The sequence below is a fragment of the Corynebacterium sp. HFH0082 genome, from assembly GCF_000411235.1.
Classification (GTDB): domain Bacteria; phylum Actinomycetota; class Actinomycetes; order Mycobacteriales; family Mycobacteriaceae; genus Corynebacterium; species Corynebacterium jeikeium_D.
In genome coordinates this window covers 1,396,020-1,511,362 of the sequence record NZ_KE150404.1, presented here as the reverse complement: position 1 = coordinate 1,511,362, position 115,343 = coordinate 1,396,020, and the positions used below count along the sequence as shown (strand labels likewise).

General features: G+C 58.9%; 100 protein-coding genes, 3 tRNA genes and 2 pseudogenes (1 of these 105 only partly in view). 26 read left to right on the top strand and 79 right to left on the bottom strand.

The genetic code is table 11. The features are described 5' to 3' along the window. Positions 1–68: 68 nt before the first annotated feature. From HMPREF1206_RS06505 to HMPREF1206_RS06440, 14 genes are all read right to left on the bottom strand, one after another. Entirely contained in the window at positions 69–1,385 is a 1,317-nt protein-coding gene (locus HMPREF1206_RS06505) for an ammonium transporter (protein WP_005509413.1), read from the bottom strand. 254 nt (positions 1,386–1,639) lie between these two features. Next, the gene (locus tag HMPREF1206_RS06500) at positions 1,640–1,921 is read right to left on the bottom strand and encodes an acylphosphatase (RefSeq protein WP_005509493.1); all 282 of its coding nucleotides are present in this window, start codon (positions 1,919–1,921) and stop codon (positions 1,640–1,642) included. Next, positions 1,911–3,371, bottom strand: coding sequence for a sodium:alanine symporter family protein (locus HMPREF1206_RS06495; RefSeq protein ID WP_016422544.1), 1,461 nt, complete (start codon positions 3,369–3,371; stop codon positions 1,911–1,913). Before HMPREF1206_RS06495 ends, HMPREF1206_RS06500 begins: the two co-directional genes overlap by 11 nt. 18 nt (positions 3,372–3,389) lie before the next feature. Next, positions 3,390–4,253, bottom strand: a complete 864-nt coding sequence (mutM, locus tag HMPREF1206_RS06490; protein ID WP_016422543.1) for a bifunctional DNA-formamidopyrimidine glycosylase/DNA-(apurinic or apyrimidinic site) lyase — start codon at positions 4,251–4,253, stop codon at positions 3,390–3,392. Beyond that, positions 4,253–4,981 (bottom strand): ribonuclease III, encoded by a 729-nt coding sequence (rnc, locus tag HMPREF1206_RS06485; protein ID WP_005509488.1) that lies wholly within the window; start codon positions 4,979–4,981, stop codon positions 4,253–4,255. The genes mutM and rnc overlap by 1 nt, the downstream gene beginning before the upstream one ends. Before the next feature lie 42 nt (positions 4,982–5,023). Further along, complete coding sequence (locus tag HMPREF1206_RS06480; protein ID WP_016422542.1) at positions 5,024–5,584, bottom strand: DUF177 domain-containing protein; 561 nt, start codon at positions 5,582–5,584, stop codon at positions 5,024–5,026. Positions 5,585–5,613: 29 nt separating this feature from the next. Further along, positions 5,614–6,375: a DivIVA domain-containing protein gene (locus tag HMPREF1206_RS06475; RefSeq protein ID WP_016422541.1), complete on the bottom strand. Its 762-nt coding sequence runs from the start codon at positions 6,373–6,375 to the stop codon at positions 5,614–5,616. Positions 6,376–6,385: 10 nt separating this feature from the next. Further along, positions 6,386–6,859, bottom strand: coding sequence for a pantetheine-phosphate adenylyltransferase (coaD, locus tag HMPREF1206_RS06470; RefSeq protein ID WP_016422540.1), 474 nt, complete (start codon positions 6,857–6,859; stop codon positions 6,386–6,388). A gap of 45 nt (positions 6,860–6,904) precedes the next feature. Then, positions 6,905–7,471 carry a 16S rRNA (guanine(966)-N(2))-methyltransferase RsmD gene (rsmD, locus tag HMPREF1206_RS06465; protein WP_016422539.1) on the bottom strand — a complete coding sequence of 189 codons (567 nt, stop codon included), beginning with the start codon at positions 7,469–7,471 and terminating at the stop codon, positions 6,905–6,907. Next, positions 7,472–7,744 (bottom strand): acetyl-CoA carboxylase biotin carboxyl carrier protein subunit, encoded by a 273-nt coding sequence (locus HMPREF1206_RS06460; RefSeq protein ID WP_016422538.1) that lies wholly within the window; start codon positions 7,742–7,744, stop codon positions 7,472–7,474. A gap of 24 nt (positions 7,745–7,768) precedes the next feature. Further along, positions 7,769–9,919 carry an ATP-dependent DNA helicase RecG gene (locus tag HMPREF1206_RS06455; RefSeq protein WP_016422537.1) on the bottom strand — a complete coding sequence of 717 codons (2,151 nt, stop codon included), beginning with the start codon at positions 9,917–9,919 and terminating at the stop codon, positions 7,769–7,771. Positions 9,920–9,923: 4 nt separating this feature from the next. Then, positions 9,924–11,450: a DAK2 domain-containing protein gene (locus HMPREF1206_RS06450; RefSeq protein WP_016422536.1), complete on the bottom strand. Its 1,527-nt coding sequence runs from the start codon at positions 11,448–11,450 to the stop codon at positions 9,924–9,926. A gap of 6 nt (positions 11,451–11,456) precedes the next feature. Beyond that, positions 11,457–12,122 (bottom strand): uracil-DNA glycosylase, encoded by a 666-nt coding sequence (locus HMPREF1206_RS06445; protein ID WP_016422535.1) that lies wholly within the window; start codon positions 12,120–12,122, stop codon positions 11,457–11,459. A gap of 50 nt (positions 12,123–12,172) precedes the next feature. Continuing rightward, positions 12,173–13,129, bottom strand: a complete 957-nt coding sequence (locus HMPREF1206_RS06440; RefSeq protein WP_005509401.1) for a thiamine-phosphate kinase — start codon at positions 13,127–13,129, stop codon at positions 12,173–12,175. Between the two features lie 111 nt (positions 13,130–13,240). On the opposite strand from HMPREF1206_RS06440, the gene HMPREF1206_RS06435 reads away from it, so the two are divergent. Beyond that, positions 13,241–14,221 (top strand): DUF3515 domain-containing protein, encoded by a 981-nt coding sequence (locus HMPREF1206_RS06435; protein WP_016422534.1) that lies wholly within the window; start codon positions 13,241–13,243, stop codon positions 14,219–14,221. A gap of 10 nt (positions 14,222–14,231) precedes the next feature. On the opposite strand, the gene HMPREF1206_RS06430 is transcribed toward HMPREF1206_RS06435, so the two are convergent. Both HMPREF1206_RS06430 and HMPREF1206_RS06425 read right to left on the bottom strand, forming a co-directional pair. Next, complete coding sequence (locus HMPREF1206_RS06430; protein ID WP_016422533.1) at positions 14,232–15,335, bottom strand: D-alanine--D-alanine ligase family protein; 1,104 nt, start codon at positions 15,333–15,335, stop codon at positions 14,232–14,234. A gap of 35 nt (positions 15,336–15,370) precedes the next feature. After that, entirely contained in the window at positions 15,371–16,369 is a 999-nt protein-coding gene (locus HMPREF1206_RS06425; RefSeq protein WP_016422532.1) for an NAD(P)H-dependent glycerol-3-phosphate dehydrogenase, read from the bottom strand. 112 nt (positions 16,370–16,481) lie between these two features. Between HMPREF1206_RS06425 and HMPREF1206_RS06420 the strand changes: the two genes are divergently transcribed. Then, on the top strand, positions 16,482–17,462 hold the full coding sequence (locus tag HMPREF1206_RS06420) for an NUDIX hydrolase (protein WP_147580965.1): 981 nt from the start codon (positions 16,482–16,484) through the stop codon (positions 17,460–17,462). Positions 17,463–17,465: 3 nt separating this feature from the next. Here HMPREF1206_RS06420 and HMPREF1206_RS06415 read toward each other — a convergent pair whose 3' ends face one another. The 4 genes from HMPREF1206_RS06415 to leuC all read right to left on the bottom strand — a co-directional run bounded on the left by HMPREF1206_RS06415 (position 17,466) and on the right by leuC (position 23,456). After that, positions 17,466–19,934: a polynucleotide kinase-phosphatase gene (locus HMPREF1206_RS06415; protein ID WP_016422530.1), complete on the bottom strand. Its 2,469-nt coding sequence runs from the start codon at positions 19,932–19,934 to the stop codon at positions 17,466–17,468. A gap of 2 nt (positions 19,935–19,936) precedes the next feature. Further along, positions 19,937–21,328 (bottom strand): 3' terminal RNA ribose 2'-O-methyltransferase Hen1, encoded by a 1,392-nt coding sequence (locus tag HMPREF1206_RS06410; RefSeq protein ID WP_016422529.1) that lies wholly within the window; start codon positions 21,326–21,328, stop codon positions 19,937–19,939. A 47-nt stretch (positions 21,329–21,375) separates the two neighbouring features. Then, a complete protein-coding gene (leuD, locus tag HMPREF1206_RS06405; RefSeq protein ID WP_016422528.1) occupies positions 21,376–21,966 on the bottom strand; it encodes a 3-isopropylmalate dehydratase small subunit in 591 nt (196 codons plus the stop codon). Between the two features lie 62 nt (positions 21,967–22,028). After that, positions 22,029–23,456, bottom strand: coding sequence for a 3-isopropylmalate dehydratase large subunit (leuC, locus tag HMPREF1206_RS06400; RefSeq protein ID WP_016422527.1), 1,428 nt, complete (start codon positions 23,454–23,456; stop codon positions 22,029–22,031). Positions 23,457–23,521: 65 nt separating this feature from the next. Here leuC and HMPREF1206_RS06395 point away from each other — a divergent pair, with 65 nt between their 5' ends. Together HMPREF1206_RS06395 and HMPREF1206_RS06390 are read left to right on the top strand one after the other, a co-directional pair. Continuing rightward, positions 23,522–24,247, top strand: a complete 726-nt coding sequence (locus HMPREF1206_RS06395; protein WP_016422526.1) for an IclR family transcriptional regulator — start codon at positions 23,522–23,524, stop codon at positions 24,245–24,247. Continuing rightward, positions 24,247–25,431 carry an MFS transporter gene (locus tag HMPREF1206_RS06390; RefSeq protein WP_016422525.1) on the top strand — a complete coding sequence of 395 codons (1,185 nt, stop codon included), beginning with the start codon at positions 24,247–24,249 and terminating at the stop codon, positions 25,429–25,431. The genes HMPREF1206_RS06395 and HMPREF1206_RS06390 overlap by 1 nt, the downstream gene beginning before the upstream one ends. Here HMPREF1206_RS06390 and HMPREF1206_RS06385 read toward each other — a convergent pair. From HMPREF1206_RS06385 to HMPREF1206_RS06360, 6 genes and pseudogenes are all read right to left on the bottom strand, one after another. Then, positions 25,428–27,119 (bottom strand): annotated as a pseudogene (locus HMPREF1206_RS06385) (ABC transporter permease subunit). The gene HMPREF1206_RS06390 and the pseudogene HMPREF1206_RS06385 sit on opposite strands and share 4 nt — an antisense overlap. Beyond that, positions 27,116–28,582 carry an ABC transporter substrate-binding protein gene (locus HMPREF1206_RS06380; RefSeq protein ID WP_016422523.1) on the bottom strand — a complete coding sequence of 489 codons (1,467 nt, stop codon included), beginning with the start codon at positions 28,580–28,582 and terminating at the stop codon, positions 27,116–27,118. The pseudogene HMPREF1206_RS06385 and the gene HMPREF1206_RS06380 overlap by 4 nt, the downstream one beginning before the upstream one ends. 81 nt (positions 28,583–28,663) lie before the next feature. Continuing rightward, positions 28,664–29,873 (bottom strand): annotated as a pseudogene (locus HMPREF1206_RS11465) (MFS transporter). After that, complete coding sequence (locus tag HMPREF1206_RS06370) at positions 29,870–30,514, bottom strand: ABC transporter ATP-binding protein (protein ID WP_016422520.1); 645 nt, start codon at positions 30,512–30,514, stop codon at positions 29,870–29,872. The pseudogene HMPREF1206_RS11465 and the gene HMPREF1206_RS06370 overlap by 4 nt, the downstream one beginning before the upstream one ends. Further along, a complete protein-coding gene (locus tag HMPREF1206_RS06365) occupies positions 30,511–31,098 on the bottom strand; it encodes an ATP-binding cassette domain-containing protein (protein WP_016422519.1) in 588 nt (195 codons plus the stop codon). The genes HMPREF1206_RS06370 and HMPREF1206_RS06365 overlap by 4 nt, the downstream gene beginning before the upstream one ends. 52 nt (positions 31,099–31,150) lie before the next feature. Beyond that, positions 31,151–32,089: a TDT family transporter gene (locus HMPREF1206_RS06360; RefSeq protein ID WP_231367189.1), complete on the bottom strand. Its 939-nt coding sequence runs from the start codon at positions 32,087–32,089 to the stop codon at positions 31,151–31,153. 69 nt (positions 32,090–32,158) lie between these two features. Here HMPREF1206_RS06360 and HMPREF1206_RS06355 point away from each other — a divergent pair, with 69 nt between their 5' ends. Beyond that, a complete protein-coding gene (locus HMPREF1206_RS06355) occupies positions 32,159–33,061 on the top strand; it encodes a LysR family transcriptional regulator (protein WP_016422517.1) in 903 nt (300 codons plus the stop codon). After that, complete coding sequence (locus HMPREF1206_RS06350) at positions 33,045–33,470, top strand: carboxymuconolactone decarboxylase family protein (RefSeq protein ID WP_016422516.1); 426 nt, start codon at positions 33,045–33,047, stop codon at positions 33,468–33,470. Before HMPREF1206_RS06355 ends, HMPREF1206_RS06350 begins: the two co-directional genes overlap by 17 nt. Here the strand turns inward: HMPREF1206_RS06350 and HMPREF1206_RS06345 are convergent. The 7 genes from HMPREF1206_RS06345 to HMPREF1206_RS06315 form a co-directional block, all read right to left on the bottom strand. After that, positions 33,464–34,573 carry an acyltransferase gene (locus HMPREF1206_RS06345; protein WP_016422515.1) on the bottom strand — a complete coding sequence of 370 codons (1,110 nt, stop codon included), beginning with the start codon at positions 34,571–34,573 and terminating at the stop codon, positions 33,464–33,466. The genes HMPREF1206_RS06350 and HMPREF1206_RS06345 overlap by 7 nt on opposite strands. Positions 34,574–34,643: 70 nt before the next feature. Continuing rightward, a complete protein-coding gene (locus HMPREF1206_RS06340) occupies positions 34,644–35,600 on the bottom strand; it encodes a hypothetical protein (protein ID WP_016422514.1) in 957 nt (318 codons plus the stop codon). Positions 35,601–35,710: 110 nt separating this feature from the next. Next, a tRNA-Glu gene (locus tag HMPREF1206_RS06335) sits at positions 35,711–35,783 on the bottom strand. Positions 35,784–35,866: 83 nt separating this feature from the next. Continuing rightward, positions 35,867–36,652, bottom strand: a complete 786-nt coding sequence (locus tag HMPREF1206_RS06330; protein ID WP_231367188.1) for a TatD family hydrolase — start codon at positions 36,650–36,652, stop codon at positions 35,867–35,869. After that, on the bottom strand, positions 36,649–37,428 hold the full coding sequence (locus tag HMPREF1206_RS06325; RefSeq protein ID WP_016422512.1) for a ThiF family adenylyltransferase: 780 nt from the start codon (positions 37,426–37,428) through the stop codon (positions 36,649–36,651). The genes HMPREF1206_RS06330 and HMPREF1206_RS06325 overlap by 4 nt, the downstream gene beginning before the upstream one ends. 76 nt (positions 37,429–37,504) lie before the next feature. After that, positions 37,505–37,577: transfer RNA gene (locus HMPREF1206_RS06320), tRNA-Glu, on the bottom strand. A gap of 49 nt (positions 37,578–37,626) precedes the next feature. Continuing rightward, positions 37,627–37,698, bottom strand: a tRNA-Gln gene (locus HMPREF1206_RS06315). 297 nt (positions 37,699–37,995) lie between these two features. On the opposite strand from HMPREF1206_RS06315, the gene HMPREF1206_RS11210 reads away from it, so the two are divergent. Together HMPREF1206_RS11210 and HMPREF1206_RS06310 are read left to right on the top strand one after the other, a co-directional pair. Then, positions 37,996–38,280, top strand: coding sequence for a hypothetical protein (locus HMPREF1206_RS11210; RefSeq protein WP_172620232.1), 285 nt, complete (start codon positions 37,996–37,998; stop codon positions 38,278–38,280). Next, on the top strand, positions 38,198–39,406 hold the full coding sequence (locus tag HMPREF1206_RS06310) for a hypothetical protein (protein ID WP_016422511.1): 1,209 nt from the start codon (positions 38,198–38,200) through the stop codon (positions 39,404–39,406). The genes HMPREF1206_RS11210 and HMPREF1206_RS06310 overlap by 83 nt, the downstream gene beginning before the upstream one ends. Here the strand turns inward: HMPREF1206_RS06310 and gltX are convergent. After that, a complete protein-coding gene (gene gltX, locus HMPREF1206_RS06305; protein WP_016422510.1) occupies positions 39,390–40,877 on the bottom strand; it encodes a glutamate--tRNA ligase in 1,488 nt (495 codons plus the stop codon). The genes HMPREF1206_RS06310 and gltX overlap by 17 nt on opposite strands. Before the next feature lie 56 nt (positions 40,878–40,933). After that, positions 40,934–41,647 (bottom strand): TIM barrel protein, encoded by a 714-nt coding sequence (locus HMPREF1206_RS06300; protein ID WP_042388617.1) that lies wholly within the window; start codon positions 41,645–41,647, stop codon positions 40,934–40,936. Between HMPREF1206_RS06300 and HMPREF1206_RS06295 the strand changes: the two genes are divergently transcribed. Next, positions 41,646–42,368, top strand: a complete 723-nt coding sequence (locus HMPREF1206_RS06295) for an SDR family oxidoreductase (RefSeq protein ID WP_016422508.1) — start codon at positions 41,646–41,648, stop codon at positions 42,366–42,368. The two genes, HMPREF1206_RS06300 and HMPREF1206_RS06295, sit on opposite strands and share 2 nt — an antisense overlap. A 56-nt stretch (positions 42,369–42,424) precedes the next feature. Continuing rightward, a complete protein-coding gene (locus HMPREF1206_RS06290) occupies positions 42,425–43,657 on the top strand; it encodes an isochorismate synthase MenF (RefSeq protein ID WP_016422507.1) in 1,233 nt (410 codons plus the stop codon). On the opposite strand, the gene HMPREF1206_RS06285 is transcribed toward HMPREF1206_RS06290, so the two are convergent. The 3 genes from HMPREF1206_RS06285 to HMPREF1206_RS06275 all read right to left on the bottom strand — a co-directional run bounded on the left by HMPREF1206_RS06285 (position 43,654) and on the right by HMPREF1206_RS06275 (position 46,977). Beyond that, positions 43,654–44,442, bottom strand: coding sequence for a fumarylacetoacetate hydrolase family protein (locus HMPREF1206_RS06285; protein ID WP_005509430.1), 789 nt, complete (start codon positions 44,440–44,442; stop codon positions 43,654–43,656). The two genes, HMPREF1206_RS06290 and HMPREF1206_RS06285, sit on opposite strands and share 4 nt — an antisense overlap. A gap of 65 nt (positions 44,443–44,507) precedes the next feature. Further along, complete coding sequence (locus HMPREF1206_RS06280; protein WP_016422506.1) at positions 44,508–45,095, bottom strand: 3'-5' exonuclease; 588 nt, start codon at positions 45,093–45,095, stop codon at positions 44,508–44,510. Between the two features lie 7 nt (positions 45,096–45,102). Further along, complete coding sequence (locus HMPREF1206_RS06275) at positions 45,103–46,977, bottom strand: DUF294 nucleotidyltransferase-like domain-containing protein (RefSeq protein ID WP_016422505.1); 1,875 nt, start codon at positions 46,975–46,977, stop codon at positions 45,103–45,105. 61 nt (positions 46,978–47,038) lie between these two features. Between HMPREF1206_RS06275 and HMPREF1206_RS06270 the strand changes: the two genes are divergently transcribed. Then, positions 47,039–47,692, top strand: coding sequence for a DUF664 domain-containing protein (locus tag HMPREF1206_RS06270; RefSeq protein WP_016422504.1), 654 nt, complete (start codon positions 47,039–47,041; stop codon positions 47,690–47,692). A gap of 29 nt (positions 47,693–47,721) precedes the next feature. On the opposite strand, the gene HMPREF1206_RS06265 is transcribed toward HMPREF1206_RS06270, so the two are convergent. From HMPREF1206_RS06265 to HMPREF1206_RS06255, 3 genes are all read right to left on the bottom strand, one after another. Further along, on the bottom strand, positions 47,722–48,738 hold the full coding sequence (locus HMPREF1206_RS06265) for a 3-isopropylmalate dehydrogenase (protein ID WP_088611968.1): 1,017 nt from the start codon (positions 48,736–48,738) through the stop codon (positions 47,722–47,724). 75 nt (positions 48,739–48,813) lie between these two features. Further along, positions 48,814–50,337: an HNH endonuclease signature motif containing protein gene (locus HMPREF1206_RS10805; protein WP_016422502.1), complete on the bottom strand. Its 1,524-nt coding sequence runs from the start codon at positions 50,335–50,337 to the stop codon at positions 48,814–48,816. Between the two features lie 201 nt (positions 50,338–50,538). Next, complete coding sequence (locus HMPREF1206_RS06255) at positions 50,539–52,053, bottom strand: acetyl-CoA hydrolase/transferase family protein (protein WP_016422501.1); 1,515 nt, start codon at positions 52,051–52,053, stop codon at positions 50,539–50,541. A gap of 289 nt (positions 52,054–52,342) precedes the next feature. Between HMPREF1206_RS06255 and HMPREF1206_RS06250 the strand changes: the two genes are divergently transcribed. Together HMPREF1206_RS06250 and HMPREF1206_RS06245 are read left to right on the top strand one after the other, a co-directional pair. Then, positions 52,343–53,419, top strand: coding sequence for a GTP-binding protein (locus HMPREF1206_RS06250; protein WP_016422500.1), 1,077 nt, complete (start codon positions 52,343–52,345; stop codon positions 53,417–53,419). Positions 53,420–53,570: 151 nt separating this feature from the next. Further along, positions 53,571–55,073, top strand: coding sequence for an acetyl-CoA hydrolase/transferase family protein (locus HMPREF1206_RS06245; protein ID WP_016422499.1), 1,503 nt, complete (start codon positions 53,571–53,573; stop codon positions 55,071–55,073). A gap of 121 nt (positions 55,074–55,194) precedes the next feature. Here HMPREF1206_RS06245 and serA read toward each other — a convergent pair whose 3' ends face one another. The 5 genes from serA to HMPREF1206_RS06220 all read right to left on the bottom strand — a co-directional run bounded on the left by serA (position 55,195) and on the right by HMPREF1206_RS06220 (position 62,554). Then, positions 55,195–56,790: a phosphoglycerate dehydrogenase gene (gene serA / locus HMPREF1206_RS06240; protein WP_016422498.1), complete on the bottom strand. Its 1,596-nt coding sequence runs from the start codon at positions 56,788–56,790 to the stop codon at positions 55,195–55,197. A gap of 238 nt (positions 56,791–57,028) precedes the next feature. Beyond that, positions 57,029–58,753 carry a hypothetical protein gene (locus HMPREF1206_RS06235; RefSeq protein WP_016422497.1) on the bottom strand — a complete coding sequence of 575 codons (1,725 nt, stop codon included), beginning with the start codon at positions 58,751–58,753 and terminating at the stop codon, positions 57,029–57,031. A gap of 281 nt (positions 58,754–59,034) precedes the next feature. Further along, positions 59,035–60,051 (bottom strand): ketol-acid reductoisomerase, encoded by a 1,017-nt coding sequence (gene ilvC / locus HMPREF1206_RS06230; protein WP_016422496.1) that lies wholly within the window; start codon positions 60,049–60,051, stop codon positions 59,035–59,037. Positions 60,052–60,105: 54 nt separating this feature from the next. Beyond that, on the bottom strand, positions 60,106–60,609 hold the full coding sequence (ilvN, locus tag HMPREF1206_RS06225) for an acetolactate synthase small subunit (protein WP_016422495.1): 504 nt from the start codon (positions 60,607–60,609) through the stop codon (positions 60,106–60,108). Between the two features lie 34 nt (positions 60,610–60,643). Then, entirely contained in the window at positions 60,644–62,554 is a 1,911-nt protein-coding gene (locus HMPREF1206_RS06220) for an acetolactate synthase large subunit (RefSeq protein ID WP_016422494.1), read from the bottom strand. Between the two features lie 374 nt (positions 62,555–62,928). Here HMPREF1206_RS06220 and HMPREF1206_RS06215 point away from each other — a divergent pair, with 374 nt between their 5' ends. The 3 genes from HMPREF1206_RS06215 (at position 62,929) to ilvD (ending at position 67,169) form a co-directional block, all read left to right on the top strand. Beyond that, positions 62,929–64,584, top strand: coding sequence for a mechanosensitive ion channel family protein (locus HMPREF1206_RS06215; RefSeq protein ID WP_016422493.1), 1,656 nt, complete (start codon positions 62,929–62,931; stop codon positions 64,582–64,584). Between the two features lie 57 nt (positions 64,585–64,641). Beyond that, positions 64,642–65,190 (top strand): PH domain-containing protein, encoded by a 549-nt coding sequence (locus HMPREF1206_RS06210; RefSeq protein WP_016422492.1) that lies wholly within the window; start codon positions 64,642–64,644, stop codon positions 65,188–65,190. Between the two features lie 134 nt (positions 65,191–65,324). Then, entirely contained in the window at positions 65,325–67,169 is a 1,845-nt protein-coding gene (gene ilvD / locus HMPREF1206_RS06205) for a dihydroxy-acid dehydratase (protein ID WP_016422491.1), read from the top strand. Between the two features lie 15 nt (positions 67,170–67,184). On the opposite strand, the gene HMPREF1206_RS06200 is transcribed toward ilvD, so the two are convergent. Both HMPREF1206_RS06200 and HMPREF1206_RS06195 read right to left on the bottom strand, forming a co-directional pair. Then, positions 67,185–68,069, bottom strand: a complete 885-nt coding sequence (locus HMPREF1206_RS06200; RefSeq protein ID WP_147580939.1) for a hypothetical protein — start codon at positions 68,067–68,069, stop codon at positions 67,185–67,187. Between the two features lie 75 nt (positions 68,070–68,144). Continuing rightward, positions 68,145–69,518 carry a DoxX family membrane protein gene (locus tag HMPREF1206_RS06195; protein ID WP_231367187.1) on the bottom strand — a complete coding sequence of 458 codons (1,374 nt, stop codon included), beginning with the start codon at positions 69,516–69,518 and terminating at the stop codon, positions 68,145–68,147. Between the two features lie 76 nt (positions 69,519–69,594). Between HMPREF1206_RS06195 and HMPREF1206_RS06190 the strand changes: the two genes are divergently transcribed. Continuing rightward, complete coding sequence (locus HMPREF1206_RS06190; protein ID WP_231367186.1) at positions 69,595–70,671, top strand: glucose dehydrogenase; 1,077 nt, start codon at positions 69,595–69,597, stop codon at positions 70,669–70,671. 26 nt (positions 70,672–70,697) lie between these two features. On the opposite strand, the gene gatB is transcribed toward HMPREF1206_RS06190, so the two are convergent. Next, positions 70,698–72,206 (bottom strand): Asp-tRNA(Asn)/Glu-tRNA(Gln) amidotransferase subunit GatB, encoded by a 1,509-nt coding sequence (gatB, locus tag HMPREF1206_RS06185; RefSeq protein ID WP_016422487.1) that lies wholly within the window; start codon positions 72,204–72,206, stop codon positions 70,698–70,700. Positions 72,207–72,259: 53 nt separating this feature from the next. On the opposite strand from gatB, the gene HMPREF1206_RS06180 reads away from it, so the two are divergent. Beyond that, positions 72,260–73,093, top strand: coding sequence for a class I SAM-dependent methyltransferase (locus HMPREF1206_RS06180; protein WP_016422486.1), 834 nt, complete (start codon positions 72,260–72,262; stop codon positions 73,091–73,093). 26 nt (positions 73,094–73,119) lie between these two features. Here the strand turns inward: HMPREF1206_RS06180 and HMPREF1206_RS06175 are convergent, their stop codons facing one another. From HMPREF1206_RS06175 to gatC, 7 genes are all read right to left on the bottom strand, one after another. Further along, positions 73,120–74,583, bottom strand: a complete 1,464-nt coding sequence (locus HMPREF1206_RS06175) for a hypothetical protein (protein WP_016422485.1) — start codon at positions 74,581–74,583, stop codon at positions 73,120–73,122. A gap of 158 nt (positions 74,584–74,741) precedes the next feature. Further along, positions 74,742–75,773, bottom strand: a complete 1,032-nt coding sequence (locus HMPREF1206_RS06170; RefSeq protein WP_042389253.1) for an ATP-dependent 6-phosphofructokinase — start codon at positions 75,771–75,773, stop codon at positions 74,742–74,744. Between the two features lie 53 nt (positions 75,774–75,826). Then, entirely contained in the window at positions 75,827–76,951 is a 1,125-nt protein-coding gene (locus tag HMPREF1206_RS06165; RefSeq protein WP_016422483.1) for an ABC transporter substrate-binding protein, read from the bottom strand. A gap of 10 nt (positions 76,952–76,961) precedes the next feature. Continuing rightward, on the bottom strand, positions 76,962–77,762 hold the full coding sequence (locus HMPREF1206_RS06160) for an ABC transporter ATP-binding protein (RefSeq protein ID WP_016422482.1): 801 nt from the start codon (positions 77,760–77,762) through the stop codon (positions 76,962–76,964). Further along, positions 77,763–78,830, bottom strand: coding sequence for an iron ABC transporter permease (locus HMPREF1206_RS06155; RefSeq protein WP_016422481.1), 1,068 nt, complete (start codon positions 78,828–78,830; stop codon positions 77,763–77,765). A 115-nt stretch (positions 78,831–78,945) separates the two neighbouring features. Next, positions 78,946–80,460 carry an Asp-tRNA(Asn)/Glu-tRNA(Gln) amidotransferase subunit GatA gene (gatA, locus tag HMPREF1206_RS06150; RefSeq protein ID WP_016422480.1) on the bottom strand — a complete coding sequence of 505 codons (1,515 nt, stop codon included), beginning with the start codon at positions 80,458–80,460 and terminating at the stop codon, positions 78,946–78,948. Positions 80,461–80,475: 15 nt separating this feature from the next. Beyond that, the gene (gatC, locus tag HMPREF1206_RS06145) at positions 80,476–80,769 is read right to left on the bottom strand and encodes an Asp-tRNA(Asn)/Glu-tRNA(Gln) amidotransferase subunit GatC (protein WP_005509328.1); all 294 of its coding nucleotides are present in this window, start codon (positions 80,767–80,769) and stop codon (positions 80,476–80,478) included. Positions 80,770–80,996: 227 nt separating this feature from the next. Here gatC and HMPREF1206_RS06140 point away from each other — a divergent pair, with 227 nt between their 5' ends. Both HMPREF1206_RS06140 and HMPREF1206_RS06135 read left to right on the top strand, forming a co-directional pair. Beyond that, the gene (locus HMPREF1206_RS06140) at positions 80,997–81,662 is read left to right on the top strand and encodes a hypothetical protein (protein WP_016422479.1); all 666 of its coding nucleotides are present in this window, start codon (positions 80,997–80,999) and stop codon (positions 81,660–81,662) included. A 144-nt stretch (positions 81,663–81,806) separates the two neighbouring features. Beyond that, positions 81,807–84,173 carry a glycogen/starch/alpha-glucan phosphorylase gene (locus tag HMPREF1206_RS06135; protein ID WP_016422478.1) on the top strand — a complete coding sequence of 789 codons (2,367 nt, stop codon included), beginning with the start codon at positions 81,807–81,809 and terminating at the stop codon, positions 84,171–84,173. A gap of 39 nt (positions 84,174–84,212) precedes the next feature. Here HMPREF1206_RS06135 and ligA read toward each other — a convergent pair whose 3' ends face one another. Continuing rightward, positions 84,213–86,333 carry an NAD-dependent DNA ligase LigA gene (gene ligA, locus HMPREF1206_RS06130; protein WP_016422477.1) on the bottom strand — a complete coding sequence of 707 codons (2,121 nt, stop codon included), beginning with the start codon at positions 86,331–86,333 and terminating at the stop codon, positions 84,213–84,215. A gap of 96 nt (positions 86,334–86,429) precedes the next feature. On the opposite strand from ligA, the gene HMPREF1206_RS06125 reads away from it, so the two are divergent. Beyond that, positions 86,430–87,098 carry a 3'-5' exonuclease gene (locus HMPREF1206_RS06125; protein ID WP_042388608.1) on the top strand — a complete coding sequence of 223 codons (669 nt, stop codon included), beginning with the start codon at positions 86,430–86,432 and terminating at the stop codon, positions 87,096–87,098. Positions 87,099–87,241: 143 nt separating this feature from the next. Then, positions 87,242–88,402 (top strand): ATP-binding protein, encoded by a 1,161-nt coding sequence (locus HMPREF1206_RS06120; protein WP_016422475.1) that lies wholly within the window; start codon positions 87,242–87,244, stop codon positions 88,400–88,402. 5 nt (positions 88,403–88,407) lie between these two features. On the opposite strand, the gene HMPREF1206_RS06115 is transcribed toward HMPREF1206_RS06120, so the two are convergent. From HMPREF1206_RS06115 to HMPREF1206_RS06080, 8 genes are all read right to left on the bottom strand, one after another. Continuing rightward, entirely contained in the window at positions 88,408–89,460 is a 1,053-nt protein-coding gene (locus tag HMPREF1206_RS06115) for a hypothetical protein (RefSeq protein WP_016422474.1), read from the bottom strand. Further along, a complete protein-coding gene (gene mnmA, locus HMPREF1206_RS06110) occupies positions 89,457–90,596 on the bottom strand; it encodes a tRNA 2-thiouridine(34) synthase MnmA (protein ID WP_016422473.1) in 1,140 nt (379 codons plus the stop codon). The genes HMPREF1206_RS06115 and mnmA overlap by 4 nt, the downstream gene beginning before the upstream one ends. A gap of 63 nt (positions 90,597–90,659) precedes the next feature. Beyond that, complete coding sequence (locus HMPREF1206_RS06105; protein WP_042389246.1) at positions 90,660–91,811, bottom strand: cysteine desulfurase family protein; 1,152 nt, start codon at positions 91,809–91,811, stop codon at positions 90,660–90,662. A 253-nt stretch (positions 91,812–92,064) separates the two neighbouring features. Next, on the bottom strand, positions 92,065–93,009 hold the full coding sequence (locus HMPREF1206_RS06100; protein ID WP_016422471.1) for an electron transfer flavoprotein subunit alpha/FixB family protein: 945 nt from the start codon (positions 93,007–93,009) through the stop codon (positions 92,065–92,067). A gap of 54 nt (positions 93,010–93,063) precedes the next feature. Then, positions 93,064–93,849 carry an electron transfer flavoprotein subunit beta/FixA family protein gene (locus HMPREF1206_RS06095; protein WP_016422470.1) on the bottom strand — a complete coding sequence of 262 codons (786 nt, stop codon included), beginning with the start codon at positions 93,847–93,849 and terminating at the stop codon, positions 93,064–93,066. Between the two features lie 337 nt (positions 93,850–94,186). Continuing rightward, positions 94,187–95,371: a hypothetical protein gene (locus HMPREF1206_RS06090; protein ID WP_016422469.1), complete on the bottom strand. Its 1,185-nt coding sequence runs from the start codon at positions 95,369–95,371 to the stop codon at positions 94,187–94,189. Between the two features lie 54 nt (positions 95,372–95,425). Further along, positions 95,426–96,265, bottom strand: coding sequence for a hypothetical protein (locus HMPREF1206_RS06085; RefSeq protein ID WP_016422468.1), 840 nt, complete (start codon positions 96,263–96,265; stop codon positions 95,426–95,428). A 6-nt stretch (positions 96,266–96,271) separates the two neighbouring features. Next, entirely contained in the window at positions 96,272–97,108 is an 837-nt protein-coding gene (locus HMPREF1206_RS06080) for an ABC transporter ATP-binding protein (RefSeq protein ID WP_016422467.1), read from the bottom strand. 140 nt (positions 97,109–97,248) lie between these two features. Here HMPREF1206_RS06080 and HMPREF1206_RS06075 point away from each other — a divergent pair, with 140 nt between their 5' ends. Together HMPREF1206_RS06075 and glgB are read left to right on the top strand one after the other, a co-directional pair. After that, positions 97,249–99,279, top strand: a complete 2,031-nt coding sequence (locus tag HMPREF1206_RS06075; protein ID WP_016422466.1) for an alpha-1,4-glucan--maltose-1-phosphate maltosyltransferase — start codon at positions 97,249–97,251, stop codon at positions 99,277–99,279. Positions 99,280–99,459: 180 nt separating this feature from the next. Continuing rightward, entirely contained in the window at positions 99,460–101,655 is a 2,196-nt protein-coding gene (gene glgB / locus HMPREF1206_RS06070; RefSeq protein ID WP_016422465.1) for a 1,4-alpha-glucan branching protein GlgB, read from the top strand. A 128-nt stretch (positions 101,656–101,783) separates the two neighbouring features. Here the strand turns inward: glgB and HMPREF1206_RS06065 are convergent, their stop codons facing one another. Then, positions 101,784–102,956, bottom strand: coding sequence for a serine hydrolase (locus HMPREF1206_RS06065; RefSeq protein WP_016422464.1), 1,173 nt, complete (start codon positions 102,954–102,956; stop codon positions 101,784–101,786). 333 nt (positions 102,957–103,289) lie between these two features. Between HMPREF1206_RS06065 and HMPREF1206_RS06060 the strand changes: the two genes are divergently transcribed. After that, the gene (locus HMPREF1206_RS06060) at positions 103,290–103,685 is read left to right on the top strand and encodes a TIGR02611 family protein (protein WP_016422463.1); all 396 of its coding nucleotides are present in this window, start codon (positions 103,290–103,292) and stop codon (positions 103,683–103,685) included. Positions 103,686–103,736: 51 nt separating this feature from the next. On the opposite strand, the gene HMPREF1206_RS06055 is transcribed toward HMPREF1206_RS06060, so the two are convergent. Further along, positions 103,737–104,786, bottom strand: coding sequence for a co-chaperone YbbN (locus HMPREF1206_RS06055; protein WP_016422462.1), 1,050 nt, complete (start codon positions 104,784–104,786; stop codon positions 103,737–103,739). An 83-nt stretch (positions 104,787–104,869) separates the two neighbouring features. Further along, positions 104,870–105,175: a thiamine-binding protein gene (locus HMPREF1206_RS06050; protein WP_016422461.1), complete on the bottom strand. Its 306-nt coding sequence runs from the start codon at positions 105,173–105,175 to the stop codon at positions 104,870–104,872. A gap of 31 nt (positions 105,176–105,206) precedes the next feature. Here HMPREF1206_RS06050 and mce point away from each other — a divergent pair, with 31 nt between their 5' ends. Next, positions 105,207–105,659 (top strand): methylmalonyl-CoA epimerase, encoded by a 453-nt coding sequence (mce, locus tag HMPREF1206_RS06045; RefSeq protein ID WP_005509354.1) that lies wholly within the window; start codon positions 105,207–105,209, stop codon positions 105,657–105,659. A gap of 364 nt (positions 105,660–106,023) precedes the next feature. On the opposite strand, the gene nucS is transcribed toward mce, so the two are convergent. The 11 genes from nucS to HMPREF1206_RS05990 all read right to left on the bottom strand — a co-directional run. Then, on the bottom strand, positions 106,024–106,716 hold the full coding sequence (gene nucS, locus HMPREF1206_RS06040) for an endonuclease NucS (RefSeq protein ID WP_005509457.1): 693 nt from the start codon (positions 106,714–106,716) through the stop codon (positions 106,024–106,026). Positions 106,717–106,793: 77 nt separating this feature from the next. Beyond that, on the bottom strand, positions 106,794–107,297 hold the full coding sequence (locus tag HMPREF1206_RS06035) for a DUF2550 domain-containing protein (protein ID WP_016422460.1): 504 nt from the start codon (positions 107,295–107,297) through the stop codon (positions 106,794–106,796). A 217-nt stretch (positions 107,298–107,514) separates the two neighbouring features. Continuing rightward, complete coding sequence (locus HMPREF1206_RS06030; RefSeq protein WP_016422459.1) at positions 107,515–107,886, bottom strand: F0F1 ATP synthase subunit epsilon; 372 nt, start codon at positions 107,884–107,886, stop codon at positions 107,515–107,517. Between the two features lie 11 nt (positions 107,887–107,897). Further along, positions 107,898–109,337, bottom strand: a complete 1,440-nt coding sequence (atpD, locus tag HMPREF1206_RS06025; RefSeq protein WP_016422458.1) for a F0F1 ATP synthase subunit beta — start codon at positions 109,335–109,337, stop codon at positions 107,898–107,900. 2 nt (positions 109,338–109,339) lie between these two features. Then, positions 109,340–110,320 (bottom strand): F0F1 ATP synthase subunit gamma, encoded by a 981-nt coding sequence (locus tag HMPREF1206_RS06020; RefSeq protein ID WP_005509705.1) that lies wholly within the window; start codon positions 110,318–110,320, stop codon positions 109,340–109,342. 53 nt (positions 110,321–110,373) lie between these two features. Continuing rightward, positions 110,374–112,017: a F0F1 ATP synthase subunit alpha gene (gene atpA, locus HMPREF1206_RS06015; protein ID WP_005509387.1), complete on the bottom strand. Its 1,644-nt coding sequence runs from the start codon at positions 112,015–112,017 to the stop codon at positions 110,374–110,376. 54 nt (positions 112,018–112,071) lie between these two features. Continuing rightward, on the bottom strand, positions 112,072–112,890 hold the full coding sequence (locus HMPREF1206_RS06010; RefSeq protein WP_016422457.1) for a F0F1 ATP synthase subunit delta: 819 nt from the start codon (positions 112,888–112,890) through the stop codon (positions 112,072–112,074). A gap of 5 nt (positions 112,891–112,895) precedes the next feature. Then, positions 112,896–113,459: a F0F1 ATP synthase subunit B gene (locus HMPREF1206_RS06005; protein ID WP_005509352.1), complete on the bottom strand. Its 564-nt coding sequence runs from the start codon at positions 113,457–113,459 to the stop codon at positions 112,896–112,898. Positions 113,460–113,491: 32 nt separating this feature from the next. Continuing rightward, positions 113,492–113,743 carry an ATP synthase F0 subunit C gene (locus HMPREF1206_RS06000; protein WP_016422456.1) on the bottom strand — a complete coding sequence of 84 codons (252 nt, stop codon included), beginning with the start codon at positions 113,741–113,743 and terminating at the stop codon, positions 113,492–113,494. Between the two features lie 141 nt (positions 113,744–113,884). Next, positions 113,885–114,679, bottom strand: a complete 795-nt coding sequence (atpB, locus tag HMPREF1206_RS05995; protein WP_016422455.1) for a F0F1 ATP synthase subunit A — start codon at positions 114,677–114,679, stop codon at positions 113,885–113,887. A gap of 390 nt (positions 114,680–115,069) precedes the next feature. Further along, positions 115,070–115,343 carry the 3' portion of a hypothetical protein gene (locus tag HMPREF1206_RS05990; protein WP_016422454.1) on the bottom strand. The gene runs 176 nt beyond the window's last position, so the window shows 274 of its 450 coding nt (coding positions 177–450); its start codon lies beyond the right edge, outside the window — the gene reads right to left on this strand; the stop codon is at positions 115,070–115,072.

Sequence of the window (115,343 nt, the reverse complement as noted above, 5' to 3'; positions counted from 1 at the left end):
GTTACGGTTTGGAGCTGAATTACCCCAAGCACTCACTTAGTTACACAGCCTTGTTTACACAGCGCCGTTTACACAGCCGCCTGCTTGGCCGAAGTGTAGGCCGACTCACCGTGCTGAGCGACGTCAATACCAGAATGTTCCTGCTCGCCGTGGATACGCCAACCGACGGTTGCCTTCAGGACTCGGGCAATGATGTACGTCAGCACGCCCGAGAACACAGCTGCGATGACAGCAATAATGACCTGGATGGCAAACAACTTCAGGCCGTCGATGCCACCGCCGGTAAGCAGTCCGCGATCATTAGCCAGCAGGCCAACACCAATCGTTCCCCACATAGCTGCAACCAGATGCAGACCAACCACATCCAGGGTGTCATCGAAGTTGAATTTGTACTTTAAGCCAACTCCCCAGCAACCCAGCGCACCGCCGATATAGCCCAGAATGATTGAGGTCACTGGGTTCATATCTCCTGCGGCCGGAGTAATAGTCACAAGCCCTGCGATGACACCCGAAGCGGCGCCCAGCGAGGTGGGATGTCCATCACGAATACGCTCGAGTGAAATCCAGCCGAGCATCCCCACGCACGCTGCCACCGTCGTATTCAGCCATGCCAGACCAGCGACACCGTCGGCAGCAAATGCCGAACCGCCGTTGAAGCCAAACCAGCCGAACCACAGCAGTGCAGCACCCAGCATGACGAGTGGCAGGTTGTGCGGGCGATGCTGGCTGCCATCGATAGACTTGCGCTTGCCGACGATAATCGCCAGCACCAAAGCGGCGGTACCAGCAGCAATGTGCACAACCGTACCGCCAGCGAAGTCAATTGGAGCGATCAATGCTTCACCGTCAGCGGTCCCAAACAGCTTTGCCGAAAGGCTCTCTGCAGAGTGGCTCAGCAGACCACCGCCCCAGACCATGAAGGCCATTGGGAAGTACACCAGCGTTGTCCAGAAACCGACGAAGATCAACCAGGTGGAGAACTTCACACGTTCAGCCAGTGCACCGGAAATCAGCGCCACCGAGATAGAGCAGAACGTGAGCTGGAACCCGATGTCGATGATGTTCGGGTAACCATTTGCACCCGCAATGTAGTTGCCGTCGCCATCCGTAATCGAGTTACGCAGTCCGAAGAACTCGAACGGGTTGGCAAACACACCGCCAATCGACTGCGATCCGTAGGACATCGACCAGCCCCACAGCACGTAAATGGCACCGACAACGCCGACAGCACCAAAGCTCATCATCATCATGTTGAGCACCGACTTCTGTCGCGACATGCCGCCGTAGAACAGCGCGAGGGCCGGTGTCATGAGTAAAACCAACGAAGCTGACATCAGCATCCACGCTGAGTTTCCCGACTGTGCAATTACTTCTTCAGGCGTCATATGTGCCTCCCCTGTCTGTCAGTAGGTAGTTATTAACTTAAATCACTTTTCCTCCGTATTTGCGTATTCTTTTTCTCACTTGCGTAGCTTTTAAGCACTCTGGGAGCTCTTTAGCGTCCCAATCGACTACCTCAAGACAGGAAAAAATCCCCCGCTAACTGCGTAAAAACAATGACGCAGAGCGAGGGATAGAACGTTTCGAGTTTTTCGGTTTTCCTACACCGACATGGGGGGGGAAGACAGCTAGCACACGCTTAACGACGGTCAAACGTACTCAATGCACCCTTCGGTTCCTGCCATAACGGCACCACTGTCGTCACATCGCCCGGAGTATTCGGCCCCTCAAGCCAAGCGAGCAAACTCTCACAGTCTGCCCGTGGCCCTTCAGCAACAACTAACACCCGACCATCCGGGTAGTTCTGGGCATAACCAACCAACCCCAGCTCCAGTGCCGTCGCGCGGGTGTACCAGCGAAAACCGACACCTTGGACATGACCGTGTACCCACGCGGTGAGGCGGACGTCGTTAAGCGACATCGGACTCACGCACTGTCATCGGGTCGGAACCGTCCCAGCACTCAATTTTGTCGTGACCGCGGAGGTTAGGCAGATCATCGCGGTGGAATACCGGATTGAGCCCCTTGGCCTTCTGCTCAGAGTAGTTCCGCAGAAGCGCGACGGCTACGCCACCCAGCGGCAAAATCGCGATGATATTGATGGTGGCCATGAGTGCGGAGAAAGTATCTGCAAGCGACCAGACGAGCGGCACGGAACCGACAGCTCCACCAATCACACACAGGATGACCAGGATGCGCACGGTGTTCAGGACAGCCTTGCTCTTAGACAGAAATGGGATATTCGCTTCGGCGTAGTAGTAGTTGCCCACCAGCGAGGAGAACGCCAGGAAGAAGATGATGACCGTAACCGCGTGGATTGCCCACGTGCCCACCTGCGCCGACAGCGCGGCCTGAGTCAGCGCGGTGCCCTCCGCATCACCGCCAAATGTCGGATCGGACAGCAGGATGATCACTGCGGTGATGGTACAGACGACCCAGGTGTCGAAGTAGACACCCATCGTCTGGATGAGACCCTGCTTGACCGGGTGCGAAACCGACGCCGTCGCCGCCGCATTCGGAGTGGAACCCATACCGGCCTCGTTGGAGAACAGGCCGCGGCGAATACCCTGCATCATGGCAGTACCGACAGCGGCACCGGTAATCTCGCGGATACCGAAGGCGTGCTCAAAAATCAGCTTGATCATGCCCGGCACCTCGGTGATGTTGAGAGCCAAGACAATCAGACCGAGGATAATGTAAGCCACGGCCATAATCGGCACGACGATCTGCGTCACCGCCGAAATACGCTGCACACCACCGAAGATGATGACGCCGGCCAAGATTGCCAGCACAATGCCGACACCGAACTTAAAAATCGGCGTTTCCTGACCAGTCGACTCCGCCACAGCCGCCGTGATCGAGTTGGACTGCACCGCGTTGAACACGAAACCGTAGGTCACCGTGATAGCGATGACGAACAGCGATGCCATCCAGCGCCAGTTCTCCCCTAGCCCCTTGGTGATGTAGTAGGCCGGGCCTCCTCGGTAAGAGTCCTTATCCCGCACCTTGTACAGCTGTGCCAGCGTAGACTCCACGAAGCTGGTTGCGCCACCAATCGCGGCGAGTAGCCACATCCAAAACACGGCGCCCGGGCCACCGGTGGTGATCGCTACCGCCACACCTGCGACGTTGCCGGTACCAACGCGCGAGGCCGCCGAGATAGTAAAGGCTTTAAAAGCCGAAATACCCTTGACACCCTCCGAGATGTCCGAAGGCTTTTCAGTGATAGCCTTGAACATCTCCGGGATGTACCGAAGCTGCACGACAATGGTCCGCCAACAGAAGTACAAACCTGTACCAATCAGCAGAACAATCATGAACAGCCAGTACTTGTCATTCCAAGCATTTACCCAGTCGGTTGCTTGCTCCATGAAACTCATAAGGAAATTCTAGCGTTGACAGGTGGGACACAGATAACTCGATCTATTCCCAAATGGCAGACGGACAATGTCGCGCCCACACCTCGGGCACGGCTCCCCCTCCTGTCCATAGGCGTTCAAGCTCCGCTCAAAATAGCCACTTTCGCCGTTGACATGCACATATAACGCATCGAAGCTCGTGCCACCCGCCGCCAGCGCCCGCTCGAGTACCGATTGTCCCTCGCGCAAAAGTTTCGCTAAACGACGGACCGAAAGGTCACACGCCGGCACGCGACCATCGACCTTCGCCGCCCAAAGCATTTCGTCGGCATAGATGTTGCCGATGCCCGACACAATGTTCTGGTTGAGCAATACTGCCTTAATCGGCGATCGCGACTTCATCATGCGGTGTGCAAGTGCAACCACATCGACGGTGGGCTCCAACAAATCGGGCGCGATCTTGGCTGCGGGTTCCGGAACAAAGCGACCGTGAGATTCGACCAGTTCACAAGCCCAAACCCAACCAAAGGTGCGCTGATCGTTGAAGTTGATTAGGTGCCGAGCGCCGTCCGGCAGGGCGATGTCGAAAGCGGCTCGGGTGTGACGGCCAGATAGCGTATTAGGAGTATACGGGGCTTCCACACGCAATTGGCCGCTCATGCCCAGGTGGATGGCGATTGCGGAGTCGTCGTCAAGCGTGAGCCACATGAACTTGCCGCGGCGATCCGAAGCGACAACCGTGCGCCCGCGCGTACGACCGATAAATTCTGCGGCGCCACCGGGTTGGCGCCGCACGGCACGAGCGTTGTAGACGAAGGAATCGTCGATGCGGCCACCGACGACGTAAGTGTCGAGACCGCGGCGTACGGACTCGACTTCAGGAAGCTCGGGCATTAGGCCAGTGCAGTATGCGCCTGATGCGCGGCGTGCATCTCGGCTTCCTTCTTCGTGGCACCGGTACCGCTGCCCTTGACCACGCCGTCAACCAGCACGTCGACGTAGAAGGTTAGGTCATGGTCGGGGCCGGTGGTGCGCACGGTGTACTCGGCAGCCGGTAATTGCTTGGCCGCCAGGCGCTCCTGCAGCAGCGTCTTCCAGTCACGGCCGCGGGACTCCGTCGGGGCATCGTCAATCATCTGGTTGAACAGGCGAAGCACAGTCTCGCGGGCAACCTCGAAGCCATGTTGCAAGTAAATGGCACCCAGCAGCGCCTCGGTGGTGTCAGCGAGAATCGAGTGCTTGTCCGCGCCACCGGTGGCCTTCTCACCGCGGCCGAGGAGAATGTGCTCCCCCAATCCGATGCTGCGGGCCAGGTCAGCCAGCGCGTACATGTTCACGACACCTGCGCGCATCTTGGAAATATCCTGCTCAGCGCGGTCCGGGAAGCGACGGTAGAGTTCTTCAGCAACGCACACGCCCAGCACGGCGTCGCCCAGGAACTCTAGACGCTCGTTATTGGTCAGCATGCCATTTTCATTTGCGAAACTGCGGTGGGTCAGAGCGAGCTTCAGGGACTCCTCTGGTAGCTCAACACCGAGTTTATCCAGCAGCGGGGCGTGATCGACGGCCTCGAAGGCCGCCTTCCTAGCCGCCTCACCGGTTAGCCGACGCTTGCGGCTCATCCGTTATATCTCCTTTAAATTCTTCGTCTAAGTCGTCGTCGATTACTTATCGTCGCCGAGCGAGCCAAACTTTTCCGCCAGGCCAGCCCAACGCGGATCAATACGTTCCTCTTCACCCGAGATGCCGTCTGGTTCGGGCACTTCCGAGTCCGACTCAGCACAGCTGGAATCGAAATCCAGACAGGTCGGATTGAAGGGCAGGTTCAAGCCCGCCTCATCGATGACGGCTTGAGTGATATCCACCGTATTGTCGACGATCTGGCCAACCTCGTCCTCGAGGTCTTCTTCCTCGGCATCGTCGCCTGTGATGAAGTCCTCGTTGTTGGAAAACACAGCCGAAATGTGGAAGCTGAGGTCCGGATTCAGCGGGGCTAGGCAGCGCACGCACTCGCCGGTGGCCTTGGCAGTCACAGTCGCGTCAACCATGACACCACTGCCGAGGTTCGTGACAATGCCGTCAACGACAACCTCCTCGCCAGCGGCGATGCCAATCATCTCGACACCAACGCGGACAGGGCTATCGCCTACCTTGCGGAACTGCTCGGGCATGCCACCCTGCAGACATGTCGAAACGTCCAGAACAAATGGGGATGAGTCAGTCATGATAGGCCTCAGTCTACCCCGAAGATGCGCTAACGCTCGTACCGGCGGCGTTCCTGGCCCTCGGAGAAGGAAGACGGCGCGTTCTGTGCCCCTGCACCACCGCCGACGGCACCGGCCCCCGAACGCAATACAGAGCGATTACGACCGACATTGCGCAGGGTCTCCTGGAGAGTCTGTTCAAACTCGGCGAGCTTAGAGTCAACGTAGCGGTCACACTCTTCGCGGAGGCGAGAGGAATCCGCGTGCGCGTCGGAGAGCAGACGATTCGCCTCGTCGTTGGCTTCGCGGACGACCGTCGACTCAGCGACCAGGCGAGCCTGCTCCTCACGGCCTTCCGCAACGGAACGCTCGTAGGATTCGTTACCAGCGTGAATCAGGCGATCGGACTCGGCAGAAGCACGATCCACAATGCTGTCGTACTCGTGCTGAGCATCCTCGCGGAGACGACGGGCGTCGTCCTCAGCGGCCGCGACGGTGCCAGCCGCGTGGGCATTGGCATCCTCGACGGTGTGGTTAGCGCGGGCCTCGGCCTCGTCGACAATGCGATGGGCTTCTTCATCCGCAGTCGAAATGGTGTTGTTCGCCCGGGCTTCAGCATCGTTGATAATCTCATCCCGCTGGTCCAAGACGTCCTGCGCGTCATCGAGCTCAGCCGGGAAAGCATCCCTCAGCTCATCGAGCAACTCGAGAACACGCTGACGCGGAACCATACAATTGGCCGACAGTGGCACGCCGTGTGCCTCTTCTAGGATCTGGACCAGTTCATCAAGAGATTCGAAGACGCGAAACATGACTTACATGCTACTTCAGTCGGCGCTGCAGGGCGTGCAAGACAGGCTCAGGAACTAGCCCTTCCACCGAACCGCCGTAGCGAACAACTTCCTTCATCAGTGTCGACGACACATGACCGTACTTCGGATCAGCCTCCACAAAGAGAGTCTCAATGCCAGTCATGCGCCGATTCATCTGCGCCATGGGAGCCTCGTACTCGTAGTCCGCTGCCGAGCGCAGCCCCTTGACCAGACAGGTGATGCCCTGCGCGGAGGTGTAGTCAACCAACAGCTTCGACCAGGAGTCCACCTGCACATTGTCCAAGTGCTGCGTGCACTGCCGAATGAGGTCCATGCGCTCTTCGACGTTGAACATGCCCTGCTTATTCGGGTTGTGGGTAACCAGCACGGTCACCTGATCGAATTGGCGCGCGGCACGCTCAATCACATCGAGGTGACCAGAGGTCATGGGATCGTAGGAACCGGGGCAACATGCATGAGTCATAGAGGTCAAACCACCTTTGGCCGTCGTAAAGCGTAAAGAAGAACGTCAAGCGCTGTAGATAGCGGTGTCGAAGCGCGCCAAACCGTGAATACGACGCTTCAGCTTCTGCTGGAGCTGCTCGTAGCCCTGGGGCCACTGCGTCTCCTCGTCATCGCGGTGACGCTCCACAGTCACGACCGCGCCCGGCGCGAGGAAGCTGCGCAGCGCCTCGAGCATCTCTGTAACGGCCTCCCCCGCCAGCTCATAGGGCGGATCCGCGATGACGCGGTCAAAAGGCTCGCCCGGCGCGCCGGCAAGGTACGACGACACTTTCATCGGTGACACGGAAACATCGGGATGCCCCACGGTGCGAATGTTCTTTTCAATAGCGGCAATGGCGTTCGAATCGTTTTCCACCAACACGACGGAACGCGCGCCGCGCGAAGCCGCTTCCAAACCGAGCGCACCCGAGCCAGCGAACAGGTCGAGAACGCGAGTTCCCTCTAGCCCAAAGCGTGTGGACCAGGAAGAAAAGATGGCTTCCTTCGCGCGGTCACTGGTTGGCCGAGTGGTCTCTCCCTTGGGCGCGACTAGCCTACGACCGCGCGCCTCACCTGCAATAATGCGGGTCATCTACTTCCCTTCGTGCGATGTGTTCTCGTTGCCGTTGTTTGGTGCCGTGGCGCTGTGAGTTGCTGGCGTGATTCGTGCCAGCAACTGACCACCTTCGACATCCACAAATTGATCTGCCGCCACCTCCGCGACCGTACCCGGGCAGGGCGCTACAACCGGCGCTTCTAGCTTGACGGCCTCCACGACCGCAATTACCTGACCGGTCGTCACCGAGTCTTTCTCGGCGACCTCCCAGCGGACTACTCCTGCAAAAGGTGCACAGACATTTACCATGCCCAACAGTCTACTTAGGTCTTACTAGGAGCGGTCCAAGTAGTTCGACTGCTCTTCATCGATATCGGAGATGAGCTCCCCCACAAGCCTCTCGTCAACGTCGAGGAGAGCTGTGGCATCGTGACGGGTGCGCTCGATGATTTCGCCGTCGGTGGTGAGGTCCACCAGGCCGAGGCCTGTGGCCAGTCCCGATTGGTCATCGCCGAGCAGATCGCCGAAACTACGCGTGGCCAGGTCCAACTCCGCCAGCTGAATGCCGTCGGTGGTGGCGGCAATGCGTTCCAGCCGGGTGCGCTCCGGTGTCTGCGAATGCGTGTGTGTACACAGGAAGCACAGTCCACCCCGGTCACCACGGCCGACTCGACCGCGCAGCTGGTGAATCTGCGAGATGCCGTAGCTCTCGGCACGGCGAATCATCATAATCGTGGCCTCTGGCACATCCACGCCGACTTCGATAACTGTGGTGGACACCAGCACATCCAGCTGTCCTGTGGCAAAGGCCTGCATCACGCGGTCTTTGTCCTCCGGTGCCATGTTGCCGTGCAACTGACTGATACGTACACCGGGCAGTTTCTTCCTCGCTCGGTCGAATACCGCTTCCACGGACTCGTCGAGGAACTGTTCCTCATCGCGGGTAATGCGGGGACAGACAATGAAGGCGCGGTTGCCCTTGGCCACTTCTTCCGCAATGCGCTCCCAGGTTCGTGCCTCCCAGCGGGGTTTCTCCAGCGTCGGTACGACAAAGGATTGGATCTCCTGACGTCCCCGTGGCAATTCCGTCAACTGCGAAACTGCGAGGTCGCCAAAAATGGTCATCGCTACCGTGCGCGGAATCGGGGTTGCCGACATCACCAACAGATGCGGTGTCATTCCACCCCGTCCCCTGCTGCGCAACTGATCGCGCTGGCGCACACCAAAGCGGTGCTGCTCATCGACGACCACCAACCCGAGATCGAAGAACTCCACGCCCTCACTGAGCAGGGCATGCGTGCCGACGACAATGTCAGCCTCCCCGTTGACTGCCTCCAACAGGGTTGCCCGGCGCTCCTTCGTCGACATCGATCCCGTCAGCAGTCGCACAGTCACGGCTACTCCAGCTTGCTCCAGCATCGCTGTCAGTGAGCGGTAGTGCTGTTGGGCCAGGACTTCCGTAGGCGCCAGCATCGCGCACTGTCGGCTGGCATCGACTGCTTGCAGCATTCCCAATAGGGCCACCACGGTCTTACCCGAGCCGACTTCACCTGCTAGCAGGCGGTTCATTGGGTTAGGCCTCGCCATATCGTCCGCAATATCGGCTGCGACCGCGACCTGACCGTCGGTAAGCGAAAACGGCAACCCCCGGCGCAGCTCGTCGCGTAGCCCCCCGGCGACTTCCATGCAGGCCGGAGCGGTGAGGCTCGCTTGAGTACGCTTGCGTGCACCAACGGCGAGCTGGAGCTCAAGCGCTTCGTCGTACTTCAGTCGGGCAAGCGCGATGTCGGGGCCCGCGATGGAGGGAAAGTGTGCGCCACGCAGTGCGGAGTCGAAATCGGTAAGTCCCTCCGGCGTGGCGGGCAATGGGTCTGGCTGCAGCGGTAACCATTCGAGGATGCGCTGCATGTACAGAGCCAGGTGAATACCCGCTACTCCTTTGCGGCCACGGTAAATGGGCAGATAGGGGCGCGTGAGCAGCCGCTGCATCTCCGCAATCCCCTTGGCTGTCTTCGTCAGTGTGGCCAGCTTTCCAGTGGCTGCGCCTACCGAACCATCGGCTTTGAGCACCATGCAGTCAACATTTTTCAGCTGCAGCTCATTGCGGAACTCGCTGAGCGTACCAACAATGAGCAGACGCACACCCGGGTGCAACATATTTCGCAGCCACTCGGCACCGAAAATCGCGGCAGGAAGAATGCGCACGCCGTCGCTGACATAGATTTTCAGTGGCTTGCGTCGGTCGGCGAAGGCGGGCGCTGGCGCAATGCTGTGCACCTCCACGACGGTGGTGATGGTGTCGCCAATGTCGGAAAATGACACATCTAAGCTCTTACCCTGCGCCACATACCGCTTTGGGAAACTCGTCAGCGCATCCGAGACGGTCTCCATACCAAAAGCTGCGTGAAGCTTCTTCGCAATCTTTGGCCCCACCACGATGTTCAGGGGCGTGCGCGCATAATCCGAGCCGAGCCATCCGAGCATCGTGCTACTCGATTCCTATCTGCACCGGCTCCTCGATGCCGGTTGCATCATAGGCTACGACCTCCACAGGCTTGTCCAGCCGCGCCCGCACTTCCGCTATGTCCACGCCTTCAGCTCCGCGCCCGAGCAGCAGAGTCACTAGTTCCCCGCCGCCAGCCAACAGGTCTGAGATGGTCTCTGTGAGCGCGTCAGTCAAGGGCTTATCGACGTCCGCAGCGACTACAGCCGTTCGCGTGCCATTGGCAGCCTCGCCCATCGCATACGCGGCGACCGCCAGCGGCAGCTCAGCCGAATGCACGGCCAAGGCAGCAAGGCCAGCCGGAATGGAGTCTGTGGACACTACCGCGAGTGTCGGATTAGCCGCGGCAGCAGCGAATTCGATATCCGCCAATTCCTGGTCGCTTACTAGACCATTTGGCAGCAGGATAACCTCGTCCGCGCCCCTCATGGCAGTCAGTGCCTTGGTGACCACATTGTCAGCGAACTCCTGGTCGGCGATGGCTGCGCGATCTGTGGGAGTGGATGTGGGAGTCGGAGCGGGGGTCGGGCTGATAGCAATTGCTCCCGAGGAGGTGATGAGGTCTTTCAGCGGACCGTCTGGCACTACCGCAATGAGGATGCGAGTGGACTCAGGTGTTGGCGCCGGCTCATCGAGTACCTCGATGCGGATGCCCACCGGACGACCGAAATCAAGTGCCGCCTCAATAACCGCGCCCGGCTCCGCTGTGTGGATATGCACCATGTACTGCGCGGCCTCCGCATTACCAGTATCACCTGCGATGATGAGCGAATTTCCCAACGGGTTTAACCGCTCTCGCAGCGCTTCCACCGCCTGGGTATCCGCCAAGGAAATCAGGTACATGACCTCCATCTCAACGGTGGCTACCTGTGGCGCGTCGACATGCAAATCGACCGGTGCGGCTGCGCGGCCGCTGACTTCGTCGGCAAGCGCGTCGAGCAGAATGACCAACCCCGCGCCGCCGGCGTCGACCACGCCCGCCTGCTGCAGTGCCGGGAGCTGGTTGGGGGTTTTCGCCAGCGCATCGCGAGCGGCATCCGCGATTGTGTCGGCGAGCTCCTCAATCGAGTCGCCCTCGAATTCCTCCGCGGCTATCGCGGCGTGCCGCAGGACTGTCAGGATCGTGCCCTCCACCGGATTGGCAATCGCCTGGGAGACATGTTGCACAGCTAGCTTTAGCGAGTGCTGCACCGACTCAACGCCAATGCCACTGCCGGAGGCAGCCTCAGCCACCGCGCGAAAAACCTGCGAGAGCACAGTGCCCGAATTACCGCGGGCACCACGCACCGCACCGGCAGCCAGGGCCGCGGTGACTACGCGAACATCGGAAGCGTCAGCCTTTTGCGCTTCCTCATAGGCCGAACTCAACGTCGCGAGCATATTCGACCCGGTATCGGAATCCGGTACTGGGAAGACATTGAGACTGTTGATCTCATCGCGGCGGGATTGAAGCGCATCAATACCCCGAGCAACCCAGCCGACAATGGCGGCAGAACCAATCTGCAAAGACATGAATTCCTATTCTAGCGTCCAGTCGATAGGGGTAGCTCCCTGACGAATCAGCGACTCGTTGGCCCGGCTGAACGGGCGCGACCCGAAGAACCCACGGGATGCCGACAGCGGTGACGGGTGCGGCGAACAGATGCAGTCCACGCCCGGGAGCCAACGCTGCAAGCTCTGCGCGTCGCGTCCCCACAGAATTGCCACGAGAGGCTGATCACGGGCGACCAGTGCTTTAATGGCATGCTCCGTGATTGCCTCCCAGCCCTTACCGCGGTGCGAGGCAGCAGCACCCGGGCGTACGGTCAGCACACGGTTGAACAGGGCCACGCCCTGCCTACTCCACGGAGTGAGGTCACCGTTGGAAGGAGTCGGGAGCCCCAGGTCGGAGGAGTACTCCTTAAAAATGTTCGCCAACGACCGCGGTACCGGCCTCACATCCGGCTGGACTGAGAAGCTAAGCCCCATCGCATGCCCCGGGGTCGGGTACGGGTCCTGGCCGATAATGAGCACCTTGACCTCATCGAATGGGTAAGTAAAGGCGCGCAGCACATCGGTGCCCGCGGGCAGGTAGCCGTAGCCGGCCGCGTTTTCCTCGCGCAGGAACTGCCCCATCCGGTGGATGTCATCGGCCACTGGCTCCAGCGCCTTCTGCCACCCTTCTTCGACCGGCAACGGATCCATGTCATGCAGCCTTTCTTCTCAAGACTTCTTCAAACTCTTAATTCAAACTCTTAAAAGGAAACCCAACCGGCATCGCGGGCAGGAGGCTTGCCGTCGATAAGCACCGAATCGAACTTTTCCTTCGACACCGTGCCGATAGCGCGGAACCCCGTCGGAGGCTCCCCCGGCGTCGAACCGATCAGTGTGTGGTCCTCCCCGCCGGTGAGCACCCACTCCCACGGGTCGATGCCCAGGTATTCGCCAGCGGCAATCTGCAACTCATCGGGCGCAATGGCATTGCTGTCAACTTCCAAAGTAACCCTGGAGGCCTGCGCAATAGCGCGGAGATCCACCACCAGTCCATCGGAATTGTCCGTCAGTGAACGCACACCTGTGGCCCGCGCCGTGGCACCCCTGCGGTATTCAAATTCGGGCGTACAGTGTGCTGCCACCAACTGTGCAAACTCACGTGGAACCTTCGCCGGGCTTCCGCAGTGCTGCAGCAGCGCAAGGCCCGCCGCGGAGTAGCCAATGCGTCCCGACGCAATCACCGTATCCCCCGCGCGTGCCGCTGAGCGCAGCAGCGGCCGTCCCAGCCCACCGAGTTCGCCCATCGCGCTGATGGAAATCACCAGAGAATCTCCGCTGACCATGTCACCGCCGACGAGTTCCGCCGGACATTGCTTGCCTTCCTGCCACAATCCCTCGGCGATCCCGGTGACAACACTCACCGGAGTATGCAACGGTGCTGAAATGGCGAAAAGCATGGCCGTTGGACGCGCACCCATCGATTCGATGTCGGCGAAATTCTGTACTGCGGCCTTAGCTCCAACTTGCTGGGGTGTCGACCAGTCCAGACGGAAGTGGCGCCCCTCCACCAGCATGTCGGTGGAGGTGACAAAGCGGGCGTTGGGAGTTGTCTGCGTCAAGACGGCGGCATCGTCGCCATTGCGTGCCGACGGGGCGATAGCCCGGATGGCCTCAATGACCCCAAACTCGCCAATATCGCCAATGGTCAATTCAGTCACAGTGTCGTGTCACATTCCTAATAGTCGATGGTTGACCGTTAATAGCGGAACCCGTCTCGGTATTGCCCCCAACCAATTGGAGTTGGTACCGGACAACGTAGAATCAGGCCCATGGTAGACGCACCCCCATCGGGAGAAACAGTTCAGTCCAAGGGTAGCCGGACACGCGCGGGCATCGCACTCGTTATCGCCATTATCTCTATCCTCGGCATCATTTTTGCCGCAAAGATTTACCAGGATAATCAGGCGGCGAAGCCAGTCGCGATTTCCAACCCGGAGCTTCCCGCCAATGACTCGCCTGAATGTGCGGAACTGCTCGACCGACTGCCAGATCGCGCCGCAGGTCTGGTTCGCGCCGACATTGCAGAGCCAGCTCCAGAAGGTGCCGCTGTGTACCGAAACTTGGAACAAGACCGCATCACGCTGCGCTGTGGCGCGAACGTACCTAGCCAGTACAACGAACTGGCTAAGACCGAAGAGGTCAAGGGCATTTCGTGGCTGCGTGTTGTCGACAGTACCGACGAGTCTTTGGCGACTTGGTTCACCGTCGGGCGCGAACCGGTTGTTGCAATTACCGCCGAAGGTAATGCAGAGGCGGAGGATGCCCTGAGTGACCTCGCCGAGGCGCTGCGCCCGGACTCCGAGTACAAGAACAAGCCGGAGCGCGGCGGCGTCCCACTGGTAGAACTGGCAGCTCCGGAAGCTGATAAGCGCTGCAGCGGCTTGGAGGCTGCCCTCCCCCGCGAGCTTGGCAACCGTCACCGTCTGAACGCAGAGGAAATGCCGGCTGACATGCCGAAGGACATGGTCATTTGGGGCGGCACCCCAGCCGATCCGGTGGTGCTGCGCTGTGGTGTCGACGAGCCGGCTGGCTATAGCACCACCACGCAGCAGCTGACGCAGGTTGGCGACATTGTCTGGTTCAACGAACCAACGCTTTCCTCCGGTACCTCCGCCACCTGGTACGCCATGGGCCGGGAGCGCTTCGTCGCCGTTGAAATGCCGATGTCGGAGGCCAGCTCACTGATGCCGGTGCTCTCCTCGGTCATCGCGGACAACCTGGAGAACATCTCGCCGAGCGAAGAAAAGTAAGAACCAACTTCTATCGACGAGCTACCAGCGCCCGCTCAATCAGGGCGCTGAGCAGCTCCTCGTAGGCAACACCGGAAGCCGCAAACATCTGCGGGTACATCGAAATCGGGGTAAAGCCCGGCATGGTGTTGACCTCATTGATAATCGGGCCATTATCCGTGACAAAGAAGTCCACGCGAGTCAGCCCATCAGAGCCCAGTGCCCTGAACGCCCGACGAGCATCCGTGTCCAGTGCCTTCAAAACATCCTCCGGCAGCTCAGCCGGGATCTGCGCCGAGACGACATCATCCAAGTACTTGGTCTCAAAACCGTAGAAGCCCTCGTCAGAGTCCTCCGTGCCACGCAGCAACGACGGAACTGATACCTGCAGGCTGCCGTCAGCGCGCTGCAGCACACCAATCTCCACTTCGGCGCCGTCTACACCGGCCTCTACAATGACCTTCCAGTCGTGCTCTCGGGCCAGCTCTACCGCCGCATCCAGATTCGCCCAATCATCCACGCGGGAAATGCCAATCGACGATCCACCACGGGCAGGTTTAACGAACACCGGCAGGCCAAGGGTCTCCTTGTCCTCGTCGGAAAGCGACTCGCCGATATGCAAAACAACCTGCTTGCCGATAGGAAGCCCCGCTGCCTGCAAGAGATTCTTCGTGCGTTCCTTATCCATACCCGCCGCGGAAGCGAGCACGCCCGGGCCAACATAAGCAATCCCGGAAAGCTCAAAGAGCCCCTGAATCGTGCCGTCCTCGCCGTGCGGACCGTGGAGTACCGGGAAGATAACGTCGACGGTGTCGAAAACCTCGCCGGCGCGATCACCGGTGACGAAGCGGAATTCACCGCGGCGTGACGGCGAGGTGCTCAGCGCAACTTCCTCGCCCGGGATGACCTCCGGCATCGTACGCCCCTGCGTGCGCAGCGTATCCGTCTCACGCGTCCCGACGGTCCAGACACCATCCTTGGTAATACCAATGGGAACCACTCGGAAGCGGTCCTCATCCAGGTGATCCATAATTGCGCCGGCCGAGACACAGGAGACGCTGTGCTCAGGGCTTGCGCCACCGTAGATGACGGCGACGGAAATGCGATCTGCAGACGAGCTATTCGACGAAGTCATGGTGACTTAGTTTAGCCCCGACCTCGTTGAAGTGGTTACTCCGACTTGCGGCTTCGCCCCATCAGCTTGCGAATTGTCTCATCGACCTTCGCGCCTTCGTGGCAGACGGCGTAAACGGCCTCAGTAATTGGCATTTCCACGCCATTGCGACGAGCGAGGTCACGGACCGAGATTGAAGAAATCACACCCTCAGCCACCTGACCGCGCGTAGCGTGCTGCGCCTGCTCCATCGTGTCACCGCGACCGAGACGGTCACCGAAGGTGCGGTTACGCGACAGGGGCGAGGAACAAGTGGCCACCAAGTCACCGAGGCCCGCCAATCCCGCGAAAGTCTTATCTTCTGCACCAACCGCGTCGCCCAGACGCGTGATTTCCGCCAAGCCACGGGTGATAATGGTTGCCAGCGTGTTCTCACCCAATCCTTGACCAGCGGCCATACCGCAGGCCAACGCAATGACGTTCTTGCAGGCACCGCCGATTTCGCAGCCGATCACATCGGTGTTGGTGTACGGGCGGAAGTAATTAGTGGCAACTGCCGCCTGAATCATCTTGGCGTTGTTCTCATCGGCGCAAGCAATGACCGTTGCCGCTGGCTGCTCCATCGCAACTTCACGGGCGAGGTTCGGGCCGGATAGCACCGCAATGCGCTCTGCTGGCAGGTCTGTGACTTCAGCAATGACCTCACTCATGCGCAGATGTGTCTCGCGCTCCACACCCTTAGCAAGGCTGAGCAGAATCGTCTCCGGCCCGATGAAGTCCTTCCAGACCTTCAAATTGTCACGCAATGTCTGCGAGGGCACGCCCAGCACCACGACATCGGCACCCTTAAGCGCGGCCTCTGCATCCGAGGTTGCTTCGATGTTGCGCGGCAGCCCTAAACCGGGCAGGTAGTCGTGGTTTTCGCGGCTTATCTGAATACGCTGTGCCTGCTCCGCACGTCGCGACCACAGCCGTACAGGATTGCCCGCATCAGCAAAAACCTTGGCGAGCGTCGTGCCCCACGAGCCCGCGCCCATCACTGAAACCTGCACCATCGCCGCGACCTTCCTCCGTTAGCCTCTAATCTCCAACAAGTCTAGCGAGACGTTCTCACACTGCGATACTAAACTAGGTCGGCGACAAAGGATTGAAAGGGAATTCACGATGATGCACGAAGAGGACAAGGACCTCAAGGGCGATACCTCCGTGACCGGTCGCCTGCGCCAGATTCCGACGAAGCCAGGCCAGGATGTCACCAAGCCGACCTTCGCGGCCGGCGCGGTTCTATGGCGGGGCGATGTCCATAACCCTGAAATCTGCGTGATTCACCGTCCTTCCTACGACGACTGGTCACTGCCGAAAGGCAAGCTCGACGCCGGTGAGAACCTCATTGCCACCGCCGTCCGCGAAATCTGGGAAGAGACCGGCTACCGCGTCCGCCTGGGTAAGCTCGTCGGAAACGTTTCTTACCCCGTCACTGGCCGCACCAAACTGGTCTGGTACTGGACCGCCGAGGTTCTAGACGGCGAATTCGAGCAGAACTCCGAGGTCAACGAGCTCCGCTGGGTCTCCTGGGACGAGGCTGAAAAACTTCTGTCCTACGACCTTGACCGCGACGTGCTGGTCAAGGCTCGCAAGCGTATGAACAATGAGCCGGACACTCGTCTCATTTTGGTTCGCCACGGGCGCGCACACCGTCGCGCCAACTGGAACGGCAATGATGCACTGAGGCCACTGGATAAGAAGGGACGTCGTCAAGCGGAACTGCTCGTCTCTGCCCTGGAGGGCTTCCGCCCCGAGCGCGTCTACTCCGCCGAGCCCGTGCGCTGCCAGGACACCGTCGCACCGCTCGCCGCAGAGCTGGGCATGCAGGTCACAGTCGACGAACGGCTTGGCGACGAGCACTGGATTGCCAACCAGGTTGAGTCAAAGAAGGCCTTCGAGGACATTGTCGCGCTCGGCGGAGTCAGCGTGATTTGCTCTCAGGGCATCACCATCCCGGACCTGTTGGCCGCTTGGTCCGCGGAGGGCACCCTGCCCTTCGACGAGGAAATCCTGTGCAAGAAGGGCTCCGCTTGGGTGCTGGGATTCAACGACGGTGTGATGACCACCGCTGATTACTACGCCTCGGCGCTGCCGGTGAAGTAAACCCTACAACCTCGGATCCATCGGCTCTGACTCCAGCGCCAACACGCCGAAGACGGGGACATGGATCCGATGCAGAGGCTCGCCAGCCGCTAGTCGCTCCAGCGACTCAATGCCCAGGGCATATTCGCGCAGCGCCGATGACTGCTTGTGCTGCAGATTTCGCCGCTTCAGTCGCTCTTGACGCTGCGGGTGCAGGTAGTCGTGCCCATAAATCATGCGCAGATACTCCCGCCCGCGCACCTTCATGCCGGGCTGCACCTGACGCGACGTCTCTGCGTTTTCCATTGGCTTGACGACGGCCCCCTCCCCGCCCGACTCTGTCAGCTGCAACCACCACCGCGATGCGGCCTCCACCTGTTCCGGGTCACTGGGGTCGAGGACGAAGCAGCGCGTCTTCCGGTAGATCTCACTGTCTGCTGCTACCAGCCGATTCGCAATATCCAGGTGCCATGAGTGGGGCTTGTGGTGCCAGGTAGCATCTTCACTTGCCAGCACTTGGAAAGGTGCGAACTGAATCTTTTTGTCACTGTCGACATAACGGTTGTAAGCAGCACGGAACTTCTCGAGCTCGTCCAGAGTCTGTTCTGGAGCGGGACCGCCGACCTCTACTCCCCTGTCGGTGGCCGCCTGCAGAGCGGCCGCGAGCTGCCTGGCAGCACCGATACCGGCGGCAGCGGTGGGTGCATAGATGTCGTCGATAAGCCCTTGTGCCTTGAGATTCCAAGGCAACATTTCGCCGTCGAGCAGGACCCAGTCCCCGAATTGGTCGAAAAGCCCGGCGCGCGCTGCGGCCTCAGTCATTTTTGCGAGAGACGGATTCTTACTGTCGAAGAAGGCGCGTCCCGTCCGGGTGTAGGCGTACGAACTAGTACCGAAACGGGTCGTCGAACCTGGCCGGATCAAGCACAGCACAGCTCGGGAACCCATGTGCTTTTCCTGGCACATGACCTGGTCAGTGTGCGCTGTGTAGTAGCGGAATGCCTCCTCCGGGTGTTCCAGGAATCCCTCTCGCTGCGAGGTCGGCGCAGGTGACATGGTCGGTGGCAGGTACGGAATTTTCTCCGGCGCGAGCGTGAAACGGCTGATGGTTTCCAGCGCTGCAGCTGCGCGGTCACTATCAATGCGGATGCGGCCATGCCGGCCAGTCTGGATACCATCGACGTCTAACACGTCAGTGATGCGCAGCTCGGACTCCCGGCGGTTGGTGGTCTTGCGGGATGGAGCCTCCCACCACGTCTGCTTTGCATCGACCTGCACGTTCTCTAGTTCGGGATAGCGCAGTGCAGAGAGCTTACCGCCGAATACGCAACCGGTGTCGATGCACATGGTGTTATTGACCCAGCGCAAACGGTCCGCTTCCATGTGGCCATAGACAACACGGGCGGCACCGCGGTAGTCCGCTGCCCAATCCAGACGTTCTGGCAGGCCATTTTCATCGAGCTTGCCAGTAGTCGCACCGTAGAGCGCGAACTCGCGGACTTTTCCAGAGGCCCTGCCATGGAGGTGCTCAGGCAGTCCCGCGTGGGCTACGACCAGGGCTCCGTCATCAAGCACGTAGTGCACAGGCAGGTGGTCGATGAAGTCGCGGACGTCTTTCCGGAACTCCTCACTTTCGCCTGCGAGCTGAGTGAGCGTTTCGGCCAGCCCGTGGCCCGTGGTGACGTTGTGGCCGTCGAGGGCGCGCACCAACTTAGAGTCGTGGTTTCCGGGCACGCAGAGAGCATTGCCGTCCGAGACCATCCCCATGACCAGCTTCAAGACGGCTGGGCTATTGGGGCCGCGGTCAACGAGGTCACCAACGAAAATGGTCTTGCGGCCATCTGGGTGATGAGCATTGCTGCCATCCGCCGAGAGCTCGTAGCCGAGCTTCTCCAGCAGTGCGGTCAGCTCGTCGAAGCAACCGTGGACATCGCCGATGATGTCGAAAGGGCCGTGGAGATCGCTGCGATCGACCTTCAGCGGCACACGTTCAATGGTGACGTTGTCGATTTCCTCCGCGGAATTCAAGATGAAAACGTTGTGAATCTTCTCGCGCTTCAGGTGCTTGAGCCCTCGGCGCAGGTCACGGTGCTGGCGCTCCAACACCTCTACTCTGAAGTTGCGGTCAGTGCGCTGCCTGTGCCGCTCCTTCACCTCCGCCAACGGAAGATTCAAAACGATAGCAGCACTGAGCGCATGGTGTCTGCGCGCCAGCTTCACGAGCCGGGCGCGGTCCTGCGGTTTCACATTCGTCGCATCGACCACGGTGAGTAAGCCTGCTTCCAGCCGCTTGCCGACGATCGTCTCCAGCAGCTCAAAAGCAGGCGCCGTCGCCGCCTGGTTATTCGGATCGTTGGAAACAATGCCGCGACAAGTATCCGAGGATACGACTTCAAACGGGCCGAAGTGTCGTGCCGCAAAGGTCGACTTTCCAGCACCGGAGACACCGACCAGCATGACCAAGCTGAGGTTAGGAAGTGAGATGGTACTCATAGTTAGCTCTCCTCTGCTGCGGTGAAGTCGTAGGAAAAGACCGCCATTTGTGTCGGTTGGCCGTAATTTTCGTGCACGTCCCCAATACCGTCGAAGTCCACCAGATAACCGAACTTCTCGGCCACGCCCCTGGCCCACTGACGAAATTCCGCGCGGCTGAACTCGAAACGGTGATCGAGGTGCCGGAACTGTCCAGGCTCTAGGTTTGGGTAGCAAGCGTTGTAGTCACTATTTGGGGTGGTGACGATGACATACTGCGGGCGTGCGAGCCCAAAGACGTTGTTCTCCAACGCGGGCAGCCGGTCGGCATCAATGTGCTCGATGACCTCCATCAGGATTGCCACGTCCATGTTCGCAATGCGCTCATCGGCATAGGTGACCGAGGATTGGAAAAGCTCAACCCGCGCGGCTTGGCGCTCCGGCATGCGATCTAGGTTCAGCGCCTTGTGCGCCTTACGAAGCTCCCCCACAGAAACATCGGTACCAACGATCTGCGCGATTCGCGGATTCTCCAGCATCGGCCCCAGTAGCACGCCGGAACCGCAGCCGATGTCGACTACACTGCGCGGGCGCAGGCTAAGTACTTCACGCAGTACTCGCTCTTGGCGCTGTCGATTAAGTGGCTTGGCTGGCTGGTCACCGCGGGGCAGTTCGATTGCAGCGGCTTCCCCAGCAAGCTTCACGACGGCTTCGTTGACCAGGCCTTTTTGATCCGCAAGGTAGCGCCCCAGGATTTTCTCCCGCTCCGGGTGCTCCGGTAGCCAGTCCTGCGCACGGGCGGCGAGCTTGTCGATTTCCCGGTCATCGACCCAATAGTGTTTCCCACCGTCGAGGACGGGCAGCAGAATATACAGGTGATTGAGCAAATCGCGGACGGTTGCTCTACCTGAAAGCGTTACCGCCGGTGAGAACCTCTGCCCGGCAGTGTTGTTCGAAAAATCGCAAGCAACGTTCCACCCCAGCGGCTCGAACAGAGCGCGAATTTCTTCCTCGGTGCCGGGAACCGCGGCGACTGTCGCGGTGAGGTCGCTTGGAACTTCGTCGTAAGGCGAGGGCTTTTCCATGACCATCGCCGTCGAGAAGACGGACTTCAGCGCCACTGCCATAAGCGATGACGCGACCCATTGCCGGTCATTGATGTAGCCGCTCAGATTGAACGTATCGGCGCGGTACTGCTTGAGCTTCAGCAGCTCATCACGGTCAATATCAACCCAGAGAACTGCTGTGCATTCGGCATCGGTAGCCGTGGGGAAAAAGACTCGGGCAACACCGAACTTTAACTCGGCCTCATGCACGCGATCGGGATGCTTTCGCAGTATAAATCCCAAATCGCGTGCTGATTCAGCTCGTGGAGGCTGACCGGGCCGTGTGTGTTTGGTGATTGCCAGATACATACGGCAAGTCTAACGCCTACCGCGGATTGGACTAGAGCATTTTTGACCTACAGCGTCTTCGGCTTGTGGGCCGGACGACTGGTCTCGTAGGCCACAATGTCCGCTTCGTTGCGCAGGGTCAGGGAGACGTCGTCAAGCCCTTCCATCAGACGCCAGCGGGTGTAGTCGTCGACCTCGAACGGGAAGACCTGCTCGCCGGCCTCGACGGTGCGGGTCTCCAGGTTGACGGTGAGCTCCATGCCAGGGTTAGCCTCCAGCAGCTTCCACAGCAGCTCGACATCGGACTGCTGCATCTGTGCGGCGAGCAGCCCCGCCTTGCCGGCATTGCCACGGAAGATATCGGCGAAGCGGGAGGAGATGACGACGCGGAAACCGTAGTCCATCAGGGCCCACACGGCGTGCTCGCGGGAAGAACCGGTACCGAAGTCCGGCCCTGCTACGAGGACGGAGCCCTTTGCGTATTCCGGACGGTTGAGCACGAAGTCGGACTCGTTGTTGCGCCAGTTGCTGAACAGGCCATCCTCGAATCCGGTGCGGGTGACGCGCTTTAGGTAGACAGCCGGGATGATCTGGTCAGTGTCGACGTTGGATCGCTGCAGGGGAACGCCGACGCCGGTGTGAGTATCAAACTTTTCCATAGTGAAAGGTCCTTAGAAGTTCTGCTTGGGTCTGTTGTACAAAGATCGGCAGTGAGAGTCAGTTAGAGATCAGCCGGTGCTGCGAAGTGACCGGCGACGGCAGTGGCTGCGGCGACAGCCGGGCTGACCAGGTGGGTACGACCACCCTTGCCCTGGCGGCCTTCGAAGTTGCGGTTGGAGGTCGAAGCGCAACGCTGGCCCGGGGTCAGCTGATCCGGGTTCATGCCCAGGCACATGGAGCAGCCCGGCATACGCCATTCGGCGCCTGCCTCTTCAAAGATCTTGCCCAGTCCCTCTTCTTCAGCCTGCGCACGAACCTTTGCGGAGCCCGGCACGATGAGCATCTGGACGCCGTCGGCAACCTTGCGGTCCTTCAGCACGTCGGCGACGGCGCGCATGTCCTCGATGCGGCCGTTGGTGCAGGAACCGACGAAAACAACGTCGACCTTAACGTCGCGCATCGGGGTGCCCGGCTTCAGATCCATGTACTCCAGTGCACGTTCGGCGGCGATGCGGTCGGAGTCCTCTGCGATGAACTCCGGGTCCGGCACGGTCTCACCCAGCGGCACGCCCTGGCCCGGGTTGGTACCCCAGGTAACGAATGGGGTCAGCGCGGAACCGTCGATTTCGACGACCTTGTCGAACTTCGCGTCCTCGTCAGTAACCAGGGACTTCCAGTATGCGACAGCCTCGTCCCACTGCTCGCCCTGCGGCGCGTGCGGGCGCCCCTTCAGGTGTTCGAAAGTGGTCTCGTCGGGAGCAATCATGCCAGCGCGGGCACCGGCTTCGATGGACATGTTGCAGATGGTCATGCGAGCTTCCATCGACAGCTTCTCGATGGCCTCGCCACGGTACTCAATAACGTGGCCCTGACCGCCGCCGGTGCCAATCTTGGCGATAATCGCCAGAATCAGGTCCTTGGCGGTAACACCATCCTGCAGTTCGCCGGTGACATTGACCGCCATGGTCTTGAAAGGCTTCAGCGGCAGGGTCTGGGTAGCCAGAACGTGCTCAACCTCAGAGGTACCGATACCGAAGGCCATGGCGCCGAAAGCACCGTGAGTTGCGGTATGCGAGTCACCACAGACAACGGTAGTGCCCGGCTGAGTCAGGCCCAGCTGTGGGCCGACGACGTGCACGATACCCTGCTCGCGGTCGCCCATCGGATGCAGGCGGATACCGAACTCCTCGGCGTTCTTGCGCAGTGTGGCAATCTGGGTACGAGAGGTCGGCTCCTCAATCAGATTGATTTTGCCGCCGGCGACAGTGGTCGGAACGTTGTGATCCTCAGTTGCGATGGTCAGATCCGGGCGGCGCACCTTGCGCCCTGCCAGACGGAGGCCATCAAAAGCCTGCGGCGAGGTAACCTCGTGGACGAGGTGCAGATCGATATAAATCAGATCTGGTTCGCCGTTGTCGCCTTGCTTGACTACGTGGTCACGCCAGACTTTCTCGGCCAGAGTCTTCGGGCTGGTGTCCGTGGTGCGCATAGTGGGTGAGCCGCCTTCCGGATATATCTCTTTTATCTCAAGGAATGAGATGTTAATATCATGGCATGGGACAGATTAGCACATCCGAGACGCCAGCTCTAAGTGGCATTAAGGTTCTCGACCGTTCGGTACTCATTCTCAAGTCTGTTGCAGAAACTCCACGCACCCTCGCCGAGCTCTGTGACGACACCGGCCTGCCCCGCGCCACCGCCCATCGGCTGGCCACGGCGTTGGAAGTACACCGCCTTGTCACCCGCACTCCGGACGGCCGCTGGACGACGGGCCCCGGCCTCACCGAGATCACGCCCGTCACAACTGACCTGCTTGCCGACGCCGCAGCGCACATCCTGCCGAAGCTGGTAGAGGTCACCGGAGAGTCCGTGCAGCTCTACCGTCTCACCGGCGACACCCGCACCTGCATTGCCTCCATGGAGCCCGCCACCGGGTTGCGTAACACGGTGCCAGTTGGCTCTCGCATGCCACTAACCGCCGGTTCCGCTGCACGCGTTCTCCTGGCCTTCGGCCCGGCCAATCTCGCTGAGCGCATGCTGCCCGACGCCGACTTCAACGAACAGGATCTCGATGACTGCCGACGTCTCGGCTGGTCCGAATCCATGGGCGAGCGCGACCCCGCACTCGCTTCTGTCTCCGCCCCGGTTTTCGACGGCAACCACCGCATGATTGCAGTCCTGTCCGTCTCCGGCCCCGTGGAGCGCATGACTCCGTCGCCCTATGAATGCTGGGGCGCAAAGGTTCTCGCCGCCGCTGAGGAGATGAGCTCCCGACTGTAATGCCCGCTTACCGTCACCTTGTCCTACTTCTGTCCATGTTCGCGGCGGTCGGTTCGTCCGTCGTTCACATGGGTGTGCCTTTTCTCATCCCATCCCTGCAGGAAAACGGTTTAAGCCTCTCCGCCGCCGGTCTCGTCGCAGCAATGCCGGCGGCCGGTATTGTTTTCACACTCATCGCCTGGGGCTGGTTTGTCGACCGCTACGGCGAACGCGCAGCTCTGTTCGCAGGCTTGACTTCTACCGCCTTGACGACGGGGCTTGCGGCGCTGGCTTCGTCGTCAAGCCCGGCCCTGCTCGGGGCTGCGCTCTTCCTCGCTGGATGTGCGGCGGCGAGCGTGAATTCTGCATCCGGCCGCGTGGTGTCGGGCTGGTATCCGCCGCATCAACGCGGTACTGCGATGGGCATTCGCCAAATGGCTCAGCCCCTTGGCGCTGCACTATCAGCGGTAACCCTGCACCCTCTCGCGCAGAACTACAGCATCGGTGTCGCACTCGCGATGCCCGCAATTCTGTGCGCTGTGCTGGCGTTGCTTGTGCTGGTTGGAGTAAAGAATCCCCCGCGCCCTGATGCCTCGAACCCCACCGTCACGGCCAGCCCTTACCGCGACGGCAAATACCTTGTGCGCATCCATATCGCCTCGGCGCTGCTGTCTTGGCCGCAGTCGATGATGGGCGCCTACATTCTGGTGTGGCTGTTGTCCGTGGGTTATGCCGATAGCACGGCGGGCACGGTTGTGATGGTCTCACAGCTGCTCGGTGCCGGATCGCGAGCACTGATGGGTGTGGTCTCCGACCGCGTTCGGTCCCGCATCCGCCCCTACCGCTGGGTCTCGGGTGCGACTTTTATCCTGGCTGTCGCAATGATGATTGCCAGCTGGGCTGATTGGCGCACACTTGGCACTGTGCTGGTCTGCGCACTGGCCGTTGCCGTGGTCAGCCCGAATGGTCTTGCCTTCACCGCAGTTGCTGAATACGCAGGCCCCTTCTGGTCCGGACGCGCTATGGGTACGCAGAACACGTTCCAGAACATTATCTACGCTGCAACGCCTCCGGTTTCGGGTGCGATTGTGGCCGCTGCGGGTTTCCCCGCACTGTTTGCCGTCACGGCTCTGTTCCCCGCCACCGCGCTGGGTATTGCGCCACGAGAAGACCAGAACCGCCACGGGCGGGTAGAGCTGGGCTAATCAGCCTGCCGCTTGCCGACGAATCGGTCGGTAGCAATGGTTGCGGCAACACCGAGGCTGGCTAGTCCAATCATCGGCCCCCACGCTAACCACGGCGCCCGCTCGAGCTATTGCGTGGATTCGTTGAGGATTACGCCCCAATCTGGACTGCCAACACCTGCGCCTACGCCGAGGAAGCCGAGAGCTGCAAGGGCGATAGCATTATGGGCAATCCTGGTCACGGCATGGCGGGCTACTGCTGGAATGGTCATGGGAAGAACATGCAGCTTCAAAAGGTGCCAACGGCTGGCCCCCATGGTTTGCGCAAATCGGTAGTGCCCGGATGCAGCGGCTTCGTTAGCGACTTCGACGCAATGTGCAGCCAGTGGAATCCACCCGACCAAAAACACCGCTATCGCAGCTGTCAGCATCGAGCGGCCCAAGACTCCAGCCAGAATAAGTCCCAGCAATATTGCGGGTACCGCATTCATGGCATCTCCGAAGAACTGCACTGATGCCCCTAGATGCCCAATCACAAGGGCGATGAGTGCGCACACTACGGTCACCAGGATTGCAGTTCCGATAGTGGCACCGATACCGTCGGCAAGCCGCGCCCAAATGTCACGACCAAGCTGATCGGTACCCAGTGGGTGTTGCCAGGACGGTGAAATGAAGCGTTTCGCAGAGTCGATGTCTGCGCTGCGGGGAATTCCCAGCGCAATTAGCACGATAGGAACAATCGACAGGATGAGATTCCAGAAACGTCCACCCCCTGTAGGCCGGCCAACAGTGGCGATGCTTCCTCGCAGCTTCCGCGTATACTGCCCCCGTATTGCCTGAGCCACGAGTCCACAAATTATGCCGATCCCCAACACCACAGTCACCGCAGCTTGCAGAACGGGAATATCGCCCGCAGTAGCAGCCGCAACCACGTTCCGCCCAAAGCCCGGTAAATGAAAGGTGACCTCAATTGCTGCGGTGGCCGATAACGTGCCCGCAAAGAACAGCGTCAACTGTGACAGTGTCGGCAGCAGGCTACGCCAAGTGACAAATCGAATAATTGTTGATTTTGGAACGCCATTGGTGCGCCATGACTCTACCCAGGGTTCTGACAACGCAGTATCAGCTGAAATCAGCAACACACGCCCATAGAGCCCCGCGGCGGGCAGGCCAATTGCCAGCACTGGCAGCACCATATGCGCAGGTGATGCCCAACCGCCTACCGGAAACATGCGCTGTTCAACAGCCAACCACCACAGCAGTAAAACCGCCACCACAAAGTTTGGCAGTGCGGCGAGAACCGCTAGCACGCTCGGTGTCCATTTTCCGGCTCGCAATCCTGCAATCCGTGGAAGTACGAGCGCCAGCGCAACGACGACACACAACGCCATGGAAGCCGCAGTCAATGCGAACGTAATACCGAAGCCGTTCACGGCCTGAGCGAAAGCATCTTGTCCGGTTACCCACGAGGTGCCAAAGTCACCGTGAAGAATATTTGTCGTCCACTGCTGGAGCGACTCCCACGGCGTTGTCGGCAGGCCATATTCTCTGCGAACAGCTTCAATAAGCTCCGGTGTTATCTCCCGTTCCCGCTCACGGGCACGCAGAACGGCGTATGCGGGTTCCCGTCCTGTCAACCACGGCAACAGGGCCGTGAGGACGAGAAGTCCCACAACTGAGGCAACTACCGCGAAAGCTTTCCGAATCACTTAGCCGTCTTCTCTGTAATCAGGTGGCGCTCCATCGGATCGAGTGCGATACCACGAACATTCTTCGCACCGATTAGCGATTTTTCATGAGACAGCGGAACTACTGCACCATCTGCAACAATTTCCGCGCCGATTCGAGCTGCTGCCGACAGGCGCTCCTCATCGTCGCCAAGCTCAGCGGCCTTCTCAATATCGACATCTATGGTGTGGTTACACAGCTGCGAGAGGTTATAAGAGCTCTCACAGGTGAAGTCGGATTGTAGGAAGCTGATCGGGTCAGCCGCACCGAGCATGTAATTGCGGGAACCGACGATGACATCAAAGTTCCCCTCGAGCATGTCTGCTTCCAAGGAGTTGTAGTCGGCTACCGTGATGTCGACTGTGAATCCCATCTTGCGCAGCTGATCCGCAACAAGATTGGCAACTTCGGGCAGCTCCGCACGGGAATCCCACGTAGCCAAGCGGATTTCCTTCCCCTTGCCATTCGGCCCCGGCTTCACAGTGGTCTCAGGAGTTGCTGCCGCCCACGCGGATGAACGATTAAAAATCGCCCCCTTCGGATTCACCGCTTGAGCTTCAAAAATGTCCCTAACCACCGGTTCAGGATCGATTGCAGCGGCTACTTCCTTACGCAGTTCGGCATCGGCAAACACGCCTTTTGCGGTATTAAAATGCAGGAGATTGACACGAGGTAAATCCACCTTAGACACGTCCACGTCATCGAGGCCTCCCAGCGATGAGATTGGCAACCCCTTGACCAGGTCTTGCTCATCTGCGCGCAGTGCATTCGTACGAGCTGTGGAATCCCCAATGAAAGACAATGTCAGAGTCTCAGTTTCCGGCTTACCGTTTCGGTAGTCGGCGAATGCACGTGCGGATACGGTACCGTCTGGGTTCTTCGTCTCGAGTTCAAACGGACCTGTACCATGCCCAAAGGGGTCAGGTGCGTCCCCTTCAAATGCTGCGGGTGAGAGAATCATAGTTCCCGGATCGGCAAAGCGCTTCACCAAAATTGGAGCATCTTTATCCGAAGTGACAGTAACCTCTCGGTCTCCTGTGGCCGTAGCCTGAAGTTGGTTCTTGCCGAGTCCCTTTGGCCTCGTCGGCGCATCAATAGCATGCGTGAGTGAGTTGGCAACAGCCTGTGCATCGACTGGCGTTCCATCGTGGAAAGTCAGTCCATCCGGCAGAGTAAATACGACGGTGCGGGCATCCTTCACTTCCCACTTTTCTGCCAGTTCGGGCTTAACGGTGCCCTCGTCATCAATCGCCACAAGCATTTCCGTGGCACCTGCGCGGGTCGACAGTACTGCGTCATCGGAGTATGGCGAGAACTCTGCGACCGGTTCGAATTGCAGGGCTACCCGCAGCGCATCCGCATCACCGCTCCCCTGCGCAAAGCAGGAGGCCAATCCGAACGGCAGTGCCGCAGTGGCCAGAATTAGTCCAATTTTTCGATTCATAGAGTTACTTCTCTTTCGTAAGTGTCGAGTTCTTGGGGAGAGATTTAGCTGGCTGACGCTCTCTAGTGCATTTGATGTTGGCTAGTGCTGCTGTCTCAGTTTGGTTAGCCCCACAGCCGATATCAGCAATAAAACGGTCATGATTGCCCACGGCGCTGCTGCCAACAACTGTGGGGTCTCGGCCCAATCCAAGGTGGCGCCAACCACAATCGACCCCACTAAAACCGCGAGTCCGCCGAAGCTGTTGAGAAAACCGTATGCAGAACCGAGGTCCTTGTTTCCGGTGAGTTTTCCGACGAGGTCTTTGGCTATCGGAACTGCAATCATCATCCCGAGATGCATCACTAGCAGCATTGTCACTGCCGGGGCTAAGGCCCACCATCCCTCCATGGGGATAGGCGCGCAGACCGCAATGATGGCGAAAGCAAAGGCCATCAGGCCAAAACCGCCACCAATGGCAACCCCTAAAGACAGTTTTTCTACCCATTTAGTCACGGTGGTTTGCAGCCCGATAACGAATACCGCTGAGATGACAAAAAACCAGCTCAGATACTCATCGCTACCTGTGGCACGACGCAGTTCTACAGGAAGAGCCAAATACTGCTGGTTATAGGCGAGCAAATAGGTCGAGTAGAACACCGCAAACACAATGAACGCTCGATTGCGAAGGATTCGCCCCCCACGCGGCAGTCATACTGCCACCAGCTGAATGCACGCCTTCCCATCTCCGCGCTAACAGCAGATGCATCACAAAGATGCCGGTAAAGATGGCTGCACCGGCAAAGGAAACAGCTGAAAAACCGATTGGGATCAACAGCGCACCAATCACAGGGCCAGTGAGCGAGCCCAAACGGGAATAGCTTTCGTCAAGAGCAAAGAGTCGTGCCCGTGTACACACTCCTTGTTTCTCGAGTTCGGCACCCCCACCGGCCAGCAAGGATTCAACTGCAGGCGAGAACAGTGCGGCCGCAAAGCCAATAAGGACAACGCCAACAAACATCATTGGCACGGAGGTTGCCAGTCCAGTTACCAGGAAACCTACAACGCGAAGCGCAACTCCAACGAGCAACACTTTGATCGCCCCGAAACTATCGGCAAGTCCGCCGCCGAGGAAGAACATTCCCTGTTGGCTAAAGGTTCGTACACCAAGTACCAGCCCCACCACGGCACCGCTGGCCCCTAAGTTGTTCGAGAGCTCCACGGCAATAAACGGGACAACGAGGTAAAAACCGATGTTGAAAAGAAGCTGCGTAATCAACAGTGCTTGAATCTTTTTGGGCAATTGCTTCACGACGCTAGCTCCTCTGCAGCCGACAGGAGCTCAACAACTTCAGGAATATCGGTTTTATCTAGCTCTCCAACCGGGCCGCTATAGACCGCTTCCCCTGCTGACATGACGATTATGTGATTACACAGTCGCAACAAGCTGTTTATGTCATGAGACACCAGCAGTACCGTCGCTTCAGTACCGAGGAGGACCTCCTCCAACATGGAAGCGGTATCCCGGTCCAGAGCGGAAAACGCCTCATCGGCAATGATCAGTTCCGGTTTGCCAATGAGCGCACGTGCAATTGCCATTCGCTGGCGCTGACCGCCAGAGAGCTCGTGGGGTCGTCGATATGCAAATTCCGGGTCGAGCCCCAGAGATTCCAGCATCGCTCGAACATCCCCAGTTGCGAACTCACAAATGCTGTCGATTACCGGCCGATGTGGCAATAGCGTGGCGTCTGGGTTCTGCGGAATATAGCCAATTGTCCCCTGTGCCATCGTGACTGTGCCGCTGTCAGGGCACAACTGGCCTGTCAGGAGACTGATTAGGCTACTCTTGCCCGCTCCCGATCTCCCCATGATGCCAACCACTCTTCCCTGCGGAATCGTGAGAGTGACATCGAGGAGCCTGCCTTTGCAAGTAACTCCATCGATACTGATCATGCGCAGACTCGCTCTTCCACAGTGCCACTTTCCAAATAGAGGATTCGTGTAGCAATCTTTCGTGCTACTCCCTCGTCGTGGGTGGCAATAACAATGGCTGTTTGCGTGCGCTCATGTAGCTTCCGCAGAGCGTCTACTACCTCAAGAGTCGCAATCGGGTCCAGCGAGGAAGTAGGTTCGTCGGCAAGCAGCAGCGAAGGCGACGGTTTTGTCGCCAGCGCCGCCGCAATTGCGACACGCTGACGCTGACCTCCGGAGAGCTCCATGGGATAGCGATGAGCCTGTTCTCGGGAGATACCGCAGGCCTCGAGCGCATCGAAACCACTGTCGTGCGCAAGAATTCGCACTTGCCGATCGCAGCGCACAAGAGGATTAAGGCACGCCAAAGTGTCTTGCATAATAAAGCTGGTCCGCAGACCTTGTTGACTTAATGTGCGAAGAAACGACGTCTTTCCCGATCCTGACTGCCCCATCACCGCGACAATGTCCTTCGGGAAAATATCAAGTTTGTCGATGTGGAGTACGTTCTGTTCGCCAGCTGATACATCGACATCACGCAAGCGCACTATCGCGGAATCGCCCATTCTCCCCTTCTTGCCAATCAGTTTCATTAAGGGGAGTTTAACACGTTGAACTCTAAACCTGTGCAGCCTGCTCTCGCATCCACCAACCAAATCTAGCCACGCACGCTACCCAGTGCACAGCCAATAAACACAGCAGTCCGGCACTAACGGCGTACAGCCACTGCGCGCCGATAGTGCCACCCAGGTTGTGCGTACCAAGACTCAGAGTGCCCACGGGGAAGGTTGCACCCCACCAACCAGGGCTGTATCCCGCCCAACGGATTACGGCGCGGGTGAATCGTCGTAAAGCAATGGCGACGAGGAAGACACCGACAATGAGCACGGTGGTACCGTAAGCGACAGCGAAGGTTCGGTTGAAAAGCAGCTGGGCAGCGGCCGTGGACTGACCGACCAATCCGAGCGGAATCCAGGCAGTACCGGCGATGGAATCGGGGATACGCATGGTGCCGGAGAACAGCGCGACGTAGCAGCGTACGAAAATCGGCAGAACGGTAATCAACGCCATCCAAAAGAATATTTGTGCGCAGACGTGATAGAACGTGCCGTAGTCAACGCTCAGCTGCGCGCCGCTTGTCGCCGCCACCATCGGGGCGACCAGTGCAAGGCCCCACTGAAAAGTCGGCTCGCCTTCGAATCCTCGCAGTTGACGAAGACTGACGTAGATTGCCAGCGGCGCGCCAATCCACCAGGACGCCAGCTGCCACACAGAATCGTTAAACAACGAGCTTGCGGCACTACCGAGAGACATAATGCCCATCGCGAACATGCCCCACGGCGCCTGCAACTTCGAGTGAAAAGCCGGGTTTCGAAATCGCAACCAACCGACCACTATGAAACCGAGAATGCCACCTGCCACGACGAGAAGCAGTTCCGGAACCACCGGCACATCATGAATGTGCGTAAGCGTGGCGAAGATGGAGGTGCCCATCAGCGATCCTGCCCACGCAGGCCCGGCGGGCGCAAGCACATCACTGCGAGGAGAGTTGGTCATGCCCATACCGTATTTGCGCTTGCTGCAGTCACCGCTATCACGAAACTCTGTGAGGGGTACCATTGACGCATGTACCCCTCCGCTGTGGCCGAACTCGAAGCACTTTTCACCGTCGCCCGTGCGGGGTCGATCTCGAAGGCCGCGCGTGAGCTCGGCACCAACCAGCAGACCATGTCCGCACGCATCGCACGGGCGGAAAGAGCGCTGGGAATCACCGTCTTCGAACGCTCCCCTTACGGCGTCTCCCCTACAGAAAAAGGGCAAGTGCTTATCGACGCCCTCCCAGATCTCCTCGCCGCCTGCCACAGATTTTCGGGCATTGCCGCCAGCTTGCGTTCCGACAATGTTCCCCGCCACCTCACCCTTGCGGTGTCCAACACTGTCGCTGAGCTCTACTACCCCGGCTGGGCCGCCGAGTTCCACCGGCAACATCCCGCAGTCAAACTGTCGATGGTGCAGGCAAACTCTCGCGAGGTGCGGCAACTAGTAGCCGACAGTGCGGTGGACTTCGGGCTGGTAGAGGGCGAGGCTGGTCGGCACGACCTCGAAGAACGAATCATCGGCACCGACGAATTGGTCCTCGCCGTGCCGACTGGCCATCCGTGGGCTGAGCGGGCCGAGATATCCGTCGAAGAACTGCGCGCGACGCCACTCGTTATTCGCGAACCGGGTTCCGGTAGCCGACAGGTGGTGGAAGATGCACTGGGCACTCTCACCGAACCCGCCGGAGAATTTGGCTCCCTTTCGGCACAGCGCGCTGGCATGATTGCGCTGGCAGCGCCGACAATCATCGCCCGCGGCGCAATTCGCGATCAGGTAACGCTCGGGCGCATCGTCATCGTCCCCACCGACACCGTTTTTACTCGCAACCTCAGCGTGGTTATGCGTCGTGGCAGTAAAGCTAGTGGGGACATTTCGGAATTTATCCGCATTTCTAGTCCTATACTTAGCAAGCATGAGCAATCCCAATGATGACCTCTTTTCCTCCGACCGCTACGATGCCGGTATCCAAATCCGCCGCGAGGTAATGGGCGACGAATTCGTCGATGCCGCCCTCTCTCGCAACGCCGGCTCCGACGGAGAGACCCTGCAGAAGCACATCACCGCCACAGTCTGGGGTTCTGTCTGGAGCCGCGAAGGACTGGCCAAGCGTGATCGATCCCTGCTCAACATTGGAATGCTCGTCGCTCTGCGAGCCACCGAGGAACTGCGCGGCCACATCAAGGGCGCTCTCGCCAACGGTCTGACCCGCACCGAAATCACCGAAGCCATTGTCCACGCTTCCGGTTACTGCGGTGCACCAGCTGCACTGTCCGCAATGAAGGTCGCGCAGGAAGTGCTCGTCGCTGAGCTCGGCCCGCTTGACGACGACGATCAGTAGGTAGCCCACGGGCTCTCAGGCCCTGGCCTCCGCGTTAGTACATCAGTGATGCGGCGCAGCAGCCACGACAGTGGCAGGGCGATGGCAGTGGTGACAATTGCCACTGCCAACATCGAGCCCTGGAAGGTCTGATAACCCATCAAGCTCATTACCCAGTCCATGACCAACACGTGGACGAGGAAGAACTCGTAGGAGACCTCCCCCAACCAAATCATTGCTGGATGACGAAGCCACCTTACCTCCGTACCAAGCGCAATCGGAGCCACGAATGCGCCGGCAGACAGACCATACAGCGTGGTCTTCCACAAAGCCTGGTCAACATCATCTGGCACCAAGGTTGCTGGCCCCACGTGAGTGGTTGTGGATAGGAAAAACAGGACTAGCGCTATCAGCCAGCTGGCCGCCAAATTGACGCGCCAGCCAACTTTTCGCCCGTAGGCCAGCAGCATTCCGATGGCGAACCAGTCGAAATACGCCATCGGCCACAGCCGTGCCACTACCGGCAGCAGGTTTTCCTGGTGCGATAGCACAGTCCAGACCGGCCCAATGAGGCCAAAACCAATAATGATAGCCAACGTTGGACCAGGCCGTAGCCGCCCCTTTGTGATCGTCCAGATGCCAAGCCCCACCAGCGGCAATACCAAGTAGAAGCCGACTTCCACCACCATCGACCACATCTGCGGCAAGCCCGGGTGAATCCAGCCGAATTGGAGCGTCTGGGTAAACGATATCGTGCGCAACCAGCCCTGTAGCCCTCCACCAGATGGTGGTGGGTCGTCTGCGGTGTGAATGAGAAAGGCCGCAGTGACCACAATCCAGTAGGCCGGCAGGACTCTCTTCGCACGGCTGGTGAAGTACTTCCGCAAGTCCGGTCGGTTCGCGGGGACGTCGTCAGGCGAACCGAGCCAGCGCCCTGTGAGCAGAACCGCACTGAGCACGAAGAAGATGGTGACGCCAATTTCGAATCGACCGTTGAGGCGCCCCCACCAATCGCCGGTGTAATTGCCTGTCCAAAACGCGGCATGCGTGAGCAGGACGCCGAACGCGCCGATGGCTCGGATGCTGGTCAGCTCCGGAACGTAGGTGGACTTGGCCGAATTCATGCCAATATTTTAGGAGCGCAAAGTACTTCCCCGTGTTATTTCGGCAAAAGTGGAATCTACATAATTTCTTCTACATGTTCTCGACGGTGCTCAAGATGTACTGAGCAGATTCACGCAGTCGCTCCAGCTCCCAGCTGTTTAGCTGTGGCGGCATACGACGAATGATTCCACCTCGGCCGATCACCGCTGGCATCGACAGCGAGACATCCGTCAACCCGTATTCACCATCCAAGCGTGTACACACCGGGTGGACGCTGTTTTGATCCAGCATCACCGCGCGGGCAATTTCCAAAGCGGAGCGTGCAACACCGGCATTAGTCCAGCCCTTGGCATTGAGAACATCGTAAGCTGCCCCGACTACGGCATCTTGAATTTCTTGCGGTGAAGGCAACTGCGTGCCATGCCATTTTTCCAGTTCTGTCCACCTCACACCTTGCACGTTCAGCGTGGACAAAATTGGGACGGCCGTAAGCCCGTGCTCACCCATCATGTAGCCAGTAACTGACTTCGGGTCGATACCGAGCTGTTTGGCAACTACCCAGCGCAGTCGGGCCGAATCTAGCATCGTGCCGGTGCCAAAGAGCTTTTCCGCGGGGTAATCGAACTCGGTATGAGCCAAGTGCACCACTGCATCGAGCGGATTAGTAATAAAGAGGACAATCGCATCGCGCGTATGTTTCACGATTCCCGGCATGACATCGCGAACCACTTCCCCGCTGAGCTTGGCTAACCCGGCACGGTCCGGACGGGAATCCGGGTCGTCCGGATCAGGGAGAATGGACGCACCAGCAGCGACGATAATCATATCCGCGTCGGTGCAATCGCTGTAGTCGCCAGCATGCACATTGACATAGTCCGTGCCGGGAACACCAGTGGACTGGGATTGGTCCAGAGCCTCGCCATGCGCGACGCCTGGTGCCGTGTCAATCGTGGCAATCTCAGCGAACAGCCCGGATTCCATGGCATATGTCAGGACATACGAACCGACGTGACCGAGACCAATACAAACGAGTTTTGAATGTTTCATAGTTTCGATACTAGGACTGTGGAAATCCCGTGCCGCGGTGGAGGGGTGAGCAGCAAGACAAAAGCCTCCACTCGATTACGAGTGAAGGCTCTTGTCTCTATATATCTTTGTACCCCGTACGGGATTTGAACCCGTGTTACCGCCGTGAGAGGGCGGCGTCCTAGGCCGCTAGACGAACGGGGCTTAGAACTTTCATCCGCGCGCTGCGGACTTGTTAAACAATACACTAGACGTGGATAGTAACTGCAAATCGCCCGGTCAAGGCGCTAAATTCCAAGTGCTTCCACATTTTTTGCCAGTGCGTTTTTAAGCTCCGCTTCATCCATTTTTCGCAGAGCCGCAACCTCGGCGACAGTGTCCCGCAAGGCCGCGACGACCTCGGCAGAGACCGCCTCCGCCGCGTAGCCGCTTCCAGGCTCGTGCGGAAGGTCAGTTTCCAGCAAAAGCCTATCGACGGGCACCTGCGACACATAGGCCCGTCCGCGTTTGGTCCGCAACATGAGCGGATTGACGGAGATATAGCCACCGGCTCGGATAAGCCTGGTCAGCTCATCGCTGGTGCCACCGAAACGGTGAAAGATGGGCACGAGATTCTGACCGAGCCCTACCCCTTTGTCGGAGTCCAAGCGTGGTTCCAGCAGATCAAGCACTCTATCGGCGCTGCGGACTGTGTGAATGGACAGAATATGCGGCTGGCTCGAGGCTCGGACAGCATCGAGAATGCTTGTGAAGACGTGGATTTGGGTCTCGGCGGGAACGTCGTCAAGCCTGCGGGGCGCGAAGTCCAAGCCAATCTCACCGACGAAACGGGTGCGTGGAAGGGCCTCGCGAAATATCTCAAGCTCGCGCTCGTAGTTGCCGTCGATATACCACGGGTGATAGCCGACTGCGGCCATGGGGAGATTTTCGCGCTCTATCTCGACAAATCCGGAGGGGCGGACTGTCTGCGCGATGATCTCCACGCCTTCCTGCGCAATATCGGCTTTGAAGCACTCGCGCGAAGCCGGTGGCAGGAAATCGTAGTGAAAGTGGGTATCGATGAGCCGCATCATTTTTCCGTTGGTGGCTGGTTTTCGTCGGCCGGACCGCCGATGCGCGGGGCCAGCGGGGTTTCCTCGAACCCGAGCAGACGGCGAATGACCTTTCCGGCCAGCATCTGCCCCATGATTGGCGGTATGTAGCTCATGGTACCGAGGGTTTCCGCCTTGGTACCGCTGCCCTTGTCCGCAATTCTCACTGGCTCTTCGGATGAGTACAGCACCTCAAGACCGCGAATGCGTCGGCGGATACACACCTGACGGACGACCTTCGCCAGCGGACAGACCTTAGTCTTATTGATCTTCGAGAAGGTTAGCCGAGCTGGGTCGAGCTTATTTCCGCCACCCATAGCGGAAATGAGGTGGGTGCGATTTTCCGCGCACCACTGCGCGATCTCAATCTTGCCGGTGACATCGTCGATAGCGTCGATGATGTAATCCGGACGCGGGAACTGCTCGAAGGCCTCCGCCAGGTTTTCGCGTGTAAGAAAAATCTGCCGGGCATAGGTCGTACAATCCGGGTTGATATCGGCAACCATCGCCTCCATGACCTCGGCTTTGACCCGGCCAATCGTGGAGACAAAAGCCAGCGCCTGACGGTTGAGATTGCTCGGCTCTACGACATCGCCGTCGATCAAGATGAGGTTGCCCACGCCGCCTCGGGCGAGAGCTTCGGCACAACTCGACCCCACGCCTCCGAGTCCGACAACCATGACGGTAGATTCAGCCAACGTTTCTAGCCCCTCCTCCCCTAGGAGAAGCTTCAGTCGTGCGAAACGTTCACTGGTCATAGTCGCCCCTGGTCATAGTCGCCTCGATGCTTAAAAAACAAAAACTCCCCAGCCGACTGACTGGGGAGTAACTTTGTACCCCGTACGGGATTTGAACCCGTGTTACCGCCGTGAGAGGGCGGCGTCCTAGGCCGCTAGACGAACGGGGCTTAGAACTTTGCAGTTAGTGAATACATTCAACAATGAACTTCTTCACTGCTGGCCTACCAGGACTCGAACCTAGAATGACGGTACCAGAAACCGTTGTGTTGCCAATTACACCATAGGCCATCGCTGCTGAACGCAACGAGGAATAATATAGCCAATTGGCGTGAACAAGAGCAAATCACCTGGTCAAAGGTTCGTTGTCAAAGGTTCGTTTAAATTCGCGAGTTCCCCACAGCCCACCTCAGCAGTGCGCATAGCTAATGCATAACTAATGCAATGCATATAACTAACGCAGTCCCAGATCGAAAGCCCATTCGATCGCAGCTCAAAGCTGATCCGCCCTTCAGGAGACACTTCGTGGTGAAGCGGCTGGCAAACAGCCGACACACACCAAAAAACCAGACCTGAAAGGCAGGCACCATGACTTCCCCAACAACGACGGCAACATCCGCCCCCATCACGCTCGAGCTGGAGTTCTCCGACATCACGGAGCAAATGAACGGCACCATCGGTCGCGTCATCGGCACTGTCACTATCCGTCAGTTCGCGAAAACCATCTCGGCCCTCAACCTCGACGCCAACCCACGCGTGTCCCCGCACCGGCCGCATCACCGATGCCATCATGGAAACCATCGACACCACGCCGGAGCTCTTCGCCTACAAGTCCAAGGGTGTGCTCCTGGCCTCCACTCAGTTCACCAGTGAAGACAATCTCTACCGCTTCACCTTCAGCAACCGTCGCATCGAAGGCATCCTCGACGGCGGTCACAACTCGCTGGCTATCGCACTGTTCGTTCTGGGCAAGCTCACTCCACCACCTAGCCGCAAAATCAAGACGTGGTCCGAAATGAAGGAGGTCTGGTCGGAGCGTACGGAAGAAATTGAGGAATTGCTTGCCGACGAAAGCCTCACCGAGCTCGATGCCCGTGTTCCGGTAGAGGTACTCGTGCCAGGTGCTCGGGACGAGGACACTGTGCAGGAATTCTCCGATGCACTGCTCGATATCTGTGCCGCCCGCAACAACAATGCGGAGCTCAAGGCGGAAGCAAAGCTCAATCGCGCCGGCTACTTTGACGATCTGAAGCATGCCCTGCCTCAGGGAATTAGCGACAACGTGCAGTGGCGCACCAACGATACTGGTCGACTAAAGGTGGGCGATGTCATCGCTATGGCGTGGATTCCACTGTCTTGTATTGACCTGCCGAAGGATGCCGACGGCAAGCAGATTGAAGCACCGACCCCCACCAGCCTCTACTCCGGCAAGGCCAAGCTGCTTGACCGCTTCGAGGATGTCATGAGCTCACCGGAGGTCACTAAGCCCAGCACTGAAAGCATCAATGAGCGCACCGAAGAGGTCGTTCTCTACAACGAGAAGGTCCGCAGCGCATTGAACCTCACGCGTGACTTCATCGATATTTTCGAGCGCATCAACGCAGAGCTACCCGATCTCTACAACAAAAGCGGCGGTAAATTCGGCGGCATCGATGCTGTTGACAAGGCCAATAAGAAGAATCCGCGGACTGGCAAGACTCCACAGAAGTACTCGAAGTTCTACCGCCAGCCCATCGGCTACGCGATTCCAGACGGGTTCATCTACCCGCTCGTGTACGCCTTTGCCGCACCGCTCAAGCAAAACGAGGACGGCACGGTCCACTGGGGAACCGACTGGCACGAGTTCTTCAACAACCACATGGGGTCGCTGGTCAAGGACTACCGCGAAACCTCCATGAATATGCTGAACCGCGACCCGCAGAAGGTGGGCAAGGAAGCGGGCTCTTACACGAACCTGCTTCGCTCAGCCCAGCTCGCGCTCTTTACTGAGCAGCAGTAAAAGGAGTGACCTCGAGCGCCTTGCGCAGTCGGCCCAGGCTGCGGCTGCGACCAAGCAGCTCCATGGACTCGAACAGCGGCGGCGAAACCTGAGCGCCAGTCACGGCCACGCGCACCGGGCCAAAAGCCTTGCGTGGCTTCAGCTCCAGGTCCTCGATGAGGGCCTTCTGAAGTGCAGTTTCAAGCTTCTCGGTGACGAAGTCCTCTTCGCTGAGCGGCTCCACAGCTGCAATGGTGGCCTCCAGGACAGCGACGGCGTCTTCCTTGAAGTTACGGCGTGCCGAGCGCTCATCGAAGGTGAACCCGTCCTCTTCCACAACCAGGAACTTCGAGAGGTCCCAGGCGTCGGAAAGCGTCTTCACACGGGTCTGCAGCAGCGTTGCCAGGAAAGCGAACTTATCCGCCGGGTAGTCGGCCGGGAAGTCAAAGTGGCTTTCCAGGTACGTGCGCAGACGCTGCTCGAAGTCCTTCGGATCGAGCATGCGGATGTGGTCCGCGTTGATAGCGTCGGCCTTCTTCTGATCGAAGCGAGCCGGGTTGGACAGCACATCGTGGATATCGAAGGCCTTGACCATCTCGTCCATCGTGAAGATGTCCTGGTCGCCGTCCATAGACCACCCCAGCAGTGCCAGGTAGTTCAGCAGACCCTCGCGGATGAAACCGTTATCGCGGTGGATGAAGAGATTGGACTGCGGGTCACGCTTGGACAGCTTCTTATTACCCTCGCCCATAACGAACGGCAGGTGACCGAACTCCGGGGTGAACTTGGCGACACCGATGCGCTTCAGCGACTCGTAGAGAGCGATCTGGCGCGGGGTCGATGGCAGCAGGTCCTCACCACGCAGGACGTGAGTGATCTCCATCAGAGCGTCATCGACCGGGTTAACCAGGGTGTAGAGCGGTTCACCGTTGGAGCGGGCAATAACGAAGTCCGGAACCAGGCCGGCCTTGAACTCGATACGACCGCGAACGAGGTCATCGAAGACAATGTCCTCGTCCGGCATACGCAGGCGAATCACCGGCTTGCGCCCCTCTGCACGGAAGGCTTCCTTCTGCTCCTCGGTGAGGTTGCGGTCATAGTTGTCGTAGCCCAGCTTCGGGTCACGGCCGGCGGCCTTGTGGCGCTCCTCAACCTCTTCAGCGGTGGAAAAGGCCTCGTACGCTTCACCGGCGTCAATGAGACGCTGCAATACATCGGCGTAGATGTCCTTGCGCTGCGACTGGCGGTACGGGCCGTGCGGACCGCCGACATCGATGCCCTCGTCCCAGTCAATACCGAGCCAATTCAGGGCCTCGATGATTGCCTGATAAGACTCTTCGGAGTCGCGAGCGGCATCGGTATCTTCGATGCGGAAGACCAGCTTGCCACCAGTGTGACGGGCATATGCCCAGTTGAACAGGGCGGTGCGGATGAGGCCAACGTGCGGGGTACCGGTTGGCGACGGGCAAAAGCGTACGCGAACATCTGACATGCTTTCCCACGATACCCGCCCTCCCACCTGCAGGCATGCATAGGGTTTGCATAGGGTTACAGAGCCCACTCCCCAGCCACTTCGCCGGCGTATCCGGCGGCTCGCAGCCGCTCAACCCAGCTGCGCAGTGGTGCCTCACCGGTGCCCGGCGCGCCGCGGCCTGGGAAATCGGCAATCTGGACGTGCGCCGGCAGGCTCACTCTTCCAGTCTCCACATCAGTGAGCCAAGCATCCACGTCGACGCCATTAGCTGCAAAATGGTAAAAGTCCGCGAGCACACCAGCACCAGTCTGTTGCGCTAACTCCTCGGCTTGCCAGGGATCTGTAATGGGGTAATCGCTCATCCCGGACAGTGGCTCAATCAATGCGCGAACTCCACTGAGCTCCAGCTGGGCAGTAATCTCAGTCAGTCTTTGCACCTGCAAGTCCGTTAGCTCCCCCGAGCGCCCCAGCAGCACGTTCGAGTATTTCAGCCCCGTGGCCCGCGCAATCTGGCTCACTGCCTCCAGGTGCCCCGCGGGCAGCCCATCCGTATCGAGCACTCCTCGCTGCCCCGCTGCCATGTCCCCTCCCCACAGATTCATGGCATAAAGACCAAGGCTGTCGTCAAAGAGGTCACAAAAAGCGGAAACCTCATCGGGTGCGGGCACTGCGAGGCCAAATGGCCACCAGAATTCCACGGCCGCGTAGCCGTCGTCACGCGCGGCGTTGACGGCGTCGTGCGGGGACATGTGTGCGTAGACCGTAGAACAGTTGATAATAGTGCTCATGACCAAAACGGTAGTAGTAACTGGTGGCGGCGCGGGCATTGGTCGCGAAATTGCTATGGCTTTCGCCTCCGATGGCTGGCACGTGCATATCTGCGGCAGGCGTATCGACGCGCTCGAGGCCGTTGCCGCCGAAGCGGACAACATCACCTTCTCCAGGTGTGACATCACCGACCCCGAGCAGGTCCGTGCGATGTTTGAGGACGCGCAGGTAGCTACGGGAACCATTGATGTTGCGGTGCTCAATGCGGGGCTGCCCGGCACGCCCGCAGAGTTCGGAGAGACCGACATTGAGGACTTCCGCGCGGTCATCGATACGAATGTGGTCGGCTCGTACCTATGCGCACGCGAGGCGTTCGCGCGAATGAAGGCGGGGCGCAAGGGGAAGACGGACCAAGCAGGCGGCCGAATCCTGGTCAACTGCTCTATCGCGGCGCAGGTGCCGAGAGCCCATACGGCGGCGTACGCGACGTCGAAAAGCGCGCTTGCCGGAATGACCCATGTGCTTGCCCTGGACGGACGCGAGTATGGCATTACGGCAACGCGCATTGACATTGGCAATGCGCAGACTGACCTATTGGGGACGTTCACAGGCAGCGAGCCAATGTTCGATGCCAAGCAGGCTGCGGAGACCTTCCTCTACGCCGCGAATCTGCCGGCAAGTGCAGTCATCGATCAGCTCACGATTACCGCTGCGGGTATGCCCTTTTTGGGTAGGGGTTAGCCTGCCCCTTAAACTGGAGCACAACTGGGTTTAGATTGAGGAGGCGGGTTAGGGCTATGTCCATGGAAAACCACCCCTCTCTGGGCGGCGGAAACGAAGAAGAGAAGCAGGAGAATTCTCACCCGTCGAACGACCCTGCAGCGACTCCGAAGCGTTCGACGCGCTGGGATACGTCCCGCCCGACCACCGCTCCGGACTTTTTGCTCTCCCGGGCACACGGCTCCATCCGCACGCAAGGTATTGAAGAGCAGCTTTCCGACCCCTGGCTCGCGGCCGAGGGACTGCACTCGGGCATTCACAAGATGGTGGTCGGCGCATTGCCCTTCGACTTGGACAAGCCCGCCGCCCTGACCGTTCCCCGGGAAGTCATCCGCTCCTCGCAGCCGCTGGAGCCACCCGCGCACTACCGTTGGAACGCACCGAAGCCCCACGCCAACATCGTCGCTTACGATCCCCCGCTCGACGAGCACGCTGAGCGCATCGCCGCAGCCATCCGCACAATCGAGTACTCGGCGCTGGAAAAGGTCGTGCTCGCGCGCGCCGTGGAACTCGAAATCGATCCCCCGATTGACCCGCTCCTACTCGCATCGCGGCTGATCGACGGATCCCCCAACCGCGATGGCTTTGTCGTGGATCTCTCCCCCGCCGGTTCCGATTATGAGGGCAAGTTGCTCATCGGTTCCTCCCCGGAGATGCTGGTCCGCCGTACGGGCGACATCGTTGAGGCGTTTCCCTTGGCCGGGTCGCTGCCGAGGTCCCGGAATGAAGAGGTGGACCGGGCGTCGGCCCGTCGTTTAGCGGACTCGCGCAAGAACCTAGACGAGCATGCCTTCGTCGTCGACGACATCGCCGACAACTTGGCGCCACTGTGCAGTTCGCTGGATGTTCCGGACAGCCCCGAGCTGATGAGCACCGCCGAGATGTGGCACTTGGCCACGCATATCCGCGGTCGGTTGAAGGATCCGTCGCTGTCCGCGCTGGATTTGGCGCTGGTGGTGCACCCGACACCAGCCATTTGTGGCACGCCGACGGAATCCGCCTTCGGCGTTATTCAGGCCGTAGAGACCAACCGCGGCTTCTACTCGGGCGCTGTCGGCTGGTGCGATGAGAATGGCGACGGTGAGTTCGTGGTCTCCATTCGCTGTGCCGAAATCGACACTGAGGGGTCCGTGGCACGACTATGGGCCGGAGGCGGCATTGTGTCGCACTCCGACCCAGAAGAAGAAGTCACGGAGACCAGCGCCAAGATGGGCACTGTACTCCGCGCTTTTGGAGTTAAGGGCGCTTAAGCCCGCTCCACCGGGTTGGCCAGCTTGCCGATACCCGGGATCTCAATCTCGATGCGGTCACCCGGGAACATCGCAGCGGTACCGGCCGGGGAGCCGGTGCAGATGACATCACCCGGCAGCAGCGTAATCGAGGCAGTGATGAACTCGATGATTTCCGGGATGGACATAATCATCTGGTTGGAGTTGGAATCCTGCTTGGTCTCGGTAACACCCTCGTGAGTCAGGTGTGCCTTGATTGGCAGCTCGTTGTAGTCCAGCTCCGTCTGGATCCACGGACCAAGCGGGCAGAAGGTATCGATGCCCTTTGCGCGCGCCCACTGACCATCGGCAAACTGCAGGTCACGGGAAGAAACATCATTGACGATGGTGTATCCGAAGATCACATCGTGAGCGTTTTCCTTCTTGACGTTCTTGCACGGCTTACCAATAACCAGTGCCAGCTCGCCCTCAAACTCGACGTTGGTGGCGAAATCCGGAATGCGAATCGGCGCTTCCGGGCCAATGACGGCCGTCGGCGGCTTAATGAACATCGTCGGCGGCAGCGATTCTGCCGACTTCTTGAACACCTCGGCGACGTGGTCAGCGTAGTTACGACCAATAGCGATGACCTTCGACGGCAGCATTGGGGCGAGCAGACGTACGTCGGCAAGCGGCCAGGAACGGCCTGTCTTATTCAGCTGACCGAAAGGGTGCCCTTCGATTTCGTGCAAAGTAACTTCATTGCCTTCGCCCTCAACGAGCGCGAAGCACATGCCCTCTGGGTGGGCGATTCGAGCAATACGCATAAAAATAGGGTACACGTCACATTGCGATAATTATGCAACGACCCCCACTCTCTATACTCTGCGCTCTAAACTCCGCGGGATTCCTGCGCAAGCCACACCAGCGCACAGGCCAGCGCATCGTTGAACGCATGATGGGCCTTAAAACGGGGAATGCCGTACTTGTCGCACAATGACCACAACCGCAGCTCATCACGGACCGGCTCGCGGTTGGCTCGCAGAATCGCGTCGTACTCGCGTGTCATAGTGTCCGCCACCGGCACATCAAAGCGCGCATCGAAGTACTTCCGGCACAACGGATCCAGGAAACCAACTTCCATCCGCGCGTAGTGCGCCAGCAACTTCCGTCCCCGTAGAGCGTCTAACAGCTTGCCGACGGCCACCTCTGCCTCTACCCCGGTTGCGACCATGTCGTCGGTAAGCCCATGCACCGTCGCCGACTCGCCGACGCTCACCTCCTCGCGCTCTGGGCGAATGAGAAGGTGTCCCGATTCTTCCAGTACGATGTCGCGGCCTTCGACGGCAACCCAACCGATGGAAAGCAGCTGATCCTTGGAAGGATCCAGACCGGTGGTTTCCACATCGACCGCGAGCCAAGCATTGTCGCGGATAGGGGTGTCCAGGAGTTTCTTGCGGGGTTTAAAAAACTTCAACATTGCGCGCTCACGACATCGCCCGGATGGGATACTTCGCCCCGAGGCTCTGCTGCAACTTGCGGATAACACCAAACGCATCGCGCAGGTGCTCGCGTTCCAGGCTGGAGAGACGCTTCGGGTAGATGTGGTTATTCGGCTGCTCGCCAGCGTTGAACTGGGCCTGCTGGTGATGAAGCTGCACCGTGCACAGGAACTCGAACGCATCCGCCAGATCCTGCGCACCCTGATGGCTCACGCTTCCGGCACCCGCACTCGCCGCCAAGCGTTCACGCGTCGACAGCTGTGGCAGGCCAGCTGCCACAGTAAATAACCGCGCCATCTGCACCACAGCAGCAGTTCCCCCCTTCTTGATGTCCAGGGTCTCTGCGTGCTCGCCGCCCTTTTCCAGCACCAGGCCACGGAAGAAGCCGAGCGGCGGCTCCCGCCAGGCCGAGAGCTTGGCCAAGTGCGCGTGCAGGCGCTGCGACCCCTGGGCCAGCGGCAGGTAGGCCGCACGAAGGCCCTCCACCAGTTGCACATCGCCCGCTACCGCTCGCATGTCGAAGAAGGTCTGTGCATGTAACAGGGCCTCCGCCTCCGGTGCCGTAATCCACCCGTGGAAAGTGCGCAGCCACTGCGACTTGGTCATCCGCCACGCAGGATTGCTGGCCATCATGTCCCCTGGACAAAGCGGATAACCGACTCGGTCGAGGTTGGTGCAAATCTCGTCGCTAAGCGCGGCGAAATAGTCAGCATGAGCGTCGGCGTCGTAATCGTCGGCGAGAACTAACGCATTGTCCTGATCGGACGCGAGCCCCATCTCTCCGCGCCCATGCGACCCCAGTACCGCAAAGGCATAGCTAACCGGTGGCGACCCAAGCTTTTCCTCCGCAAGCGCCACCAGGCGTCGGGTGACAGCATCGGCCACGGCGGTCAGCAGCTTGGCGACCTCCTCCCCCGAATCACCTCGGTCAATGAAGCGGCCGACGATTCGCCGTGCGTTCTGAGTAATCTCCGCAATCTCGGAGATATCGCTCTTTCGCGCTAACGTCGCCGTCGCGTACACGGGATCGGTGTGCAGACTGCGCAGGAGGTCGCCAATGACAATCATGCCGACCACCCGCGTCCCGTCGTGCACCGGCAGATGATGGTAACCGCGCTCAGCCATCAACAGCATTGCTTCAAAAACAAGCAGGTCAGGACTGATAGTCTCCGGGTTCTCCGTCATCACTTCGCTTACGAGACTCTCCGCCGGCTTGGCTTCTGCCAGCACTCGACGACGGAGGTCACGGTCAGTGATGATGCCGACGAGCGGGCTCTGGTTGGCGCCTGCAGACTCCATTACGAGCAAACTGGAGACATTCCGCTCCGTCATAATCTGCGCCGCCTCTTGTACTGTCGCATCAGCGCTGCAAGTAACCAGCGATGTTTCCATCAGGTCCGCAACCCGTGTGCGCAACGACTCCGATGCCGCAGTACTCCGCAGCTTCGATGCCACTGCGCGAATGCGCGCGTTTTCACCGCCGTAATAGCGCCGGACCTCTACGAACTGGTCATTGAGCTGGTCAAAGACCTCCTTGGAGATCACCAGGAATACGCAGTCCTCCACTGCCGTCATCGTGTACAGCGAGGGGTCACTGCTCAGCAGCGTCGAATAGCCGAAATGATCTCCCACATCTCGCCTGTCCAACAGCGTGCCAGCTGGGTCAAAGAGATCCACCATGCCGGAGCGAATAATGAAACAGCTGTTGTTATCCGCACCCGCCCGGATAATCTCCGTTCCACGACGGGCATAGCGCATGGTCAAAAGCGGTGGGATAGTCGCGCGCTCTTCATCGTTGAGGTCCGAAAAGGGGCTAGTATGGCTGAGGAAGTCTGCGATTTCCGCAAGCTCGACGGTCATGGGGTCAATTATCCCCTATTTTTGCTCCCAATAGGACTGATTTGCGGGAATACTCGACCTTATGACCAATTCCACACACAGCGCTTCAACAAATTCCGAATGGCCGCTCGACGCCCACATCCTCGGCAGGATGGACAAGCTCGCGGCACTCGTCGCCACGCTTGACGACGACACCTTCAATGCAACCCTCCCCATCCCAGCCATTAACTCCCTGGCCGTGCTGCTACGACATGTGACTGGATCCGCGAGGTACTGGCTCGAGCGCGTCTGCCTTGGGCGTGATTATGTCCGTGATCGCGATGGGGAGTTCTCTGCTCATTGCAGTGTTTCGGAAGGGCTGGAGATTTACCACCGTGACCGCGCGGCCATTGAATCCGCGCTGGTGGAGTTGCAAGGCGTGGACCGCGCTGGTGCTCCTGCTGTTATTCCTACCGATAAGGACCGTTGGTGGTGCGGCAGCATCGAAGGCGTGATCGTGCATGTCTTCCACGAGGCGGCTCAGCACCTGGGACATGCGGAGATTACGAGGGATGCGCTAGTGGCAGGACTGGGAGGGGATGATTCCGATAACGGCGCAGGAAGCTCATCCCCATACCCCCTTGACACCATCATCGATGTACTTCGCCAGGTCGGACATGCGTCGGACTTCATCGAGCACACCGCCGACGGTAAGACTCACATCACTACCGTCGATGGCAAAACTGTGATTGTCTAGCCTTCCCCCCCCCCTATTTTTTTACTGCGCTACTTCAAAGCAGCAGCAATGCGGTCGCCAACTTCAGTGGTCTTAATCGGGCCACTACCGCGAGTAGCCATGTCAGCTTCCACAGCAGCCTCGATGCGCTGGGCGTCTTCCTCACGACCCAGGTGGCGCAGCATCATGGCACCCGACAGAATGGCTGCCGTCGGGTCCGCGATCCCCTTGCCAGCAATGTCTGGCGCGGAGCCGTGAACGGGCTCGAACATGGACGGGTTGGTATTGGAGGCGTCAATGTTGCCGGATGCCGCCAGGCCGATACCGCCCGACACTGCACCAGCCTCATCAGTAATGATGTCGCCAAAGAGGTTGTCGGTGACGATGACGTCGAAACGCGAAGGATTAGTGACGAGGTAGATCGTCGCAGCGTCGATGTGCGAGTAATCGACATCTACCTCTGGGTATTCCTTAGCGACCTCATCGACCGTGCGCTGCCACATACCGCCGCCGTGCACCAGCACATTGGTCTTGTGGACAAGGGTCAACTTCTTACGACGGGTCATAGCCAGCTCGAAGGCATAGCGGACGACGCGCTCAGCACCGAAGCGGGTATTGACGGAGGTCTCGTTGGCAACCTCGTGTGGCGTGCCGACGCGAATCGCACCGCCGTTACCGGTGTAGGCACCTTCGGTTCCCTCGCGGACGACCACGAAATCAATTTCGCCCGGGTTCTTCAGCGGTGACTCGACACCCGGGAAGAGCTTGGACGGACGCAGGTTGACATGGTGATCCAGCGCGAAGCGCATCTTCAACAGCAGGCCGCGCTCGAGAACACCCGGAGGAACGTTCGCCGGGTCACCGATAGCACCGAGCAGAATAGCGTCGTGCTCACGCAGGGAGTCAAGGTCAGCGTCGGTAAGCAGTTCACCATTGCGCAAGTAGCGACGCGAGCCGAGGTCGTACTCGGTAGTGTCGAACTCGCCGATAGCAGCCTTGAGCACCTTCAGCGCCTCTGCCGTAACTTCCGTGCCGATGCCATCACCCGGGATGACGGCGATCTTCAGTTTTCCTGCCTCAGTCATTTTTTGAGATACCCTTCTCACTATATGGACGCAAATGAGTGTAGCAGAACCTAGCGCTCACTCCCCGTCACTGTCTGCGCGATTTTTACCATCTCCATCGTTTTCACAATCCACCCCGCCTACTGCTCTCTCCTTTTCCATATCCCGCCGCACCTTATCCACTAGGCCGCGGAGACTGTCATGCAATTTGCGACGCTTTTCATTGTGTTCAGATAGCGCAGCAGTCTTCTTTTCTGTCTGCGAGGCAAAGGTGTAACGACCATGCCCGGTGTGCTCTTTTTCCGACTGCGCAAACGGCCCTTCATCACAAGAGAGGAACGTCCAGGCTTCGGTCCCATCATCACCTCGAACAACTCGCCACATACCGGCAGTTTTGAGGTTGTGGTGCCGTCGACAGAGACAATGGAGATTATCTGTGTGCGTGACCCCTTCCTTTTGCCGCTCACCACCGGAAAGGCTGTGATCAAATTCCACAATATGGTCGATATCGCACTTTTCCGCGGGGACATCGCATCCAGGAAAACTACACACACCGTCACGGGCACGCACGAATGCACGCTGAGACTCGGAGGGCCGATACCCCTCAACCGCACTATCCCCCAGCACCCGCAATGTCGATACCCGCTTCAGCCAAGACTCGGCCACCAGCGAAGAAAGCCAACCTGCGCCAGCGAGCCACACTGGAGTGTTTTCCGGTTCGCCATCCTCCCCGGGAGAGAGCACTCGGAAGAGTTCCAGATTCACCTCCACCTCACAAGTACCGCGTAACGCATGCATGAAAGCTGCCGCGCGACTCACTTTCATCTTCTTAGCCACTGCGTCGATAATTGCAAGGGCTTCCACTGCATGATGCCGCTCGAGGACAGTAGTCAGTGTCGTAACTCCAGCGTCACCATGTTCATCAACTGCGATAAACTCCTTAGCCGTCATACGATCGCCGAAGTAGTCGAGAGCCGCAGCTTGAACCTCCCGTACCTCCTCCGACTCCACGGGATTATCCGCCGACTCTCCATCCGCCTCGACCTGGTATGCCGCCGCATCAATTGCAGCATCTACGGTCGCCTCCACATTCCGGGCCAGGACCCTATCAGCCTGCAACCCAGCGACATCCACATCACGTGGCCGCACTTCCGGAGCACACTCACCAATCACTCGCTGCACCCGCGTTGCCATCGCACGCACGCCACGGAGTGCCTCCCCGTCGCGCCTAGGCTTAACGACGTCCACGAGACCCGACTCCACTGCGTCAACCTTGTCATCGGCTACAGGTCGGGTATGTTTACCAAGCATTGCTAAATGCCTCATCGACAAATGCCCGCGCTCCTGACACATTTCCGCTAGTTGCGGCATACGTCCAAGCATGTAGCCAATTTCCATATATTTGTTCACTTCGGCGCGTGAGATTCCAAGCACCACCGACCAATAAGCCAAATGAGCTTCGACATCGCCATCATCTGGTGGTGCGACCCGCTGAGCGATAACCATCTGCAGACGATTAATCTCGCGCATCACTTCAGCGAGCGAATGAGCCCTCACCTCATGGCTGAACCGAAATTCCCCACACGATTCCAACTCTGACATTGCACTGTCCCCTCCCTAACGAGGTCCCCTAACGAACAGTTCTTTATCAATTCGCCCACACCATATCCCCCACCCCGGATTCAAACCGCTGCGCACCCCAAAAATCTCCACATTATTCGAACACTATTTCGAACTAAAGCCGAAAGAAAATCCCGCCCTACGACGCAAACTTCGTCGTAAAGCGGGAACCGCACTAGAAACCTAGTCGACCGGCTTCATGGAACCGTTTTCGAGGAAACGACGGTGGAAGTCATAAGAAGTACCCAGGTCATGCGGAGTATGCAGGTACGGGGTGGCCCTCTCAGCACGCTCAACGTATTCGAGCAGCGCCTCCTTGTACATCGGGTGCGCACACTTCTCAATGACAACACGGGAACGCTGACGCGGCGCCAGCCCACGGAGGTCAGCCAGACCCTGCTCAGTGATGATGACCATCACGTCATGCTCAGTGTGGTCAACGTGAGAGACCATCGGCACGATTGCGGAAATGTCGCCATTCTTAGCCAGCGACGGGGACACGAACGTAGAGATGTAGGCGTTTCGGGTGAAGTCACCGGAACCGCCAATGCCGTTCATCATGCGGGAGCCAGCCACGTGAGTGGAGTTGACGTTGCCGTAGATGTCAGCCTCAATCATGCCGTTGGTGGTAATCAGCCCCATGCGGCGGACCAGACCCGGGTTATTGGAGATGTCCTGCGGCCGCAGAACGATCTTCTCGCGGTAGTCAGCAGCATTCTCGTTCATACGAGCTGCATATTCAGGAGACAGCGAGAATGCAGTACCGGAAGCCACGGTCAGCTTGCCAGCATCCATCAGGTCGACCATGCCGTCCTGGATAACCTCAGTGAAGGAGGTCAGGTTCTCATACTTGGAGTCGAGCAGACCTGCGAGAACGGCGTTCGGAATGTTACCGACACCCGACTGCATCGGCAGCAGGTTCTCCGGCAGACGACCGGCCTTGACCTCCCCATCGAGGAAGTCGAGCAGGTAGCCAGCAATAGCCTTGGAGTCATCGTCCAGCGGCTTGAACGGCGAGTTACGGTCCTCGGCGTTCGTCTCGACGACAGCGACAACCTTATCGACATCGATCTGAACATCCGGAGTGCCGATGCGGTCCCCCGGGTTCACAATCGGAATCTCCTTACGGTTCGGAGGCAGGCCGACACTGTAGATGTCGTGCATACCCTCGAGGCCCTCGGACTGCCAGGAGTTGACCTCAATAATGATCTTCTCTGCAGCATTGAGGTAAGAAATGCTGTTACCAACCGAAGAGGAAAGAACCAGGGAGCCATCGGCCTTAATGCGAACAGCTTCGACCACGGCAACATTGACCGGACCAAAGAAGCCCTGCTCAGTCATCGGGCCAGAGTGCGACAGGTGAATATCACTATAGAAGGCATCGCCTGCATTGATACGGTTACGCATTCCCGGGTCGGACTGGTACGGCATACGCCACTCAACACCATTGGCCTTCGCCAGCGCACCATCAAGTTCCGGAGCGGTAGACGCGCCGGTCAAGACCTTAATCTTGAACTCGTCGCCACGCTCGTGAGCGGCCTCCATGCGCTCAGCGAGAGCCGGCGGGACAACCTTCGGGTAGCCAGCACCGGTAAATCCGGCAAAGCCCACCATGTCTCCGTGGTTGATGAACTGCGCCGCCTCCTGCGCGGTCATCACCTTGGATTTGAGACCAGCATGGGCAATACGATCTGACATGAATTCACCTTTCTATATCCCCCAACGCGACTATCGGGGGTAGCACTTCGAACACCAAAGCACACCCCCAACCCTATCAACGAAGCGGTTAGCGCCTTTCATTCAGATGCCCGAAAGCGCCCCCATTTTAGGCACATTCCATACGCCACTAAAGCCGACTACAACACCGTTTTATGCCCTACGTCACAACCAGTCGACAATCAGCCATGCGACACATTTACAACCCCTCACATAGCCCAATTCATGCACTAGTTATTGATAATCATTTTCAGTACGCTAATCTTGTCGGGTGACTTCTACCGAATTTTCTGATGGCACCACACAGACCACTCCCGTCACCGTACTGTCCGGATTCCTGGGCGCCGGCAAGACCACCCTCCTGAACAACCTCCTGGCAAACTCACAGGGGCGAAGAATCGCGGTCATCGTCAATGACTTCTCGGAAGTCAACGTCGACGCCGCCCTCATCGAGCAGGGCACATATCTCGAGCGCGGCGAGGACCGTTTCATCGAAATGTCTAACGGCTGCATCTGCTGCACGCTGCGAGATGACCTCGTGGAAAACGTCGGCAAGCTCGCGCGCAGCGGCAAATTCGAACACATCGTCATCGAATCCACCGGTATCTCCGAACCCATGCCAGTCGCCGCTACCTTCGAGTGGGAATTCGACGACGGCCGCCGCCTCGCCGACATCGCCCCCATCGACACGATGGTCACGCTCGTCGACGCCTCTACATTCCTCGACAGTCTCCGCCAGGGTCGCGCGCTGCCTGACGACGAACGCACGGTCGCCGACCTCCTCGTCGACCAGGTGGAATTCGCCGATCTCATCCTCATCACCAAATCCGACCTCGCCGGCGAAAAGCTCACCGGCGGTACCGAGGAAACGATCCGCGCAATGAACCCCCGCGCACGCATCGTCCGCGTGACTAACGGCGAAATCGCCACCTCTGCCATTCTCGACGCATCGCTTTACGACGAAGGTACCGCGGCCACTTTCCACGGATATGCAGAAGAACTTGCGAATCCCCACACGCCGGAGACTGAAGAATACGGCATTTCTTCGGTTGTTTTCCGAGGCAACCGACCCTTCGACCGCGAACGACTAATCAAGGCTCTCCGCGGCACAAAGGGGCTCGTACGATCCAAGGGGCACTGCTGGATTTCCGACCGCCTCGAAGTCGCCCACGTGTGGAGTCAGGCGGGGCCGAACCTGAAAATCACCCCTGCCGTCATGTGGGCGCAGACCGATGTCCCACCATCCAATGAGGTCGTACTCATCGGTGTGAAATTTAACCCAGAGGCCACACTGCAGGCATTCGAGGATGCCATGCTGACTGACGAAGAAGTGCGGGAATTGCTGTAACAAAGCCCCTGGAAGAGCGCCGATAAACGACCAGCTGAAGCGATCAGGGTGTCATAAATCACTTCTCAACCTGCGGGTGTGGCAACACACTGTTAGCGCATGCTAGGTTAGGCGACAAAACTAAAGTCGAACAGTCTATCTAGGAGATGACATGTCTGATCGCATCGCACATGCCGGTTTGCGCGGCAAGGTAATGACCGCCGACGAGGCTGCACAGTTTATCAATCATGGTGATGCCCTCGGCATCTCTGGCTTCACCGGTGCTGGCTACCCGAAGGCCCTGCCGACTGCGCTGGCAAACCGTGGCAAGGAACTTCACGCCAAGGGTGAAGAGTTCGCTGTCGACATCTACACAGGCGCTTCCACTGCCCCAGACTGTGACGGCGTGATGGCAGAAGCTGACATCATCCGCTACCGCATGCCGTACCAGGGCGATCCGGCACTGCGTAAGTCCATCAACTCCGGCAAGGCGAAGTACCAGGACATCCACCTCTCCCACTCCGCGCTGTACATCGAGCAGGGCTTCCTGCCGATTGACGCCGCAATTGTTGAGGTCACTCGTATTACGGAAGATGGACACCTCGTTCCGTCGTCAAGCGTTGGCAACAACGTCGAGTGGATGGACAACGCTGACAAGATCATCATTGAGGTCAACTCGTGGCAGTCCGAGGAACTCGAGGGCATGCACGACATCTACCGCATTCAGCACCTGCCTAACCGCACGCCGGTGCCGATCAACGCCCCGGGTGACCGCATTGGTACCCCTTACATCGACATCAACCTGGACAAGGTTGTCGCAGTTGTCGAGACCAACGCGCCGGACCGCAACTCCCCGTTCAAGCCGTTGGATGAGACCTCGAAGGCTATTGCCGGCCATTTCCTCGACTTCCTCGAGGGCGAAGTTCGCGCGGGTCGCCTCGCTTACGACCAGTACATCATGCAGTCGGGCGTCGGTAACGTTCCGAACGCCGTGATGGCGGGTCTGTTGGACTCCAAGTTTGAGAACATCAAGGCCTACACCGAGGTTATTCAGGACGGCATGATCGACCTGATTGACGCAGGTAAGATGACCGTCGCTTCGGCTACCTCCTTCTCCCTGTCTCCGGAAGCGGCCGAGCGTATGAACAACGAGGCTGCTCGCTACCGCGAGAACATCATTCTGCGCCCGCAGCAGATTTCTAACCACCCGGAGGTTGTCCGTCGCGTCGGCCTAATCGCCACCAACGGCATGATTGAGGCCGACATCTACGGCAACGTCAACTCCACCCACATCAACGGCAGCCGCATGATGAACGGCATCGGCGGTTCCGGTGACTTCACCCGTAACGCCTTCGTTTCCTCGTTCATCTCGCCGTCGCTGGCGAAGGACGGTGCGATTTCGACTATCGTTCCGTTCGCTTCGCACATTGACCACACCGAGCACGACGCCATGGTCATCATCACCGAGCGTGGATTCGCTGACCTGCGTGGCCTGGCACCGCGTGACCGCGTGGCGAAGATGATTTCCGTTGCACACCCGGAGTACCAGCCACTGCTGGAGGAGTACTACGAGCGCGCGCTGAAGACCGCTCCGGGCATGTCTACCCCGCACGACCTGCGTACTGCCTTCGACTTCCACGTCAACATTATTGAGAAGGGCTCGATGAAGGGCTAGGCAGTAGGGCTACGGCTGCATAGATTAGCTGGGAAACAAAAATCCCCTCCATGCGGAGGGGTTTTTTCATGCAGTAGAAGCTGCGCTAGAGACTAGCTCTAAAACGCCTAGGCGCTCAGAACTAGTCCAGCTCGAGCTGCAGAGCGTGGGTAGCGGAGATCTCCTCGGTAATCTTTCCGACGAGCTCCTCCGGAACCTCCTTGGAAACGCGCAGCACCAGGATGGCAGTCTGATCTGCTTCCTGCGGAGACAGAGCAGCAGCCTCGATGTTGATGCCGGACTCACCCAGGGTGGTAGCAACGCGACCCAGAGCGCCCGGAACGTCCTTGTACAGCAGGAAGAGGTTACGGCCCTGAGCGCGCATGTCGATGCCGCGGCCATTGATACGGACAATCTTCTCGACGCGGTTCAGGCCAGTGAGAGCACCAACGACGGTAGCGGTGGAGCCATCAGCACCGATGACCTTGACTTCGAGAACGGAGCGGTGGGAGACGGACTCCGGCTCGGTCTCGACAGTGAAGGTCACACCACGCTCTTCTGCGATACGCGGAGCGTTGACGAAAGTGACCGGCTCTTCCACCATGAGGGAGAACAGTCCACGGATTGCTGCCATACCCAGAACGTTAACGTCCTCAGTGTGCAGCTCACCGCGAGCGGTGACCTCAACAGCGGCCGGAGCGCCCTCGAGCAGACCGCCAGCAACCAGCCCCAGCTCACGAGCCAGCTCGAGCCACAGGGCCACCTCTTCACCGACAGCGCCACCGGAAACGTTGACAGCATCCGGGACGAACTCGCCAGCCAGTGCCAGCAGCACGGACTTAGCGACATCGGTACCCGCACGGTCCTGAGCCTCAACGGTGGAGGCACCCAGGTGCGGAGCACAAACAGTTTCCGGCAGACCAAACAGCGGGGAATCCGTGCACGGCTCGGTCGCGTATACGTCGAAGCCAGCACCGCGGATGTTGCCTGCCTTGATCGCGTCGGCAAGCGCCTGCTCGTCGACGAGACCGCCGCGGGCAGCGTTGATGATGATCTGGCCCTTCTTGGCCTTGCCCAGGAGCTCAGCATCGAACATGCCAGCGGTTTCCTTGGTCTTCGGCAGGTGGATGGTCACGAAATCAGCGCGAGCCATCAGGTCTTCCAGCTCAACCAGCTCAACACCGAGCTGAGCAGCACGGGCCGGGTTCGCGTACGGATCGTACGCAATGATGTTGGTCTCGAAAGCAGCGAGACGCTGCGCAAACAGCTGGCCGATGTGACCGAAACCGACGATACCGACGGTCTTGCCGAAGATTTCGACACCCTTGAAGGAAGAGCGCTTCCACTCCCCCTCACGCAGGGACGCGTCCGCAGCCGGCAGCTGGCGAGCGGTGGCCAGCAGCAGTGCGATTGCGTGCTCACATGCAGAGTGAATATTAGAGGTCGGAGCGTTGACAACCATGACGCCGCGCTTGGTAGCGGTATCGATGTCGACGTTATCCAGGCCAACGCCGGCGCGACCGACGATCTTCAGATTCGGAGCAGCCTCGAGGACTTCCTGATCCACGGTGGTAGCGGAGCGGACGAGAAGTGCGTCAGCATCACCAACCGCAGCCAGGAGCTCAGCGCGGTTCGGGCCATCTACCCAACGGACCTCAACGGAATCCCCCAATGCGTCCACAGTGGACTGTGCCAGCTTGTCGGCGATGAGGACAACGGGGCGAGCGTTCTGGCTCACAAGCATCTCCTGGTTTGTCTCGAAAAGTTTATGCAGTATGTGCGGTGTCACTTAAGAAAACTACTAAAGCGTGCACGCGCATTACGTCTCATCATAAACTCTGGGGGTGAGACACGGGGGGACTTACCTAAGCAAAACGGCGCTTACTACCCTTTGTTTAGGGAGTAAGCGCCGTTGCCCCCGACATTCAAGTCGGCAAATATTTCGCGTTATATTTTTATTTCTGCTGGCCTATAACCTACTGGTACGTAACCAACCACGGACGCGGCTCGATGTTCATGGTCTCCTCAGGAGTAAACATCGGCTGATCCTCGTCGATGAAGTTCTTCCACGCCTCGAAAATCTCCGGCTGCAAATCCTGCAGCATGACGTTCCAGGTCTCAAACTTCTCCTGCGCGGTGCCATGGCCGTCGGCATGCAGAACGAATGCGAGCTCCGGGTGCGACAGATCCAGCGTCTCACGGTCGCGAATCATCTGTAGCTGGAACTGGTGCAGCATCAGCATCTTCTGCGGAAGGTTGTTCTTACGAGTCAGCTCAGCCAGCCAATCAGCAACGCGGTTAACCTCTTCAGCCTTAACGTGACCAACCTGGGTCGCCGGAACCTGCCCCGGTTCCATCTTCCACTCCGGGTCCAGCGCCAGACCGACGTTTGGCATCTTCAGCAGTTCTTCGTAGAACTTGGCCTGGTCCAGGAAGTCTGCACTACCCGGCTGCAGGTCGATGATGACGTAGCCGCCGGCCTTGGTCATGGCCTCGACGTACGGCTTCAGAGTCTCAACCGGAGCTGGCTCGGAGTAGTCACCGCGTGGACCCGGGTCAGCCTGCGCGACCGAAGCGATAATCTCGAAGGCCGGCAGTACCGGGTCATCAGCGAACTTCTCGTACTGCTTGACGTAGTCCTTCGCACGTGCGACGGCATCTTCCGGATCATCCTCGCCCATCACGCCCAATGGAGCGACACCTGGGTGACCATACGTTGCAATCAGATGACGACCGGGGAACAGCAGTGTGCCTCCACCTGGCAGCTCCTTAACCTTGTCATCTTTGGCAAGCTCGATGGACTGATCAAACTTGTCCTTATCGCCGAAAACCTTACCCAGAGCAATCAGGGACTCGCCGTCGCGAGCAGCAGAAATCGACTCAGAGGTAGCACGCGCGTCGCCCACCGGCAACCAACTGACCTTCAGGCCAGCGGCGCGGGCCGTAGCAATGGAGGCCAAACCGGTACCCGGTGCGGCCAGTGCCAATTTGTCCTTGACCTCCTTCGGAGATCCCTTCGGCAGGGTGACGCTCTCCTGTCCCTTGTCGTCCTGCCCATCGCTGGCGCGATCCTGAGCCTCCTGGTTGGCTACCCCATCCTTCGTTGCATCGCCCTCGACGACAGTTGGCTTCTCCGGATCCATCTCAACGACAGCGCGAGTCGGCTTCGACTCCGTCTTCTTGAGAACCTTAAACTCGGTACCGACGAGCTCCTTAAGGCCATCGGCCGTACCCGGATCCGCAATGATCTGACGGCCCTCTTCGCCAGTCAGGTCAACTGCCCCCACAGTAAGGACTGTCTTTGCGCCCAGGCGGTCGATCTCTTTTTCCACATCGGCGATATCGGCGCCAGTATCACGGCCACGAGCATCCTTCTTCGGGCTCTTGGCAGTAGTGTCATCTTCCGCATCTTCGGCAGAACCAGCCACTAGCATCGGCAGACCAGCAGCAACCGCGATGCCTGCCGCTCTACGCTGCTCAGCAGAGCCAGCCGAGGAAACAACAACCGCTTCCGAACTGTCGATCAGGCTTTCCGACGCTGCGATGTCGTCGCTAAGCACCGTCGATTCAGCGTCCACCTTCTTCGTGGAAACAGCGCTGTCGGAATTACCACACGCGACCAAGGCGCTTGACCCCAACGCCAGGCTGACCGTCAGGGCAACGGTCGCCGTCACGCGCCGCGTCATTGCGGATACTCGCACATTTACCTCCGTGAAATGATTTGATTTCAACGATTAGACTATCGAACGTCTTTGTTGAGGGAGACCTTTCAACCCAGATTAGAACCCCGGATAGGACTGGGGCTACACCCATTTGGCAGTAGGTGCTTTTATCTCGGACGTTTATCTCAGTCGTTTACCCCACACGTTTTCAGCGAAAGAAAACTAGTAAAAGAGATACGAAAAGGGCCTCATCACGGCGGTGAAGCCCAGTGATGAAGCCCTACTTCGCGAATAAGCGAGACATTCGCTCAGCAACAAACTTAGGCAGTCTCAGCGCGAGCGTCGACCTTAACCCAGCTCATCAGGTCGCGCAGCTTGGAGCCGACCTCTTCAATCTGGTGGTTGTTGTAGGAAGCGCGCAGGTCCTCGAGCTCCTTGTTGCCGCCCTCGACGTTGGCAATCAGGCGCTTGGTGAAGGTGCCGTCCTGAATGTCGGACAGGATCTCGCGCATGTGCTGCTTAGTCTCAGGGGTAATGACACGCGGGCCAGACAGGTAGCCACCGAACTCAGCGGTGTCGGAGACCGAGTAGTTCATGTTGGCGATACCACCCTCGAACATCAGGTCAACAATCAGCTTCAGCTCGTGCAGGCACTCGAAGTATGCCATCTCCGGCTCGTAGCCAGCTTCAACCAGAACTTCGAAACCGACCTTGACCAGTTCCTCCGTGCCGCCACAAAGAACAGCCTGCTCACCGAAGAGGTCGGTCACAGTCTCTGCCTCGAAGGTGGTCGGGATAACGCCAGCGCGGGCGCCACCGATAGCTGCAGCGTAGGACAGAGTCAGGTCGCGGCCCTCGCCCTTCGGATCCTGGTCAACAGCAATCAGGCACGGAACGCCCTTGCCATCGACGAACTGACGACGAACCAGGTGCCCCGGGCCCTTCGGAGCAACCATACCGACGGTGATGTTGTCAGCCGGCTTGATGAGGTCGAAGTGGATGTTCAGACCGTGGCCGAAGAACAGCGCGTCGCCGTCCTTCAGGTTCGGCTCGATGTCCTCGCTGTAAACCTTTGCCTGGGTGGTGTCCGGAACCAGCACCATAATGACGTCTGCCCATGCAACGGCATCTGCGTTGGACTTAACCTCGAAGCCAGCTTCCTGGGCCTTCACAGCGGACTTGGAACCTTCACGCAGACCGATAACAACCTCGACACCGGACTCGCGCAGGTTCTGAGCGTGAGCGTGGCCCTGGGAACCGTAGCCCAGGATTGCGACCTTACGTCCCTGGATGATGGACAGATCAGCATCGTCGTCGTACAGCAGTTCAATAGCCATTAAAATAAGCCTCTTTTCGAATCGGATTCGTTAAAAAATCTTAGCGTTTAGTTGTTAGCGGGTCTGGAGCATCGGCTTCGGCCCACGTGCCATTGCGACGGTACCGGACTGAATGAGCTCACGGATACCAAACGGCTCGAGGACCTCCAGCAGGGCTACAAGCTTCGAGCGCTCACCCGTCGCCTCAATGATGACAGACTCTTGAGAAACGTCCACCACACGGGCACGGAAGAGATTGGCGGCATCGACTACCTGCGGACGATTGGTGTTGTCGCAGGAAACCTTCACCATCAGCAGTCCGCGCGACACCATGGCCTCTGGGGGCTGGCGGACTACCTTCAGCACGGGCACCAGCTTGTTGAGCTGCTTAGTAATCTGTTCGATCGGCAGCGTCTCCGTCTCAACCACGACGGTGATGCGGTTGACTCCCTCGGTCTCAGTTTCACCCGAGGTAATCGACTGGATGCTGAAACCTCGACGGGTGAACATGCCCGCAATGCGGACCAGAATACCCGGCTCATCGAGGGTCAACACGGATAGAGTGTGCAATTCAGCCATTTTGGGACTCACTTCCTGTTGCTTCGGATCCCGATTAGCGGGTCTTCATGGACGGGTGGTTAGCGTCGGGCTGCTTCGCGGCGTCCTCGGCGTTGTCCACAACAGTGCCGTGGATGTCAGCCGGGGTCTCGGCCGCTGAGTTCTCATCGTTGAACAGCGGGCGCAGACCGCGGGCGTATTCGACCTCATCATTGGACTTGCCAGCTGCCACCATCGGCCACACCTGAGCATCCTCACCGACAATGAAGTCAATAACCACCGGTCGGTCATTAATCTCGCGTGCCTTCTTAATTGCGGCCGCGACATCTTCCTTCTTAGTCACGCGAATCGCCACGCAGCCAAGTCCCTCGGAGAGCTGGACAAAGTCCGGCAGGTAGGAGTTGTCCTCCGGGCGCAGCTTGGTGTTGGAGTAGCGCTGATCGTAGAACAGCGTCTGCCACTGACGAACCATGCCCAAGTTACCGTTGTTGATCAAGGCAACCTTGATGGGGAAACCTTCCATTGCACAGGTGGTCAGCTCCTGATTGGTCATCTGGAAGCAACCGTCACCGTCAATGGCCCAGACTTCCTTTTCTGGAGCAGCCGCCTTGGCGCCCATCGCAGCCGGAATCGAGTACCCCATCGTGCCGGCACCACCTGAGTTAAGCCAGGTGCGCGGGTTCTCGTACTGGACGAACTGCGCTGCCCACATCTGGTGCTGGCCGACGCCAGCGGCATAGATGGCATCTGGGCCAACGATGTCGGACAGAGTCTGAATTACAAACTGCGGAGCGATTGCACCATCAGCGGGCTCTTCCCACCCGAGGGGGAACTCGTCGCGGAGACCGTCGAGAAGCTTCAGCCAGTCGGCAATCTGCGGGCGACTAAGACCGAGCTTGATGTAGGACTCGCTAAGTGCGGCAAGGACCTCGCGGGCATCGCCGACGATGGGAACATCAACTTCGCGGAGCTTGCCAATCTCTGCCGGGTCAATGTCGGCGTGGATTACCTTCGCGTTCGGCGCGAAGGAATTCAGATCACCGGTAACACGGTCGTCGAAACGCGCGCCGATAGTGATGAGCAGGTCGGACTTCTGCAGAGCAGCGACGGCGGACACCTTGCCGTGCATACCCGGCATACCCATGTGCAGCGGGTGCGAGTCCGGGAATGCGCCGCGAGCCATCAGCGTGGTCACGACTGGAACCCCAGTCTGCTCGGCGAACTCGACCAGCTCCTTGGAAGCATCAGCCTTAATGACACCACCACCGATGTAGAGCACCGGACGCTTGGCTGCAGCAATCATCTCCGCGGCTTCGTCAATCTGGCGCTGGTGCGGAGTCGTCACAGGACGGTAGCCCGGCAGATCAATCTCCGGCGGCCAGGTGAAGTCGATCATCGTATTCTGGAGGTCCTTCGGGACATCGACCAGAACCGGACCTGGACGGCCAGAAGAAGCCAGGTGGAATGCCTCAGCGAGCGCGCGCGGGATGTCCTCAGCTTCGGTGACCATGAAGTTGTGCTTAGTGATCGGCATGGTCACACCGCGGATGTCAGCCTCCTGGAAAGCGTCAGTCCCCAGCAGCGGGCGACCGACCTGACCGGTGATAGCGACAACCGGAACGGAGTCCATCTGAGCATCCGCGAGTGGGGTCACCAGGTTAGTAGCACCCGGGCCGGAAGTCGCGATACAGACACCAACCTTGCCGGAAACCTGCGCGTAACCAGTGGCAGCGTGGCCAGCTCCCTGCTCGTGACGCACGAGGACGTGGCGGAGCTTTTCCGAGTCATAAATCGGATCGTAGAGCGGAAGCACTGCACCACCGGGAATACCGAAGGCTACCTCGACACCAAGCTCTTCAAGGGATCGGACAATGGCTTGTGCACCAGAAATTCGCTCGGGGGCGCTGGTGCGCGCCTTAGCCGCGAATTGGGCGGGCGATGGGGTGTGCTGCTCGTGCGCGTTCACGATTTCGCTCCTGGATCATGGTGGGCAACTACTCAACACACATTCACGCAAAGAAGCTACGAATGTGGCGTTGGCTACAACCCTAACGTCCACATAGTGAGAAGTCAATCCCGCCAATTGGACACTCCACCCGCATCACACCCCGGACACCCACCCGATTCCAACGAGAACCCCACCCCAACTTTGGGAATCACTCTACCCAGAAACTCCCCGACCACGACCCCGGGGACACCCAAGCCTGCACACCCAAGCCTGCACACCCGAGCCCTACACGCCCGAGCCCCGCAAGCCCCAAGTCCAAAGCTCGTCTTTATGCATAATTCTTTACCTTTAAACTCAGCGCATATTAAGGCGAACGACCTACGGTGGATGGCATGGAATTCTTGCAATACATGTTGTTACGGACATGGCAATGGGTGGCCAATAACGGCCTTGCCATCGCAGGTCTGGCCATTCTGCTAATTCTTGTTCCCCGTATCCGACGTTTCGTTCTGGCAATTGCGGACGGAAACATCTCCTCTTCAGAGGAGCAGTCCAAGGGACGGCGCGCACTGATTGGCGCTGTGGTTTACATCGTCGAAGTCGTTGCATACTTCGTCTTAATCATCGCGATTCTGTCGAAATTCGGAATCTCACTGACCGCCGCCGCTATCCCCGCGACGGTTGTTTCCGCCGCTGTTGGTTTTGGCGCACAGGGAGTCATCGCCGACTTCCTTGGCGGACTGTTCATCATCGCCGAGAAGCAGTACGGCATTGGCGACTGGGTTGAGTTCCATGCCCCTTCGGGCACCGTGCAGGGTGACGTGGTCAATATGACATTGCGCGCCACCACCATCCGAACCCTAAACGGCGAGGAAATCATCGTGCCGAACTCCGAGGCACGCATGTGTATCAACTACTCCTCACAGTGGTCCCGTGCTGTCGTTGAAGTTCCCGTACCGATGACCGCCGGTGGCTCCATTAAAGACCTGGAAGAGCGCACTGTCGCCGCCGCCAAGCGCGCCATCACACTGGACGCCGTCAAGGATGCAGTTCTCTCCGAGATCAAGCTGCAGTCCTCCACGGAGCTCAATCCGCCGACGGTTATGGGCCTGCCGTGGACCGTCACTATGCGCTTGATTGTCGACTGCAAACCGGGCGACCAATGGCTCATCGAGCGCGCCATCCGCGCCGCAGTCATCGACACTTGGTGGGATGACTACGGCGAGCGCGCCCAACAGACCCCGTTTGCTCCCGCCGAAGAAATCACCGGTCATGTCCGCGATGACACGATGATCGAACAGCTCAGGCAGGCCGATGCTAAGCAAGAGAAAAAACAACAGCTTGACGACGGTGACAGCGCTCCAACCGAAGTTGTCGAAGCGGTAGCGGACACTACTGCCCAGCCGGATACCGCAGAAACCAAACTGATGGAAACTCAGACCGTCGATAAGCAAGACGGGAACGAGCGATCCGACCTACCGCATGCGGGTGCCAACCTCGATGATGCTCGACGTGAGCAGGAGGACAGCGGAAGCAACAATGCCATCCGCAAGCTGGTTAGCCACCCTGACTGGAAGACGCTCACGACGCGCCAGAAGATCCGGCGATTCCTCTCTGCCGGTGGACGTGCTCGCGTTTCGACAATCATGCTCTTGGCAACCCTAATTGTCCTCGGCGTTTTGAATCTGCTGACGGTCGAGACTGAGGATGGTCCGTCCGGATGGCTGGCACCGAGCAGGTGGAGCGATCGGGTAACGACACAGGAAGAGGACTCGGAAGAGTCGTCAGCTCCGCAATCATCGAACCAGCCGACTAGTACCACACAGAGTGTGCAGCCCACCGAGACTTCACAGCAGACTCAGACATCACAGAATCAGCCGTCCGAGACTTCACAGCAGCCTCAGAGCACGCAGAACCGCGCACCTTCGACCGCCACCTCCACCGAGCCTGACTCTACTCAGAGCAACACCGACAACGAGAACACTGGCGGATCACAGTCGACAGACTCCACTAACAACGCAGAACCAAACTCGGCCGGGGCGCAATAACGCGCAACTGCCTACCGCGCATTAACCAATCCGAACTACCCGCTACAATCAAAGGCCATGACTGACTCGACTCCACAGCTAAAAATTGCGACGCAGCGATTTCGCCCACAGAAGACGCATCTGTTCATCGTTGCGTTCATGCTCGTGCTGTGTGTAATTGCCACCGGTTTTGCCCCGTGGCTGGCCATTACCTTCCTGGCACCGTTGATTTATACGCTTTGGATTTTCCGAGTACGCACCACCGTAGGGCCACGCGGCATCACTGCGGTGTACCTATTGTCCAAGCGCCGTTCGGTGCCCTGGAGCGATTTTGCGGGCATTTTCTTCAACAAGGGCGGCCGCGCCTTTGCGGTAACCAAGTCAGATGAGCGCATCGCCCTGCCGGCCATCTCTTTTAATTCGCTGCCGGAGTTGAAGGAAGCCACTGGCGGTCTGATTCCAGATCCGATCGCTTCGGCTCGTATGGCGGAAAATGACAAGGTCGAGGTTTTCGACCGCGATGGCTACTCCGTAATGAAGAAAGTCAGTGAGGTTGAGGCTGATGCCAAGGCTAAAGGTGCTAAAGCCAAAGGTGCCAAGGCTAAAGGTGACGCCTCTGCCGAGTAACATATAAGCAGTCCACAAAGCCCCTAAATCTCATTATGCGGACACTAGTGACCACGAAATGAGACATTAGGGGCTTTTTGTGATTAATATGGATAATTCATTACCTTGCACCCTATCTAGGAAGGGCAGCCCCCATGATTCCCCTTCGCTCTAAAGTCACCACTGCCGGCCGTAATGCTGCAGGTGCGCGTTCGCTATGGCGCGCAACTGGCATGACCGATAACGACTTCGGCAAGCCGATTATCGCAATTGCCAACTCTTACACTCAGTTCGTTCCGGGTCACGTGCACCTGAAGGACGTTGGCGACATCGTCGCAGAAGCTGTAACCGCAGCCGGTGGCGTCCCCCGTGAGTTCAACACCATTGCTGTCGATGACGGAATTGCGATGGGTCACGACGGCATGCTCTACTCGCTGCCGTCCCGTGAGATTATTGCTGACTCTGTGGAGTACATGGTCAACGCTCACACCGCTGACGCATTGGTCTGTATTTCCAACTGTGACAAGATCACGCCTGGCATGCTCAATGCGGCTCTGCGTCTGAACATCCCGGTGGTCTTCGTTTCCGGTGGGCCGATGGAATCGGGATCTTCGGTTGTTATCGATGGCGTCGTCAAGCCCGGCTCTGACCTCGTCTCGGCTATTTCTGCATCCGCGAACGACAAGGTCGATGACAAGAACCTGCTCGACATCGAGCGCTCGGCATGCCCGACCTGCGGATCGTGCTCGGGCATGTTCACTGCAAACTCGATGAACTGCCTGACCGAGGCCCTCGGCCTATCCCTGCCGGGTAACGGTTCTACCCTGGCAACTCAGCAGGCGCGTCGCGATTTGTTCACCCGCGCCGGTGAACTGATTGTGGATCTGGCGAAGAGCTACTACCACGATGGTGACGAGTCCGTGCTGCCGCGCAACATCGCCAACCGCGACGCCTTTGTCAACGCAATGACGCTCGACGTTGCCATGGGCGGTTCCACCAACACGGTGCTGCATATTCTCGCTGCCGCCCAGGAGGGCGAGATCGACTTCGACCTCTCTGACATCGACGCGATTTCGCGCCGCGTGCCTTGTCTGTCCAAGGTGGCACCGAACTCGGACTACTACATGGAGGACGTCCACCGCGCCGGTGGTATTCCAGCCATCCTCGGCGAACTGCGCCGCGCGGGCCTACTGCAAATGAATGTCCGCTCCGTTCACTCCCCATCTCTGGAGGAGCACCTGGACAACTGGGATATCCGCGGCGGCAAGGCCACTGACGAAGCGATTGAACTGTTCCACGCAGCCCCTGGCGGCGTGCGCACCACCGAGCCGTTCTCCACATCCAACCGTTGGGAGAGCCTGGATACGGACTCCGAAAATGGCTGCATCCGCGACTTCGACCACGCCTACACAAAGGAAGGCGGTCTGTGTGTCCTGCGCGGCAACATCGCCGAGGACGGCGCTATCCTGAAGACCGCCGGTATCGGCGAGGATCAGTTCCACTTCGAGGGCACCGCTCGCGTCGTAGAGAGCCAGGAAGAGGCTGTCTCGGTCATCTTGAACCGAACCTTGCAGCCGGGCGAAGTTCTCTTTGTCATCTACGAGGGTCCTTCCGGCGGCCCGGGCATGCAGGAGATGCTGCACCCGACTGCATTCATCAAGGGCGCTGGCCTGGGTAAGGTCTGTGCGCTGGTCACCGATGGTCGCTTCTCCGGCGGTTCCTCCGGACTGTCTATCGGCCACGTTTCCCCGGAAGCCGCTGCCGGCGGCGCAATCGGTCTCGTCCGCAACGGCGACCCGGTGTACATCGATGTCGCTGAACGACGCCTTGAGATTCAGGTGTCCGACGAGGAGCTGGCCGCTCGCCGCGATGAGGAGCTCAAGCGCGATAAGCCATTTACTCCGCACAAGCCGCGTCCGCGCAAGGTCTCCAAGGCGCTGCGCGCATACGCCAAGATGGCCTCCAGTGCGGATAAGGGCGCGGTCCGCATTGTCGACTAGCTAGATCAAACCCGCTTAAAGGCCTGTGCTTACCGCACGGGCCTTTGGCGTTTCTAGAGTGGCTTTGCGCCCAGTCTTCTGCGTGGGCTTCACCAAATCCCGGTACTCGACGTCGGCAATCCCCTCAGCGACGTCCTCGGTGTGTGCATATTTGCCGCCCTCGGTAATGGCCGCCATTACATATCCGGGGCCAAAAACAACGGAAGAGTGCCACGAACGCCGGTTGGACCAGCCCATTTTCGCGCCTTCAGAGCCGGGCAGCCCGGCAAGACCAAAATTCTGTCGATAGCCATCGGCAGCAATCGGCGACCAGTGTCGCATCGCCTCGAGCACCTCAGAATTAGGATGCTTCAGACGAAGCTGGGAAATAAAAGACACCACATCTTCCGCGGTGGTCCTCGATACTCCCCACTTTTCTCCGCCGGAAGTGTTGAACAGACCGTACTCGGTCGCAATGGAATCGACCGATTCCGGGTACTTCCGGTAAAAGTCGGCGGCCAAATCGTCGTCGGAACGCGAAATCATCTTTTCGACGCGCTCGGCATCGTCGGCAGTGCCGTGTTCGAGCACATACTGACCGATATACAACTTAATCAGGGATAGCGCCGGCAGCGGGCGTTGCGATGCCTGGCTGCTGTACCCCACGCCCACCGGCTCGTAGCTCACCGCCATTTGCGTGCGCGGGTCAGTCTCGATCAACCCTTCGGCGTTGAGGTTCATGCGCGGCAGACTCACCTCATGAGTCGGCCAGACGCTTGCCGACGAGACGGAGGCTGCAACCTCATTGTGCTCGCCGGCAGCGGCTGTCGAAGGTGAGTGAATCGACGTTGTAGCGCCTATCGAAGACATGAAAAAGACCACCGCGAGGGTGGTCTTTAGTGCGTGTCTCGACTTTGGCATAGGGGGCATTGTACCCCGACCCTAACCGAGAACCTAGTTTAGGTCGCTCGACTGTTTGTGCAGCTGCGAGCCGCCTTAGCCAACAAACGGCAGCGTGCCGGTCGTCAGCCACCACAGGCCAATTGCTGCGGCGATGGACAGAATTCCGAAGATCCACGACGATGCCAGTGGTCGACGAGCCCAGCCGCGTCCGAAATCGATGCCGATACGGCCCGGGCCGGTGAACTGCAAGCCAAGCGCCATGGCGGTCATCAACAGCTGTAGTTGGAGGTTACTGGAGTCCTGGCCAACGATATTCACACCATTGGCAGAGGTAGCCACATCAAACATGCTGAGGTAGGCGGACAATGCCAGCGCCAACGCCGCGGCCAGCGGTGTCGCGAGACCCAAGATAAGCAGGGCACCCGCGATAAGCTGAACCGTTGGGATGGCAGTGGCCATTACAGGGCCGAGGGCAAAGTTGTTCTGGCTAAACTGTGTCTCCAGCGCAGTGGTGCCACCGGAGTTGCCCCAGCCGAGCAGCGTTGCCAGACCATGGACCAGCAGTAGCGCACCCAATCCAAGACGCAGCAGCAGGAGGCCGAAGTCAGTGGTACCGCGACGGAACTCCGGTTCGTTGTCGTCGTAGAAGTCCGTGTCTTCATCGTCGCCAGCAGCGGCGGTAGTCGTAGCAGCAGTTGCCCCGGCGGCTCCTACGCCTGCTCCTGCAACACCAGCTGCGCCAGCTGCACCAGCGGTATCGCGGGACGCAGCCGGTTCAGCGAAATCCGATTCATCGAAATACTGAGTCTCAGCTGCGGAATTGCGTGAAGAGTCATAGGTCGGCTCCCCCTCATCGTCGAATGCTGGCTGTGCTTCCGACTTATTTGCAGTAGCTCCCGCTGCGGACGCTCCTGCCGCTTCAGAAGCCGAGAAGGCTTGCGTCGGCTGGCTGAAATCCTCGTCTGAATCAACGCGCTCACTACGAGCCGGCTGCTCAAAGATTTCGGTTGCCTCCGACTCCGGGGCCACCTCCGACTCTCTATCAGCCGCGGGCGCTGACTCAGTTTCAGCCTGCTCATCCCGCGGCGAAGGCTTACCGGCAGGGCTAATCACCTGAGGTGCCGTGCGGCCTGCAGCGGCGTAGGCGTCGTAGCGCTTCTTCGGGGCTTCCTGAACTTCAGGCTCCGGTTCCGAGCTCGGCTCGACCTCTGTCTCTGCCACTGTCTCTGATGCAGCGGTAGGTTCCGGAGTCAGGTTTTCTTGGTCTGCCTCCGACTCCTCCGCTACGCGCTTTTCCGGCACACCCGGAAAAACCTGCGTTGCGGTGTTGTCGCTGTCATCACGGTTGGTTTCTTCGTTCATTGGCTCAGCGAGCTTGCGGTAGGTCGGGACGTCGAGATCGTCATCGAATCCGTCCTCCACATTCTCGAGGGCGCGGTCGTTCGGGTACTTCTCTGAGTCGCTCACATCGTCCACATTAAATCTACTGCCTCACTTTTGGTCGCAGGCGTGGCCGTGAAACGAGGCTGTATTGTGTATGCCTATGGGATTCCACCTCGTCCACACCAGCAGTGCACAGGCTCGCGCTCGCGGGCGGCGTCGTCGTGCTGCGCTCGCCGCTGGTGTCATCGGGATGGTCTCTCTTTCCGGCTGCATGAGTGCCTCGAACGCGCTTGAGTTGCCGTTTACGGAAGACAAGTCAGAGCCGACGGGCATTGCCATGCCAAAGTTTTCCTCCCCTGATTTGCCCTCTACCCCGGTACCGACCACGGAAAGCAAAGCCAAAGACAAAGGCCCCTGTGACCTCGACGATGTCACTCTCGCCGCCTGCCTACCGCTTACCACCGCGCTAGCCTCAACGGCCCCTGGGGAGGCTCTCGTCGCCACCGATGACGGTGCGCTCACCGTTGTCGCACCGGGTAAGACACCGCGTGAGGTCGCACGGCTCGGCGCCCCTGCAAAACAGTTGCTGCCCAGTCCCTCGGTTGAAGAGGACCGCCAGGTCTTTGTTTTGCGTGACGACGACACCATCGCGCGCGTCACCCTCGTGGAGGGCGGCACCGCTGATGTGCGCGAACTTCCGGATCTCAGCGAGCCGGGCATTCTCGGTATCTATTTTGACCGAAATTCGGGCGCCCTGTCCCCGCGCAAATTGCTCGTGGGGGATCCCGGCATTGAGTTTCAGCAGTTCTGCCATGGTCCTGACGGAATGCCGCCGTTGGCAACCGCCATTCTCGACGGCACCCCACAGCTGGTTCAGCTCACCGGCCCTGTGATTAACCCCCTCGGCGGTGTGGACCTGAACGATTCCATCGGTGGATGCGCAGTGATGGGTGACCGCGTGGTCATTGCTATCCCAGACGCGCAGAAGGTCATCTCCATGCCGGTGGGGCCACAGTACAGTGGGCCCGACGCGGCGTGGGAAGTCAAGGGTTCCCCTGAGGTGCTTGTCGACGGCGACTTCGGCCACATCTCGCATGTAGCAGCTGTCGCAGCGAATCAGGGTATTGAAGTTTGGGGTGCCACGACAAACAAAACCGCTGGGGCACAACCGTCGGAGTCTGACGAGCGCGTCGTCAGACTGCCGAGCGATGGTGCCGCCGGCGGTTCCCCGGATTAGCTTTCAGGGAGGCTAGCTCGGTGTTGCTAGCTCAGCTTCTTCGCAATCAGCTGGTTAACCTGAGCCGGGTCCGCCTTGCCACGGGTGGCCTTCATGACCTGCCCCACGATGGCACCGACAACCTTCTTGTTGCCAGCTCGGTACTTCTCCACGATGTCCGGATTAGCAGCCAGTGCATCGTCGACGGCCTTCTCAATAGCACCGTCGTCGCGAACGACCTCCAGGCCACGGGCAGCAACGACCTCATCAACATCGCCCTCGCCTGCGAGCACGCCGTCGACGGCCTTACGGGCCAGCTTGTTGGTAAGCTTGCCCTCTTCAATCAGAGCAATCACGCGGGCGACCTGTGCCGGAGTAATTGCGAGCTCAGCCAGCTCCACTCCTGCCTCGTTGGCCTTCTGAGCGAGGTAAGCGACCCACCAGGAACGAGCCTCAGCTGGGCCGGCACCAGCCTCAACGGTGTCGACAATCAGGTCGAGTGCGCCGGCGTTAACCAGGTCGCGCATTTCCTCGTCCTTCAGACCCCACTCTTCCTGGATGCGAGCGCGGCGAACCCACGGCAGCTCCGGCAGAGTTGCGCGGATTTCCTCCACCCACTCACGCGGAGCGATAACCGGTGGCAAATCCGGGTCGTTGAAGTAGCGGTAGTCCGACTGCGACTCCTTCGGGCGACCCTTAGAAGTCGTACCGTCGGTCTCCTGGTAGTGGCGGGTTTCCTGAACGATCTCCTCGCCATTGGTAATCGCAGCAGCCTGGCGCTGCATCTCGTAGCGAACAGCCTGTTCAACCGACTTCAGGGAGTTGATGTTCTTAGTCTCGGTACGAGTACCGAACTCCTCCTGGCCAATTGGGCGCAGGGAAACGTTGGAGTCCACACGCATCGAGCCCTGGTCCATGCGGGCATCGGAGACACCGAGGGACTTCACCAGGTCACGCAGTGCAGAAACGTACGCACGAGCAACCTCTGGGGCTCGCTCCCCTGCACCGAGAATCGGCTTAGTCACAATCTCGATCAGCGGAATACCTGCGCGGTTGCAGTCCACCAGCGAACGCGTGGCGCCGTGAATACGACCATCGGCACCGCCCAAGTGCGTCAGCTTGCCGGTGTCTTCTTCCATGTGAGCGCGCTCGATTTCGACACGGAACTCCGTGCCGTCGTCAAGCTGAACGTCAAGATATCCGTCGTAGGCGATTGGCTCGTCGTACTGCGAAATCTGGTAGTTCTTCGGCTGGTCCGGGTAGAAGTAATTCTTGCGCGCGAAGCGGGAGGACTCAGCAATCTCGCAGTTCAGCGCGAGGCCAATCTTGATAGCCCACTCAACGCCCTGACGGTTAACCACGGGCAGCGCGCCCGGCAGGCCGAGGCTGCAGGGATCGACGTTGCTATTCGGCTCGGCACCAAAGTGCGCCGAGGAGGAGGAGAACATCTTGGTATTCGTCGAGAGCTCGACGTGAACCTCCATGCCCATTACCGGGTCAAAACGTTCGAGGACCTCATCAAAGTCCATCAAGTCATCAGCGTATGCAGCGGTCATGTTTGTAGAGTCTACTAGCGATGGCCCCGCGTGCGTGCCCTAGGGTATAAGTCGTGCCCGGAGTTAACGAACACCCACCGATTCCACCGACGTCAGCACGCGATACGCCAACGTTCCGCGATGCCGCTGACCGCCACCGCGCAAGCGCTACTTTCGACGACGAACTGCAGGAAAGCGCCGACGGCGCCTCGGGCTACCACCGCGTGCGCCCCGGATATCCTCCAATCGTCATCGAAGCGCTTACCCGCCTTGCACCGCGCCCACAGGTAGTCGCCGATATCGGCGCCGGCACTGGAAAGCTCACCGCCTCGCTTGCCGACGTCTACCGCGATGCCACCCTGCTCGCACTCGATCCCTCCACCGCGATGCGGCAAGCCCTGATGCACAATGTGCCAGCGGCGGAATGCCTGGAAGGTACTGCGGAGCGCACGAGACTGGTCTCCGACAGCGTCGATGTAGCAACATGTGCACAGACCTGGCACTGGGTGGACACGGCAGCTGCAAGTAGAGAATTTGCGCGGGTTTTACGCACCGATGGTGTGGCTATGTTGGTGTGGAACACCTTGGATGTCTCCGTACCGTGGGTGCATCGGCTCAGCCGCATCATGCACGCCGGTGACGTGTTGCGCCCCGGCTTCTACCCCGAGGTTGGTCCAGAGTTGGAGTTAGTCGATGAGGTACGCCTGGCCTGGGAGCAGACACTGACTATCGAAGACATCGTGTTGCTGGCACGGACACGTTCCTACTGGCTTCGTTCCAAGCCCGCCACACGCGCCAAGGTGGAGGCGAACTTGCACTGGTATCTCCACGAACACTTGGGGCACACATATGAAGAAGGCATCGCCCTTCCCTACCGGTGCGATGCCTTCTATTTTCGAGCTGCCTAGATTTTCGAGCTGCCCAGTCGCGCTAGTTAGTTTTCTTTCTTCGGCTTAGGGTGAGCCACGCGCTTGAATGCGTTCTTAGTCTGTCCGGCCAGCTTCTTCGGCGCAGTGGCTGTGGTCTCGCCTGGGAAGGAGTCCTTCGCGGTCTCGCGAGGATTATCTTCCTCGGAAGCTTCTTCAATTTCGGACAGCTTCTCCAGGCGCTCATTATCCTTTTCTACGATGCGCTCGGCGTCATCCTCAGTGAAGTTCACGTTATCGTCGCTGACCAGTTCCTCGACGATGTCATCGCGAACGCTTTCCTGAAGGTCGACGTTGGAAATGTTGGAGTTAGCCAAAGCGCGATCGAGCTTCTTCTGATCGGCGGTGGTGAACTTCTTGTTCGGGTGCATCTTTCGGCGTGCGAGCTTACGGATACGACCGCGACGCTTCGACTCCTCCATCAGCTTGTTACGGCCAGTCAGGTACGCACCACACAGAACAACGATGAGAGCGATACCGACGTACCCAAGGGCCGGATAGATGGAGCCAACCAGAGCCTTGAAACCGAAGAAGCTCAATCCAAAACCGACCAGTACAGTCACGATAAACACCAAACGGAAGCGGTGCGGGGTATTGCGCGTGAGACGGCGACCCAGCGCGTAAAACATGCCGATGGCGGTGTTGAAAATCATGGCGTAGATGATGATTGCCATCACGGTACCCAGAACTGGGTGGATTTCATTGACGATTGCCAGGGTCGGCATATCTTCGTGGCCAACGTCCTTGACCTTGAAGAAGAGGGCAAAGGTCACCAGCGTCAGCAGACCTGCGTAGATAGTGCCGCCCATGAGACCACCGATACCAGCTTCACGCGGGTTCAGGTAGCTACCGCCAATGACGATTGACATCGAAACGGCCACCATCACACAGAAACCGACATAGTTCAGGGCAGAAATAGACCAGTGTGGCAGCGATGTCGACAGTTCAGTGGTGTACTGCGCGGCCTCCGACATCGAGGTATCGGTGGTGAACAAAGTGTAGATACCGGCCCCAAGCAGGAACACGATAATGAATGGAGTGATCATGCCAATCACGCGGCTGACCTTGTCGGCATCCAGCATGCCTACACCCAAAGTCAGTGCCACCATGATGACGGCGCCGATCCACACCTCAAGTCCGAATTGCTGATTCAGGTTCGCACCGGCACCGGCGAACATGACAAAGCCGGTACAGAACAGCGTGATCATCACGGCGATATCCAGAATCTTCGAAACCCAATTGCGGGTGATTACGTCGAAGACCTCGGAGTGCTCGTCAGCCTGCAAATAGCTGGCAATTGACAGTACTGCCAGACCACTGGCAATCATCACGACGGAGGCAAGTACCACGCCCCACAGTCCGTTAGTGCCAAATGCCACGAAGTACTGCATCATTTCCTGGCCGGAGGCAAATCCGGCACCGACAGTTAGGCCGACAAAGGCCATTGCAATTGTTGTGGCTCTTTTCCACATAGCGAGAAAATCCTAAATATGTTTCTATTTTTCAAAAAACTGGAACCTTATAAAACATACTGCCCGGACTGGTGATTGACACACCAACCCGGGCAGTACGCCTATTTTGTTATGAAGATGTTCCTAAATGTTTAGCAACACGTGCTTAACCGACGCGTTTAACCAAACAGCGCAGCAGCTGCGCGGTAACGCCCCTCAGGTACAACCTTCAGTTCAGAGACCGCATCATCGATGTCGATACGCTGAATGTCCTCGCCGTGGAGAGCGACAATCTTGCCGAAATCTCCCTCGTGGACCGCACGGGTCGCATGGATACCGTAACGGGTAGCCAGCACGCGGTCGTACGCAGTCGGCGTACCGCCACGCTGAATGTGGCCCAGCACCGTGGTGCGAACGTCGTAGCCGGTGCGCTTCTTAATCTCCGCACCAATAACCTGACCAATACCGTTGAAGGTTTGGTGGCCGAACTGGTCGACACCGCCCTCTTCGTAGTCCATGGTGCCCGGCTTCGGGGTGGCGCCCTCAGCGACAACGATAATGCCGTACTTCTCACCCATCTGGAAACGGCGCTCCATCGACTTCACAATCTCGTTGATGTCGAACGGCTTTTCCGGAATGACAATGTGGTGAGCACCGCCGGCCATACCCGCATGCAAAGCGATCCAGCCCACGTGTCGCCCCATGACCTCAACGATCATGACGCGCTGGTGGGACTCTGCGGTGGTGTGCAGACGGTCAACCGCGTCGGTGGCAACGGCCACAGCTGTGTCGAAACCGAAGGTGTAGTCCGTACCGTTGACATCATTATCAATGGTCTTCGGAACACCGACGACCGGCACCCCATTGTCCGAAAGCCACTTGCCGGCCTTCAGCGTGCCTTCGCCACCGATTGGAATCAGGGCATCGATGCCCGCATCAGAGAGATTCTCCTTGATGCGGTCGAGGTTGGACATGAGAATGTCCGGGTGCACACGGCCGGTGCCCAGCATCGTGCCGCCACGCAGCAGCATGCGGTCAATCCGCTCGTCGTCGTAAAGCTGAACCCTACGGTCTTCCATAAGACCAATCCAACCGTCCTCAAAGCCGACAACGGTTGAGCCGTACTCACTCGAGCTGGTACGGACAATTGCACGGATAACGGCATTCAGACCGGGACAATCTCCACCGGAGGTAAGGGTCGCAATTCGCATGATGCCCACCTTAGTCGCGTTAGTCAGATCGTGCTTGACAGCCTTGGTCAAAACTACTTCTGCAGGTACTCTTGCCCCGGCAGCTCGGATGGCAGCTCCATCTTCGTCGTCACCTCCGACGCCGGCAGAAGACCATATTCTTCGAGTGCCTTGCGCACGTACTCGGCGGCATCGATATTCAGCGGAGACTCCGTCCACAATGCAATCGGCAGGTTAATAAAGCGATTTTCCTTGACCGCCTCTAGATCCTTCGTTGCCGGATTCGTGCGCAAAACCTTGATCTTCTCTTCGAAGGTCTGACCTGGGTAGTCCACCAGCGCAATGAAGTCGGGTTCCGTTTCCGCGACATGTTCCCAGGACATCGTGGTCCAGGTGTCCTTAATAGACTCGGCTGCATTCGTCGCGCCGGCCTTTTCCAGGATGCCCTGCGGTGCGCCAAAGGAACCCGAGGTAAACAGTGCGTCGCCGGCAGAGTCAAAGAGGAAGCCCACCGGCTTCTTGTCGCCCTTCGGCGCGGCATCCAGGGCTTGCAGACGGTTATCAATATCTGCAATAACCTTGTCGCCCTCACCGTCGTGGCCGGTCAAAGTAGCGATGTTCTTCAAATCGATTTTGACAGCTTCCCACGGGTCCACCAGACCACGAGTGTGCCCCGGGTCGCCACTGCCTTCCTTGCCCGCCGAGCCTGCGTCACCAGTGCGGCAAGATTCCGTCAGGGTGTAGGCACCGATACCGTGCTCGGAAAGCGATTCCGGGGTAATACCCTTATCCTCGCTAAATCCATAGCCCCAGCCCGCCAGCATCAGATCCGGCTCGGCCGCAATAACCTGCTCCAGATTCGGGTATTCCTTCGCAACTTCTGGCTTCTGCGCAATTTCATCGCCGTAAGCTGCGGTCAACACCGGCAGGTGCGAGGCCATAGAGCTCACTGCAGTGATCTCATCCGCGGCCCCCACAGCTAGCGCCAGCGAGGCGATATTACCGTCGTTGATGAGCAGCTTTCTAGCTACACCCGGGTAGCTGACTTCTTCACCGCAGTTGGTGAGGGTAAGGCCTGACGACGAAGCCTGCGTTCCCTCATCAGAGCCACAGGCGGCGGCTCCGAATAGCAGTGCAGCCACTGCGATACCAGCTGCTGAGGCACGCAGGGGACGTCGGAAAGCATGTGCGTTATTCAAGGGAGTACTCCTAGTTGATGGTGGCAGCATTCAGCTCGCTATCGATTGCGAGATGACGGCGGCCAGAGGGGGAATTGAGCTGACAGGATTCAACCTGAAAGATTTTGGCGACGAAGTCGCGGGTCAGCACGTCTACGGGGATGCCGTCGGCCGCGATACCGCCGTTCGCGACCACGATGACGCGGTCGAAGTGGTTCATCACCAGGTCCAAGTCGTGGATGGCGGCAATGACACACGCTCCGCTGGAGCGGGCCAGCCGGAGGACGGATTGTTGATGGCGCACGTCGAGGTGGTTGGTGGGCTCGTCGAGAAGCATAATCGGCGAGTCCTGGGCGATGGCGCGCGCCAAACATACGCGACGACGTTGCCCGCCTGAGAGCTGCCCACACAGGCGTTGCGCGACTGTTTCCAGACCTACGAGCGCCAGCGCACGGTCGACGTGGGAGTTGTCCTCGGCAGTGTTGCCACCCAAAAGGCGCTGGTAGGGCAACCGACCGAGGGAGACAAAGTCGCGCACGCGCATTTCGGCGGGTGGGATCTCGTTTTGTGCGACGAAAGCGAGATTGCGGGCGCGGTGCTTCGAGCTGATTGAACTCATCGATGTGCCGTTAATCTCGACTTCGCCCTCGGCTGGTTTCGTAATTCCGCCGAGCGCACGCAGCAACGTGGATTTGCCCGCGCCGTTAACACCGATGATGGCGGTCATGGGCTCCGCGCCGAAGCTGAGGTTGACTCCGCTGACGATGGTGCGTCCGGCGATGTCACAGCGCACATCTTTCGCGGAGAGGACAGATTTTTGTGGGGCGCTCATTTATTCGGCACCTCCGTAGCTGTAGTGCGAGCGGCTCATGAGGTAGAGGAAGAGCGGTGCGCCAACCAGTCCCGTGACCACGCCCAGCGGCATTTCCTGGCTTCCGCCCACTACGCGCGCGATGATGTCCACCCAGATGAGAAACAGCCCACCCATGAGTGCAGCAACCGGTAGGACAACGCGGTGCGTGGCACCTACCAAGATGCGGGTCAAGTGCGGAATCACCAGGCCGACAAACCCGATACCGCCCGATACCGCCACGAGCGTGCCGACGAGGACAGCCTGGAGCACAAATACCTGCGTGCGTAGCTGAGAAACGTCAATACCTACGGCCGCTGCGGTGCTCTCACCAGTTGCCAGCGCATCGAGATGACGCGCTTTGAACAGGAAAAACAACAGTACTGCGATGAGGACGATGAGCGGGAAGAGTGTCTTCATCCATGTCGCACCGGCAACCGAGCCCAGCATCCAAAACATCACGGACTGCGCGGCCCTCGGGTCTGGCCCAGCGAAGACCATGAAGCTACTCAGCGCGGAAAACGCAGCGGAGAGCACAACGCCAGAGAGCACCAAACGCAGCGGGGCTAGTCCTCCCCCGGCCGTGGCGAAGGCGCCGACTGCGAGGGTGGCCATGACTGCACCGAGGAGTGCGCCGAATGTCAGCGGCGCGATGGGGCTACCGGAGAAAGCACCAAAGATGATCACCGCGGTCGCACCGGCGCCGGCACCCGCGGAAATACCTAGCAGATACGGGTCTGCCAACGGGTTACGGACCAATGTTTGCATAGCCACACCGGAGACAGCTAGCCCCGCCCCTACAATCGCTGCGAGAATTCCCCGGGGAGCGCGGAGTTTCCAGATGATGGTGTCCGAACTGGCGGGCACAGACTCATCGAGCTCAGTGCCGAAAAGGTGATGCGAAATGACCTGTGTCGTGGTGGACCAGGTGATATCCGCCGAGCCGAAAACCACCGCAGCGACCAGACTGATGGCAATGGCTATGACAATGACCAGCCCATAAATCCACGGCATAAACCGTGGCGGGTTTTTAATTCTGACTCTCTTCATGTTTGCGTTCCTGCGCATGTATGAAATTTCCCCCGGCACGACAACAACCGCCGCTCTCCCACTTCGGTGAGAAAACGACGGTTGAAGAAAACCGACTAACGCTTATTGAGCGCTTTTATGCAATCGGGCCACGAACCTTTTCGTAGGCCGCGCCGACCTTGTACAGACGATCATCACCGTGGCGCGGAGCCATAATCTGCAGGCCCACCGGCAGGCCGGTGTCTTCAGCCAGGCCCGACGGCACGGACATGCCACACATGCCAGCCAGGTTGAGCGGCAGAGTACACAGGTCGAACATGTACATGCTCAGCGGGTCGTCAACCTTCTCGCCCAGCTTGAACGCAGTGGTCGGAGTGGTCGGCGAGATCAGGACATCCACCTGTTCGAAGGCCCGCTCGAAGTCCTGCTGAATCAAGGTACGGACACGCTGTGCCTGGATGTAGTAGGCGTCGTAGTAGCCGACCGATAGCGCGTAGGTACCGATGATGATGCGTCGCTTAACCTCATCGCCGAAACCAGCGGCACGGGTCATAGCCATGACCTCATCGGCGGAGTGCGTACCGTCATCACCAACACGCTGGCCGTAACGCATGCCGTCGAAACGAGCCAGGTTGGAGCTGACCTCACACGGCAGAATCAGGTAGTACGCGCTCAGTGCATGGTCGAAGTTCGGGCAATCGACCTCGACAACCTCCGCGCCAGCTTCCTTAAGCTTGTCGACGGCCTCGTGGAAGCTGTCCAGTACACCGGCCTGGTACCCCTCGGTGCGGTCAAACTGCTTGACGATGCCGACCTTAACCCCCGTGAGGTCACCGGTAGCACCTTCCTTGGCAGCAGCAACCACATCGGCAATCGGCTGCTCCGTGGAAGTCGAGTCGTTCTCGTCGTGGCCAGCAATGATTTCGTGCAACAGCGCGGTGTCCAGAACGGTACGCGCGGTCGGGCCACCCTGGTCCAACGAGGAGGCACAAGCGACCAGGCCGTAGCGGGATACCGTGCCATAGGTCGGCTTCACACCGACCGTTGCGGTCAGAGCTGCTGGCTGACGAATCGAGCCACCGGTGTCAGTACCGATAGCCAGCGGAGCCATACCGGAGGCCAGCGCCGCGGAAGAGCCACCACCGGAACCGCCTGCGGTGCGCTCAACATCCCACGGGTTGTGAGTCGGGCCGTAAGCGGAGTTCTCAGTCGACGAGCCCATCGCGAACTCATCCATGTTGGTCTTACCCAGGATTGGGATGCCAGCTGCACGCAACTTGGCAGTAACCGTTGCGTCGTAAGGGCTCATGTAGCCCTCGAGCATCTTGGAAGCGCAGGTGGTCGGCGCATCGGTGGTAGTGAAGACATCCTTCAGTGCCAGCGGAACACCGGCCAGCGCGGAGGCTGGCTCCTCGCCAGCATCCAGCGACTCATCGACCTTGCGAGCTGCAGCCAGGGCCTCTTCGGCACCGACGTGCAGGAATGCGTGAATGTCCTCATCAATTGCCGCGATACGGTCGAGGAACGCCTGGGTGACCTCTACCGAGGTCAGCTCACGAGCGTGAATCTTCTGTGCGAGCTCAAAAGCACTCAGCCCCAGAATCGGGTCCTCAGCAACAGCGGCATGCAGGTTCGGGTTAGCTGCAGTCATTTCTTCCACGTACTCCTACTCGCCGAGAATCTGGGGAACTTCGAAACGCTGGCGGTCCTGCGACGGCGCCTGGTCCAGCGCCTGCTCCGCAGTCAGCGTCGGCTTGACGACGTCCTCGCGCATCACACCGGACAGCGAAGAGGGGTGACTCATCGGTTCAACATCATCCGCAGCCACCTTTTGAACGGCCTGGACGTGGTTAATAATGCCGTCGATCTGACCGGCGAACTCGTCGAGTTCCGCGTCAGTCAGAGCCAGACGGGACAATCGCGCTAGGTGGGCGACCTCATCGCGTGAGATAGCTGGCACGCTAGTACCCCTTTCATTTCTTCGTACGAAGCTAGTGCACAGAAGTTTAGTTGAAACTGATTTTGAACCGCGCGAGCGGGCTGTACTTGCCAACAGTAGTCGTTGTCGCCAAGCAGTTGTCCGCAGGGTCTTACATTTCAAAGGTTTACCCTGTAGCCTAAATCACTACTTCTATAGTTACACCGCAAGCATCACTATCAATTATTCGAAAGGTTGTGCACACAGCCATGAGTTACCTCCTTCGCATCCAGCTTCCCGACGAACCAGGCGCACTTGGCTACGTCGCGGCTGCCCTGGGCGAAGTAGAAGGTGATATTCGCAGTGTCGATGTCGTAGATTACGGCGCTAATGGCGTTGTTGTTGACGACATCGTGGTTGACCTGCCCATGGGCCTGCTACCAGACACACTGATTACAGCGGCTCAGTCCATTAGCGGAGTGGAAGTCGATTCAATTAGGCCTTTCTCCGGCTCGGTTGACCGCCGCGGACAGATTGCACTGCTGGCCAAGTTCTCACAGCACACGAAGAACTTGGATCGTGCCCTCGGAGATATCGTCGACGGCCTGCCTCAGACTATGACTGCCGGCTGGGCTATCGTCCTCGGCGAACAGAGCGATGGCCGCTGGGTACGTCGCGCTTCCTCTACCGCTGCTCCAGAGGATAACGGCCGGACTCTGCCGGAAGCCCCAATTGACTCGCCGCGAAACCTGGATCCGGACGAGGAAACGTGGCTGCCGGAGGACTGGACAGTTATGGACTCCTCCATTGCCGCCACTCCGATGGGCAAGGGCCTCGTTCTCGTTATTGGCCGGCCCGGCGGGCCGGACTTCCTACCAAGTGAGGTTGAGCACTTGGGCCGGATTGGCACGATTGTCGGCGCAATCATCGACTAGCAGCGGCTAATGGGCTGCCCTCTTCTGAGGGCTGCCCCCTTCCGCTCGAAGCTCTTACCCTAAGGCTCCTCCCCTATGGAGCGCAGTGATTCACGCTTAGCGGTAAAGTCTGGAACTGATACCAGTCAATAAGGAGCTTCTTTGATGTCGAACTTGAGTGACCTCGTCGGATCCCACATTCGTGCCGAGTCCGGCCGTGTCCCCCAGTCGTCCACTGAGATGGAATTCTGGTCCGGTCTGTCACGGGTTGTTGTCGATGACCTAGCGGACAACTGGCAGCGCACCACGGAGGCATACGCTGCTACCCGCCAGCAGCACTACTTCTCCGCCGAGTTCCTCATGGGTCGCGCCCTGCTGAATAACCTGCTCAATGCGGGTCTGGTGGATGAGGCCTCTGCTGCCGTGGAAAAGTACGGCAAGAATCTGACAGACGTGCTCGAGGCCGAACACGACGCCGCTCTCGGTAACGGTGGCCTGGGTCGTCTGGCCGCCTGCTTCCTGGATTCCTGTGCCACGCAGAATCTGCCGGTGACCGGTTATGGCATCCTCTACCGCTACGGTCTGTTCAAGCAGACCTTCGAAGATGGCTTCCAGGATGAGCACCCGGACCCGTGGATGGAAGAGGGCTACCCCTTCGTCATTCGTCGCGAGGAACTGTCCAAGATTGTCACCTTTGATGACTTGGTCGTGCGCGCTGTTCCATATGACATGCCAATTACCGGCTACGGCACCGATAACGTCGGCACGCTGCGCCTGTGGCACTCGGAGCCGATGCGTGAGTTCGACTATGACGCCTTCAACTCGCAGCGCTTCACCGACGCCATTGTCGAGCGTGAACGCGTCCATGACCTGTGCCGCGTGCTCTACCCGAATGACTCGACCTATGACGGCAAGGTCCTGCGTGTCCGCCAGCAGTACTTCTTCGTCTCCGCTTCGCTGCAGACGATGATCGATTCTTACATCGAGAATCACGGCGAGGACCTGCGCGATTTCCACAAGTACAACTCCATTCAGCTGAATGACACCCACCCGGTGCTCGCTATCCCAGAGCTGATGCGTCTGCTCCTGGATGAGCACGATATGAGCTGGGACGACGCCTGGAACGTCGTGTCCAACACCTTCGCCTACACCAACCACACCGTTCTGGCAGAAGCGTTGGAGACCTGGGAATACTCCATTTTTGACCGTCTCTTCGGCCGCGTTCTGGAGATCACCCGCGAGATCGACCGCCGCTTCCGCGAAGACCTCGCGGAGCGCGGCTTCGACCAGGGCAAGATTGACTACATGGCGCCGATTTCTCACGGTCGCATCCACATGGCGTGGATCGCCTGCTACGCCGCGTACTCCATCAACGGTGTTGCTGCCCTGCACACGGAGATCATTAAGCGCGAAACGTTGAAGGACTGGCACGATATCTGGCCGGAGCGTTTCAACAACAAGACCAATGGCGTCACCCCGCGCCGCTGGCTCAACCAGTGCAACCCGCGCCTGTCGGCACTGCTGACTCGCCTGTCGGGTTCGGACGCCTGGGTCACTGACTTGGACAAGCTCGCTGAGCTCGAAAAGTTTGCTGACGACGAGGCCGTGTTGCGTGAGATTCTCGACATCAAGCACGAGAACAAGAAGGACTTCGCCACCTGGCTGGAGCACCGCCAGGGTATTTCGGTGAACCCAGACGCCATCTTCGATACCCAGATTAAGCGTCTGCACGAGTACAAGCGCCAGCTTCTCAACGCGCTCTACATCCTCGATCTCTACTACCGCATCAAGGAAGACCCAGCGCTGGACGTGCCACCGCGCGTGTTCATCTTCGGTGCCAAGGCCGCCCCAGGCTACGTTCGCGCGAAGGCCATCATTAAGTTCATCAACGCTATCGCGGACAAGGTCAATAACGATCCGGACATGGACGGTCGCCTGCAGGTCGCTTTCGTTGAGAATTACAACGTCACCCCGGCAGAGCACATCATCCCGGCCACCGACGTCTCCGAGCAGATTTCCACTGCCGGTAAGGAGGCTTCGGGTACCTCGAACATGAAGTTCATGATGAACGGCGCACTGACGCTGGGCACCATGGACGGCGCAAACGTCGAAATCGTCGACGCCGCCGGCGAAGAGAACGCCTACATCTTCGGTGCGCTGGAAGAGGAACTGCCGGAGCTGCGCCGCACCTACAGCCCGCGTGGCACTTACGAAACGGTGCCGGGGCTCAAGCGCGCTGTCGATTCGCTTGTCGACGGAACATTTGCTGACGGTGGCAGCGGAATGTTCCACGACCTGCACTTCTCGCTGCTGGAGTCCAACGGGTACGAGCCGGCCGATGCTTACTACGTCCTCGGCGACTTCGCTGACTACCGCGAGACCCGCGACCGCATGGCGGAAGACTACCGCGACGAGCTGGCATGGGCCAAGAAGTGCTTCCTGAACATCATCCGTTCGGGCCGCTTCTCCTCCGACCGCACCATCCGCGATTACGCCAATGAGGTCTGGAAGCTGGAAGAGACCAAGATTTAGGCCCCGGCTGGGCCAAATCCTGGCTGGGCCAAGCCCCAGCTAGGCCTGCCCAGTTTCCAGCAACCGCTTGAACCCATCCTCGTCGAGGATGGGCAAGCCCAGCTCCTCGGCCTTTGTGGCCTTGGAACCGGCGTTTTCGCCCACCACCACGTAGTCGGTCTTCTTCGACACCGACCCTGCGGCCTTACCGCCACGGGAGATAATGGCTTCCTTCGCGCTGTCGCGAGTGAAGTCCTCCAAAGAGCCGGTGACTACCACGGTCAATCCCTCTAGCACCTGATCTGGACGATCGGCGACCTCATCGGCCATACGCACACCGGCAGCTTCCCATCGCTCGACAACCTCGCGGTGCCAGTCCACCTCGAACCAGTCAGCCACGGAATCGCCGATGATCTCGCCGATACCGTCGATGGCCGAAATCTCTTCGCGGCTCGCAGCGCGCAGCGCCTCCATCGAGCCGAACTTCTGTGCCAAGGTCCGCGCCACTGTTGGGCCCACATGACGAATGGACAGGCTGACCAATACGCGCCACAGCTCTTTATCCTTAGCTGCCTCGATATTGGCCAACAGCTTCTTACCATTGGCATTCAGCGTTTTCCGCGAAGCCGTAGTGTAGACCTCAGTGCCGAGCAAATCTTCCTCGGTGAGGTCGAAGAGGCGGGACTCGTCGTCAAGCACGCCGCGATGAATCAAATCGGCAGCGCCCCTCTCCCCCAGGTTTTCGATATCAAACCCGGAGCGGGAGGCGAGGAATTCAATTCGACGACGCAGCTGGCCTGGGCAGTAGCGGGTATTGGGGCAACGCCAATCGGCATCGCTGTCCTTTGCCGGAGCCAAACGAGTACCGCACTCGGGGCAGAGAGTCGGGTAAATGTACTTTCGCTCGCTACCATCTCGGAGATCGGCCACGGGACCGAGCACCTCTGGAATCACGTCACCGGCCTTGCGGATAGTCACACGGTCCCCGATGAGCACACCCTTTCGGTGCACTTCAGAAGGGTTGTGTAGCGTCGCCATCTCGACAGTTGACCCGGCCACGAAAACCGGCTTCATCACGGCATATGGCGTCGCACGACCAGTTCGGCCGATGGAAACTCGAATATCCAGCAGGTCCGTGGTGACCTCTTCTGGCGGATACTTGTAGGCAATCGCCCAGCGCGGTGCCCGCGAGGTCGCGCCCAACGCGCGCTGCTCGGAAAGGGAGTCAACCTTGACCACAAGCCCGTCCATCTCGTGGATGGCGTCGTGGCGGTGCTCGCCCCAGTACTGCATCTGCTTGACGACGTCATCCGCGGAATGAACCTGCTTTGTATACGGCGACACGTGGAAACCCCACTCGTCCAAGGCACGATATGCCTCGTGCTGGGACTGTGGACGCCAGCCCTCGATATGACCAATTCCATGGCAAATCATGGACAACCGGCGCTTGGCCACTTCTGCAACATCCTTCTGTCGCAGGGAACCGGCGGCGGCGTTACGGGGGTTGGCAAACGGCTTCTGACCCGCTTCGACGCGATCGGCGTTGATGCGTTCGAACTCTTCCAACGAGATAAAGACTTCACCACGCACCTCGAGCACGTCGGGAATGTTCTCGCCACTGATTTCATGCGGAATATCTTCGATAGTGCGCGCATTGGCGGTGACGTTCTCCCCCACGCGGCCGTCTCCACGGGTGGCGGCTCGAACTAGGCGACCCTTCTCATAGACCAGGTCGATAGACAAGCCATCGATTTTCAGCTCGGTCAGATACGTGCTGGCCGGAGTGCGGGCCAGCCAGCCGCGCAACTCCTGCTCATCGAAAACATTGTCCAAGCTGTAGAGGCGTTCGAGGTGCTCAACGGGCTCGAACACTTCCCCGTCGGCAGGCGTGTCGACCTGCGCACCGACCTGCTGCGTGGGGCTGTCCGGCACCACCAGATCGGGCCACTGCTCCTCTAACCGCTGCAGTTGACGGAACATCTCGTCATACTCAGCATCGGAGATAACCGGCTGCGCGGTGTAGTACAGCGCAGCGTTTTCACGAATGCGAGTTGCTAGCTCTTGCCACTTCTCCCGGACGTCCGCCGGCGCTGGCTCGGAGGCGGGGGCGCTGGAAAACGAAGACAAATCGGAGGTTGACAGGTCGGAGTTCTCATCGGTCGAGGAAGTCACGTCGCTCATTCTATGTCATTGCCCGGATGCGCCGGGGGACACGGAAATTCTCTTGACCTTGTTCCTGCCCCTCAGCGAATCCGCACTCTCCGCTACAGTTGAGACATGCATAATTTCGATCCGCGACGCATGCTCGCGTTTGATCTGGAGACTACCGGCACGGATCCTCGCACCTGCAAGATTGTCACTTCCGCGCTGGTCCGACTGACTGAGCAGGGCAAAGATTCCACCATCATGCTCGCTGATCCCGGTGTTGAAATTCCGCAAGCTGCGTCTGATGTGCATGGCATCACTACTGAAAAAGCTCGCGCGGAGGGGCGCCCGCACGATGAAGTGCTAGCGGATACCATTGCCGGCCTTCGAGCTGCCTGGCGCGATGGTCTGACCGTAGTGGCCTATAACGCGGCCTATGATCTGACGGTACTGCGCTCGCAGGATCCCAGTTTTACCGTTGACGGCCTCGTCGTCGACCCCTTTGTGCTGGATAATTACTTCGACCCGGAACGTCGTGAAAAACGCACATTGACTGATGTCTCCCGCCATTATCAGGTGCGCCTGGACGGGGCACATGATGCCACCGAAGATGCTCTGGCGGCTGCGCGCATCGCATGGGTGATGGCGCGCCACTACCGGGAGCTAACCGAAAAATCGGGAGAAGAGCTGATGGAGCTGCAGGCCGTCGCGTACTACCGGTACAAGAAAAACTTGCAGCAGTACCTGGCCGAAAAGGGTAAGGATACGTCGGACTTCACCTTCGGGTGGCCGATGGACTAAGCAGCGGGTTCCCCCCCCACCCTCTCCGGCCCTCCCAATATCCAGAGTTTTGTGATTATCCAATGGAAACCAAATATCCAAAATTCGGCGGTGTATCCAAGTTATCCAAGCCGATGTGGATTATCCATTGCTATGATTGATGCGTGACCACTCGCAGCGACAAGGCCATCTCCATCCCACGCAATCCTTTCCACCCCACATTCGGCCGATCCCCGGCCATCATCGGTGGGCGCGATGTCGAGCTGGACTCGTTTGAGCTGGCTCTGGCGGAAGGCCCCGGTAATCCCTGGCGAACCGCGCTAATTTCCGGTACCCGCGGAATCGGCAAGACGGTACTTCTCAACGAGTTTGAAGCCGCAGCAAAGCAACTGGGATGGATTGTGCTGCGTGCTCACATCGGCTCTGAAATGATTTCTGAACTCACCGATGTCACCATTCCGCGCGCTTTCAGTGCCATTGACAGTGCACCGACGGGCAGGGGCCGTCACCTCACCGGCCTGTCCATCGCCGGCATTGGCGGGTTTAAGACGGAAGTCAGCACTTCTCAGCCCGAGCCCGGCAGGAATCTGCTCAGCCAACTTCAGGATCTCTCGGCTCTCCTCATGCCACAGGGATCCGGCATCTTGCTCACTCTCGACGAAGTGCAAAGTGCAGAACCCGCACAGCTCAACGAAATTGCCCATGCAATCCAGGACCTAAATCGCGACGATGCGGAGATTGCCTTTGTCGCAGCCGGGCTGCCCAGCGGTATCGAAGACTTGCTCCAGCTAGAGGGCGCAACATTCTTACGCCGTGCCGAACGCGTGTCTCTGGGCCGATTGGACGTGGAGACCACCAAGGACATCATTCGCAGAACTGCAGAACTCGGCGAACGCGCGATGACCGAGGATGCCGTCGAGCTGGCCGCTGAACTCAGCCACGGCTACCCGTATCTCATACAGACCATTGGCTCAGTCGCTTGGGCGAAGGCCAGGTTGGCCCACTCGGACACCATTACCGCTCAGCATGTCTCGGATGCCGCAGCGGAATCCATCCGCCGCATCGGGCTGCAAGTTCATGCGCCCAGCCTGCGGAAAGTGCCACCTCGCCAGATTGATTTTCTCAAAGCGATGGCGCGCCTCTCTCCCAATGGAAAGCCCGTGGCCACGAGCGTCATCGCAGAGACCATGGGACGCAAACTCTCTGGCATCTCACAGCTTCGCCATGACCTGATTTACCGCGAGTTGATTGTGTCAGCGTCAACGGGATACGTGGAATTCACGCTTCCCTACTTCGCCGACTACCTCAATACGCTGGTGGAATAAGGTCGCTATTCGTCGCGAGCCAAGTCACCGGCTGCCCGACGAAGAAGCTCCGTGGCATTGCGGCCTGCGCCGAGTTGCGCCTGTGCTTCTTCATTGGAGCTGGCAGCAAAGCCGCCCATCGGCGCCAGATTCAGGCTCTCAGCAATCTGTAGGCGCGAATAGCCCAGCTCATCCCAGAACAGCGCTGCTTGCTCAGCGAGTGCTCGAGCCGGTGTCGCCACCGGGACGCCCGTGTGCTCTTCTCGCTCCGTGACCGTCACTGGCACAATACCTAGCTCCAGGGACATATCGGCACCGACCACGGCAGCCGCAAAATCCAGTTGCTGCGTGGTGGTCAGTTCTTTGCGAGGTAGCCACACTCCGGCCGCACCGGAATCCGCCAAGGCCTGAACAGCCAGGCCATCGGGGCTCGACAGCGCGATGGTCACTTCGATGTCGTCGTCACGCAGCGGCCCCGTGACCTCGAGGAAGATCTCCGCGATCTCGCGGTGCCCCTGGGCGGGGAGATAGCCCGCGTTGCCCATCAGCATGGACGGGGCCTTGATTTTGCCCTGTGCGACTGCACCGAGTGCGGGTTCTGCCAGAAGTACCTCGATGTCGCTGTCGAAACGCCGACGGACATCGGCGATGTGGGAAGCCAATCCCGCGGCCAGCGACTGCGCGAAGTATTTCACGGCGCCGCGGTCAACGGCGATGAGATGGCCTGCGGCATTTTCCACCGAAGTCGCCATCGTCCATGGGCCGAGAGCGGTCAGGCGAATTTTCTGCGGGGTGCGTCCCCACGCTTCCTCGCACGCGTCGATGTCGCGGTGGAGATAATCAGTGGCCAAGGCACTCGCGCGACCACGACGGTCGGCGACTTTCCAGGAGCGCGCTCCCCTGTCGACGACGAGGTCAGCCATGAGGGCGGCCGTGCGACCGACGGCATCGGCGCCGAACCCACGGGCGGGCAACGTCGGTAGCGTGAGGTGACCTTCCAGGCATTCGCCAATGACAATCTCTGCCGTCTCGTGTGGATTGCGGCCCGGCATCGGGCCAAGGCCGACAAAGGAGGTCACGACAAGTCCTCTTCACGGGCGGTCGAGACAATCGTGCCGGAGCCCAGCACGTAGTCGCCCGCAGTGTCAGTGTGGTACAAAACAGCGGCCTGACCAGGAGCGACACCACGAAGCGGATCGCTCAGGTGCAGCCGGAAGGCGCCACCGCGTCCGGTGACGTCATCGTCAGGTCCTGCCAGCACTTCAATGCGGCAGTCGATGGGGCGACCGTGCGCACGCACCTGCACCTGCAGCTTGCCGGCCTCCGAGGCAGCGAGTACCTCATCCGGGTTGGCCAGCCAGATGGCACGGTCGGCCTCGAGCACGTTGACATTCAGGTCCACAGCCGTGCCGATTGTCACCGTGCCGGTCTCTGCATCAATGCCGGTGACATAGCGCGGCTTGCCATCCGGCATCGGCCCCGCCAGGCCAATCCCCTTGCGCTGACCAATGGTGAAACCGTAGACACCGTCGTGCTCAGCGACGGTGTCGCCAGTTTCCTTATCCACAATGGTGCCCGGGCGACGGCCAATCTTCGCGCCCAGGAACGCCTTGGTATTGCCATCCGGGATGAAGCAGATGTCGTAAGAGTCCGGCTTGTTGGCAGTGCCTAGTCCCATCCCGCGGGCTTCTTCACGAATCTCTGGCTTCTCGGTGTTTCCTACCGGGAACATCGAGCGCTGCAGCTGCTCGCGATCCAGCACGCCCAGGACATAGGACTGGTCCTTCTTCGCATCGCGGCCGCGGCGCAACAGGCCGTCGTCGCCAAGCAAAGCGTAGTGCCCCGTGACCACAGCGTCGAAGCCGAGCGCGATGCCGCGCTCTAGTAGAGCGGCGAACTTGATGCGTTCATTGCAGCGCAGGCATGGGTTCGGCGTCTCGCCGCGCTCGTAGGAGTCGTAGAAGTCATCCATGACCTCTTCCTTGAAGCGCTCGGAGAAATCCCAGACGTAGAAGGGAATGCCCAGCTCATCGCAGACGCGGCGGGCATCGCCGGAGTCCTCTAGCGAACAGCAGCCGCGGGATCCGGCGCGAACGGACTGCGGATCTTTCGACAGCGCCAAGTGCACGCCGACGACCTCGTGACCTGCGGCCAATGCACGCGCCGCAGCCACGGAAGAATCCACACCACCGCTCATTGCTGCAAGAACTCGCATTGCGTTGCAACCTTTCCCCTCTAGATTTTGTGCACGTGTCACCGTACCACCACGGGGCAAAAACTAAGCCATGCCAGCACGCCGCGCCCGCTCGACCGTTTCCGGCAGCGCCGAAATGACGGCGTCGACATCCGCCTGCGTCGAGGTGTACCCCAGCGTAAAACGAATCGACGACCGCGCTTCCGGCTCCGAAACGCCCATCGCCATCAGCACGTGCGAGGGACGATTAACGCCCGCGCTACATGCCGATCCCGTAGAACAGTCAATTCCCGCCGCATCGAACAGCATGATCAAACTATCGGCCTCCGCGCCCGGGAAGCTGGCGTAGACATGCCCCGGCAAAGCGAGCTCGCTGGTGTGGATAATCGCACCGTCGATGTGCATGATTGCCCTGATGAGCTGCTGCGTCAGACCGCGGATTCGCTCATTGTCCGCCGCCATCGTGTCCACCGCCGCGCGCAGTCCTGCCGCCATGCCCGCCGCCGACGCCACGTCCTGCGTGCCCGAACGCAGTCCGCGTTCCTGCCCGCCGCCGTTGTTATGCGGGGTAAGTTTCGCTTCACGACGAACAAGCAGCGCCCCAATCCCACGGGGACCGCCGAACTTGTGCGCGGAGATGGCCATTGTAGTGGCGCCACTTGCGTGGAAATCAATGGGCAGATGTCCGGCTGCCTGCACAGCATCGATATGGAAAGGCACGCGAGCATCCTTCGCCCGCTTGGCAATCTCCTCCACCGGCTGGATGGTGCCGGTCTCATTGTTCGCCCACATGCACGTCACCAGCGCGGTGTTCTGCCGACTCATCTCCGGGAACTGCACCATGTCAACGCGACCATCAGCACCTACAGGAGCCTCAACAATCTTGGCCCAGTGTTCCTTTTCCAGATGGTGGCATGTCTTCAACACTGCATCGTGCTCGATTGGTGGAACCACAATGTCCGAGCCAGAGGCCTTGAAGTACAGGCCTGAAATCGCTAGATTGTCGGCCTCAGTTCCACCGGAAGTAAAAACTACCTCGATGGGATCGGCACTGAGCAGCTCTGCAATTTCTTCTCGGGACTCTTCCAGAACCTTTTTCGCAATGCGTGCGGTGGCGTACTGCCCCGAGGGGTTGGCCAGACCTAGGTTCTCGACCATTGCCGTGCGCGCTTCTGGGCGCAATGGTGTAGTCGCGGCATGATCCACAAAGTAACGGGTCTTCGCAGCAGACTTCATTTCACTCTTCTCGTCCGGAGCGGCAACGATGTGGTCATTAAGCATGCAGGCAGTATAACGCTGCGTGCGCCTTATGCTCACTATCCGCCATAGTTAAACCTCACTGTCTGCACGAACAGATGAGTAGGACCAAAAAAATGCTCGGGGCGGGAACAGACAGGAAATCTGTGCCCACCCCGAGCGGGTAGTTGCTAGCCGAGTTGACTCTCGGCCAGCAGCCTTACGCAACTAGCAGCCTTAAGGCAAGTGCGTATTACTTCAGGTTCTCGATAGCCTGCGGGACAACGTCGAACAGGTCACCGACGACACCGAAGTCAGCAATCTCGAACAGCGGAGCCTCTTCGTCCTTGTTGACCACAACGATGGTCTTGGAGGTCTGCATACCTGCCTTGTGCTGGATAGCACCGGAAATACCCAGAGCAACGTAGAGGTCCGGGGAAACGGTCTTACCGGTCTGGCCAACCTGGAACTGACCCGGGTAGTAGCCAGCGTCAACAGCAGCACGGGAAGCACCAACAGCTGCGCCGAGAACGTCTGCCAGCGGCTCAACAACGTTCTTGAAGCCATCCTCGGATGCGACACCGCGGCCACCGGAAACAACCAGCTTAGCCTCGGTCAGCTCCGGACGGTCGCCGCCCTCAGCCGGTGCGAAGGAAACGATCTCGACAGCGTTGTTGCCGATCTCTGGGAATGCAATCTCGGTAACGTCAGCGGAACCGGACTTCTCCTCCGGGTCAACGGAGCCCGGACGCAGAGCGTAGACCGGGGATGCGCCGTAGCCGACACCGTCAACGATGTACTCGCCACCGAAGATGGAGTACTTAACGGAAGCGTCATCGTTGATAGCAACAACGTCGGACAGCAGACCGGAACCGGTCAGCGCAGCGACGCGGCCAGCGATTTCCTTGCCGGTTGCGGAAGCGGAAACCAGCACCGGAACCTCACGCTCGGAGGCCAGGCCGACGAGAACGTCAACCTCAGGGGTGATCAGGTACTTGTCGGCATCGTCGGACTCAGCAGCGAGAATCTCGCCAGCGCCGTAGGAGGCCAGGGTGTCTGCGAAGCCAGCAGCGGTACCCGGGGTACCCACGACAACTGCGGCCGGGGTGCCGAATGCGGAAGCAGCGGTCAGCAGTTCAGCGGTGGTGTTCTTCAGCTCGCCATTTGCGTGCTCGACGAGAACGAGGACGTCGGTCATAGTGATCTTTCTCCTACTTGTATCTCTATTTGTCTTCTATTCGCGTCAAGCGCCTTAGATGAACTTCTGGGCCTTGAGGTACTCGGCCAGCTTGGCGCCGCCGTCTCCCTCATCGTTAATGCGCTCACCAGCGGTCTTAGCCGGCTTCGGAGTGGAGCCAGTGACACCGGTAGCTGCGTTTTCGAGACCAACCTGCTCTGCCTCAGCAGCAACATCGTCCAGAGTCAGCTCGGTGACCGGCTTCTTCTTAGCGGCCATGATGCCCTTGAAGGATGCGAAGCGCGGGCTATTAGCCTTCTCAGTGACGGAGACGACTGCCGGCAGGGATGCCTTGAGCTGGTAGATGCCGTCTTCAACCTCGCGCTCACCGGTGATGGAGTCACCTTCGATAGCGACAGAGCGCAGGTGAGTCAGAACCGGCAGGTCGCGGTAGACACCGAGGATAGCCGGGACGGAGCCGGTGCCACCGTCAGTGGAGGCATTGCCGGTGACAATGAGGTCAACATCCTCGAGAGTGTCGATGACGTTGGACAGAGCCCATGCGGTCTGAACAGCGTCGGAACCTTCAAGTGCGTCGTCCGAAAGAATGACGGCGTCGTCTGCACCCATGGACAGAGCCTTGCGCAGTGCCTCGACGGCACGATCCGGGCCAACAGTTGCGACGGTAACGTTTCCGCCGTGCTCTTCCTTCAGCTGCAGGGCAGCTTCAACAGCGTTCTCATTAATTTCGTCGAGAACTGCGTCTGCAGACTCACGATCGAGGACAAACTTGTCATCGGTGAGCTTACGCTCGGACCAGGTGTCCGGAACCTGCTTGACCAGAACCACGATGTTCGGCATTTTTCTGTCGTCCTTACTGGTTGATTACTGGTGAACGTTTATCTGACCTTACTTCGCAAGCCGCCTCACAATAAAGTGAACCAGGCCACGCTCTAGGTCGTCTGTGTTGAAGATAACAGAACCTATCGCCAATGCGAAGGTGATCCAGATAACAATGTCGTTATTTTTTTAAATTTTTTTCTACACCACGAGCACAGCCTGCCCGCCAACATGCCATTTCCGCATGTCAGACGTTAATAGTACGCAATCAACTGCAGCTGTCTCCGCAGTATTCGCCGACAGCAAACACCGATCCCCAACGGGCTACCCCCACCAGTTTTCCGTCGTAAAGCGGTCCTTAACCGATCTCCCGGGGCTGACAGATAAACGCCGTCGCGCTCCGTCCGATGCGCGTGACAACCACCGCCAATGCCCTGGAGCCCTTAAGTTTCCACTGCTTGCGCAACGCGTCGGGGTTGACGTCTACGCCGCGCACGAGAATCTCCACCGATCCGCAATCCAACGCTGCCAGTGCCTTGCGAACCTGCTTCAACCCCACTTGCTCAATAACTTCGAACCCGGCAATCCCCTGCGGCAAAACACCGCCACTGACGTGCGCAATCCGCTCATCGAGCTGCCAGAGCCCATGCGCCGCCGCAAAATGCCGCACCAGCCCGGCGCGCACAATCGCCCCATCCGGATCAATGATGTACCGGCCGGCAGCGCGCACATCGACGTCGTCAGGCATGGTGTCGTCGTATGTCTGCACGTCCACCGCCGACAACTCTAACGGCCTGTGCTTATCGACGGTCTGGATAACCATCGCCGATCGCGTTACGGATTGCCCATCGGTAACTCCGGCCAGCCCCGGCGTATATAGACATGCCTCCTTGACCGCACCGTCCACCGAAGTGACAGCCACTTCCCCGCTCCACTCGCTGAAGTCGAGGCCTGGCGCGCATTTGATAGCTAGTTCTTTGTCGGGCCAGGCAGCTATGAGCGCCGGCAGCGATGGGAGCAAGTCCTCCGGGTTGGTGATTCTACGCCCACCGGAGCGGCGGGCAGGGTCAGCGACAATGACAGGTGCGTCAAAGGCCGGTTGCAAAGCATCGGCCTGCGCGAAGATGTTCTTGCCGACGTTATGCCGCGCCATGGCCAACCGTGCAAGGTCGAGATCAGACCCGACGACGGTCAGGCCCTCGTGGTCAATTGCTGCCACTTCAGTACCAATGGAGCAGGTCACATCGGCCACTGCTTCGACACCGAGATCCGCAAGCCTACGGGCGCGAGCCATCGCGACGACAAAGGGCGTGGCCTGTTGCGCTGCTTCGGAAGAGAAGATCCAGTCCCCTGGCAGTTTGCTGACCGCCGAACGCCGAGCTGCCGCAACTTCAATGACCGCGCGACCAAACTCGCCACAGTGTTGGCGTAGATGCGCGGAGTCTGCAATCAGAGACTTTTTAGTGAGCGCGAGCTGGTCGGCCTCATCTAGCCACTCCGGGTGAGCAGCAACAGCGGCCACCTCTGCAGCGGACAGGGACACTCGTTATCTCCTTCCAACTAGGGATCAGCCGGTTAACGGGGGTTGAGTAGTCGGCTAACGGTTCATACGTTTGCGCAAATGCCCCATGTGGGTGGCAACGGCAAAGTACTCATCCATAAAAGGTTCCCCGAGGAAGTCACTACTGGTGCGTCGCACCGGAGTGTTTCTGGCCGCCTCGAGAGCCTCGGCCACAGTACTGACGCCGTCCAAGCGAGTTAGTTGCGCCCAGGTCGGAGGCATGAGGCCAAGTAGCCCACGGCGCCATCCATCCAAAATCGTAGTCGGTCGGAACCAACCTGAAGATGATGCCTCAGAGGTGTCACCGTCGGCCCTTTGACCGTCGGGAAGCGCGGCGAGGAAGAAATAGGTGTCGTAGCGAATGGGGTTGGATTCGGGTGTCACCCAGTTAGCCCAAGGACTGACGAGTTCGGCATCGAGCGCCAGATTTTCATTGCTAAGGAAATCCGTCAATGACAACTCGTGGGCTTCCAACTGTCGTCGCTGACGGTGGAAGCGGTGACCATCTGCGACAATCTCACCGCCAGCATCGCGAACCAACAGAGTGCCTGTTTCCTCAAAGGTCTCACGCACGGCCGCGCAGGTGAGCGCGTGCGCCCGCGCGCAGTCGACGTTAAAAGCCTGCGCGATCCGCGACTCAGGGTCGGCTTCCGACGGCTCGGTCACGGCCATGACCTCATTCGCGACAGCGGGGAAATCACGCTGGTCTACTCCACCGCCGGGGAACACGGTCATGTTGGCCGCAAAGCGCATTGAGGATACGCGTTCTTGAACGTAGACCTCGAGCCCGCAGTGGGTGTCGCGGAGCAGCAACACAGTCGCAGCCAGTTTCGGCGACGCGGGTGTATTCGGGGTTTCAGGTGTCGGAACCGCCATGAGCGTCTACTTCTTCCGGTGCTTTCCAGCAGGCCGTGCCCGGCGCGCAAAGTAGCGATCATCGATGCGATCGACGACGATTTCCTGGTGGAAAGCCTTGGTCAGGTTCTCACTGGTCAGGACGTCGTCAATAAGCCCCTGTGCGATGACATTGCCTTCGTCGAGGAGCATCGCATGGGTGAAGCCGTACGGAATGTCTTCCGGGTGGTGCGTAATCATCACCATCGCCGGCGCATCCGGGTCGAGTGCGAGTTCGCCTAAGTAACCGACGAGGTCCTCGCGACCGCCGAGGTCGAGTCCGGCTCCCGGCTCGTCGAGAAGCAGCAATTCGGGGTTGACCATCATGGCTCGTGCGATGAGTACGCGCTTGCGCTCTCCCTCACTGAGAGTGCCCCAGGTGCGGTCTGCAAGATGCTCAGCACCCATGCGCTCGAGAATCTCGGAGAGCTGTTCGAAATCCATCTCTTCATAGGTCTCACGCCAGCGCCCCAGGACGGAGTAACTGGCGGAAATAACAAGGTCCGCGACCTTTTCGTCATTGGGAATGCGGTGAGCAATCGACGATGATGTCAAACCAATCATGGTGCGCAGATCACGCATGTCGGTGCGCCCAATCTGCTCGCCCATCACATGGGCCACCCCTGAAGACGGGAACTCCTCCGCTGCAGCAATGCGCATCAAAGAAGTTTTGCCTGCACCGTTCGGCCCCATGATGACCCAGCGTTCGTCAAGTTCTACTTGCCAATCGACCGGCCCGACCAGCGTACGGCCACCACGGATGAGGTTTACGTCGCGAAAGTCGAGTAGCAAATCTTCGTTAAAGTCTTCTTCCAATTCAGCCACACATCCATGGTGCCCTAACTTTGCCCAAATGTGCGCTTGGACATTCTCATCTATCCTCGGTAGAGAGCAAATCGAGTTCACTCGAGATGGTTTTGCTTCGATTTTCACCTAGCTCGCCGACAATTAGGAGAACGTCTTTTATGACTGGTCGAATCGGTATTGATGACATCCGTCCTCAAATCAACGGTGGTGCAACTCCATCGAAGGCCGTAGTGGGTGAAGTCGTCCCAACCTTTGCCGTCATTTGGCGAGAAGGCCACGACGCGATGAACGCCACGCTCAACGTCAAGGGGCCGAAGAAATCAGCTTTTGCTTCCCGCTCACAGCGCATCCCAATGCACTTTTCTGACCATGATCCAAATCAGGTCAATGCCACCTTCGTCCCAGACGTTCCGGGGCTGTGGACCATTCGCATTGATGCCTGGTCCGACCCGATGGCAACGTGGCGCAACGCTATCACCAAGAAGTTCGAGGCCGGTCAGAGCGAAGCTGAACTCGCTAATGATCTAGAAATTGGCGCCGCTCTCTTCGACCGCGCCGCCGCTGGTGCCGCTGCTATCCACCGCAACCACCTACGCTCCATCGCCGCAGGTCTGCGCGGCGACGGCGATCTTCGCGCCCGCATTGCAGCCGCGCTTTCCGACGAGACCCGCGCCATTTTGCAGGCGCACCCGGTGCGCGACCTTTTGACCCGCGGAAAGACCCGCAAGATCAAGGTTGACCGCCGCGAAGCCCTGTACTCCTCTTGGTATGAGTTCTTCCCCCGTTCCAACGGTGGTTACGGCGAAAATGGCGAGCTGCTGCACGGCACATTCAAGACTGCGGTTGCACAGCTTGATCGCGCTCAGCGCATGGGCTTCGACACGGTCTATCTGCCCCCGATTCACCCAATCGGTGAAATCAACCGCAAGGGTCGCAACAACACCCTGACCCCGGAACCGGGCGATGTCGGATCTCCGTGGGCTATCGGCTCCGCAGAAGGTGGCCACGACGCCATCCACCCGAGCCTCGGTGACGAAAAGGACTTCAAGGAATTCATCAAGGCTGCTAAGGAGCGCGACCTCGAGGTCGCTATCGACCTAGCGCTCCAGTGTGCACCGGACCACCCCTGGGCTAAGGCTCACCCGGAGTGGTTCACCGTGCTGCCGGACGGCACCATTGCCTACGCCGAGAATCCGCCGAAGAAGTACCAGGACATCTACCCGCTGAATTTCGACAACGATGCCAAGGGCCTGTACGCAGAGGTTCTGCGTGTAGTGAAGTTTTGGGTCAAGCGTGGAGTCAAGGTCTTCCGCGTGGATAACCCCCACACCAAGCCGGGCAACTTCTGGGAATGGCTGATTGAAACCGTTCACGAAACCAACCCGGAGGTCATCTTCCTCGCCGAGGCCTTCACCGCCCCGGCCCGCCTCTACGGCCTGGCCAAGGCTGGCTTCACTCAGTCCTACATCTACTTCCCGTGGAAGACTACGAAGGAAGAGCTGACCGAATTCGGCGAGGAGATTACCCGCCATGCGGACATCGCTCGCCCATCCCTATGGGTCAATACCCCCGATATTCTGCATGACTTCCTGGTCAAGGGCGGCCGTGGCGCCTTCGCCATCCGCGCCGCGCTGGCTTCAACCCTATCTCCGCTGTGGGGCATGTACTCCGGCTTCGAGCTGTTTGAAAACGTTCCGGTCAAGGAGGGCTCCGAGGAGTACCTCGACAGCGAGAAGTACCAGCTCCGCAGCCGCGATTACGACCAGGCACTGGCCACCGGCAACTCGCTGGAGCCGTTCATTGCCACGCTGAACAAGATTCGCCGCGAGCACCCTGCTCTGCAGCAGCTGCGCAACCTGCACTTCCACGACATCGACAATGACAACCTGCTGGCTTACTCGAAGCTCGATCCGGTCACCGGCGATGCCATCCTCGTTGTCCTCAACCTCGATCCATGGAATGCCCAGGAAGCTACCGTGCACCTCGACATGGATTGCATCGGGCTCCGCAACCACGACCGCATGGATGTCACTGACCTGATTACCGGCAACCAGTTCAACTGGGGCAAGGACAACTACGTCCGCCTGGCACCGTGGGAAAACGTCGCGCACATCATCAAGCTGCCGGAAATCGATGTCAAGCTCCGCCACAAGTTGGCTTGGCGCGACGTCCCCGACTACGAGGGCTAGAACGCTTGCTGGGAACTTTCGGGGTTAGTGGGCCGCTGACCTGACCACTGTCGCAACGATTCGTCGTTAGGCTGGCGGGTGAGTTAGCAGCCCACTGTCCCCTACCTCCCTCTATTTCTTTAAAACTTAACTCAACAACTTCACATTCACCTACCTAGAAACGCTTCGGAAGGACCTTCCATGGGAGCCCACACAGATCCCCGCCTCGCAATTGATTCCGGCGATATGGATCGCCTGCGCTACTGCACCCATCACGATCCGCACAGCATCTACGGCGCACACGTCGTGGACGGTGACACGGTTATTCGCACGAGGGTCTTCGGCGCTCAGGCAGTTACTGTCGTCAGCACGCGCGGCGAGTTTGAAGCGGAGAACCTGGGCGACGGTTTCTTCACCGCCCTCGTCCCAGGCGGCGATGACTTCGACTACCGCCTGCGCATTACGTGGGACTCCGGCGAGACCGTAGAGCGTGCCGACGGCTACCGTTTCCTCCCCACTATCGGCGCTGGTGACCTACACCTAATCGGCGAGGGACGTCATGAGGAACTGTGGAAGGTTCTCGGTGCTCACCTTCGCAGTTACGACACAGAGCTGGGTACGGTCGAAGGCACCTCGTTTACGGTCTGGGCTCCGAACGCACGCGGCGTCGCCGTGGTCGGTGACTTCTGTATGTGGAACGGCGCGCAGTACCCAATGCGCTCTATGGGTGGCGCAGGTATCTGGGAGCTGTTCATCCCGGGTGTGGGTGAGGGCGAAGTCTACAAGTTCGCGATCACGACACCGGAGGGACAGCGCCGCGATAAGGCCGACCCTATGGCGCGTGCTGCTGAGCTCCCACCGGCTACCGGGTCGATTGTTGCGACCTCTGACTACGCCTGGGGTGACCAAGCGTGGATGGAAAAGCGCGCCAACACTGACTGGACCGAAGAGCCCATCTCTATCTACGAGGTCCACTTGGGTTCCTGGAAGCAGGGCCTGAGCTACGAAGTTATGGCGGAGAAGCTGGTGCGCTACGTGGTCGACATGGGCTACACCCACGTGGAGTTCATGCCGGTATGTGAGCACCCGTTCACCGGTTCCTGGGGTTATCAGGTTTCCGGCTACTACGCTCCGACCAGCCGCTTCGGCACCCCAGATCAGTTCCGCGGTCTAGTTGATGCCTTCCACGCCGCTGGCATCGGTGTCATCATGGACTGGGTTCCGGGGCACTTCCCGAAGGACGAGTTCGCACTTGCCCGCTTCGATGGCACGGCTTGCTACGAGCACCCGGACTGGCGCCGCGGCGAGCAGCGCGACTGGGGCACCTACGTTTTCGACTTCGGCCGCAACGAGGTACGCAACTTCCTCTACGCCAACGCACTGTACTGGGCGGAAGAGTTCCACATCGACGGTCTGCGCGTCGACGCAGTGGCTTCCATGCTGTACCTGGACTACTCCCGCAATGAAGGCGAGTGGCTGCCGAACCAGTACGGTGGCCGTGAAAACCTCGATGCTGTTCAGTTCCTGCAGGAATTCAACGCCACGGTACACAAGCACAACCCGGGCTTCCTCACCGTGGCCGAAGAATCCACTTCTTGGCCGGGTGTGACCGCACCTACCGAGCACGGTGGCTTGGGCTTCTCTATGAAGTGGAACATGGGCTGGATGAATGACACGCTGGAGTACTTCAGCAAGGAGCCGATTTACCGCTCCTACCACCACCATGAGCTCACTTTCGCTATGGTCTACGCCTACTCGGAAGAGTTCATTCTGCCGATTAGCCACGACGAGGTCGTGCACGGCAAGGGCTCGCTGTGGGAGCGCATGCCGGGCGGCGATTGGGATAAGGCCGCAGGCCTACGTACTTTCCTGACCTTCATGTGGGCACACCCGGGCAAGCAGCTTCTATTCCAGGGTCAGGATCTTGGCCAGAACCACGAGTGGAACCACGATGAGTCCGTGGCTTGGGACAACCTCGAAGGTTGGAGCGGCGAATTCCACCGCGGCATTCAGCTGCTGGTTAAGGACATCAACGCCATCTACAAGGAAAACCCGGCGTTCTACACCCAGGATGACCGCCCAGAGGGCTTCCAGTGGATTAACGCGGATGATTCCACAAACAATGTTGTGTCCTTTGTCCGTTACGGCACCGATGGATCGGTCGTCGCCTGTGTCTATAACCTGTCGGGAACCACGCAGGAAATCTACAAGATTGGCGTACCGCGCGGTGGTCAATGGACGGAGATCCTGAACACAAACGCATCGCGTTACGAGGGCTCCGGCTACGGTGAAAACGGTACTGTGACCGCGGTTGAGCACGGTTGGAACGGCCAGGCTCACTCGATTGATTTGGTGCTGCCGGCCAACACCGCCGTTTGGCTGAAGTGGCAGGGCTAGTCCCGAATCAAGCCAAACAAAAGACAATCTCATAGGAATTGCCCGTGCTGCACGGTTTTCAGTGATCTGAGTTTCGGCCTGAAAACCTGACTCACGGGCAATTTTGTTTTAGGGAGCGTATCCAGGTTTTATCCTCGGAACGGATTGAACCAGTCAGGTTCCAAAGATTCGTTGTAATTCGCAGAATCTGAATCATCGGTGTACGCGGATCCATCCATGCTGTCGGTTCCGATGCGATCCGGAATGCCGTCGCCATCCTCATCTGCACTCCACGTCGCAGCCTGCTTAGCACTCAGTGGCTTGCCATCCTCACCAAGGCGATTGTAATCCGGCAGCAGCGGGGCTATTTGGGAACCCAGCTGGCCGAGCAGTCCGTCGGTAAGCTCATTGAGCGGCACCTCATCAAAGCGCGTCGTAATGGCGTAAGCGATGGGTCCGGCTGCGGTGTACAAAATACCGTGGTCATTAACGCCCTCGGCAGTGTCACCGGTCTTCTGGACCGCGGAGCCGACGTACATCACAAACTTCTGCGAACCACCGTAAGTGAGGTAGGTCAATGCAGTTTGTGCCGTGTCCTTGGTAATGAAGTTGTGCTTTGAGGTGCCATCGGCCACTTCCTGGAGACGTGCCATGAACAGCGCAGCTTGAGAGGGAGTAAACCAGGACCGATCACCGCTGGGATTGGGGATGTTGAACTTGTTGCCCAGGTGGTAGCGCTTGTCATCAACACCGGCTTCCTTGATGGTTTTGTTGACCTCGTCGAAACCACCGACAGCGTCAATCAACCCATTCGCCGCGGTGTTGTCCGAATACCGCATCACGTACTGCAACAGCCCGTCGAGCGTGTATTGGCCAGGGCCAATCACGCTTCCGCCAACACCATTGTCCCAATCGACCGTCACCGTCTTGTCTAGGTCATCGCCGAATTTCTTCAGCGCAGTAACCACTAACGGAGCCTTGATGGTCGATGCGGAGTACTCCTTCGTATCCTCGCCTACCGACGCCGTGAGCCCTTTGTATGGACCGTCAATGACACGCAAATAGACACCTAAATCAATGCCATAGTTGTCGGAGAAACTCTTAGCCGCAGTATCGAGGACGTCCTGTGCATCAGACCAGGTGACTTCCTCGGAAGCATCCCAACCGTTATCTGGAGCATTAGGTTTTGTGGTAGCAGTGGTGGCCTTGGACCCGGTGGTGCTTGGGACATCGATGGTGCACCCCGCCAACAGAGTCGAGGCCGAAAGCGCAACAATGACCGAGGCGGAAGTAGCGCGAAGGGCTTTGGGGCGAAGTCGCATGCAAAACTCCTGGCTGCAGAAAACTGAAGACCAAAGGCACCTAGCGCAGTATGAACTGTCTGAGGTGAACAGGTGGATGAGATGCAGTGGTAACTGCTGTAAACCACTGAGAACTGTTGGAAGATTACCACCTTCCGAAAAATCTCGTTGCACTGGGGCGCAGCTTTTGTGCAACAATGGATTAAATATAGACATGATTAAAAGAATCAATGTCCAACGGTGCACCCAGGCAGTTGAGCTGCACATTTGATGCTTAATGCTTCAACGATGCCTCGTCCGAGACCGCTGCTAGAAATAGCGCACGGCACCGAAAATCGGAGGAAGTGAATCGCAATGAAGGAAAAGGTACATCGCTTGATGGACCGCATGCAGATTCGCCATGCCCATATGCGCAACACCTGGTATGGGCCGGTACTCTCCCCGGTTCTTCTCGTCGCAGGCTTCGTATTGCTCATTGTTGGCATTATCATTTTGCCAACTCCTGCTCCCGGATGGCTCTGCATCTTTGTTGCACTGGGAATTCTCTCGTTGGTGCATCCGCCGACACGTCGCCTGAACATCTGGTTGGCAGCAAAATTGGACGCCTTTTACGCCTGGTATGCGGAGCGTCATGTGGCAATGAAAGCAACACTTTTCCTGTTGCTAATGGCGTTTATGGCCGCTGTAATGGGCAGCGTCTACTACTTCATGGCTCCGGATGACTGGCCATACACCGACGCTTCAAGCTAGGAGCCTGAGCGCTTTCCAGGCTCCTAGTACAGTGCCCCTAGTCCAGTACTCCTAGTACAGTGCGCTAGCCATCCTCCGGCGTGCATCCAATGCCACTGGATCTGCGGTATCGAATAGCACAAGCAGCTCTAGTAGACGCGACTTGATGGCCTCACGGTCATCGCCAAACACCTGCGGGAGCAACTTCAACAAACGATCGAGCGCCTTCGCTGGATCGTCGACAAGCATCGTGACATCCGCGGCATCGAGGGCGAGCGCGACGTCCTTCGGCGCAGCGTCGGCCTTTGCAATTGGATCTGCGCTGCGATCAATCTTGGCAGCGCGGGCGAAGAAGGACACATTCGCGTGGGCGCGCTTCAGCCCCTGATTTGCGGGCTCGGACTGCAGCATGGCGTCATACAGCTCCAACGCTCCGTCGAAATCGCCCTCCTCGAGCAACTCTTCGGCCTGCTCCAAACGCGGGTCATCGGTGGGTACGGGATTGCCGAAGAAGTCAGTAGGCTCCGGAGCCTCCGGTCCGCTGCCCTCCCCAGCCATACGAGTTCCCGCCGGCAACCCCTTGAGACGACCCCGAGTGGCCTCCATAACCTGCGCCAGCCACTGCTCCAGCCAATCCCTGGTTTTCTCGCCGACAAACATGCCAATGGGACTGCCCATAGCCACAGCCGTGACTGTCGGCACTGCCTGCACACCGAATGCCTGGGCCAGCTGCGGATGCTCCTCAGCATCTGCCCACGCCAGGATCCAGTTCAAATTAGCCTCACGGGCCAAGCCTTCTAGCTCAGCCCGAAGACGCAACGAATCAGCTGCTCCAGCCATGCCGATCAAGACAATAACCGGTACCTGCTCCGAGCGCAGAACGACTTCTGCCTCAAGGGTCTGCGGGACAATCTCAACTACAGGAGGAAGCCCATTTCCCTGATCACTGGTTGCCCGCTCGATCTCCTCTCGGCGCTTACGTTCGGCTTCGGCGCGCTGGTGGAGCTGCTCCAAATCAACCGTGCCGGGCGGTGGTGGCGGAGTCGAGCACTCGCGGTGACCGTGTGCTCCATGCGAGTGACCATGAGAATGGCCATGTGCGTGACCATGTCCAGCTGGCATCGTAAAAGGGTTCCTCTCCAGTGTCGTCGTAAAGCCTATGTGAAGACCTATGTAGAGCCTACGTGTCCAATCCGAACAAGAGACTAGTCGGTGGCTTTTAGCACATCCTCGACCGCATCCACTTTCGCACGCAGCTGCCCGGTATATCCGTTACGAATGTCCGCCTTGATGACCAGAGAAGTTCGTGGACTGACACGGCTGACTGCTTCCGTGGCTCGCTTAATGACATCCATCACCTCATCCCATTCGCCTTCAACAAGGGTGAACATGGCATTGGTCTCGTTGGGCAGGCCAGATTCGCGCACAACACGCACGGCTTCAGCAACAGCCTCAGCCATTCCCTGCTCAGGATCGGAGAAAGTGGGGGCAACAGAAAATGCGACAATCATGGCGCCGATAATAGCGAGTACCCTGGGAACTATGAGTGAGACACAGATTCCCGTTCCCCATAAGTACGTAGTCGCTGTTGATCACGTCGGCGTCGCAGTCCCGGATTTTGATGCCGCTATTGAGTGGTACCGCGCAAATCTTGGTTTCATCAACTACCACGATGAAGTCAATGAAGAGCAGGGCGTCCACGAGGCCATGGTCGGCCCGGCCGACAAGGTTGAAGGTGGCACTCTGGTTCAGATTCTTGCGCCACTGAATGACCAGTCCACGATTGCAAAGTACCTGGACAAGAAGGGGCCAGGAATCCAGCAGTACGCAGTTCGCGTCACTGATCTGGAGGCGCTGATGGCGCACCTGAAGGAGCAGGGCACCCGGGTGCTGTACCCGGAGCCGAAGATCGGTACCGCAGGTTCGCGCATCAACTTCATCCACCCGAAGGATGCCGGTGGCGTCCTGCTGGAGCTCGTTGAGCCGGCTAAGTAAATCTATCCCCAGCGGCGCGTGATAGTGCGGTGAGCTCTGTTGCGCCAGCAGTTAGTGTGCCAATGGCGCCGGTCATCGGCGCCTGCACCATAATCCTGCGGCCAAGCTACGATGTGCGAGGTCCCGGGCATGATTTCCTGGTCGCACCCTGGACAGCGATAAACCTTGTTCGACTGTCCAGCGCTGATGTTACGCACCGCAAAGTCCACGTCCTGCCAACCGGCAGGCCCAGATTCAGTGCGGGTGTTTTGGAAAGAACTGCCAAATGTGGGCAGGCTGCCGCGATTCTGGCCGTGGTTATTACGCCCGCCGCGTTGGTTGCCTCGTTGATTACCGCGCCGCTTGTGGTTTCGCCTAGGCATGGCTAGAACAACCGCAATTCGTTGGACTCCAGGCCACGCAGGGCGTCGTAATCCACGGTCACACAGCGAATCCCACGATCCTCTGCCAGAGTCTTGGCCTGTGGCTTAATCTCCTGGGCAGCAAAAATCCCTTCCACCGGTGCCAGCAGCTCATCGCGGTTCAGCATCTCCAAGTAACGGGTTAGCTGCTCAACACCATCGATACCGCCCCGACGCTTAACCTCGACTGCAACGGTGGCGCCGTTTTCATCGCGGCCAAGCAGATCCACCGGTCCGATCGGGGTTGGGTATTCGCGCCTAATCAGGGTGTAGCCCTCGCCAAACGTTGTGAACTGATCTGCAAGGAGTTCCTGTAGATGCGCTTCTACCCCGTCCTTCTCCAGGCCAGGGTCCTCTCCCAGTTCGTACGTGCTATCAGCCAGCACCTTGCCGATAGTGATACGAAGTTGCTCGCCCTTCTTATTCTCAACGACCCAGAGCTTTTCACCAGTGTCTTCCCCCGACTCGTCGAGAATATCCTTCTCCGTCAGCGTGCACGGCGGTGTCATCCAGTTCAGAGGCTTATATGCACGGTCGTCGGCATGCACAGAAACTGACCCATCTGCTTTCACCAACAGCAAGCGCGGGGCATGAGGCAGATGGGCATTCAAGCGACCGACATAGTCAACAGTGCATTCAGCAATCACAAGGCGCATTCCCCTACCCTAACGTGACTGCCGCGCGGGAGAAAACAATACCCACTAGAGCCTTAGCAATAGCCTGTCGTAAGAGACTAGTACTGACTTCCCCGGCCACGGTTATAAGCCGAACGGAAGCGTCGCTCAATATCTGTAGGAAACTCACGAGTCTGGCGTGACGACGGCTTCGACTCCACCCACGCCACCAGCGCAGTGTCCGAGGACGAGTCCACGGCAAACTCCCATTCGGTATTTTTCCCCGTTTTAATCCTGACTACCCGAAGCCCGGGCGCGAAAAAACCCGCCTCGATGTCAGTCGGATCTCGGCGATCCACAATAGTGACATCGTGACGGGCAAATTCGGCATCACAGCCAGGACGCAGCGAACGTAGCTTGTACATCTTCAACGTCGACTCTGAATAAACAATGACACCATGGCGCCAATGACTGCCATCACCTGCAGGAAGGCGACGAGCAATAACAGGAGTACCTTTTGCATGCAGGCTGGCGAAACGCCACAGGGCAAGGACCCCGCCGACGATCAACATCGCACCGATAATCATGAACATGATTGACATCATGGTTACGCTTGAAAACACTATCTGCCAGCCTCGCATCCGGGTGAATAGACGACGAACCTTGGTTCAAAAGCGCTTTAGAGGCTTTTTACAAACCCTACCCGATTGTTGCACTGACATGAAAAATAACTAAGAAAAACGGGGCGGGAAGCTGGCAAGATTTCTCTTGCGAGCTCCCCGCCCCGTTTAAAGAAGCAGGAAGAATACGGTCGTGCGACCGGATGTTCAGGCGAAAAGACTAGTTGGTGGAAGCGCGACGAGCCGCGCGGACCTCCGACTCAGCCTGTGCCTTTACTGCAGGGTCATCCGAAGTCAGGTTGGACTCGGCCTCGGAGAGGTTAACCTCGTCAGCCCAGATTGCCTTATCCGCGAGGATCGAAACCTTCGAGGTAGACACGGAAATGAACCCACCCTGTACCGAAGCGACAAGAACCTTGCCGTCTGCGGTCTTGATGGTCACCGTGCCGTTGTTGACCAGCTGGCCAAGCAACGGCTGGTGTCCGGGCAGCACGCCGATCTCACCCTCGGTGGTCTGGGCAGAGACCAAGGTGGCCTTGCCCTTCCAGAGCGGTCGCTCAACGGCAACCAGTTCAGCGGTGATTTCAGCCATGAGGATGCCCCTTACTTCTTCTGCATTTCAGCGTACTTCTTCTCGACATCGTCGAGGCCACCCAGGCCGTCGAAGGCCATCTCCGGGTAGTTGTCGAAGTCGCCCTTGCAGATGCGGTCGAAGGCAACAATGGTGTCCTTCAGCGGGACGTACGAACCAGGCAGACCCGTGAACTTCTCAGCAACGAAGAAGCTCTGACCCAAGAATCGCTGGATACGACGTGCACGCTGCACGGTCACCTTGTCCTCCTCAGACAGCTCGTCCATACCGAGGATGGCGATGATGTCCTGGAGTTCCTTGTTCTTCTGCAGGATGTTAATAACCTGCTGAGCAACTCGGTAGTGCTCCTCACCGACGATCGACGGCTCGAGGATACGAGAAGTCGAAGTCAGCGGGTTCACTGCCGGGTAAATACCCTTCGATGCAATCGAGCGGTCGAGCTCGGTGGTTGCATCGAGGTGGGCGAAGGTCGTTGCCGGAGCCGGGTCGGTGTAGTCATCGGCAGGCACGTAGACGGCCTGCAGAGAGGTAATCGAACGGCCCTTGGTGGACGTAATGCGCTCCTGCAGAACACCCATCTCGTCAGCCAGGGTCGGCTGGTAACCCACGGCGGAAGGCATACGACCCAGCAGGGTCGAAACCTCAGAACCGGCCTGGGTGAAACGGAAGATGTTGTCAATGAAGAGCAGCACGTCCTGGTGCTGAACATCGCGGAAGTACTCTGCCATGGTCAGACCCGACAGCGCGACGCGCATACGGACTCCCGGAGGCTCGTCCATCTGGCCGAAGACGAGGGCGGTGTCCTGGAGAACGCCCATCTCTTCCATTTCCAGGAAGAGGTCGGTGCCCTCACGGGTACGCTCACCAACACCGGCGAAGACCGAAGTACCGGAGAACTCGCGTGCAATACGAGTAATCATCTCCTGGATCAGAACGGTCTTACCGACACCGGCACCACCGAACAGACCAATCTTGCCGCCCTTAACGTACGGGGTCAGCAGGTCGATGACCTTAATACCGGTTTCCAGAATCTCGGTCTTGCCCTCGAGCTGGTCGAAGGCCGGCGGCTCACGGTGGATGCCCCACTGCTCACCATCGCGACCCAGGCCCGGCTCATCCAGGCAGTCGCCCATTGCGTTAAAGACGTGACCCTTGACGACGTCACCAACCGGAACCGAAATCGGCTTACCGGTGTCCTTGACCTCTGCACCGCGGACCAGGCCGTCGGTCGGAGCCATAGCAATGGTACGAACCATGTTGTCACCGAGGTGCTGTGCAGTCTCGAGGACAATGGTCTTGGCGACCGAAGGAAGGGTAACTTCCACGGTCAGCGCGTTGTAAAGTGCCGGCAGTTCGTTACGCGGGAACTCCACGTCGACGACGGCACCGATGACACGCACAACACGGCCCACAGCCGTGGTGGTGTTCTGCTCACTTAGAGCTGTGCTCATATCTAGTCACTTTCTCCGCTGTCGTCGAGCGCACCGGCGCCACCGACGATTTCTGTGATTTCCTGGGTAATCTGTGCCTGACGTGCCTGGTTAGCAACACGCGAGAGGTCCTTGACCAGCTCGGTAGCGTTGTCCGTCGCGGACTTCATAGCGTTACGACGGGCAGCGGACTCAGAGGCAGCGGCCTCGAGCATCACTGCGAACAGAGTGCGGGACACGTACTGCGGCAGAAGCTCTGCCAACAGGGTGTCTGCATCAGGCTCGAATTCATAGTCCGGCTTGAGGTCATCTGATCCATCGGACAGCATGTCCTCGCCCTGAGCAATCTCGACATCCTCGTACACAGGCTCAATCGGGAGCATCTGGTGTGCACGCGGAATCTGAGAAAGCATGGACACGAATTCCGTGTAGACAACGTGGACCTGGTCGAAGCCCTGAACGGCCTCGCCGTTGGTGCCACGCAGGCCTTCGCGGTACTTGGCAGTGCCCTCGGCCGTAGCGTTGAAACCATCAATGAGGTGACGACGCACGTCGTGGGTTGCGGCGTAGTCCGGATCCTGGGAGAAGCCCTCCCACGTACCGGCGAGCTCGACACCACGGAAGTCGTAGTAGTCGGTGCCCTTACGGCCAGTCACGTAGAGAACGACCTCATGCCCCTGCTCTTCCAGAGCGGTACGCAGTTCTGCAGCCTTCTTCAGGACGTTGTGGTTGTAGCCGCCACACATGCCGCGGTCACTGGTGACAACCAGGACTGCAACACGCTGGTTACCCTCACGCTTTACGAGCATCGGGTGATCCAACGACGAAGCCGATGCGAGACGTCCGATGACCTTCTCGATTTCGTCGGCGTACGGCTGGGAGTCTGCTACGCGACGCTGCGCCTTAGTAATGCGCGAGGTTGCGATAAGCTCCTGGGCCTTGGTGATCTTCTTGGTCGAGTTCACCGACTTGATTCGGGCTCGAAGTTCACGAAGATTCGCCATGTCCTATTCCCTCCCTTCAATTGCGAAAACGGTCATTGAGTAGCTCAACCTGCCTAGTTCTGGGCAGTCTTGCGGGAGACCGTAATCTGCTGCTTCTTGAGCTCGCCCTCGTCGAGTGCCTCGACCGGAGCCTCGGAAGCCAGCGGTGCGCCCTCAGAAGTCTGGAAGGACTTCTTGAAGTTAGCGGTAGCGGACTTCAGAGCAGCCTTGGACTCGTCAGAGAAGGCGACGCCGCCGTCAATCTGCTCGAAGACTGCAGGCTGAGTGTCCTGCAGGTGCTCAAGCAGCTCGGCCTCGAAGCGACGGACGTCCTCAACCGGGACATCGTCGAATTCGCCCTCGCCAGCGAGGTAGATGGAGGTCATCTGGTACTCGACCGGCTGCGGGTGGTTTTCCTTCTGCTTCAGCAGCTCAACCAGACGCTGACCGCGCTCCAGCTGACGCTTGGAGGCATCGTCCAGGTCGGATGCGAACATTGCGAATGCTTCCAGGTCGCGGTAGGACGCGAGGTCCAGACGCAGGTTACCGGAAACCTTCTTCATGCCCTTGGTCTGTGCGGCACCACCAACACGGGAAACCGACACACCGACGTTAATAGCCGGGCGGACACCCTGGTTGAACAGGTCGGACTCGAGGAAGACCTGGCCGTCGGTAATGGAAATGACGTTGGTCGGAATGAAGGCCGACACGTCGTTTGCCTTGGTCTCGATGATCGGCAGTGCGGTCAGCGAGCCTGCACCCATGTCGTCGGAGAGCTTCGCAGCACGCTCCAGCAGACGGGAGTGGAGGTAGAAGACGTCACCCGGGTAAGCTTCGCGTCCCGGCGGGCGACGCAGCAGCAGCGAGATGGCACGGTATGCCTCTGCCTGCTTAGTCAGATCATCGTAAATGACCAGGACGTGCTTGCCCTGGTACATCCAGTGCTGACCCAGTGCGGCGCCTGCGAATGGTGCAAGCCACTTGAAGCCTGCGGCATCCGACGCCGGGGCAGCAACGATGGTGGTGTACTCGAGTGCGCCCTGCTCCTCGAGAGTCTGGCGCACACCAGCAATGGTGGAGCCCTTCTGACCGATAGCAACGTAGATGCATCGCACCTGCTTGCTCGGGTCACCGGACTCCCAGTTAGCCTTCTGGTTCAAAATGGTGTCCAGGCAGACCGCGGTCTTACCGGTCTTACGGTCACCAATGATCAGCTGACGCTGACCACGACCAATTGGGGTCATTGCGTCGATGGCCTTAATACCAGTAGCCATCGGCTCTTCAACCGGCTGACGCTGCAGCACGGTCGGTGCCTGCAGCTCGAGGACGCGGTCCTCTTCAGCCTCAATGTCGCCCAGGCCGTCAATCGGCTGGCCCAGGGGGTTAATTACGCGACCGAGGAACTTGTCCCCGACCGGAATCGAAAGGACGTCACCCGTCCGCTTTACCTCGTCACCCTCTTTAAGCGACTCGAAGTTACCCAGCACCACAACGCCGACCTTGTCGGTGTCGAGGTTCTGAGCGACGCCAATAACGCCGCCCGGGAACTCCAGAAGCTCATTCGTCATGACCGACGGCATTCCCGAAACCTGGGCGATACCATCAGCTGCACTGATAACAACGCCAACCTCCTCGCGGGAGGCCTCCGGGGAGTAGCTCGAGGTGTAGTTCGCAATCGCGCTACGGATCTCGTCGGAGGAGATCGTCAGCTCCGCCATGTTCTTCCTGCTCTCGGTAATATTCTTCCAGTGATTAATCGTCTAAACCATCCGTCAGCCGAGGCCGACGCGCAGCTTCTCAAGCTTTGTTGAAAGGCTACCGTCGATGACCTCGTCGCCAACCCGGATGACCAGTCCACCGAGAATCGACTTATCGATCACGGTGTGGATGGACATCGCCTTGCCGTAGACTCGGCCGAGCTTGTCCGCCAGTGCTCGCTCTTGCTCGTCAGAGACGGCCGTGGCACTGGTCACGCGAGCGACGACGTGGTTCCGCAGGCCGGCGGCTAGCCGGGACAGGGAGTCAATGTCGTCCGCGGGGCGCTTGGATGGGCGGCCAACAGCCTGCAGTGCGAGGGTTTCGGTCACGGAAGTGACCTTGCCGTACAGCACAGAGGCGAGGAGCCCACGCTTGGCTTCGGGGGTTGCGGCCTTGTCGGCCAGCAGCTGTTCAAGCTGCGACTGCTCAGCCAGGATGTGTCCCAGTTGGAACAGCTCAGACTCAACAGTCTCAAGCTGTCCCTGGCCTTCGGCAGAGCGAAGGAGGGCTCGACGGCCCAGCTCTACCAAACCCTTACGCATTTCACGCGGGGTGGACCATACCTGCGCGGCAGCATCCACGACGAGGTTAAGGGTCGTCTCAGATACCTTGCCCGCGAACAGGCTCCGGACAAGGCCGGAACGCTGTTCCGCAGTCGCCGAGGTGTCGGCGACAGCGACACGCAGGCCGCGGTCGGAGTCCAGGACCTCGACGATGTCGAAAAGCTCGGAACCAGTCTGAGCAGCCTGAGCAACAGCGACATTGTCGCCACCGATAGCGGCGTCCAGTCGCTGGCTAAGGGCTGCCAGGGATTCGCGGCTTGCTGCGTGCATGTCGCCTACTTTCCGGCCGGGGCCACGGTGTCAAGGTTGGACAAGAAGTTGTCAATCGTCGACGAGTTACGAACGTCGTCGGAAAGCTGCTCGCCCAGAAGGCGCTCAGCGAGATTGATGGAGTTCTGGCCCATTTCCTTGCGCAGCTCTGCGACTACCTGCTCACGCTGGGCAGCGAGCTGCTTCTCACCGGACTCGATGATTCGTGCGCTCTCGTCATTAGCCTTGGTCGTAGCGTCTGCAATGATGCGCTGACCCTGTGCACGGGCTTCGTCGCGAATCTTTGCTGCTTCAGTACGGGCCTCTGCGAGCTGACTGTTGTACTTTTCCAGAGCGGCCTTGGCTTCAGCCTGTGCAGCTTCAGCGCGTTCAATGCCGCCCTCAATCCGGTCCTCCCGCTCGGTCAGGACCTCCTGGAACTTCGGAAGAACGAGCTTCCAGAAGAGAACCAGGATAACTACCAGCGGGACAACGGACCAGACGATGTCATAGGTCTTTGGCAGCAGCGGGTTAATGGACTCTCCCATCGGGAGGTCACCCGCCGCTAGCAAAAAGGTGAAATCTGTCATGGTTTACGTGTTCTCCGCTTGAAGGTCCGGACTTAGAAAACGAAGCCTGCGACCAGGCCGATCAGGGCGAGAGCCTCAGTGAAGGCGATACCCAGGAACATGGTGGTACGCAGCTGGCCGGCCATCTCAGGCTGGCGTGCCATACCCTCAACGGTCTTGCCGGCGACGATGCCGATACCGAGGCCCGGGCCCAGGGTGGACAGACCGTAACCGATGGTCTTCAGGCCAGCGTTGGTGTCGACAGCCTGGACAGCGTCCTGGGCGGAGAGGATGACGTCGTTCATTATGAACCGTTCCCTTTCTTAAAGGATGGCCCCGGATTAAAGATTGTTCTAAGTAGGCCCGGGGCTTTTGTGGGTCAAGTGGGTCTTGCTATTAAGTTTGCGAGGCCTTGTTGCCGAATTTGCGGCCTCATTAGTTATGGGTTAGTGCTCGTCTGCGTGCAGCGACAGTTCGATGTAGACGGCGCTCAGCAGGGCAAAGATGTATGCCTGCAGGAAAATCACCAGCATCTCGAACAGCGTGAATGCTACCGCAGCGACAAGGGTCAACCCGGACAGGGCGGTCCAACCATTCAGCTGCCAGAAGAAGAAGTTCGTGGCACCGAAAAGCAGGACTAGAACCATGTGGCCCGCCAGCATGTTGGCCATCAGACGGATGGTCAGCGTAACTGGGCGGAGAACGAAGTTGGAGAAAATCTCGATCGGCACCACGATGAGGTGGAGTACCGGTGGCAAGTTCGGAATAACGACTGCCGACTTCACAAACTTGAAGAAGCCCATCTTCTTCGAGCCCGCGTAAATGAAGGCAACGTATGCGAACAGGGCCAGAACCAGTGGCATACCGATTCGGGCGTTCGGCGAAATATTGAGGCCAGGAATAATAGCCGCAATATTCATCGAGATAACAAGGAAGAAGATGGTGGCCAGAACCGGAAGGAAACGACGCCCCTCCTTCTTACCCAGAATCTCCTCCGCGATGTGGATGCGGACGAAGTCCAGCATCAACTCCGCAACGTTCTGCAGACCAGTCGGCACGAGCTTCGGACGACGCATTGCGACGACGAAGAACACGGCGACGATCACGGCCATCAAAAGACGAACAATCATCAGGCGGTCCATGGCGTACCAGTCGCCACTACCACCTAAAATGAAGTCGCCAAATTGTTCACCCGGGAAATACTCCTCCTGCAAGTTGGGTGAGTGAAACTCACCCCGCATCTCGGCAAGTGTTGTAACGCTCAGCGTTCTCTCCCGTGATTGGGCCGCTAGAACTATTGTCAAGCGGTGCGAAGGACGTCATTTAACGTGTCGCGCCGCGGATTCCATTCGCTCATCAGCACGGCGCTCACGGGGACCGTACCTGTGGAAATGATAGTTATTTCGCTACAGGCCGTCTTACCCGAAACTCAGGATAACAGTTCTGACTCATTTTCCCCACCCGGTACACCCCCGCGTTTCCGACCCCGAAACCAACAAAGAGGCCGACCCCCGCTGTGGGTTTCGGCCTCTATTTGTGGCATCTTCTGCACAAACTGGACAATATGCTTATTACCTGCGGTTTTAGAGGCGCATTGCAGCCTCTCAGCAGGTCAACAAGTTATTAACGAGCTATTCGTCCTTCATTGGTTGCACATAAGTGAGGTTAGATTGCGACATTCCCCACACTTCTGCACCCAGCGTCACCATCAGCGTGAGTACAACAGTGACGAAGAAAGTCATGTTGTCATAAACCTCAAGATTTCTAATAACAACCAGGACGCCGATTAGTACGACAATCTTCAACAACCAGCCACCCAATACAACGGCAAGCGTGACGGACGGCGAAGTTCGAGCAGTAAAGAGGATGCCTAGAACGGTAAGCAATACGAAGCTTCCGCTAATG

Coding starts and splice junctions, on each gene's coding strand:
- HMPREF1206_RS06380 (WP_016422523.1), bottom strand. CDS start 28,582: ATGAATCGAAAAATTGGACTAATTCTGGCCACTGCGGCACTGCCGTTC.
- leuC (WP_016422527.1), bottom strand. CDS start 23,456: ATGCGCACCACGGACACCAGCCCGAAGACTCTGGCCGAGAAAGTCTGG.
- HMPREF1206_RS06445 (WP_016422535.1), bottom strand. CDS start 12,122: ATGGATCCGTTGCCGGTCGAAGAAGGGTGGCAGAAGGCGCTGGAGCCA.
- ilvN (WP_016422495.1), bottom strand. CDS start 60,609: ATGGCTGAATTGCACACTCTATCCGTGTTGACCCTCGATGAGCCGGGT.
- HMPREF1206_RS06340 (WP_016422514.1), bottom strand. CDS start 35,600: ATGAAACATTCAAAACTCGTTTGTATTGGTCTCGGTCACGTCGGTTCG.
- mutM (WP_016422543.1), bottom strand. CDS start 4,253: ATGCCCGAGCTTCCTGAAGTCGAGTCCGTACGCCGCGGTCTCGACACT.
- rsmD (WP_016422539.1), bottom strand. CDS start 7,471: ATGACCCGCATTATTGCAGGTGAGGCGCGCGGTCGTAGGCTAGTCGCG.
- HMPREF1206_RS06050 (WP_016422461.1), bottom strand. CDS start 105,175: ATGATTGTCGCATTTTCTGTTGCCCCCACTTTCTCCGATCCTGAGCAG.
- HMPREF1206_RS06000 (WP_016422456.1), bottom strand. CDS start 113,743: ATGAACGACGTCATCCTCTCCGCCCAGGACGCTGTCCAGGCTGTCGAC.
- glgB (WP_016422465.1), top strand. CDS start 99,460: ATGGGAGCCCACACAGATCCCCGCCTCGCAATTGATTCCGGCGATATG.
- HMPREF1206_RS06310 (WP_016422511.1), top strand. CDS start 38,198: ATGGAAACCATCGACACCACGCCGGAGCTCTTCGCCTACAAGTCCAAG.
- HMPREF1206_RS06100 (WP_016422471.1), bottom strand. CDS start 93,009: ATGACCGACGTCCTCGTTCTCGTCGAGCACGCAAATGGCGAGCTGAAG.
- HMPREF1206_RS06065 (WP_016422464.1), bottom strand. CDS start 102,956: ATGCGACTTCGCCCCAAAGCCCTTCGCGCTACTTCCGCCTCGGTCATT.
- HMPREF1206_RS06215 (WP_016422493.1), top strand. CDS start 62,929: ATGGAATTCTTGCAATACATGTTGTTACGGACATGGCAATGGGTGGCC.
- HMPREF1206_RS06290 (WP_016422507.1), top strand. CDS start 42,425: ATGTCCATGGAAAACCACCCCTCTCTGGGCGGCGGAAACGAAGAAGAG.
- HMPREF1206_RS06245 (WP_016422499.1), top strand. CDS start 53,571: ATGTCTGATCGCATCGCACATGCCGGTTTGCGCGGCAAGGTAATGACC.
- HMPREF1206_RS06350 (WP_016422516.1), top strand. CDS start 33,045: ATGAGCAATCCCAATGATGACCTCTTTTCCTCCGACCGCTACGATGCC.
- HMPREF1206_RS06105 (WP_042389246.1), bottom strand. CDS start 91,811: ATGAAGTCTGCTGCGAAGACCCGTTACTTTGTGGATCATGCCGCGACT.
- HMPREF1206_RS06140 (WP_016422479.1), top strand. CDS start 80,997: ATGAGTTACCTCCTTCGCATCCAGCTTCCCGACGAACCAGGCGCACTT.
- HMPREF1206_RS06360 (WP_231367189.1), bottom strand. CDS start 32,089: ATGACCAACTCTCCTCGCAGTGATGTGCTTGCGCCCGCCGGGCCTGCG.
- HMPREF1206_RS06390 (WP_016422525.1), top strand. CDS start 24,247: ATGCCCGCTTACCGTCACCTTGTCCTACTTCTGTCCATGTTCGCGGCG.
- HMPREF1206_RS06020 (WP_005509705.1), bottom strand. CDS start 110,320: ATGGCGAATCTTCGTGAACTTCGAGCCCGAATCAAGTCGGTGAACTCG.
- gltX (WP_016422510.1), bottom strand. CDS start 40,877: ATGTCAGATGTTCGCGTACGCTTTTGCCCGTCGCCAACCGGTACCCCG.
- HMPREF1206_RS06155 (WP_016422481.1), bottom strand. CDS start 78,830: ATGAAGAGAGTCAGAATTAAAAACCCGCCACGGTTTATGCCGTGGATT.
- HMPREF1206_RS06135 (WP_016422478.1), top strand. CDS start 81,807: ATGTCGAACTTGAGTGACCTCGTCGGATCCCACATTCGTGCCGAGTCC.
- HMPREF1206_RS06030 (WP_016422459.1), bottom strand. CDS start 107,886: ATGGCTGAAATCACCGCTGAACTGGTTGCCGTTGAGCGACCGCTCTGG.
- coaD (WP_016422540.1), bottom strand. CDS start 6,859: ATGACTCATGCATGTTGCCCCGGTTCCTACGATCCCATGACCTCTGGT.
- HMPREF1206_RS06270 (WP_016422504.1), top strand. CDS start 47,039: ATGACCAATTCCACACACAGCGCTTCAACAAATTCCGAATGGCCGCTC.
- rnc (WP_005509488.1), bottom strand. CDS start 4,981: ATGAGCCGCAAGCGTCGGCTAACCGGTGAGGCGGCTAGGAAGGCGGCC.
- HMPREF1206_RS06420 (WP_147580965.1), top strand. CDS start 16,482: ATGCACGAAGAGGACAAGGACCTCAAGGGCGATACCTCCGTGACCGGT.
- ligA (WP_016422477.1), bottom strand. CDS start 86,333: ATGAGCGACGTGACTTCCTCGACCGATGAGAACTCCGACCTGTCAACC.
- HMPREF1206_RS06345 (WP_016422515.1), bottom strand. CDS start 34,573: ATGAATTCGGCCAAGTCCACCTACGTTCCGGAGCTGACCAGCATCCGA.
- HMPREF1206_RS06075 (WP_016422466.1), top strand. CDS start 97,249: ATGACTGGTCGAATCGGTATTGATGACATCCGTCCTCAAATCAACGGT.
- mnmA (WP_016422473.1), bottom strand. CDS start 90,596: ATGCGAGTTCTTGCAGCAATGAGCGGTGGTGTGGATTCTTCCGTGGCT.
- HMPREF1206_RS06095 (WP_016422470.1), bottom strand. CDS start 93,849: ATGCCGAACATCGTGGTTCTGGTCAAGCAGGTTCCGGACACCTGGTCC.
- HMPREF1206_RS06330 (WP_231367188.1), bottom strand. CDS start 36,652: ATGATGCGGCTCATCGATACCCACTTTCACTACGATTTCCTGCCACCG.
- HMPREF1206_RS06450 (WP_016422536.1), bottom strand. CDS start 11,450: ATGTCTTTGCAGATTGGTTCTGCCGCCATTGTCGGCTGGGTTGCTCGG.
- HMPREF1206_RS06275 (WP_016422505.1), bottom strand. CDS start 46,977: ATGACCGTCGAGCTTGCGGAAATCGCAGACTTCCTCAGCCATACTAGC.
- HMPREF1206_RS06430 (WP_016422533.1), bottom strand. CDS start 15,335: ATGACTTCGTCGAATAGCTCGTCTGCAGATCGCATTTCCGTCGCCGTC.
- HMPREF1206_RS06325 (WP_016422512.1), bottom strand. CDS start 37,428: ATGACCAGTGAACGTTTCGCACGACTGAAGCTTCTCCTAGGGGAGGAG.
- HMPREF1206_RS06160 (WP_016422482.1), bottom strand. CDS start 77,762: ATGAGCGCCCCACAAAAATCTGTCCTCTCCGCGAAAGATGTGCGCTGT.
- HMPREF1206_RS06460 (WP_016422538.1), bottom strand. CDS start 7,744: ATGGTAAATGTCTGTGCACCTTTTGCAGGAGTAGTCCGCTGGGAGGTC.
- HMPREF1206_RS06300 (WP_042388617.1), bottom strand. CDS start 41,647: ATGAGCACTATTATCAACTGTTCTACGGTCTACGCACACATGTCCCCG.
- gatB (WP_016422487.1), bottom strand. CDS start 72,206: ATGACCGCTGCATACGCTGATGACTTGATGGACTTTGATGAGGTCCTC.
- HMPREF1206_RS06005 (WP_005509352.1), bottom strand. CDS start 113,459: ATGACAGATTTCACCTTTTTGCTAGCGGCGGGTGACCTCCCGATGGGA.
- HMPREF1206_RS06060 (WP_016422463.1), top strand. CDS start 103,290: ATGAAGGAAAAGGTACATCGCTTGATGGACCGCATGCAGATTCGCCAT.
- HMPREF1206_RS06425 (WP_016422532.1), bottom strand. CDS start 16,369: ATGGTGCAGGTTTCAGTGATGGGCGCGGGCTCGTGGGGCACGACGCTC.
- HMPREF1206_RS11210 (WP_172620232.1), top strand. CDS start 37,996: ATGACTTCCCCAACAACGACGGCAACATCCGCCCCCATCACGCTCGAG.
- HMPREF1206_RS06295 (WP_016422508.1), top strand. CDS start 41,646: ATGACCAAAACGGTAGTAGTAACTGGTGGCGGCGCGGGCATTGGTCGC.
- HMPREF1206_RS10805 (WP_016422502.1), bottom strand. CDS start 50,337: ATGTCAGAGTTGGAATCGTGTGGGGAATTTCGGTTCAGCCATGAGGTG.
- HMPREF1206_RS06475 (WP_016422541.1), bottom strand. CDS start 6,375: ATGTTTCGCGTCTTCGAATCTCTTGATGAACTGGTCCAGATCCTAGAA.
- HMPREF1206_RS06355 (WP_016422517.1), top strand. CDS start 32,159: ATGTACCCCTCCGCTGTGGCCGAACTCGAAGCACTTTTCACCGTCGCC.
- HMPREF1206_RS06435 (WP_016422534.1), top strand. CDS start 13,241: ATGGTAGACGCACCCCCATCGGGAGAAACAGTTCAGTCCAAGGGTAGC.
- HMPREF1206_RS06480 (WP_016422542.1), bottom strand. CDS start 5,584: ATGACTGACTCATCCCCATTTGTTCTGGACGTTTCGACATGTCTGCAG.
- HMPREF1206_RS06190 (WP_231367186.1), top strand. CDS start 69,595: ATGGGATTCCACCTCGTCCACACCAGCAGTGCACAGGCTCGCGCTCGC.
- HMPREF1206_RS06175 (WP_016422485.1), bottom strand. CDS start 74,583: ATGTGGAAAAGAGCCACAACAATTGCAATGGCCTTTGTCGGCCTAACT.
- HMPREF1206_RS06055 (WP_016422462.1), bottom strand. CDS start 104,786: ATGCCAGCTGGACATGGTCACGCACATGGCCATTCTCATGGTCACTCG.
- atpB (WP_016422455.1), bottom strand. CDS start 114,679: ATGCGGGGTGAGTTTCACTCACCCAACTTGCAGGAGGAGTATTTCCCG.
- HMPREF1206_RS06255 (WP_016422501.1), bottom strand. CDS start 52,053: ATGTCAGATCGTATTGCCCATGCTGGTCTCAAATCCAAGGTGATGACC.
- HMPREF1206_RS06285 (WP_005509430.1), bottom strand. CDS start 44,442: ATGCGTATTGCTCGAATCGCCCACCCAGAGGGCATGTGCTTCGCGCTC.
- HMPREF1206_RS06415 (WP_016422530.1), bottom strand. CDS start 19,934: ATGAGTACCATCTCACTTCCTAACCTCAGCTTGGTCATGCTGGTCGGT.
- gatA (WP_016422480.1), bottom strand. CDS start 80,460: ATGACTGCAGCTAACCCGAACCTGCATGCCGCTGTTGCTGAGGACCCG.
- HMPREF1206_RS06395 (WP_016422526.1), top strand. CDS start 23,522: ATGGGACAGATTAGCACATCCGAGACGCCAGCTCTAAGTGGCATTAAG.
- ilvD (WP_016422491.1), top strand. CDS start 65,325: ATGATTCCCCTTCGCTCTAAAGTCACCACTGCCGGCCGTAATGCTGCA.
- HMPREF1206_RS06500 (WP_005509493.1), bottom strand. CDS start 1,921: ATGTCGCTTAACGACGTCCGCCTCACCGCGTGGGTACACGGTCATGTC.
- atpA (WP_005509387.1), bottom strand. CDS start 112,017: ATGGCGGAGCTGACGATCTCCTCCGACGAGATCCGTAGCGCGATTGCG.
- HMPREF1206_RS06365 (WP_016422519.1), bottom strand. CDS start 31,098: ATGGGCGATTCCGCGATAGTGCGCTTGCGTGATGTCGATGTATCAGCT.
- mce (WP_005509354.1), top strand. CDS start 105,207: ATGAGTGAGACACAGATTCCCGTTCCCCATAAGTACGTAGTCGCTGTT.
- HMPREF1206_RS06505 (WP_005509413.1), bottom strand. CDS start 1,385: ATGACGCCTGAAGAAGTAATTGCACAGTCGGGAAACTCAGCGTGGATG.
- nucS (WP_005509457.1), bottom strand. CDS start 106,716: ATGCGCCTTGTGATTGCTGAATGCACTGTTGACTATGTCGGTCGCTTG.
- HMPREF1206_RS06085 (WP_016422468.1), bottom strand. CDS start 96,265: ATGGCGGTTCCGACACCTGAAACCCCGAATACACCCGCGTCGCCGAAA.
- HMPREF1206_RS06410 (WP_016422529.1), bottom strand. CDS start 21,328: ATGTATCTGGCAATCACCAAACACACACGGCCCGGTCAGCCTCCACGA.
- HMPREF1206_RS06200 (WP_147580939.1), bottom strand. CDS start 68,069: ATGCCAAAGTCGAGACACGCACTAAAGACCACCCTCGCGGTGGTCTTT.
- HMPREF1206_RS06170 (WP_042389253.1), bottom strand. CDS start 75,773: ATGCGAATTGCGACCCTTACCTCCGGTGGAGATTGTCCCGGTCTGAAT.
- HMPREF1206_RS06280 (WP_016422506.1), bottom strand. CDS start 45,095: ATGTTGAAGTTTTTTAAACCCCGCAAGAAACTCCTGGACACCCCTATC.
- HMPREF1206_RS06455 (WP_016422537.1), bottom strand. CDS start 9,919: ATGCTCGGATGGCTCGGCTCGGATTATGCGCGCACGCCCCTGAACATC.
- atpD (WP_016422458.1), bottom strand. CDS start 109,337: ATGAGCACAGCTCTAAGTGAGCAGAACACCACCACGGCTGTGGGCCGT.
- leuD (WP_016422528.1), bottom strand. CDS start 21,966: ATGGAAAAGTTTGATACTCACACCGGCGTCGGCGTTCCCCTGCAGCGA.
- HMPREF1206_RS06210 (WP_016422492.1), top strand. CDS start 64,642: ATGACTGACTCGACTCCACAGCTAAAAATTGCGACGCAGCGATTTCGC.
- HMPREF1206_RS06010 (WP_016422457.1), bottom strand. CDS start 112,890: ATGCACGCAGCAAGCCGCGAATCCCTGGCAGCCCTTAGCCAGCGACTG.
- HMPREF1206_RS06370 (WP_016422520.1), bottom strand. CDS start 30,514: ATGATCAGTATCGATGGAGTTACTTGCAAAGGCAGGCTCCTCGATGTC.
- ilvC (WP_016422496.1), bottom strand. CDS start 60,051: ATGGCTATTGAACTGCTGTACGACGACGATGCTGATCTGTCCATCATC.
- HMPREF1206_RS06125 (WP_042388608.1), top strand. CDS start 86,430: ATGCATAATTTCGATCCGCGACGCATGCTCGCGTTTGATCTGGAGACT.
- HMPREF1206_RS06495 (WP_016422544.1), bottom strand. CDS start 3,371: ATGGAGCAAGCAACCGACTGGGTAAATGCTTGGAATGACAAGTACTGG.